107 protein-coding genes, 4 tRNA genes, 3 rRNA genes and 11 pseudogenes (2 of these 125 only partly in view) are annotated in these 115,343 nt (G+C 45.3%); 106 read left to right on the top strand and 19 right to left on the bottom strand.

Features of this window, described 5'->3' with window-relative positions:
- The 30 genes and pseudogenes from LA360_RS09850 to LA360_RS31150 all read left to right on the top strand — a co-directional run.
- A protein-coding gene (locus tag LA360_RS09850; RefSeq protein WP_002585100.1) for an ABC transporter permease crosses the window boundary here: on the top strand, positions 1-753 show its 3' portion. It extends 375 nt beyond the left edge of the window; 753 of the gene's 1,128 nt are visible here — the last part of the coding sequence; its start codon lies off the left edge, out of view; the stop codon is at positions 751-753.
- The gene (locus LA360_RS09845) at positions 750-1,238 is read left to right on the top strand and encodes a DUF6672 family protein (RefSeq protein WP_002594467.1); all 489 of its coding nucleotides are present in this window, start codon (positions 750-752) and stop codon (positions 1,236-1,238) included. The genes LA360_RS09850 and LA360_RS09845 overlap by 4 nt, the downstream gene beginning before the upstream one ends.
- Positions 1,239-1,387: 149 nt before the next feature.
- Positions 1,388-2,581 (top strand): transposase, encoded by a 1,194-nt coding sequence (locus LA360_RS09840; protein WP_330411388.1) that lies wholly within the window; start codon positions 1,388-1,390, stop codon positions 2,579-2,581.
- A gap of 31 nt (positions 2,582-2,612) precedes the next feature.
- Positions 2,613-2,873 (top strand): transposase, encoded by a 261-nt coding sequence (locus tag LA360_RS29970; protein WP_318653986.1) that lies wholly within the window; start codon positions 2,613-2,615, stop codon positions 2,871-2,873.
- A 489-nt stretch (positions 2,874-3,362) separates the two neighbouring features.
- Positions 3,363-4,894 (top strand): 16S ribosomal RNA (locus LA360_RS09835).
- A 65-nt stretch (positions 4,895-4,959) separates the two neighbouring features.
- Positions 4,960-5,077: ribosomal RNA gene (gene rrf, locus LA360_RS09830) — 5S ribosomal RNA — on the top strand.
- A gap of 6 nt (positions 5,078-5,083) precedes the next feature.
- Positions 5,084-5,156, top strand: a tRNA-Ala gene (locus tag LA360_RS09825).
- Positions 5,157-5,425: 269 nt separating this feature from the next.
- A 23S ribosomal RNA gene (locus LA360_RS09820) occupies positions 5,426-8,315 on the top strand.
- The 16S, 23S and 5S rRNA genes sit together here with 2 tRNA genes alongside, the layout of an rRNA operon.
- Before the next feature lie 95 nt (positions 8,316-8,410).
- Positions 8,411-8,482, top strand: a tRNA-Gly gene (locus LA360_RS09815).
- Between the two features lie 114 nt (positions 8,483-8,596).
- On the top strand, positions 8,597-9,787 hold the full coding sequence (locus LA360_RS09810; protein WP_057571989.1) for a molybdopterin molybdotransferase MoeA: 1,191 nt from the start codon (positions 8,597-8,599) through the stop codon (positions 9,785-9,787).
- Between the two features lie 418 nt (positions 9,788-10,205).
- Positions 10,206-11,387, top strand: coding sequence for an aminotransferase class I/II-fold pyridoxal phosphate-dependent enzyme (locus tag LA360_RS09805; RefSeq protein ID WP_057571990.1), 1,182 nt, complete (start codon positions 10,206-10,208; stop codon positions 11,385-11,387).
- Complete coding sequence (locus LA360_RS09800) at positions 11,388-11,867, top strand: VanZ family protein (protein WP_022200955.1); 480 nt, start codon at positions 11,388-11,390, stop codon at positions 11,865-11,867.
- On the top strand, positions 11,864-12,610 hold the full coding sequence (gene truA / locus LA360_RS09795; RefSeq protein ID WP_022200954.1) for a tRNA pseudouridine(38-40) synthase TruA: 747 nt from the start codon (positions 11,864-11,866) through the stop codon (positions 12,608-12,610). The genes LA360_RS09800 and truA overlap by 4 nt, the downstream gene beginning before the upstream one ends.
- A complete protein-coding gene (locus LA360_RS09790) occupies positions 12,607-13,791 on the top strand; it encodes a cation diffusion facilitator family transporter (protein ID WP_022200953.1) in 1,185 nt (394 codons plus the stop codon). Before truA ends, LA360_RS09790 begins: the two co-directional genes overlap by 4 nt.
- A gap of 7 nt (positions 13,792-13,798) precedes the next feature.
- Positions 13,799-14,365 carry an RNA polymerase sigma factor gene (locus LA360_RS09785; protein WP_002588585.1) on the top strand — a complete coding sequence of 189 codons (567 nt, stop codon included), beginning with the start codon at positions 13,799-13,801 and terminating at the stop codon, positions 14,363-14,365.
- 153 nt (positions 14,366-14,518) lie between these two features.
- Positions 14,519-14,591: transfer RNA gene (locus LA360_RS09780), tRNA-Gln, on the top strand.
- A 208-nt stretch (positions 14,592-14,799) separates the two neighbouring features.
- Positions 14,800-15,831 carry a lysylphosphatidylglycerol synthase transmembrane domain-containing protein gene (locus tag LA360_RS09775; RefSeq protein ID WP_022200951.1) on the top strand — a complete coding sequence of 344 codons (1,032 nt, stop codon included), beginning with the start codon at positions 14,800-14,802 and terminating at the stop codon, positions 15,829-15,831.
- Positions 15,832-15,854: 23 nt separating this feature from the next.
- Positions 15,855-16,037: pseudogene (locus LA360_RS09770) on the top strand (DUF6198 family protein); the annotation flags it as partial.
- Between the two features lie 210 nt (positions 16,038-16,247).
- Positions 16,248-16,319, top strand: a tRNA-Gln gene (locus tag LA360_RS09765).
- Between the two features lie 146 nt (positions 16,320-16,465).
- On the top strand, positions 16,466-17,203 hold the full coding sequence (locus LA360_RS09760) for an acyl-[acyl-carrier-protein] thioesterase (protein WP_270270742.1): 738 nt from the start codon (positions 16,466-16,468) through the stop codon (positions 17,201-17,203).
- Between the two features lies 1 nt (position 17,204).
- Complete coding sequence (locus tag LA360_RS09755; RefSeq protein ID WP_022200949.1) at positions 17,205-18,038, top strand: CvfB family protein; 834 nt, start codon at positions 17,205-17,207, stop codon at positions 18,036-18,038.
- A 137-nt stretch (positions 18,039-18,175) separates the two neighbouring features.
- The gene (locus LA360_RS09750) at positions 18,176-19,015 is read left to right on the top strand and encodes a YitT family protein (RefSeq protein ID WP_022200948.1); all 840 of its coding nucleotides are present in this window, start codon (positions 18,176-18,178) and stop codon (positions 19,013-19,015) included.
- 266 nt (positions 19,016-19,281) lie between these two features.
- Positions 19,282-20,394 carry an ABC transporter ATP-binding protein gene (locus LA360_RS09745; RefSeq protein WP_022200947.1) on the top strand — a complete coding sequence of 371 codons (1,113 nt, stop codon included), beginning with the start codon at positions 19,282-19,284 and terminating at the stop codon, positions 20,392-20,394.
- A gap of 141 nt (positions 20,395-20,535) precedes the next feature.
- Positions 20,536-21,624 (top strand): PucR family transcriptional regulator, encoded by a 1,089-nt coding sequence (locus tag LA360_RS09740; RefSeq protein WP_022200946.1) that lies wholly within the window; start codon positions 20,536-20,538, stop codon positions 21,622-21,624.
- 14 nt (positions 21,625-21,638) lie between these two features.
- Entirely contained in the window at positions 21,639-22,310 is a 672-nt protein-coding gene (gene ftsE, locus LA360_RS09735; protein ID WP_002588568.1) for a cell division ATP-binding protein FtsE, read from the top strand.
- Positions 22,311-22,379: 69 nt separating this feature from the next.
- Positions 22,380-23,288 (top strand): cell division protein FtsX, encoded by a 909-nt coding sequence (locus tag LA360_RS09730; protein ID WP_022200945.1) that lies wholly within the window; start codon positions 22,380-22,382, stop codon positions 23,286-23,288.
- 15 nt (positions 23,289-23,303) lie between these two features.
- Positions 23,304-24,512 (top strand): murein hydrolase activator EnvC family protein, encoded by a 1,209-nt coding sequence (locus LA360_RS09725; RefSeq protein ID WP_022200944.1) that lies wholly within the window; start codon positions 23,304-23,306, stop codon positions 24,510-24,512.
- Between the two features lie 42 nt (positions 24,513-24,554).
- Positions 24,555-25,964: a S41 family peptidase gene (locus LA360_RS09720; protein ID WP_057571953.1), complete on the top strand. Its 1,410-nt coding sequence runs from the start codon at positions 24,555-24,557 to the stop codon at positions 25,962-25,964.
- Positions 25,965-26,170: 206 nt separating this feature from the next.
- Positions 26,171-26,299, top strand: a pseudogene (locus LA360_RS31840) (hypothetical protein); the annotation flags it as partial.
- A 203-nt stretch (positions 26,300-26,502) separates the two neighbouring features.
- A pseudogene (locus LA360_RS31150) lies at positions 26,503-26,953 on the top strand (glycoside hydrolase family 3 N-terminal domain-containing protein); the annotation flags it as partial.
- Between the two features lie 164 nt (positions 26,954-27,117).
- Here the strand turns inward: LA360_RS31150 and LA360_RS09705 are convergent.
- Positions 27,118-27,846 (bottom strand): FadR/GntR family transcriptional regulator, encoded by a 729-nt coding sequence (locus tag LA360_RS09705; RefSeq protein ID WP_112482973.1) that lies wholly within the window; start codon positions 27,844-27,846, stop codon positions 27,118-27,120.
- A gap of 283 nt (positions 27,847-28,129) precedes the next feature.
- On the opposite strand from LA360_RS09705, the gene LA360_RS09700 reads away from it, so the two are divergent.
- The 9 genes from LA360_RS09700 to LA360_RS09660 all read left to right on the top strand — a co-directional run bounded on the left by LA360_RS09700 (position 28,130) and on the right by LA360_RS09660 (position 35,964).
- Entirely contained in the window at positions 28,130-29,221 is a 1,092-nt protein-coding gene (locus tag LA360_RS09700; RefSeq protein WP_225537489.1) for a C4-dicarboxylate TRAP transporter substrate-binding protein, read from the top strand.
- A gap of 18 nt (positions 29,222-29,239) precedes the next feature.
- Positions 29,240-29,722 carry a TRAP transporter small permease gene (locus LA360_RS09695; RefSeq protein WP_057571959.1) on the top strand — a complete coding sequence of 161 codons (483 nt, stop codon included), beginning with the start codon at positions 29,240-29,242 and terminating at the stop codon, positions 29,720-29,722.
- Positions 29,723-29,795: 73 nt separating this feature from the next.
- Positions 29,796-31,079: a TRAP transporter large permease gene (locus LA360_RS09690; protein ID WP_057571961.1), complete on the top strand. Its 1,284-nt coding sequence runs from the start codon at positions 29,796-29,798 to the stop codon at positions 31,077-31,079.
- Between the two features lie 106 nt (positions 31,080-31,185).
- The gene (locus LA360_RS09685) at positions 31,186-32,139 is read left to right on the top strand and encodes an aldo/keto reductase (protein WP_057571963.1); all 954 of its coding nucleotides are present in this window, start codon (positions 31,186-31,188) and stop codon (positions 32,137-32,139) included.
- A gap of 13 nt (positions 32,140-32,152) precedes the next feature.
- Positions 32,153-32,953 carry an HpcH/HpaI aldolase family protein gene (locus tag LA360_RS09680; RefSeq protein ID WP_057571965.1) on the top strand — a complete coding sequence of 267 codons (801 nt, stop codon included), beginning with the start codon at positions 32,153-32,155 and terminating at the stop codon, positions 32,951-32,953.
- On the top strand, positions 32,946-33,674 hold the full coding sequence (locus LA360_RS09675; RefSeq protein ID WP_057571967.1) for a ribulose-phosphate 3-epimerase: 729 nt from the start codon (positions 32,946-32,948) through the stop codon (positions 33,672-33,674). The genes LA360_RS09680 and LA360_RS09675 overlap by 8 nt, the downstream gene beginning before the upstream one ends.
- A gap of 41 nt (positions 33,675-33,715) precedes the next feature.
- A complete protein-coding gene (locus tag LA360_RS09670) occupies positions 33,716-34,618 on the top strand; it encodes a sugar phosphate isomerase/epimerase family protein (RefSeq protein WP_089774418.1) in 903 nt (300 codons plus the stop codon).
- Between the two features lie 73 nt (positions 34,619-34,691).
- Complete coding sequence (locus tag LA360_RS09665) at positions 34,692-35,654, top strand: D-2-hydroxyacid dehydrogenase (RefSeq protein ID WP_089774421.1); 963 nt, start codon at positions 34,692-34,694, stop codon at positions 35,652-35,654.
- On the top strand, positions 35,647-35,964 hold the full coding sequence (locus LA360_RS09660) for a hypothetical protein (RefSeq protein WP_057571974.1): 318 nt from the start codon (positions 35,647-35,649) through the stop codon (positions 35,962-35,964). The genes LA360_RS09665 and LA360_RS09660 overlap by 8 nt, the downstream gene beginning before the upstream one ends.
- A gap of 30 nt (positions 35,965-35,994) precedes the next feature.
- On the opposite strand, the gene LA360_RS09655 is transcribed toward LA360_RS09660, so the two are convergent.
- Entirely contained in the window at positions 35,995-36,237 is a 243-nt protein-coding gene (locus LA360_RS09655; RefSeq protein WP_057571975.1) for a hypothetical protein, read from the bottom strand.
- A 21-nt stretch (positions 36,238-36,258) separates the two neighbouring features.
- Between LA360_RS09655 and LA360_RS09650 the strand changes: the two genes are divergently transcribed.
- From LA360_RS09650 to LA360_RS09565, 19 genes are all read left to right on the top strand, one after another.
- Complete coding sequence (locus tag LA360_RS09650) at positions 36,259-36,489, top strand: cupin domain-containing protein (protein ID WP_225537488.1); 231 nt, start codon at positions 36,259-36,261, stop codon at positions 36,487-36,489.
- A 17-nt stretch (positions 36,490-36,506) separates the two neighbouring features.
- Complete coding sequence (locus tag LA360_RS09645; RefSeq protein WP_225537487.1) at positions 36,507-36,869, top strand: SDR family NAD(P)-dependent oxidoreductase; 363 nt, start codon at positions 36,507-36,509, stop codon at positions 36,867-36,869.
- 140 nt (positions 36,870-37,009) lie between these two features.
- Positions 37,010-37,357, top strand: coding sequence for a TIGR04076 family protein (locus tag LA360_RS09640; protein ID WP_022201929.1), 348 nt, complete (start codon positions 37,010-37,012; stop codon positions 37,355-37,357).
- A gap of 106 nt (positions 37,358-37,463) precedes the next feature.
- Complete coding sequence (locus LA360_RS29625) at positions 37,464-37,592, top strand: hypothetical protein (protein WP_022201928.1); 129 nt, start codon at positions 37,464-37,466, stop codon at positions 37,590-37,592.
- Positions 37,593-37,740: 148 nt separating this feature from the next.
- A complete protein-coding gene (locus LA360_RS09635; protein WP_112482975.1) occupies positions 37,741-38,388 on the top strand; it encodes a flavin reductase family protein in 648 nt (215 codons plus the stop codon).
- Positions 38,389-38,527: 139 nt separating this feature from the next.
- Positions 38,528-39,367: a prenyltransferase/squalene oxidase repeat-containing protein gene (locus LA360_RS09630; RefSeq protein WP_002588524.1), complete on the top strand. Its 840-nt coding sequence runs from the start codon at positions 38,528-38,530 to the stop codon at positions 39,365-39,367.
- A 558-nt stretch (positions 39,368-39,925) separates the two neighbouring features.
- Complete coding sequence (locus tag LA360_RS09625; protein WP_057571976.1) at positions 39,926-40,798, top strand: tyrosine-type recombinase/integrase; 873 nt, start codon at positions 39,926-39,928, stop codon at positions 40,796-40,798.
- A 277-nt stretch (positions 40,799-41,075) separates the two neighbouring features.
- Positions 41,076-41,582, top strand: a complete 507-nt coding sequence (locus LA360_RS09620; RefSeq protein WP_003526300.1) for a hypothetical protein — start codon at positions 41,076-41,078, stop codon at positions 41,580-41,582.
- A gap of 64 nt (positions 41,583-41,646) precedes the next feature.
- Positions 41,647-42,504, top strand: coding sequence for a bacterial transcriptional activator domain-containing protein (locus LA360_RS09615; RefSeq protein ID WP_225537486.1), 858 nt, complete (start codon positions 41,647-41,649; stop codon positions 42,502-42,504).
- 166 nt (positions 42,505-42,670) lie between these two features.
- A complete protein-coding gene (locus tag LA360_RS09610) occupies positions 42,671-42,898 on the top strand; it encodes a nucleotidyl cyclase domain-containing protein (RefSeq protein WP_002593123.1) in 228 nt (75 codons plus the stop codon).
- A gap of 74 nt (positions 42,899-42,972) precedes the next feature.
- On the top strand, positions 42,973-43,179 hold the full coding sequence (locus LA360_RS09605; protein WP_057571977.1) for a hypothetical protein: 207 nt from the start codon (positions 42,973-42,975) through the stop codon (positions 43,177-43,179).
- A 179-nt stretch (positions 43,180-43,358) separates the two neighbouring features.
- Positions 43,359-48,407, top strand: a complete 5,049-nt coding sequence (locus LA360_RS09600; RefSeq protein ID WP_112482979.1) for a Cna B-type domain-containing protein — start codon at positions 43,359-43,361, stop codon at positions 48,405-48,407.
- The gene (locus tag LA360_RS09595) at positions 48,400-49,059 is read left to right on the top strand and encodes a hypothetical protein (protein ID WP_089774427.1); all 660 of its coding nucleotides are present in this window, start codon (positions 48,400-48,402) and stop codon (positions 49,057-49,059) included. Before LA360_RS09600 ends, LA360_RS09595 begins: the two co-directional genes overlap by 8 nt.
- Positions 49,060-49,071: 12 nt before the next feature.
- Positions 49,072-49,815 (top strand): BsaA family SipW-dependent biofilm matrix protein, encoded by a 744-nt coding sequence (locus LA360_RS09590; protein WP_022203371.1) that lies wholly within the window; start codon positions 49,072-49,074, stop codon positions 49,813-49,815.
- 17 nt (positions 49,816-49,832) lie between these two features.
- Positions 49,833-50,798, top strand: coding sequence for a BsaA family SipW-dependent biofilm matrix protein (locus LA360_RS09585; protein ID WP_089774430.1), 966 nt, complete (start codon positions 49,833-49,835; stop codon positions 50,796-50,798).
- 116 nt (positions 50,799-50,914) lie between these two features.
- Positions 50,915-51,850 (top strand): BsaA family SipW-dependent biofilm matrix protein, encoded by a 936-nt coding sequence (locus LA360_RS09580; RefSeq protein WP_022203373.1) that lies wholly within the window; start codon positions 50,915-50,917, stop codon positions 51,848-51,850.
- Between the two features lie 15 nt (positions 51,851-51,865).
- Positions 51,866-52,363 (top strand): signal peptidase I, encoded by a 498-nt coding sequence (locus LA360_RS09575; RefSeq protein ID WP_022203374.1) that lies wholly within the window; start codon positions 51,866-51,868, stop codon positions 52,361-52,363.
- A gap of 50 nt (positions 52,364-52,413) precedes the next feature.
- Positions 52,414-54,066 (top strand): BsaA family SipW-dependent biofilm matrix protein, encoded by a 1,653-nt coding sequence (locus tag LA360_RS09570; protein WP_112482981.1) that lies wholly within the window; start codon positions 52,414-52,416, stop codon positions 54,064-54,066.
- Positions 54,063-54,860: a class B sortase gene (locus LA360_RS09565; RefSeq protein ID WP_022203376.1), complete on the top strand. Its 798-nt coding sequence runs from the start codon at positions 54,063-54,065 to the stop codon at positions 54,858-54,860. Before LA360_RS09570 ends, LA360_RS09565 begins: the two co-directional genes overlap by 4 nt.
- A gap of 18 nt (positions 54,861-54,878) precedes the next feature.
- Here LA360_RS09565 and LA360_RS09560 read toward each other — a convergent pair whose 3' ends face one another.
- Positions 54,879-56,321, bottom strand: coding sequence for a GntR family transcriptional regulator (locus LA360_RS09560; RefSeq protein ID WP_022203377.1), 1,443 nt, complete (start codon positions 56,319-56,321; stop codon positions 54,879-54,881).
- Between the two features lie 313 nt (positions 56,322-56,634).
- Between LA360_RS09560 and LA360_RS09555 the strand changes: the two genes are divergently transcribed.
- The 12 genes and pseudogenes from LA360_RS09555 to LA360_RS09500 form a co-directional block, all read left to right on the top strand.
- A complete protein-coding gene (locus LA360_RS09555; RefSeq protein WP_022203378.1) occupies positions 56,635-58,188 on the top strand; it encodes an HD domain-containing phosphohydrolase in 1,554 nt (517 codons plus the stop codon).
- Between the two features lie 92 nt (positions 58,189-58,280).
- Positions 58,281-58,793 (top strand): GGDEF domain-containing protein, encoded by a 513-nt coding sequence (locus LA360_RS09550; RefSeq protein ID WP_225537485.1) that lies wholly within the window; start codon positions 58,281-58,283, stop codon positions 58,791-58,793.
- Positions 58,780-60,045, top strand: a complete 1,266-nt coding sequence (locus tag LA360_RS09545) for an ABC transporter substrate-binding protein (RefSeq protein WP_089776164.1) — start codon at positions 58,780-58,782, stop codon at positions 60,043-60,045. Before LA360_RS09550 ends, LA360_RS09545 begins: the two co-directional genes overlap by 14 nt.
- Before the next feature lie 18 nt (positions 60,046-60,063).
- Positions 60,064-62,985 carry a response regulator gene (locus LA360_RS09540; RefSeq protein WP_112482983.1) on the top strand — a complete coding sequence of 974 codons (2,922 nt, stop codon included), beginning with the start codon at positions 60,064-60,066 and terminating at the stop codon, positions 62,983-62,985.
- A gap of 15 nt (positions 62,986-63,000) precedes the next feature.
- Positions 63,001-63,351, top strand: a complete 351-nt coding sequence (locus LA360_RS09535) for an Hpt domain-containing protein (RefSeq protein WP_022203382.1) — start codon at positions 63,001-63,003, stop codon at positions 63,349-63,351.
- A gap of 109 nt (positions 63,352-63,460) precedes the next feature.
- A complete protein-coding gene (gene vanR, locus LA360_RS09530; protein ID WP_022203383.1) occupies positions 63,461-64,168 on the top strand; it encodes a VanR-ABDEGLN family response regulator transcription factor in 708 nt (235 codons plus the stop codon).
- Between the two features lie 4 nt (positions 64,169-64,172).
- Positions 64,173-65,303: a sensor histidine kinase gene (locus tag LA360_RS09525; RefSeq protein ID WP_022203384.1), complete on the top strand. Its 1,131-nt coding sequence runs from the start codon at positions 64,173-64,175 to the stop codon at positions 65,301-65,303.
- A gap of 104 nt (positions 65,304-65,407) precedes the next feature.
- Positions 65,408-66,007 carry a VanZ family protein gene (locus LA360_RS09520; RefSeq protein WP_022203385.1) on the top strand — a complete coding sequence of 200 codons (600 nt, stop codon included), beginning with the start codon at positions 65,408-65,410 and terminating at the stop codon, positions 66,005-66,007.
- A 249-nt stretch (positions 66,008-66,256) separates the two neighbouring features.
- Positions 66,257-68,371, top strand: a complete 2,115-nt coding sequence (locus LA360_RS09515) for an ABC transporter substrate-binding protein (RefSeq protein ID WP_057571984.1) — start codon at positions 66,257-66,259, stop codon at positions 68,369-68,371.
- 31 nt (positions 68,372-68,402) lie between these two features.
- Positions 68,403-69,005, top strand: a complete 603-nt coding sequence (locus LA360_RS09510; protein ID WP_002588502.1) for a hypothetical protein — start codon at positions 68,403-68,405, stop codon at positions 69,003-69,005.
- Positions 69,006-69,026: 21 nt separating this feature from the next.
- Positions 69,027-71,018: a hypothetical protein gene (locus LA360_RS09505; RefSeq protein ID WP_022203388.1), complete on the top strand. Its 1,992-nt coding sequence runs from the start codon at positions 69,027-69,029 to the stop codon at positions 71,016-71,018.
- Positions 71,008-71,214, top strand: a pseudogene (locus LA360_RS09500) (hypothetical protein); the annotation flags it as partial. The gene LA360_RS09505 and the pseudogene LA360_RS09500, both read left to right, overlap by 11 nt.
- Positions 71,215-71,532: 318 nt before the next feature.
- Here LA360_RS09500 and LA360_RS31145 read toward each other — a convergent pair.
- Positions 71,533-72,984 (bottom strand): DDE-type integrase/transposase/recombinase, encoded by a 1,452-nt coding sequence (locus LA360_RS31145; protein ID WP_112482007.1) that lies wholly within the window; start codon positions 72,982-72,984, stop codon positions 71,533-71,535.
- 226 nt (positions 72,985-73,210) lie between these two features.
- Between LA360_RS31145 and LA360_RS09490 the strand changes: the two genes are divergently transcribed.
- The 6 genes and pseudogenes from LA360_RS09490 (at position 73,211) to LA360_RS09465 (ending at position 77,631) form a co-directional block, all read left to right on the top strand.
- Positions 73,211-74,197: a hypothetical protein gene (locus tag LA360_RS09490; RefSeq protein WP_225537481.1), complete on the top strand. Its 987-nt coding sequence runs from the start codon at positions 73,211-73,213 to the stop codon at positions 74,195-74,197.
- Positions 74,166-75,053, top strand: a complete 888-nt coding sequence (locus LA360_RS09485; RefSeq protein WP_022203390.1) for a carbohydrate ABC transporter permease — start codon at positions 74,166-74,168, stop codon at positions 75,051-75,053. The genes LA360_RS09490 and LA360_RS09485 overlap by 32 nt, the downstream gene beginning before the upstream one ends.
- Positions 75,050-75,889, top strand: coding sequence for a carbohydrate ABC transporter permease (locus LA360_RS09480; RefSeq protein ID WP_022203391.1), 840 nt, complete (start codon positions 75,050-75,052; stop codon positions 75,887-75,889). Before LA360_RS09485 ends, LA360_RS09480 begins: the two co-directional genes overlap by 4 nt.
- Before the next feature lie 19 nt (positions 75,890-75,908).
- Positions 75,909-77,012 carry an ABC transporter ATP-binding protein gene (locus LA360_RS09475; RefSeq protein WP_022203392.1) on the top strand — a complete coding sequence of 368 codons (1,104 nt, stop codon included), beginning with the start codon at positions 75,909-75,911 and terminating at the stop codon, positions 77,010-77,012.
- 166 nt (positions 77,013-77,178) lie between these two features.
- Positions 77,179-77,322 (top strand): annotated as a pseudogene (locus LA360_RS09470) (PC4/YdbC family ssDNA-binding protein); the annotation flags it as partial.
- Positions 77,323-77,421: 99 nt separating this feature from the next.
- Positions 77,422-77,631 carry a hypothetical protein gene (locus tag LA360_RS09465; protein WP_166433721.1) on the top strand — a complete coding sequence of 70 codons (210 nt, stop codon included), beginning with the start codon at positions 77,422-77,424 and terminating at the stop codon, positions 77,629-77,631.
- 83 nt (positions 77,632-77,714) lie between these two features.
- On the opposite strand, the gene LA360_RS09460 is transcribed toward LA360_RS09465, so the two are convergent.
- Positions 77,715-78,200 (bottom strand): cupin domain-containing protein, encoded by a 486-nt coding sequence (locus LA360_RS09460; protein WP_089776166.1) that lies wholly within the window; start codon positions 78,198-78,200, stop codon positions 77,715-77,717.
- A gap of 238 nt (positions 78,201-78,438) precedes the next feature.
- Here LA360_RS09460 and LA360_RS09455 point away from each other — a divergent pair, with 238 nt between their 5' ends.
- The 4 genes from LA360_RS09455 (at position 78,439) to LA360_RS09440 (ending at position 81,618) form a co-directional block, all read left to right on the top strand.
- Positions 78,439-78,978 (top strand): DUF1697 domain-containing protein, encoded by a 540-nt coding sequence (locus LA360_RS09455; RefSeq protein WP_022203394.1) that lies wholly within the window; start codon positions 78,439-78,441, stop codon positions 78,976-78,978.
- A 21-nt stretch (positions 78,979-78,999) separates the two neighbouring features.
- A complete protein-coding gene (locus tag LA360_RS09450; protein ID WP_146774977.1) occupies positions 79,000-79,332 on the top strand; it encodes a hypothetical protein in 333 nt (110 codons plus the stop codon).
- A gap of 141 nt (positions 79,333-79,473) precedes the next feature.
- Positions 79,474-80,010 (top strand): CD3072 family TudS-related putative desulfidase, encoded by a 537-nt coding sequence (locus tag LA360_RS09445; RefSeq protein WP_057571986.1) that lies wholly within the window; start codon positions 79,474-79,476, stop codon positions 80,008-80,010.
- A 414-nt stretch (positions 80,011-80,424) separates the two neighbouring features.
- Positions 80,425-81,618 (top strand): ATP-binding protein, encoded by a 1,194-nt coding sequence (locus tag LA360_RS09440; protein WP_022200808.1) that lies wholly within the window; start codon positions 80,425-80,427, stop codon positions 81,616-81,618.
- Between the two features lie 264 nt (positions 81,619-81,882).
- Here the strand turns inward: LA360_RS09440 and LA360_RS09435 are convergent, their stop codons facing one another.
- Positions 81,883-83,346, bottom strand: coding sequence for a GntR family transcriptional regulator (locus tag LA360_RS09435; RefSeq protein ID WP_089776168.1), 1,464 nt, complete (start codon positions 83,344-83,346; stop codon positions 81,883-81,885).
- 162 nt (positions 83,347-83,508) lie between these two features.
- Between LA360_RS09435 and LA360_RS09430 the strand changes: the two genes are divergently transcribed.
- Positions 83,509-84,453: a response regulator gene (locus LA360_RS09430; protein WP_089776169.1), complete on the top strand. Its 945-nt coding sequence runs from the start codon at positions 83,509-83,511 to the stop codon at positions 84,451-84,453.
- A gap of 935 nt (positions 84,454-85,388) precedes the next feature.
- On the opposite strand, the gene LA360_RS09425 is transcribed toward LA360_RS09430, so the two are convergent.
- Both LA360_RS09425 and LA360_RS09420 read right to left on the bottom strand, forming a co-directional pair.
- A complete protein-coding gene (locus tag LA360_RS09425) occupies positions 85,389-86,144 on the bottom strand; it encodes a hypothetical protein (protein ID WP_057573069.1) in 756 nt (251 codons plus the stop codon).
- A gap of 15 nt (positions 86,145-86,159) precedes the next feature.
- Positions 86,160-87,140 (bottom strand): MarR family transcriptional regulator, encoded by a 981-nt coding sequence (locus LA360_RS09420; protein WP_057573070.1) that lies wholly within the window; start codon positions 87,138-87,140, stop codon positions 86,160-86,162.
- Between the two features lie 367 nt (positions 87,141-87,507).
- Here LA360_RS09420 and LA360_RS09415 point away from each other — a divergent pair, with 367 nt between their 5' ends.
- The 7 genes and pseudogenes from LA360_RS09415 (at position 87,508) to LA360_RS09385 (ending at position 91,922) form a co-directional block, all read left to right on the top strand.
- Complete coding sequence (locus tag LA360_RS09415; RefSeq protein WP_057573071.1) at positions 87,508-88,293, top strand: tyrosine-type recombinase/integrase; 786 nt, start codon at positions 87,508-87,510, stop codon at positions 88,291-88,293.
- Positions 88,294-88,475: 182 nt separating this feature from the next.
- Positions 88,476-89,729: an ATP-binding protein gene (locus LA360_RS09410; protein ID WP_057573072.1), complete on the top strand. Its 1,254-nt coding sequence runs from the start codon at positions 88,476-88,478 to the stop codon at positions 89,727-89,729.
- A 22-nt stretch (positions 89,730-89,751) separates the two neighbouring features.
- A pseudogene (locus LA360_RS31140) lies at positions 89,752-90,232 on the top strand (flavodoxin).
- Between the two features lie 71 nt (positions 90,233-90,303).
- Entirely contained in the window at positions 90,304-90,840 is a 537-nt protein-coding gene (locus tag LA360_RS09400) for a flavodoxin family protein (RefSeq protein ID WP_146774978.1), read from the top strand.
- Positions 90,828-90,983, top strand: a complete 156-nt coding sequence (locus LA360_RS09395) for a hypothetical protein (protein ID WP_155521230.1) — start codon at positions 90,828-90,830, stop codon at positions 90,981-90,983. Before LA360_RS09400 ends, LA360_RS09395 begins: the two co-directional genes overlap by 13 nt.
- Positions 90,984-91,000: 17 nt before the next feature.
- Positions 91,001-91,366, top strand: a complete 366-nt coding sequence (locus LA360_RS09390) for a hypothetical protein (protein WP_057573159.1) — start codon at positions 91,001-91,003, stop codon at positions 91,364-91,366.
- Between the two features lie 100 nt (positions 91,367-91,466).
- A complete protein-coding gene (locus tag LA360_RS09385; protein ID WP_057573158.1) occupies positions 91,467-91,922 on the top strand; it encodes a GNAT family N-acetyltransferase in 456 nt (151 codons plus the stop codon).
- Between the two features lie 291 nt (positions 91,923-92,213).
- On the opposite strand, the pseudogene LA360_RS09380 reads toward LA360_RS09385, so the two are convergent.
- The 3 genes and pseudogenes from LA360_RS09380 to LA360_RS31135 all read right to left on the bottom strand — a co-directional run.
- Positions 92,214-93,110 (bottom strand): annotated as a pseudogene (locus tag LA360_RS09380) (IS91 family transposase); the annotation flags it as partial.
- Between the two features lie 28 nt (positions 93,111-93,138).
- Positions 93,139-93,354 (bottom strand): tyrosine-type recombinase/integrase, encoded by a 216-nt coding sequence (locus LA360_RS30360; protein ID WP_225537480.1) that lies wholly within the window; start codon positions 93,352-93,354, stop codon positions 93,139-93,141.
- A gap of 75 nt (positions 93,355-93,429) precedes the next feature.
- Positions 93,430-93,531: pseudogene (locus LA360_RS31135) on the bottom strand (tyrosine-type recombinase/integrase); the annotation flags it as partial.
- Between the two features lie 473 nt (positions 93,532-94,004).
- Between LA360_RS31135 and LA360_RS09365 the strand changes: the two are divergent.
- The 6 genes from LA360_RS09365 to LA360_RS09340 all read left to right on the top strand — a co-directional run bounded on the left by LA360_RS09365 (position 94,005) and on the right by LA360_RS09340 (position 97,357).
- Complete coding sequence (locus tag LA360_RS09365) at positions 94,005-94,610, top strand: hypothetical protein (protein ID WP_057573155.1); 606 nt, start codon at positions 94,005-94,007, stop codon at positions 94,608-94,610.
- Between the two features lie 589 nt (positions 94,611-95,199).
- Positions 95,200-95,748 carry a CD3072 family TudS-related putative desulfidase gene (locus LA360_RS09360; RefSeq protein WP_089776170.1) on the top strand — a complete coding sequence of 183 codons (549 nt, stop codon included), beginning with the start codon at positions 95,200-95,202 and terminating at the stop codon, positions 95,746-95,748.
- Between the two features lie 14 nt (positions 95,749-95,762).
- Entirely contained in the window at positions 95,763-96,176 is a 414-nt protein-coding gene (locus LA360_RS09355; RefSeq protein ID WP_081031189.1) for a TNT domain-containing protein, read from the top strand.
- Between the two features lie 3 nt (positions 96,177-96,179).
- Positions 96,180-96,404, top strand: a complete 225-nt coding sequence (locus LA360_RS09350; RefSeq protein WP_057571988.1) for a hypothetical protein — start codon at positions 96,180-96,182, stop codon at positions 96,402-96,404.
- A gap of 535 nt (positions 96,405-96,939) precedes the next feature.
- Positions 96,940-97,110 (top strand): hypothetical protein, encoded by a 171-nt coding sequence (locus LA360_RS09345; protein ID WP_160116369.1) that lies wholly within the window; start codon positions 96,940-96,942, stop codon positions 97,108-97,110.
- 4 nt (positions 97,111-97,114) lie between these two features.
- On the top strand, positions 97,115-97,357 hold the full coding sequence (locus tag LA360_RS09340) for a hypothetical protein (RefSeq protein ID WP_022200806.1): 243 nt from the start codon (positions 97,115-97,117) through the stop codon (positions 97,355-97,357).
- Here LA360_RS09340 and LA360_RS30350 read toward each other — a convergent pair.
- From LA360_RS30350 to LA360_RS31125, 3 genes and pseudogenes are all read right to left on the bottom strand, one after another.
- Positions 97,336-97,659 (bottom strand): annotated as a pseudogene (locus LA360_RS30350) (IS110 family transposase). The gene LA360_RS09340 and the pseudogene LA360_RS30350 overlap by 22 nt on opposite strands.
- 123 nt (positions 97,660-97,782) lie before the next feature.
- Entirely contained in the window at positions 97,783-97,956 is a 174-nt protein-coding gene (locus tag LA360_RS31130; RefSeq protein ID WP_225537745.1) for an IS110 family transposase, read from the bottom strand.
- Between the two features lie 397 nt (positions 97,957-98,353).
- Positions 98,354-98,802: pseudogene (locus tag LA360_RS31125) on the bottom strand (winged helix-turn-helix domain-containing protein); the annotation flags it as partial.
- A gap of 162 nt (positions 98,803-98,964) precedes the next feature.
- Between LA360_RS31125 and LA360_RS09320 the strand changes: the two are divergent.
- The 8 genes and pseudogenes from LA360_RS09320 (at position 98,965) to LA360_RS09285 (ending at position 108,387) form a co-directional block, all read left to right on the top strand.
- A complete protein-coding gene (locus tag LA360_RS09320) occupies positions 98,965-100,617 on the top strand; it encodes a diguanylate cyclase (RefSeq protein ID WP_022200810.1) in 1,653 nt (550 codons plus the stop codon).
- Positions 100,618-100,640: 23 nt separating this feature from the next.
- A complete protein-coding gene (locus LA360_RS09315; RefSeq protein WP_022200811.1) occupies positions 100,641-101,003 on the top strand; it encodes an Hpt domain-containing protein in 363 nt (120 codons plus the stop codon).
- Positions 101,004-101,008: 5 nt separating this feature from the next.
- Complete coding sequence (locus LA360_RS09310) at positions 101,009-103,567, top strand: hybrid sensor histidine kinase/response regulator (protein WP_057573153.1); 2,559 nt, start codon at positions 101,009-101,011, stop codon at positions 103,565-103,567.
- A gap of 198 nt (positions 103,568-103,765) precedes the next feature.
- A complete protein-coding gene (gene tnpA, locus LA360_RS09305; protein ID WP_022200813.1) occupies positions 103,766-104,176 on the top strand; it encodes an IS66 family insertion sequence element accessory protein TnpA in 411 nt (136 codons plus the stop codon).
- A 173-nt stretch (positions 104,177-104,349) separates the two neighbouring features.
- Entirely contained in the window at positions 104,350-105,177 is an 828-nt protein-coding gene (locus LA360_RS09300) for a hypothetical protein (RefSeq protein WP_112482985.1), read from the top strand.
- A gap of 6 nt (positions 105,178-105,183) precedes the next feature.
- Positions 105,184-106,254, top strand: coding sequence for a tyrosine-type recombinase/integrase (locus LA360_RS09295; RefSeq protein ID WP_112482987.1), 1,071 nt, complete (start codon positions 105,184-105,186; stop codon positions 106,252-106,254).
- Positions 106,255-106,666: 412 nt separating this feature from the next.
- Positions 106,667-107,372, top strand: a pseudogene (locus LA360_RS29610) (tyrosine-type recombinase/integrase).
- Positions 107,365-108,387, top strand: a complete 1,023-nt coding sequence (locus tag LA360_RS09285; protein WP_022201328.1) for a tyrosine-type recombinase/integrase — start codon at positions 107,365-107,367, stop codon at positions 108,385-108,387. The pseudogene LA360_RS29610 and the gene LA360_RS09285 overlap by 8 nt, the downstream one beginning before the upstream one ends.
- A 129-nt stretch (positions 108,388-108,516) precedes the next feature.
- Here LA360_RS09285 and tnpA (LA360_RS09280) read toward each other — a convergent pair whose 3' ends face one another.
- The 4 genes from tnpA (LA360_RS09280) to LA360_RS09265 all read right to left on the bottom strand — a co-directional run bounded on the left by tnpA (LA360_RS09280) (position 108,517) and on the right by LA360_RS09265 (position 110,711).
- The gene (gene tnpA / locus LA360_RS09280; RefSeq protein WP_112482989.1) at positions 108,517-108,885 is read right to left on the bottom strand and encodes an IS66 family insertion sequence element accessory protein TnpA; all 369 of its coding nucleotides are present in this window, start codon (positions 108,883-108,885) and stop codon (positions 108,517-108,519) included.
- Positions 108,886-109,157: 272 nt separating this feature from the next.
- Positions 109,158-109,820 carry a hypothetical protein gene (locus LA360_RS09275; RefSeq protein WP_002593906.1) on the bottom strand — a complete coding sequence of 221 codons (663 nt, stop codon included), beginning with the start codon at positions 109,818-109,820 and terminating at the stop codon, positions 109,158-109,160.
- Between the two features lie 25 nt (positions 109,821-109,845).
- Complete coding sequence (locus tag LA360_RS09270; RefSeq protein ID WP_138262797.1) at positions 109,846-110,235, bottom strand: hypothetical protein; 390 nt, start codon at positions 110,233-110,235, stop codon at positions 109,846-109,848.
- Between the two features lie 212 nt (positions 110,236-110,447).
- On the bottom strand, positions 110,448-110,711 hold the full coding sequence (locus LA360_RS09265) for a hypothetical protein (RefSeq protein WP_146774979.1): 264 nt from the start codon (positions 110,709-110,711) through the stop codon (positions 110,448-110,450).
- A 221-nt stretch (positions 110,712-110,932) separates the two neighbouring features.
- Here LA360_RS09265 and ltrA point away from each other — a divergent pair, with 221 nt between their 5' ends.
- The gene (gene ltrA / locus LA360_RS09260) at positions 110,933-112,348 is read left to right on the top strand and encodes a group II intron reverse transcriptase/maturase (protein ID WP_166433710.1); all 1,416 of its coding nucleotides are present in this window, start codon (positions 110,933-110,935) and stop codon (positions 112,346-112,348) included.
- A 236-nt stretch (positions 112,349-112,584) separates the two neighbouring features.
- On the opposite strand, the gene LA360_RS09255 is transcribed toward ltrA, so the two are convergent.
- Positions 112,585-112,752: a hypothetical protein gene (locus tag LA360_RS09255; protein ID WP_225537808.1), complete on the bottom strand. Its 168-nt coding sequence runs from the start codon at positions 112,750-112,752 to the stop codon at positions 112,585-112,587.
- On the opposite strand from LA360_RS09255, the gene LA360_RS09250 reads away from it, so the two are divergent.
- The 3 genes from LA360_RS09250 to LA360_RS09240 form a co-directional block, all read left to right on the top strand.
- Complete coding sequence (locus LA360_RS09250) at positions 112,681-113,205, top strand: transposase (protein WP_225537744.1); 525 nt, start codon at positions 112,681-112,683, stop codon at positions 113,203-113,205. The two genes, LA360_RS09255 and LA360_RS09250, sit on opposite strands and share 72 nt — an antisense overlap.
- Before the next feature lie 102 nt (positions 113,206-113,307).
- Positions 113,308-113,784, top strand: coding sequence for a transposase (locus LA360_RS09245; protein ID WP_057572078.1), 477 nt, complete (start codon positions 113,308-113,310; stop codon positions 113,782-113,784).
- A gap of 1,174 nt (positions 113,785-114,958) precedes the next feature.
- Positions 114,959-115,343, top strand: partial view of an NAD(P)/FAD-dependent oxidoreductase gene (locus LA360_RS09240; RefSeq protein ID WP_057572077.1) — the 5' end (the start) only. The gene runs 509 nt beyond the window's last position; 385 of the gene's 894 nt are visible here — the first part of the coding sequence; its start codon is at positions 114,959-114,961; its stop codon lies off the right edge, out of view.

Below are 115,343 nucleotides of genomic sequence, written 5' to 3'. Positions count from 1 at the left end.
GCCAAAGGCAGGGAGATGGTTACCAGCTATATCATCAGCTTCTTCATGAACGGTCTGTATCAGCTGGTGGTTCTGTATATGATGGGTTCCATTATTCCCATTATTCATTCCTCCATTAAGCTGCCAAGAGGTTATGGTGTCCGCAACACGGTCAGCCTTCTTCACATGAGGCAGTATCTGGACAATTTTCTGGCCATCCATATCGGAGGTGTCAAGATTCCGGTGCTGACCCTTATCATCATTGCCCTGCTGTGCCTGTTCATCATATGGTTCCGCAAGACAAAGCTGGGCCAGGACATGCGTGCCGTTGGCCAGGACATGGATGTGGCCGGTGACGCCGGAATCAAGGTAGAGAGGACCCGTATTATCGCTATCATCATGTCAACGGTTTTCGCCGGACTTGGCATGGTTATCTATCTGCAGAATATGGGCAATATTTCCACTTACAGCTCCCATACGCAGATTGGCATGTTTTGTATCGCGGCTCTGCTAGTGGGCGGGGCCTCTGTTGACAGGGCGTCCATTGGCAACGTATTCCTTGGAGTCATCCTGTTTCATCTGATGTTCATCGTGGCTCCCAAAGCAGGCGCGACGATTACCGGTGATTCCATGATTGGTGAGTACTTCCGTGTATTCATCTCCTATGGCGTCATCACCGTTGCTCTTATCATGTATGAGACGAAAAAACGAAGATCCAAGAGCAAGGCTGGTCAGATGCTTCAGCTTGCGCAAAGTGAGGAGGGGGAGAATTGAGAGCGAAACGTACCATTCTATTCAGAATAGGAGCAATCCTACTCCTGCTCGTTATCGCAGGTATTATGATGGTTATTGGCCGCGGACATACGGTGTATATAGATAATAAGTCCATTGATTATAATGGTCAGACCTATACCACTCCTTATAAGGTAGTTGTGTATGTGGACGGTGAGCAGGTAGCGAAACTACGCGATAAAGAGAGAGGCATGGCCACCTGTATTGGCCAGACCTTTAAAATGACTCTGGAAATCACTCAGGAAAAGGGCGGAAGCGAAGAAATGGTCGATGTGACAGTGTCCCTTCCGCATCACATGGACGGTATTGCCATTAATCTGCCTGCGTATTTGGCCGGACTTCCTGAGGAAGCATATCTGTCTGAGTTCCAGGTTGCGCCGGAGGTGGTTGAAGAGGAGAGTGAATCTTCATCCGATGAAATTCCGGTTGACGGAATTCCGGCTGACGGGATGCCTTCAGACATATAGTTGAAGCCGCCCTGGTATATAAGTGCCGAACCACTGCTTGTGAAACCATGCAGTTTATTGGGGCTGTGAAAAAAGCCCCTTAACAAAAAAGAACATTTTCAGGTTTTACCCTGGAAACGTTCTTTTTTTGTTGATATAATTTATCTGTCATGAAAAACAATACCATGTCTTATTATAGTCCAAAGCAGGGAAGATTTCCAGTATTTCTTGCAGATAGTCTGGATATCTGCGATCCGGTATTGGTATTTGACCGGATCATGGAGGAGATCGGAATAGAACAGTATCTCAGGCCGGAACCATTATACCGCTATGGCAGGCCGGGATATAATCGGGTCAACATGCTTAAAACAATCTTATTCGGCTTTATGGACACGGGATACGCAAGTTTAAGGGAATTGGAGGACCGGTGCAGAACCAATATCCGTTACATGTACCTGATGGATTACGAAACACCCGGTTACCGCTCCTTCGGACACTTTATAAATGATGAAATCAACGGAAAGGCTGAAGATATTTTCCGTGCCGTTATGGAGTATATCCGAAAAAAAGACGCCGTGGATCTGGAACATCTCTATATAGACGGCTCAAAATTTGAGGCAAATGCGAATAAATACAGCTGGGTATGGAAAAAAGCAACGGAAAAATCCAGATACCGGCTGTTTGCAAAGATCACACAGCTGTTGGGTCAGATCAATGAGGATCTGGCCTATACCGGGCTGAAGGTTGAGACGAACACGGAATATACTCCGCAAGGTCTGGAGATGATTCTTGGACGATACGCTTTTCAGTGCCGGATCGACGAAAAAGCGTTTGTCCACGGCAGGGGACACCGAAAGACCAGGGAGCAGAGATATTACGAGAAGCTGAAAGAATACACACAAAAGCTGAAAGAATATGTGAAAAAGATCCGGCTCTGCGGTCCGGAACGCAACAGCTATTCCAAAACGGACCATGATGCCACGTTTATGAGGATGAAAAAGGACTACATGGGAAACGACCAGCTGCTCCCGGCATATAACATTCAGATCGGGGCAGCGGATGAATATATAGCGGTCATCGACGTGAAGCAGTACCGCTCGGATATGGACTGCTTTGTGCCGTTGATGGAGAAATTTAGGGAACTGTATGGGTTTTACCCGAAATATCCGGTAGCAGATGCGGGATACGGCTCGTACAACAATTATATTTATTGTCAGGAACACGGGATGGAAAAGTACATGAAATTTCCGATGTACAAAAAAGAGACAAAAGATAAAGAATATCATGAGAACCCGTTTCGTGCGGTGAACTTTAAGCCGGGCCCGGATGGGACCCTGATGTGCCCATGGGGAATGTCCTTATAAGGAACAATGTAAAAAGACAGATAAGAACCGTATGGTGTGTATGAACCGGGAGCTGAGCTGTATGCACCAGGAAGTAGTGGAAAACCTGGAAAGTATCCAGGGAGCGCTGCTGCGGATGAACCGTTCGATACAAGCGGAAGGGACGTTTGGAATCATAGAGTATGACCGATGGTACAAACGTGTGGTAAGAAGAAAGCTAAACCGAGTGAGTCTGGAAATATATTTGGTATCAATAGGCCATAATCTCTATAAATTCAGGAATAAAAAGAAAAGGGCTGCTGTTGCGGCATAAAAAAGAAGGGCCCGCTTTCTGTGGGGGTAAGGGGGAGGTATATGCTTTTTTAGGAAAGTAACAGACCTCCGGATCAAAAAGTGAGGGGGCTGTGGGAAATAGAGTCCGTCTACTCTATTTTTTCACAGCCCCATATAATATGGATTAAAAAGTTGTAAAAACCTGTTGACATTTGTCGAAGCATCTGGTAAGATATCTCTTGCGCTGCGGTGAGTACCAAAAGCGCAAGAGAGTAAGAAAGAAAAAAATGAAAAAAGTTGTTGACAAACACAAGCGACTGTGATAGGATATAAAAGTTGCTGCTGAACAAGACGACAACAAAGAACCTTGATAATTGAAGATTAGACAGTATGTAAAACCCTGAAAATTCTAAAAACAAAAGGTCTGGTTTAGACCTTAGGATTTGAGAAAATTCAGAACAAAACCAAGTAATGAAGGTTAAAGATAACTAGCCAAGCTAAGTAGTCTGAAAACCTGGAATCAACTTTTGAACATGAGAGTTTGATCCTGGCTCAGGATGAACGCTGGCGGCGTGCCTAACACATGCAAGTCGAACGAAGCAATTAAGATGAAGTTTTCGGATGGAATCTTGATTGACTGAGTGGCGGACGGGTGAGTAACGCGTGGATAACCTGCCTCACACTGGGGGATAACAGTTAGAAATGACTGCTAATACCGCATAAGCGCACAGTGCCGCATGGCAGTGTGTGAAAAACTCCGGTGGTGTGAGATGGATCCGCGTCTGATTAGCCAGTTGGCGGGGTAACGGCCCACCAAAGCGACGATCAGTAGCCGACCTGAGAGGGTGACCGGCCACATTGGGACTGAGACACGGCCCAAACTCCTACGGGAGGCAGCAGTGGGGAATATTGCACAATGGGCGAAAGCCTGATGCAGCGACGCCGCGTGAGTGAAGAAGTATTTCGGTATGTAAAGCTCTATCAGCAGGGAAGAAAATGACGGTACCTGACTAAGAAGCCCCGGCTAACTACGTGCCAGCAGCCGCGGTAATACGTAGGGGGCAAGCGTTATCCGGATTTACTGGGTGTAAAGGGAGCGTAGACGGCGAAGCAAGTCTGAAGTGAAAACCCAGGGCTCAACCCTGGGACTGCTTTGGAAACTGTTTTGCTAGAGTGTCGGAGAGGTAAGTGGAATTCCTAGTGTAGCGGTGAAATGCGTAGATATTAGGAGGAACACCAGTGGCGAAGGCGGCTTACTGGACGATAACTGACGTTGAGGCTCGAAAGCGTGGGGAGCAAACAGGATTAGATACCCTGGTAGTCCACGCCGTAAACGATGAATGCTAGGTGTTGGGGGGCAAAGCCCTTCGGTGCCGCCGCAAACGCAGTAAGCATTCCACCTGGGGAGTACGTTCGCAAGAATGAAACTCAAAGGAATTGACGGGGACCCGCACAAGCGGTGGAGCATGTGGTTTAATTCGAAGCAACGCGAAGAACCTTACCAAGTCTTGACATCCCCCTGACGGGCCGGTAACGCGGCCTTTCCTTCGGGACAGGGGAGACAGGTGGTGCATGGTTGTCGTCAGCTCGTGTCGTGAGATGTTGGGTTAAGTCCCGCAACGAGCGCAACCCTTATCCTTAGTAGCCAGCACGTGAAGGTGGGCACTCTAGGGAGACTGCCAGGGATAACCTGGAGGAAGGTGGGGATGACGTCAAATCATCATGCCCCTTATGATTTGGGCTACACACGTGCTACAATGGCGTAAACAAAGGGAAGCGAGACAGTGATGTGGAGCAAATCCCAAAAATAACGTCCCAGTTCGGACTGTAGTCTGCAACCCGACTACACGAAGCTGGAATCGCTAGTAATCGCGAATCAGAATGTCGCGGTGAATACGTTCCCGGGTCTTGTACACACCGCCCGTCACACCATGGGAGTCAGCAACGCCCGAAGTCAGTGACCCAACCGAAAGGAGGGAGCTGCCGAAGGCGGGGCAGGTAACTGGGGTGAAGTCGTAACAAGGTAGCCGTATCGGAAGGTGCGGCTGGATCACCTCCTTTCTAAGGAAGAAGAAGTAAGGGTTTTAGATACTGTCTAGTGTTCAATGAAAAGGACACAAAGAAATTCTGGTGCCGATGCGCTTAGGGGAAACACCCGTACCCATCCCGAACACGATGGTTAAGACTTAAGCGGCCGATGGTACTATGCTGGAGACGGCATGGGAGAGCAGGTGGGTGCCAGATTTCCATGGGGGTGTAGCTCAGTTGGGAGAGCACCTGCCTTGCAAGCAGGGGGTCAAGAGTTCGAATCTCTCCATCTCCATTTGCTGAAGTGACTGTGAGGAAGAAGGCTAAACCGGAAACCTCGGAAGTGACGGAAGCATACCATACGTACCTTGAAAACCGCATATTGAATAAAAATGAATTGAATATTCAAAATCAGAATATCAAGACATCCGAGGCCATACAAGAGATTGTATGGAAGAAACAAACTTGTAAATGCGAAAGCGTTTATAAACAAACCTAGAACCAAAGCGTCCAACGCTATGGACGTGAGAGGAACCGCGGCAACCCGCCGCGGGGAATCATTTTGGTTAAGCTATAAAGAGCGCAGGGTGGATGCCTTGGCACTAAGAGCCGATGAAAGACGTGATAAGCTGCGAAAAGCTTCGGGGAGGAGCAAATATCCTTTGATCCGGAGATATCTGAATGGGGAAACCCGGCTGAGCAAACCTCAGTCACTGCATGGTGAATCCATAGCCGTGCAGGGGGAACCCGGTGAACTGAAACATCTAAGTAGCCGGAGGAAGAGAAAGAAACATCGATTCCCAAAGTAGCGGCGAGCGAAATGGGAAGAGCCCAAACCAGCGTGCGTGCATGCTGGGGTTAAGGACTGCGTACGTGAACCGAATTGTTAGTGGAACTGTCTGGGAAGTCAGGCCGGAGAGGGTGAAAGCCCCGTACACGAAAGCAATAGGAAGCAGCAGGATCCAGAGTACCACGAGACACGAGAAACCTTGTGGGAAGTAGGAGGGACCACCCTCCAAGGCTAAATACTCCTTAGTGACCGATAGCGCATAGTACTGTGAAGGAAAGGTGAAAAGGACCCCGGGAGGGGAGTGAAAAAGAACCTGAAACCCTGTGTTTACAAGCTGTGGAAGCACGTTAAGGTGCGACCGCGTACTTTTTGTAGAACGGTCCGGCGAGTTGCCGGTACTGGCAAGGTTAAGAGCTTAAGGCTCGGAGCCGAAGGGAAACCAAGTCTCAAATGGGCGTCAAGTCAGTACAGGCAGACCCGAAACCGGGTGACCTATCCATGTCCAGGTTGAAGCGGAAGTAAAATTCCGTGGAGGACCGGATCCACATCCGTTGAAAAGGGTGGGAATGAGGTGTGGATAGGGGAGAAATTCCAATCGAACCCGGAGATAGCTGGTTCTCCTCGAAATAGCTTTAGGGCTAGCCTCATATTAGTTTAGCGGAGGTAGAGCACTGAATTCCTAAGGGGGCGTCAAAGCTTACCAAGGGATATCAAACTCCGAATGCCGCGTAAATGATGTATGGGAGTCAGACTGCACGAGATAAGTTGGGCAGTCAAAAGGGAAAGAGCCCAGACCTACAGCTAAGGTCCCAAAGTGTGTGTTAAGTGGAAAAGGATGTGGGATTTCAAAGACAACTAGGATGTTGGCTCAGAAGCAGCCACACATTCAAAGAGTGCGTAATAGCTCACTAGTCGAGAGGTCCTGCGCCGAAAATGTCCGGGGCTGAAACACAACACCGAAGCTTAGGAATGTCGTAAGACATTGGTAGAGGAGCATTCTCAGGACGGAGAAGCGGTACCGGTAAGGAGCCGTGGAGTGCTGAGAAGAGAGAATGCCGGAATGAGTAGCGAGATGGAGGTGGGAATCCTCCAGGCCGAATATCCAAGGTTTCCAGAGTAAAGCTGATCTGCTCTGGGTAAGTCGGGGCCTAAGGCGAGGCTGAGAGGCGTAGTCGATGGACAACAGGTTGAAATTCCTGTACCGTGTATCATCAGAACTGTGGGGACACAGAAGGACAGCACATCCCGGGAATGGGAATACCGGGGCAAGCGTGGTAGGAGTACGGCTGGAAAAACCGCCGTGCAATCCGAATACGTGACGCGGAGCGAACAAAAGTAGCGAAGTGTGTGATTCCGGCTGTCAAGAAAAGCCGCTATCGTGTGATACATGCCCGTACCGTAAACCGACACAGGTAGATGAGGAGAGAATCCTAAGGCCGGCGGGAGAAGCATTGTTAAGGAACTCGGCAAAATGACCCCGTAACTTCGGGAGAAGGGGTGCCGCAGAGATGTGGCCGCAGAGAATAGGCTCAAGCAACTGTTTAGCAAAAACACAGGTCTATGCAAAACCGTAAGGTGAGGTATATGGGCTGACGCCTGCCCGGTGCTGGAAGGTTAAGAGGAGAGGTTAGCGCAAGCGAAGCTTTGAATTTAAGCCCCAGTAAACGGCGGCCGTAACTATAACGGTCCTAAGGTAGCGAAATTCCTTGTCGGGTAAGTTCCGACCCGCACGAAAGGCGTAATGATTTGAGCGCTGTCTCAACAATGCACCCGGTGAAATTGAAATACCAGTGAAGATGCTGGTTACCTGCGCCAGGACGGAAAGACCCCATGGAGCTTTACTCCAGTTTGATACTGGGATTCGGTATTGCATGTACAGGATAGGTGGGAGGCTGAGAAGCATGGACGCCAGTCTGTGTGGAGCCAATGTTGGGATACCACCCTTGCGATATTGGGTTTCTAACCTGCGCCCGTGAGCCGGGCGGGGGACAATGTCAGGCGGGGAGTTTGACTGGGGCGGTCGCCTCCGAAAGGGTATCGGAGGCGCTCAAAGGTTCCCTCAGGATGGTTGGAAACCATCCAGAGAGTGCAAAGGCATAAGGGAGCTTGACTGCGAGACCGACGGGTCGGGCAGGTACGAAAGTAGGACTTAGTGATCCGGTGGTATGAAAGTGGGATTGCCATCGCTCAACGGATAAAAGCTACCCTGGGGATAACAGGCTTATCACTCCCAAGAGTTCACATCGACGGAGTGGTTTGGCACCTCGATGTCGGCTCATCGCATCCTGGGGCTGTAGCAGGTCCCAAGGGTTGGGCTGTTCGCCCATTAAAGCGGTACGCGAGCTGGGTTCAGAACGTCGTGAGACAGTTCGGTCCCTATCCGGCGCGGGCGCAGGATATCTGAGAGGAGCTGTCCTTAGTACGAGAGGACCGGGATGGACAGACCGCTGGTGTATCTGTTGGCCTACCAAGGCCATGGCAGGGTAGCCAAGTCTGGACGGGATAAACGCTGAAGGCATCTAAGCGTGAAGCCCCCCTCAAGATGAGATATCCCATCGCGAAAGCGAGTAAGACCCCTTGAAGACGACGAGGTAGATAGGTTAGAGGTGGAAGTGCAGTAATGTACGTAGCTGACTAATACTAATCGGTCGAGGGCTTATCCAAAAAGGTTAAGGGAAAAAGTGGTTTGTGAAGCAATCGGAATTCAATATGCGGTTTTGAGGGTACGTATCATGATTATAAATGTATATGTACTAAATGCGCGAGTGGCTCAGGGGTGGAGCACCACCTTGCCAAGGTGGGGGCCGCGGGTTCGAATCCCGTCTCGCGCTTTTTTGTTTTATTGTTTCGTTTTATTGGCTGGGCCTTGATTTATCAGGGTTCCCGGCTTTTTTGCTTATAATTTGACATGGGAGAGATAGCAGATGAGAAAGAGGAATCCAATCATGTTGGAGGAGGCCCAGGAGCGCCTTAGTAAGATTAAGATGAAAGAAAAGACGGAAACGGTATGGGTAACAGAGGCGTTGGGGAGAGTGTGTGCCGAACATATATATGCAGTCATGGACCAGCCCCCTTTTCCGCGGTCCCCATTGGATGGTTACGCGGTCAGAAGCCAGGATACGGCAGGAGCATCAGAGGCGAATCCTGTAAGGCTGAATGTAATCGAGCATATCTGCGCCGGTATGTATCCTAAATTAAAGATAGGGCCGGGGGAGGCTGCCAGAATTATGACAGGCGCCCCAATACCGGAGGGAGCGGACGGCGTTATCATGCAGGAGAGGACTGACGAGGGAAGTGAATCTGTTGAGATATACCAATCCGTCACAGCTTATGGAAATTATTGTAAAAAGGGTGAGGATACATGCAGAGGAGCCCTGCTTATGGAAAAGGGAAGGTCGATACGTTCTTCCCACATAGGAATTCTCTCAAGCCAGGGAATTGAGTCCATACCGGTATATTCCGTGCCTGTGGCAGGTATCATGGCCACGGGAGATGAGCTGTTGCCTGTGGGAACTCCTCTGGAGCCGGGAAAGATTTATGACAGCAACGGACCTTTTCTTGCAGCCAGGATAAAGGAGCTGGGAATGAAGCCCCTGCTTCTCGGCCGGGGAGGAGATAATACCGCGCAGCTGGCGCGGGAAATCAGAAAGCGATTGACGGAATGTGATGCCCTGATTACCAGCGGCGGTGTATCGGTGGGGGTACGGGACTGTATGCCTTATGTGGCAGAAGTCCTTGGAGCGGATGTGTTGTTTCACGGAATTAACGTAAAGCCGGGGTCGCCCATGCTGGCAATGATAGTGGAGGACAAGCCCGTTTTCTGCCTGTCCGGAAATCCCTTTGCGGCGGCAGCCACCTTTGAGGTACTGGTGAGGCCGGTCCTGGAACGGATGCGCGGAAGATCGCGGTGGAAACCGGAGATTCTGCTTGGAATCCTGGAAAGCCCGTTTCCCAAGTCTTCTCCTACCAGGCGTCTGGTGAGGGGGAAGATAGAGGACGGAAAGGTATGGCTGCCTGAGGGACGCCATTCTTCGGGTATGTTATCCGGCATGGCCGGTTGTAACTGTCTGGTAGATATCCCGGCAGGAAGCGGCGGGTTAAGGGCAGGGGAGCAGGTGAAAGCCATGCTTATGTAGATTGGCATGAAATATTTGATTACGGCGGAAATCCTCTGGCGGGGACTTCCGCCGTTTTGTGGTTAATCAATCATTCATGGTACCGGACCCTTGTCATATCTGGAAAATTATACTATAATAGGCGAAATGAGCAAGGAACAGGCAGGATAAGTGATATGGCGGGATTCGGTACGATTGTGAACGTGGCGGGCGTACTGGCCGGATGCAGAGTAGGGCTTTTGTTGAAAGGCGGGCTTCCCAAACGGCTGTTGAGTTCTCGGAAGCAAGATTAAGATAGGAAATCTGCTGCCGGCTGTTTTTTTGACAGTCATCGTCTGTCTGATGGGTTTTTAGGAATCCGGCGGCCGGCAGTTGGGAGCTGGATATGGACTGTAAGGAATATACAGTTGCAGATATACGGAGAGGAAGGATGAATAATATGGAATTTGCAAAAAGGATGGACCGGTTTGGAGAGGGAATCTTTTCAAAGCTGGCTGAAATTAAAAAGGAAAAGACTGCAAAGGGAGAGGAGGTCATTGATCTCAGCATAGGAGCTCCCAACATACCGCCTGCGCCCCACATTATGGAGGCATTGTGCAGGGCAGCGGCAGAGCCCTCTAATTATGTGTATGCCATCAGCGACAGAAAGGAACTTCTGGAGGCAGTCAGAGGATGGTACAATATCCGGTATGGGGTGGAACTGGACTCTGAAACAGAGATATGTTCCCTGCTGGGCTCCCAGGAGGGGCTGGCCCATATCGCGCTGTCCATTGTGGACGAAGGGGACGTGGTGCTTGTGCCAGACCCCTGTTATCCTGTATTTGGCGACGGACCTCAGATTGCAGGCGCCAGACTTCACTACATGCCCCAGAGAAAGGAAAATGGGTATATCATCCGCCTGGACGAGATACCTGAGGACGTGGCCAGGAAGGCCAAGCTTATGGTGGTGTCCTATCCCAATAATCCAACCACAGCCATGGCGCCGGATTCATTTTATGAGGAACTCATAGACTTTGCCAGGAAATATGATATTATTGTGCTTCACGACAATGCCTACAGCGACCTGGTGTTCGACGGAAGGGAATGCGGAAGCTTCCTGCGGTTTCCGGGGGCAAAGGAAATAGGCGTGGAATTTAATTCCCTGTCTAAGACATACGGACTTGCCGGAGCCAGAATCGGATTCTGCCTGGGCAATTCCCAGGTGGTGTCGCGTCTGAAGCTGCTTAAATCCAACATGGATTACGGTATGTTCCTTCCTGTGCAGGCTGCCGCCATTGCGGCGGTTACAGGTGACCAGTCCTGTGTGCAGGCCACAAGACAGGCATATGAGACTCGCAGGAATATTATGTGCGACGGGTTTACATCCATTGGGTGGAAGATGGAGCGGCCGGTGGCCACCATGTTTGTGTGGGCCGCCATTCCGGAGCATTATACCACCTCTGAGGCGTTTGTCATGGAACTGGTAGAGCGGGCCGGTGTCATGGTCACGCCCGGCAGCGCTTTTGGTCCCTCCGGCGAGGGATATGTGCGCCTGGCTTTGGTTCAGGATGAGAAAATGCTCAATAAGACCATAAGGGCTGTCAGGGAAAGCGGCGTTCTTTTGGAAGAAGGGAAACGGTAAATGCCAGAGAACAGGAACAGGCCAGCATTGAACCGGTGGCATGTGGTGATACTGGTCTATATATGCTTCATATACGGCAATTCACTGACACCGGCCTCCATCTCTTCCCAGGAAAGCGGTTTCCTTCTGGAGAAGGTCCGGGGAGCCATGGAATCCCTGGGCTGGGAGCATCTGTGGCTGACGGAGCACATCATCAGGAAAACAGCCCATTTTGCGGAGTATGCTGTGCTGGGTGGATTGACGGCCAGGGCGTACGGGTTATACGGAAGACATAGAATATGTAACAGAGACGCTCTGATGCTGATTTTTATGGTTCCTTTTGTAGATGAGACCATCCAGATCTTTGTAGCGGGGCGGTCAGGCCAGATAAGCGATGTGTGGCTGGATATGAGCGGGGCAGCCGTGGGGATGGCGATCGCCGCGGGAGTGATGTGCTGCCTGCGGAAGAAGAGAACGGTAAGACAGGGAGGCAGAGAATGAATATAGGAGTGTGGCTGTCCTATGACGGCACCAGATACGACGGCTGGCAGAAGCAGGGAAATACAGACAGAACCATCCAGGGCAAGCTGGAGGCGGTTCTGGAAAAGCTGGAAGGCAGTCCGGTGGAGGTCCACGGTTCAGGCCGGACAGATGCAGGTGTCCACGCAGAAGGCCAGGTAGCTAACTTCCATCTGGTGAAGAGGATGGGACCGGATGAGATTCTGGATTATATGAACCGGTACCTGCCGGAGGATATTGCCGTTACAAGGGCATGCGTGATGCCGGAGCGGTTTCACAGCCGGTTGAACGCGGTGAAAAAAACATACCGCTACCAGATAGAGACAGCTTCAAAAAAGAATGTGTTTGAGCGCCATTATTATTATGGCTTAGGGCAGAAACTGGATGTGGAGAAGATGGAACAGGCAGCGGCAATCCTCACGGGAACTCATGATTATAAAAGCTTCTGCGGCAATAAGAAAATGAAGAAACCAACAGTCCGAACCATTGAATCCATCTGCTTTGAACAGATGGGAAGCAGAATCCATATATCCTTTACGGGCAATGGTTTCTTGCAGCAGATGGTACGGATTTTATCAGGCACCCTTATAGAGGTGGGAGTGGGCAAGCGAAAGCCGGAGGAAATGGCCCGCATCCTGGAGGCCAGGGAACGCTCTGTGGCTGGTTTTACCGCCCCGCCTGAAGGGTTATTCCTGGAAAATGTGGAGTATGGTGATTTGATATGACTGAATTTTTAGTGAGAAGATTTGTAAGAAATTATGACAATGTGGAGGATGTACGGATAAGGACGGCTTATGGAACCCTGGCCAGCATGGTGGGAATCGGCTGCAATTTGCTTCTTTTTGTATCCAAGCTTTGTATCGGCATCCTGGTGCACAGTATATCTGTTATGGCAGATGCGTTCAATAATCTGTCGGATGCAGCCTCATCCATTATTGGATTTGTGGGTGTCAAGATGGCGGAAAAACCAGCGGATGACGACCATCCCTTTGGTCACGGAAGGATAGAATATATTGCGGCCTTTATCGTGGCATTTCTGGTCATACAGGTGGGATTTTCCCTGTTCAAGACCTCCTTTGGCAAGGTGCTGCATCCTGAGGATATGAGCTTCCGATGGATATCCATACTCATACTTTTAATGTCTGTGGGCATTAAGCTGTGGCTTTCCTGTTTTAATAAAAAGCTGGGAAAACGTATTAATTCCAAAGTGATGCTGGCCACCTCGGCAGATGCTCTGGGCGATGTGGCCACCACCTCGGCTACCATATGCTCCATCGGAATCTATGGGGCACTGGGACTGAATGTGGACGGTATCGTGGGACTCATCGTTTCTGTGGTGGTCATGATTGCAGGCGTGAACATAGCCAAGGATACCCTGGCACCTCTGATCGGGGAAGCCATTGACCCTGAGATTTATGACAAAATAACAAGCTTTGTGGAGAGCTTTGACGGAATTGTGGGCAGTCATGATTTGATTGTACATAATTATGGTCCTTCGCGAAGCATGGCATCCATTCATGCAGAGGTGCCAAATGACTGCGACGTGGAACGTACACATGAAATCATTGACCACATTGAGAGGGAGGCCATGAGGCGGATGGGAATTCTGCTGGTCATCCACATGGACCCGGTGGAGACCCACGACGAGAGGGTGGTGGAGTTTAAGGAGTTAGTGACATCTGTCCTGGACAGCATAGACAGCAGGCTTACGTTTCACGACTTCAGGATGGTGGATGGCGCGGAGCGCATCAACCTGATTTTTGATTTGGTGGTTCCCAGGGAATATAAGCCATCGGTTCTGGGTAAACTGAAAGCAAGGATCACTGAGGACGTGGCGAAAAAAGACAGGCGCTGCTGCTGCGTCATAACCATGGAAAACAGCTTTATCTCTGAAAGCCGGGAGTAAGCTTGATATGGGCGCCGGGCTGGTCCTGGAAGGGGGACGCTGGATGTCGCAGGAAGAGATGATAGAGGCCATGGGAGATGGGGATATGGAGGCGTTCCACCTCTTTTACCAGGACACGGCCAGGCCTGTGTACAGCTTTATCCTGTCCTTAACCAGGAATCCGGAGGAGGCCGAGGATGTAATGCAGGACACTTACCTTACCGTATGGACCAAGGCAGGTTCCTATGTTCCCCAGGGCAAGCCTCTGGCATGGGTGTTCACCATAGCCAGGAACCTTTGCTACATGCGGTTCAGGGAGCAGAAGATGAAGGCGGATGTGGCACTGGAGGACCTGGCTGAGAATGAGGAGGGGGAGTATTGCGCTCCCCTGGAACAGGCTGCGGACCGCAAGGTGCTGCTTGACGCCCTGGGCCGAATCAGCCGCGAGGAGCGTCAGATTGTGCTCCTTCACGCAGCCGCAGGCATGAAGCACCGGGAAGTGGCGGAGGCTCTCCAGATGCCGTTGGCCACGGTACTGTCCAAGTATAACCGATCCATGAAAAAGCTTCAGGAGCTGCTCAGATGTTCCCGGTGAGACAACGGGGTAGGGATGAAAAAAGGGTAAAAACGGCCATGAATTGTGGTATCGGTAAAAAACAAAAAAGTCTAATCGGAAAATTGGATAAAAAATGAAAAAAGTACTTGACGAAATGCTGACTATATTATATAATACATCTCGTTGTGTTGATGGGCTATCGCCAAACGGTAAGGCAACGGACTCTGACTCCGTCATTTTCAAGGTTCGAATCCTTGTAGCCCAGTTTGTTAAATCTTGGTCCCGTAGGCGTTTTGCCTGACGGGATTTTTTGTTATATTTCTGCTTTCGGACCGGGAACCCTGCGGGGAGGGAACCTGGAGGTCCGGATATCCATGGAGGCAGGAAGCCGCGGAGCCGCGAGAACGTAAAGCTGCAAAGACATGGAGCCGCGGATACGAAAAAACAGCAGACGATGGAGAGAGGGGGAAGACATGTCTGATAAAAAGAAGAATCTGCTCAATGGGATATTCCTTCTTACAGTATTTGTTCTGACCATTTACAGTGTATTTTCAGGCAGGGATTTAAGCGATATAGCGGACACTATATCCGAGGCATCTCCCGTATATCTGTTTATGGGAGTTGGCTGCGTTATCTTTTTCATATGGACGGAGTCTGCCATCCTGCACTATCTGTTCGGCACCCTGGGCATAAAGACAAAGAGAAGGACCTGCTTTCTGTATTCCTCCGTGGGTTTCTTCTTCAGCTGCATCACGCCTTCGGCAGGGGGAGGACAGCCGGCCCAGGTCTACTATATGAGGAAGAACATGATACCGGTGCCTGTGGCCACGGTGGTGCTTATGGTGGTAACCATTACATACAAATCCGTGCTGGTGGTGATTGGCTGTCTGCTGGCCATATTCGGCCAGGGCTTTTTAAACCGTTACCTGTACGAGGTCATGCCTGTCTACTATCTGGGGCTGGGACTTAATGTGGTGTTCTGCGCCGCCCTGCTGATTCTGGCTTTCCACACCTCCCTTGCCAGGGACATGGTAATGCGGCTTCTGGGACTTCTGGAACATTTCCATTTCCTTAAAAAGAAAACCTCCAGGACAGAGCGCCTGCTCCTTACCATGGAGCACTATAATGACACGGCTGCCTTCCTGCGCCAGCACAAGCATGTGCTGCTGGGGGTGCTGTTCCTCACCTTCTGCCAGCGGCTGGCATTGTTTTCAGTGACATATTTTGTATACAGGGCCTTTGAGCTAAAGGGGACTGCCATGCTTACCCTGGTGCTTCTCCAGTCAACGATTTCCGTGTCCGCTGATATGCTGCCTCTCCCGGGGGGCATGGGAATCAGCGAGCATCTGTTCCTGACTATTTTCGACCCTATTTTTTACGGGGATCTGCTATTGCCGGCCATGGTATTGTCCAGAGGTATTGCGTATTATGTACAGTTGGGATTTAGTGCGGCGGTAACCATGTACGCCCATCTTACCTTGGTGAGAAAGCACAGAAAAACCTAAAAAATTTATTGAGGTGTAAGCACGTGAAAAACTCAGATAAATTGAAGCGTTACAGCATGTTTATTGCAGGCGTCATATTCAGCGCGCTGGGCATCAGCCTGATTACAAAAGCCGGACTGGGCACATCGCCCATCACCAGCCTTGCCTTTGTCCTGACGTTTCTTCCGGCCTCCCTGCTGTTTTCCGCCTGTATAGACGGATGGATGTAATTTTCCATTTCTTTATCGAGAAGGTATCCAATCCGCTGGAAGGGTGGATTCCTGACTAATCGGACGCAGAGGATGCCTGCCCGTAAGGTAAAATTAAAAAAATCAAAAAAAGTCCTTGACTAAATGCCACAATATGGGTATAATAAATTCCGCAGCCGCTAATCAGGACAAACAGTCAGGGCAGGGCGCTGCGGATAAACTGAATAATGGGCTATCGCCAAACGGTAAGGCAACGGACTCTGACTCCGTCATTTCAAGGTTCGAATCCTTGTAGCCCAGTTATTAATCCCACAGATGAAAGTCTGTGGGATTTTGCTTGTATACCCAAGGGAATTTATGATACAATGAATGGCATAATACCGGGGCGGGACATGGAAGCGCCGGCAGCAAAAGCCGCGTCCCGGTCCCGGGAGAATGAGGTTGATATGTATACATTTAACAGCAGGGTCCGTTACAGCGAAACGGACGAAGGAGGGTGCCTGTCGGTTTCAGGCATCATCAATTACATGCAGGACTGCAGTACATTCCAGTCAGAGGACTGCGGTGTGGGAGTGGGTTATCTGGAGGCCAGCCATAAGGCGTGGCTTTTGTCATCCTGGCAGATTATGATAGACCGGTATCCCAGGCTGGGGGAGAGGCTGGCGGTGGGAACATGGCATTGTGCCTCAAAGGGCATATACGGCTACCGGAACTTCGTTCTGCGGGATGAGGAGGGGACGGATGTGGTCAGGGCTGAATCCCTGTGGTTCCTCTACGATACGGATAAGAACGTCCCGATCCGGGTGCAGCCCGGGGACACGGCGCCTTACGGCGAGCCGGAGCCGAGACTGGTATTAAGCCCCTGTCCCAGGAAGATACCTGTGCCGGGAGACTGCGAGGCAGGTGAACCTATCGTGGTTGCCAGACACCACATTGACACAAACCACCATGTGAATAATGCCCAGTATGTGGAGATGGCCAGGGAGGCCATACCGGAGGGGCTTGTGATAAAGGAGTTACGGGCGGATTACAAAAAGGCGGCTGTATTGGGAGATGTCCTGACTCCGCGGGTAAGCATGGCCCGGGGAAAGGACTGCCGGGAGTGGACAGTGGTCCTTGAGGGCAGCACAGGAGAAACCTGCGCTGTGGTATGGCTGATGACAAAAGGACAGGAGGAAGATTGAGATGATTGAATTAGGAAAAGTGCAGGAGCTTGAAATAATAAGGAAAAAAGAATTCGGAGTGTATCTGGCTGAGAAGGAGGGGGATGAGGCGGCTGTTCTTCTCCCAAAGAGGCAGGTTCCGGAGGGAGCCGGGATTGGGGACAAGGTGGAGGTGTTCATCTATAAAGACTCATCGGACCGCCTGATTGCCACCACGGGAAAGCCAAAACTGCAGGTGGGCGAGACAGCGAAGCTGGAGGTCAAGGATGTGTCCAAAATCGGGGCTTTTCTGGATATGGGACTGGAGAAGGACCTGCTCCTTCCGTTTAAGGAGCAGACCCACCCGGTGAGAAAAGGGGAGCAGTGCCTTGTCACTCTGTATGTGGACAAGAGCAGACGCCTGGCAGCTACCATGCGCGTCTATTCCCATATGAGCAACCAGTCTCCTTATAAGGCAGAGGACTGGGTCACGGGCACCGTCTATGAAATCAATGAAACCATCGGGGCCTTTGTGGCGGTTGACCACAAATATTACGGACTCATTCCCAAAAAGGAGCTTTACGGCAGGTTCAGGGAGGGCGATACAGTCCAGGCCAGGGTTACAAGGGTGCGGGAGGACGGAAAACTGGATTTGTGCGTCAGGGAGAAATCCTATGTGCAGATGGGTACTGACGCAGAGAAGGTATTAAAGGTCATGGACCAATTCGACGGTGTGCTTCCCTTTAATGACAAGGCAAAGCCGGAGGTTATCATGCGTGAGTTCAGCATGAGCAAAAATGCCTTTAAGCGGGCCGTGGGCAGGCTTTTAAAGGAAGGTAAGATTCGTATTACGGATAAGACCATTGAGCGCGTATAAGCGTATGGAATGGATAGGGAAGGCACATACTTTAGTATAGCGTAAAATGTGCCGGAGGGATGAAGTGTGTGTGGCTGCAGACAGCGCGGGCCGGCTCCGGTACATGGGGACATGGATTGGGGAAAGGACGGGGAGACATGAAGAAGAGGAATCCGGCGGTGGATTATGCCATGATTGTGGCAGGGACATTCCTGATTGGCTTAGCAATCAAGAATATTTACGACCCTGTGAGCATGGTTACAGGCGGTGTGTCGGGCGTGGCCATCATTGCCAAGGAGCTGTGGTCTGTTCCTCTGTGGCTGACCAATACCGTGCTGAACATTCCGTTATTTGCGGCCGGATTCTTTTTCTGCGGCTGGCGGTTTATCAAGCGCACCCTCTTTGCCACGGTCATGCTCTCGGTTTCCCTGTATGTTCTGCCGGAAGCGTCCTATCTGGGAAGCGACCTCTTTCTGTCAGCCTTATTCGGGGGAATCATAAGCGGCGTGGGAACCGGCCTGGTGTTTCTGACCAGCTGCACCACAGGAGGTACGGATCTGCTGGCGGCTCTGATCCAGAAGCGTCTCAAGCACTATACCCTGGCCCAGATCATGCAGGTGCTGGACGGCCTGATTGTGGTGGCGGGCGCCTCCGTGTTCGGCATCAGGACCGCTCTTTACGCCCTCATTGCTATCTTCTGTGTGGCTAAGGTTACAGACGGCCTGATAGAGGGACTTAAGTTCTCCAAACAGGCTTATATTATCTCCGAGCATTACAGGGAGATTGCTGAGGCCATTATGGAACAGATGGGAAGGGGAGTGACCAGCATTAAGGCCAGGGGCATGTACTCGGATCAGGAGAAGAGGATGCTGTTCTGTGTGGTTTCAAAAAAGGAAATTGTGCGGTTAAAGGAGATTGTGGCGGAGTTTGACAGCAGCGCTTTTGTTATCGTAAGCGATGCCAGAGAGGTATTTGGTGAAGGATTTATCGAATATTAAGCCCTGAATTTTGTGGCTTTTGCCGATATTTTTTGGAAAAACGCAGTTGATTAACATAATTAACAAAAAGTTAGCGGCAAATATTGGAATACTTTGTGATTTAGGACATTTTTTTTTCCTCGTATACAAATTAGCTAAAACCCCAATTTTGATTTTGTGGAATTGCGATATGGATTCCCCAGGGGGTTTAATGTATTATAAGAGCAGTTACAAAAGAGGATAAAACACATATGTGTTAAGCGTATTATTTAGGAGGAAAAGACAGAATGGCTAGTTTATCACTGAAGAACGTAACAAAGAAATATCCAAATGGATTTGTAGCAGTTAAGGATTTCAATCTTGAAATCGCCGATAAGGAATTTATCATTTTCGTAGGTCCTTCAGGATGCGGTAAGTCCACAACCCTTCGTATGATTGCCGGTCTGGAAGACATCTCATCCGGTGAGCTCTACATCGACGATAAGCTGGTAAATGACGTTGAACCAAAGGACAGAGATATCGCCATGGTATTCCAGAACTATGCTCTATATCCACATATGTCCGTATATGACAACATGGCGTTCGGACTGAAGCTGAGAAAAACACCAAAGGATGAGATTGACAAGAAAGTGCATGACGCAGCCAAGATTCTCGACCTGGAGCATCTGCTGGACCGTAAGCCGAAGGCTCTTTCCGGCGGCCAGAGACAGCGTGTTGCCATGGGACGTGCCATTGTCCGCAGCCCCAAGGTATTCTTGATGGACGAGCCGCTGTCCAACCTGGATGCAAAGCTGAGAGGTCAGATGCGTGTTGAGATTTCCAAGCTTCACCAGAGACTGGAGACCACCATTATCTACGTTACCCATGACCAGACCGAGGCCATGACACTGGGTACCAGGATCGTTGTTATGAAGGACGGCATCATCCAGCAGGTGGATAACCCACAGAATCTGTATGACAAGCCATGCAACAAGTTTGTGGCGGGATTCATCGGAGCTCCCCAGATGAACATGATAGACGCAACCGTTGGCAAGGACGGCGCTCTGACAACCTTAAGCTTCGGCGGACGCACCGTAGCACTTTCAGAGGCTAAGTCCAAGAAGTTAGAGGACGCAGGATACATAGGAAAGGTAGTTACCCTGGGCATCCGTCCAGAGGACCTTCACGACGAGGAATCCTACCTGGCTATGTCTCCAAAGAGCGTATTTGAGGCTACTGTCCGCGTATACGAGATGTTAGGCTCCGAGGTCCTGTTATACTTTGATATTGAGGACGCAAGCTTTGTCGCTAAGGTTAATCCGCGTACCACCGCAAGGCCCGGCGATACCATCAAGCTGGCTATGGATTTAGAGAAGATTCACATTTTCGACAAGGATACGGAACTGGTTGTTCTTAACTAATACAAAAGAACCGTAAGCGAAAATTAAGGTAAAAAGAAGCAGGAGAGTATACAACTCTCTTGCTTTTTTTGTGATTTTGCATTAAAATATGAAAATAGGGTTATTAGTTACTCCGAATACGTTTGAAAAGGAGAGTATAGAATGATTTCAAATCAGATACTTCAAACCACACTGGATGGATTAAAAGCAATTACGAGAATTGATTTGGGTATATGTGATACAGAGGGAAAAGTGCTGGCTTCTACATTTACCGATGCGGAAGACTCCGAGAGCTCGGTTCTGGTTTTCGTGGATTCACCGGCGGACAGCCAGGTTATCCAGGGATACCAGTTCTTCAAGGTGTTTGATGAGCACCAGCTGGAATACATCCTCTTAGCAAAGGGGGCCAGCGATGATGTATATATGGTTGGCAAACTGGCCGCATTCCAGATTCAGAACCTGCTGGTAGCATATAAGGAGCGTTTTGATAAGGACAACTTTATCAAGAACCTGCTTCTCGACAACCTGCTGCTGGTAGACATTTACAACAGGGCAAAGAAGCTCCACATTGACACGGATGTAAAGCGCGTGGTCTACATCATCGAGACTCACAACGAAAAGGATATCAATGCGCTGGAGACAGTGAGAAGCCTGTTCGCGTCCAAGACAAAGGATTTCATTACGGCTGTGGATGAGAAGAACATTATTCTGGTAAAGGAAGTGCGTCAGGGAGAGACCTACGGGGAGCTGGACAAAACAGCCAACACCGTATTGGACATGCTTAACACCGAGGCCATGACAAAGGTGCGGGTGGCATACGGCACCATTATCAATGACATCAAGGAAGTCTCACGTTCCTACAAGGAAGCCAAGATGGCGCTGGATGTAGGCAAGATTTTCTACGCCAATAAGAACGTCATCGCTTACAACAACCTGGGTATCGGACGTCTGATTTATCAGCTGCCTATTCCGCTGTGCAAGATGTTTATCCGCGAGGTATTTGACGGCAAGTCTCCGGACGAGTTCGACGAGGAGACACTGGCTACCATCAACAAGTTCTTTGAGAACAGCCTGAATGTGTCCGAGACCTCCAGACAGCTTTATATTCACAGGAATACCCTTGTATACCGTCTGGATAAGCTTCAGAAGAGCACTGGACTGGACCTGCGCATCTTTGAGGACGCCATCACCTTTAAGATTGCCCTGATGGTTGCCAAGTATATGAAGTATATGGAAAGCCTGGATTATTAGGCCGGAGTCGGTGGATGATAGAGATTAGCAATGTGAGCAAGACCTACGAGACAGGGAACAGGGCCATTAAGGATGTATCCCTTACCATTAATGACGGTGAGTTCGTGTTCATCGTAGGAAGAAGCGGTTCCGGCAAGAGTACGCTGATGAAGCTGCTCCTCAAGGAGCTGGAACCCACAAAGGGACGTATTGTGGTGAACGATATGGACCTGGGAAGGATGCCGGGAAGGTATATTCCCAAATACCGCAGAAGATTAGGCGTGGTCTTTCAGGATTTCAGACTCCTGAAGGACCGCACTGTGTTTGAGAACGTTGCATTTGCCCAGAGGGTAATCGGGGTGCCGGCCAGGGTAATCCGGGAGACAGTGCCGGAGATGCTCAGGCTGGTGGGGCTGTCGTCCAAGTACAAAGCCTACCCCAGACAGCTGTCCGGAGGCGAGCAGCAGAGAGTGGCCATTGCCAGGGCCTTGATCAATGACCCTGAGGTGCTCCTTGCAGACGAGCCCACCGGTAACCTGGACAGCTTTAATACCCATGAAATCATGAGACTTCTGGAGGAAATCAACCAGAGGGGGACTACTGTGATTGTGGTTACGCACAGTCAGGAAATGGTGGATGAGATGAACAAGCGGATCATTACCATGGAACGGGGGTCGGTTATCAGTGATGTGGGCGGATATTATTAGGGCGTTGCCCCAGGGGCTTTGGAGAGCTTACGGGCATGCTTTTTCCGCCGGAAAGGCAAATGAACAGCAATGAGAATCAGTACATTTTGGTATTGCCTGAAACAGGGCATCATTAATATATGCAGAAATATTTTGTTTTCGCTGGCATCGATAGCGACTATTTCTGCATGTATTTTTTTATTCTGTCTTTTTTTCGCCCTGATAGCCAATGTGCAGAATGTGGCAAAGACAGCAGAGACAACCGTGGGAATCACTGTATTTTTTGATGAGGATATGCCGGAGGACCAGATTCTGGCTGCCGGCGATGTTATCCGGGGCTGGGAAGAGGTGCGGGAGGCGCGGTATATATCCGCTGCTCAGGCGTGGGAGAACTTTAAGACAGAGTATTTTGAGGGGATGGAGGAGCTGGCAGAGGGATTTGCAGATGACAACCCGCTGTCCGGTTCCGCCTCCTATGAGATATTTCTTAATGATATTGAGGAACAGGATAAAATCGTGGAGCGTCTGGAGGGCATGGAAGGCGTGAGAAAGGTGCGCTATTCCAGTACGGCCGTGGCCGGGCTGACCAGCGCGGGAAAGATGGTGGGGGCCATGTCGGCCGTGATTATCTGCGTACTGCTGGCTGTGGCGGTTTTCCTGATTAGCAATACCATTTCCGTGGCCGCGGCCTTCCGCAGGAGGGAAAATGAGATCATGCGCTTAATCGGCGCCACCAACTATATGATTCGTGCGCCCTTTGTGGTGGAGGGTGTGCTCCTTGGCGCTTTGGGGGCGGCAGTGCCTCTGGCCGGCATGTATGTGCTTTATCAGAAGGCAGTCATCTATATCGGTGAGCACTATCAGATGCTGGCAGGCATGTTTGAACCCATACCCCTGGGAGATATATTCCCCTATATGGCGGCCGCAGCCGGGTGCCTGGGTGCGGGCATTGGTTTTTTCGTCAGTTATTTTACCATCCACCGTCACTTGAAGGTATAGGGAAGGAGGATGTGAATGAGGATGAGACATTGGATTTGCGCGGCAGCGCTGTCAGGCGGTCTTTTGATAGGCGGTACGGCGGCATTTGCAGCCTACGCCACCAGTGTGGAGATAGAGGATGCCAAGAAGCAGGTATCTGCCCTGGAAGAGGAAAAGAAGAAAGTGGAGAGCACCCTGAGCCAGCTGGAGGGATTAAAGGCAGATACGGCAGCTTATGTAAAGAAGCTGGACGGCAGTCTGTCCTCCCTGGCAGAGGAGCTGGAACAGCTGGGAAACCGGATCACCCTGAAGGAAGAGGAAATAGATCAGGCGCAGATACAGTTAGAGTCGGCCAAACGCGAGGAGGAGCATCAGTATGACAGCATGAAGCTGCGCATCAAGTATATGTATGAGAACGGTCAGAACAATCTGCTCGATATGGTCATGGAGTCCGGCAGCATATCGGAACTGCTGAACCGCGCGGAATACGTGAGCCAGATTGCGGAATACGACAGGAAAATGCTGACAGCCTATGCTTCTGCAAAGGAACAGGTGGCTTCCAGGGAACAGAACCTTGAAAAGGAGCATGGCGAGCTTCTGGTGCTTCAGGAATCCACCCAGGCAAAACAGGCTTCCATGCAGAAGCTGATGGATTCCAAGCAGAAGGAGCTGGACTCATATAATTCCAAGATTGCCATGGCCCAGGATGAACTGGACCAGTACAATGCAGATATCAAAGCCCAGGAAGAACAGATGAAACGAATCGAGGCCGAGATGAAGCGGAGGGAAGAAGAGGCCAGGAAAAAGGCGGAAGCAGCCGGCAAGACGTATACCGTATCGAATTTGGGGAATATTAGTTTTAAGTGGCCCTGTCCGTCCAGCAGCAGGATTACCTCTAATTTTGGAGACAGGGAGTCTCCAACAGAAGGGGCATCAAGCAACCATAAGGGAATTGATATCAGCGCCAGCACAGGAGCGGATATCATAGCTGCGGCTGATGGTGAGGTTGTGATATCTACATACAGCTATTCGGCGGGCAATTATATTATGCTTGACCACGGGGGCGGAGTGAGCACAGTCTACATGCACTGCTCCAAGCTGCTGGTGGGCGTGGGGGAAAAGGTGGCAAAAGGCCAGGTGATTGCAAAGGTAGGTTCCACCGGTTATTCCACCGGTTCCCACCTGCATTTTGGAATCCGCTCAGGGGGGACCTATGTGAATCCCCGAAGTTATGTAAGCCCGTGACCCATCATAGGATAGAAGGAACGGACAGATAGGAGACGTAAATTGGAAAATCGTGAATTTGACAGACAGGAACATAATATGGGCGGGCAGCCGGATGGTCCCTACAGGGACAACGGGCCGGGGCCTCAGGACGGGAATCGCAATGGGGCGGGAAAGAACCGGTTCTGGTCCGGGGCTTTGGTGGGAGCCCTTGTAACCGCCTTCATAGGATTGATTGTGGTGGGGATGTCGGCCGGTATCTATATCTTCGGCAAGAGGGTCATGAGCCGTCAGCCCAGCGTGGCCATAGAGGGTAAGAGACCGGGAATCACAGACGGAAGCAGCCATAAAGAGGGTGTGGATTTTGACCGGGTTACGGCCAAAATGTCCATGATTCAGCAAATCATAGATCTTCACTTCCTGTACGACGAGGACGCCGGCAATGTGGAGGATTTTATTTACAGAGGGATGCTGGCCGGTCTGGATGACCCTTATTCCACGTATTACACGGAGGAGGATTTCCGTTCCATCAATGACAGCACAAAGGGAACCTACTCCGGTATCGGAGCCATGTTAAGCCAGAACAGAACCACGGGGCTATGCACCATCGTGAAGGTGTTCGAGGGTTCCCCGGCCCTGGAGGCAGGGATGCAGCCAGGGGACATTATATATAAGGTGGGCGATACCCTGGTGGCTTCCGAAAGCCTTGATGTGCTGGTGAACAATTACATCAAGGGCGAAGAAGGCACGGACGTGGCTATCACGGTATACAGGGCGGACAAGGACGAGTATGTGGATATGTCCGTTACCCGGCGCAAAATTGAGGTGCCCACCGTGGAGTACAGCATGCTGGACGATAAAATCGGCCGGATTACAGTGTCGGAATTTGACGTGATTACAGTGGAGCAGTTTGAACAGGCAGTGGATGAGCTTCAAAAGGATGGCATGGAAGGCTTAATCATCGACCTGAGGAGTAATCCCGGCGGAGTCCTGGACAGCGCTGTTAAGATGGTGGATTATATTCTCCCCGACGATTTGGACCGGTATAAAAAGGGGAAGGGCAAGACCCTGATTGTTTACACGGCAGACAAAAACGAAAAGGGTGATGTATACACCGCCTCAGACGGCCATGAGCTGAAAATACCCATCGCCATCCTGGTCAATGGAGACTCAGCCAGCGCTTCCGAGGTGTTTACGGGAGCCCTGAAGGATTATGACTGGGCTACCGTGGTGGGAACCACCAGCTACGGAAAGGGAATTGTACAGAACCTGATTCCTCTGGGAGACGGTTCCGCCATCAAGATTACCACAGCCCACTATTATACACCCAGCGGTTTTGACCTGCACGGAAAGGGAATTGAGCCGGATGTGGAAGTGGAGCTGAACGAGGAACTTAAAACCCAGGCCGTGGTGAAGCCGGAGGAAGACAACCAGCTTCAGAAGGCAGTCCAGGTATTGAAGGAAAACAAATAAGCAGTATGGAAGGAGCTCCGGTCATGTCAGGTTATGACCGGGGCTTTCGTACTGTCTGCGTACCCTGGCAGAATAAAAACAGAGCATAAAAACGTAGCAAATGGCATGAAAATGATATATATATCGAATAGTGGCAGGTAATATTATTACGTTAGTTCGGGCTACATACAATTACTGTCGAATTAAGCTAGAAGGAGATTGGAGCAATGAAGTTTGGTCATTTTGATGAAGAGAAAAAAGAATATGTAATAACGAGACCGGATACCCCTGCTCCCTGGGCGAATTATCTGGGTTCTCCGGAGTACGGCGCAGTTATATCCAAGAATGCTGGCGGATTATAAAGGGATTCATTCAGAAGCAAGATATTTTGTTCCTCTGAACCGGTCTTATGAGGTTTGGAGCTTATGAGCAGATTGTAGACTGGATCAAAGATTCCAAAGAATGGCTGGATGCACAGTACTTCAATAAGACTGTAAAAGGTCAGTGGAACGATGACTGGAACAAAACAATGGGTTCAGAGTCAAAGGTATTTGCATTCTCTGGAGTGACGACTAAACATTTTGCATGTAATAACCAGGAAGATAATCGAATGGGTGTAGATGCTTGTGTTTCAGAGCGGGCCCTACGAGAGATTTATTTCCGAGGGTTTGAAATTGCTGTGAAGAAAAGTGCACCGGTGTCAATCATGACATCTTATAATTTGATAAATGGTGTACACGCAGCAAACAGTCGGGACTTGTGTACCGTTGTTGTCCGTGAAGAATGGGGGGAGGGGAGGCACAATCATGTCTGATTGGAATACAACAGTTCCGGAGGATGGAAGTGAGCCGTGGAAATGCGCAGCTGCCGGAAACGACATTATTATGCCGGGAAATACAAATGATGATGCAGATATTCGGGATGCATATGAAAAAGGATTGCATTCGGAAAGAGAAATCCGAAGCTGCGCGGGCAGAATTATTGCAATGATCGATAAATTGGCAAAATAAATATTATAGAGTCTTGAAAAAAGCTCAAGCCAACTGTGGCAGTGTATTGCATTTTGCGGGTTCAATAATATTTAGGCGTTTGCAAAACGCCAGAACCCGCCTCACATGCCGCATACCATTTCACGGGCAGATATTTCTATCTGCTTTGTTTTCATGTCTAAACTTTAGGAGTCTGCGGATGGGGATTCTCCTTTCATATTTTCATCTTTTTTACGTTCAAGCGCATCACGATATAACTCCATACCAAGGCGAATATGGTAACGACAGTATATACCAGCCATTTCCTTATCGTTTGATTTAATCGCCTGGAGCATCTTGTAATGGTAGGTGACGCCGTTTTGATAGTTTTGTCGGCGGGAGCCCTTTGAGAGAAGCTTTTGGTGGTCAAGCATATTTTCGTTTAAATAATTCATTATTTTGATAATGAACTTGTTTTTACTGCCCAGAGCAATGAGGTGGTGGAATTGATTGGAATAGTAATCCTTCTTCTCATCATCATGGTACTTTAACATGTTATAATAACTGTCTTCGAGCGCTTGAATTTCCTCTGGGGTGGCCCGCTCAGTGAAAAGCTCTGTACAGTAAGGCTCTATAATAATGCGAAATTCCATTAATTCTAGAACATCTTCAATATTCAGCGCAAAGTATTTGGTCCCTTCCAGTGAAGCGTTGTCCAAAATTTCTACATAGGTGCCGGAACCTCGTACTTTTCTTAGAACAGAAATAGCGGTTAGATTGGCGATGGCATCTCTTACTGCAATACGACTAACTCCAAGATATGAACAAAATTCATTCTCGGACCAGATTTTATCCCCAGACTTCCATTCACCAGACAATATGTTCTGAGTGATGAAATCACTTACCTTTTGACTAGCGTTGTGGTTGTATGACATTCATTACCTCCTGGAAAAATGATAGCTGCACGGCTGTTGGTGCATATATTACTTTTATTATAAAACAAAATGGAAAATGAAGCAATGTAATCCTAAAGGCAAAATTAATATTATAAGTTTTTTATTGTATTGTGCATAATGAATTATAAATAAAAATAAATTTATATATTTTGTACAAAATAACGGAATAATGTTGCTGAGTTATTGACTTGGGTATAAATATGTAGTATTATTTTGTTGTATTTAATGAGGTGGAAAACGGTACTATATAATAAGGAGGATTATGATGAAAAAAAGTCAGATGATGTCAGTATTATGTGCAGCTTCTATGGTAGTTAGTTTGTTGACAGGCTGCGGAGGGGGAAATAAACCGGTAAATTCCGAGAAAACTGAGATTGCCATTGAAGAGACAAAAAGGGATAGTGCAGAGGATGCAAAGGACGATGGTCAGTTTTATAAGTTAAATTTCGGTCACACATTAACCGAAAATGACCCATTCCACCAAGCATATCTGAAGTGGGCTGAGGCAGTAAGCAAGAAAACAGGAGGAAAACTTCAGATAGAGGTTTATCCAAGTTCCCAACTGGGGGTTGAGGAGGATATTCTGGAGCAGATGAAACAGGGGACCAATGTGGGCTGGCAGACAGATGCAGCGAGACTTGGAAACTATGTAAATGAGTTCAGCGTGTTGCTTGCCCCCTATTTCTTAGAGAATATGGATGAGGTTAAGGAGCTGATGGATTCTCCGACAATTGCAGAATGGGAGAAGAAGCTGGAGGATGAGCATAATATAAAGGTTATCTCTTTTGGGTTTGTTCAAGGTTACAGAAATATATATGCAAATAAAAAAGCCACTAATCCTGACGAGATGAAGGGGCTGCAGATTCGTACCGCAGGCGCTCCTGTCTGGGTTGCGGGTATTGATTCCCTGGGTTGCAAAGCAGTTTCGTTAGCGTATGGCGAGATGTACAATGGTATACAGACAAAGGTTGTGGACGGCTGTGAACTTCCTTATATTGCAGCCAATAATTTAAAAATTCAGGAGGTGGCAAAGTATATTCTTGAGACCCAGCATATCTATCAGATGAACTTTATGGTATGTTCTGCTGAGTGGTTTAACAGTCTTCCCGAAAATTATCAGAGGATTCTAACCGATGAATGTAACAATGCAGGTTTAGAGGTATCCGAACAGATGCAAAAGGATTCCGACGCGGCTAAGCAGGCTATGATTAACAGTGGTATGGAGTATGTTCCGGCCGACCAAATGGACATTGCAGCTTTCAGAAAGGCTAGTCAGGAAGCGTATGATAAGCTGAATCTGAATGAAGCAAGGGAGGCTGTTTATAAAGAACTTGGGAAGGAAATCATAAAATAAAGAGTGGGAAGTGATTACATGAAGGAGTTTTACAAGAAATTTTGTGATGTTGAGATGGCGCTTGCAATTATTTGTCTGGTAACCAGCGTGGTTGTGATTTTTATTGCGGCTGTTATGCGTGCAGTGGGGCATCCGATCAACTGGGGAACAGACATTGCGCTCCTGCTTTTCTCATGGAGTACCTTCTTGGGGGCGGATTTGGCGTTTCGGCAGGGAAAGCTGATTAATGTTGATGTTATAATTAAGATTCTTCCACAGGATATTCAGAAATTAATGAAGCTGATAATTTATGTAATCTGTCTTGTCTTCTTATGCAGTATGGTTTACCTGGGATTCCTGCAGTCTGTAAAAACTTGGTACCGATCATTTCAGGGAATACCGTTTCTTAGCTATACTTGGGTAACATTAAGTGTACCAGTATCATGCCTTTCCATGGTAGCGACAACCATTATCAAGATTGTCCGAACCATCAGAAACCAGGATGAACTGACATTTTTGTAGGCAATCAGGTATTAAGGATAATGTGCCGGATATTCTTGTCTGGCACATTGTTATAATATTAGGAGGTTAACTTATGATTATAGTAATGATTACATTCCTGATTTTGCTGGTAGTGGGTGTACCGGTTGGATTTTCCATTGCAATCTCCGGTTTTACTTATTTTTTTCAGCATCCGGAACTGCCAATAACCACGGCAGTACAGCTGCCTATTTCCCAGACTCAGAATATTACACTTCTTGCAGTGCCTCTGTTCGTGTTTGCAGGGAGTCTGATGAATGCTTCAGGAATTACAGACAGGCTGATAGAACTGTCCATGCTGCTTTGCGGACATATGAAAGGAGGCATGGCCCAAGTAAGCGTGGTTCTGTCTGCGCTCATGGGCGGCATCTCTGGTTCATCTAATGCTGATGCGGCAATGGAGAGCCGTATCCTGGGGCCTGAGATGGAGAGGCAGGGTTATCCCAAGGGGTATACAGGAGCAGTTATTGGCTATACATCTCTTATTACCTGTACCATTCCTCCGGGGGTTGGAATGATTCTCTATGGAACCACGGGGGAGGTGTCTATTGGACGTCTGTTTGCAGCAGGTATGGTGGCAGGACTGCTTATGACTGTGATTTTGATGGCGACAGTGGGCGTTACTTCTCGCCTACGCGGATTTAAGCCGGCCAGAGAATCAAAGGCAGGCTTTCATGATATCATTCATTCTCTTAAAGACACTATATGGGCATTGATTTTTCCTATTCTGCTTTTGGTCGGAATTCGATTCGGTCTGTTTACCCCATCTGAGGTTGGCTCTTTTGCCTGTGTTTATGCGCTTATTGTGGGCTTTTTTATCTATAAAAAGCTGAATTTCAAGAGATTGATTGAAACCTTGAAGGAAGCGGTTGTGGATGTTGGGGCAATCATGTTCATGATTTCTATGTCAGGTATTTTTGGATATGGCATACCCTTTGACAAAGTTCCACAGAAAATGACGGCTTTTATCACAGGAATTACAACACAGCCATTAGTGGTTATGGCAATTATCATTATTGCTCTTCTGCTATTTGGGATGTTCATGGAAGGCTCTGTTGTCATACTTCTTCTGACGCCAATTCTTCTTCCGATGGTAAAGAGCTTTGGATTTGATCCTGTATTTTTTGGTATTATCGTTTCTACGGTTGTCACCACGGGCATTTTGACACCGCCAGTTGGAGTGGCTATGTATACCGTCTGCAGTGTTCTGGGATGCACGATGCCTGAATTTTTAAAGGAAAGCATACCTTTCCTCATTGCCATCATAGCTGAAGTGGTTTTGTTATGTCTTTGCCCCGAGATTATACTTTGGGCGCCTAGGTTGATGTACGGAGGATGACAATGAATGAAGTGGCGGAGGGTGAAAAACGTATAATTGAACAGAGGTATTCAGACTTTTTCAAAAATGCAGGATATCCTCATCATATAAGGAAGGGAGAAAAGCAATGAAATATGTTGAATTAGGAAGGACTGGTGTAAGAGCTTCTATTCTGGGAATGGGCGGCCATGAGTACCTTCAAAATGGAAAATCTAGGGGATTTAACGAGGACTTTAAGCGTAGCACGACTCCAGGAGAGATTTTAGAAGGTTTTGGTCAGGAAAACCGTCTGGCGATTTTAAAGTCCTCCTACGAACTGGGAATTAATTTTTTTGATGTAACTCAGGACTCCGAGAAAGAGGCATTAGGGCGTAATTTGAAGCAGTTGCCTCCTCCCTATGATGTCGTAATCCAGACACGTCCTGAGGGTATGGTTTATACCTATGATAAGAATAATACCAAAATGGCAGATTTGATTCTTCTCAGGAATGAGGCACAGAGAATCTTAAAGCTTCTTCAGAGAGAGACTATTGATTTTTTTAATATTGCTCCCATGAAATGTGCATTTGAGCATGATCCGGAATACCTTGAAAAACTGGGTTATAATATATCTGTTCTTAAGCAGGAGGGATTGATTCGATTCGCTTGTGCCGACACCTTTTCCGGTGAGGAAACTTATCTCAGAATGATTCAATCGGGTTATTTTGATGTAATCTATATCAACTTTAATTTTGCTGATTATCAGGCTCAAAATAGGGTGATGAAGGCTGCCAAGGCTCAAAAGATGGGGGTTATTACAAGAGAGGCATATATGAAAGGGCAGTTGTTCCACATGGCGAAGGAAGCGGGCATTGAACAAATTTCGGATTTAGCTGATGCGGCTCTTAGATGGTCTTTGTCACGGGAGGGAGTCGATATGGTGATTTACGGAACAGGAAAACCTGAACACTTAAGAGATGCGTCTGAGGCATTTGAAAAAAAGTTTTCCGAATTGGATGAGAGGCTGATTAGTAGAATCATGCAAACGCAGCTTTACAAAGCGTATGAGGCTGAAAAAAATAAAGAATTTCTGGAACTGTAAAGGAGAAAGTAACATGGAAGAATTATATTACAACAGGGTCAAGGAAATTTTAAAGAAGAAGGGAAGGGTATCTGCCGCGTGGCTTCACATGGCCAGCAATGTATCTGCGGAAATATTGGCAAATGCAGGCTTTGACGTGTTGGTGATTGACGTTGAGCATTCACCAGTAGATTACCAGACAGTGTTTAGTATGTGCCAGGCCATGAAGGGAACGAATACAGTACCTTTTGCAAGAGCACCGTGGAATGATCTGATTGCAATCAAGAGAATCTGTGATTGTGGAGTCATGGGTATTCACATTCCTTATGTAAGGACAGTAGATGAGGCTAGAGAAGCAGTTCTGCGCTGCAAATATCCTCCTTTAGGCATCAGGGGCATTGCTGGAAGCCCAAGAGCATGTGGGTTTGGTATGAACAGAGGACAGTATATGCAAAAGGCAAACGACGAGAATATTGTGATGATTGCCATTGAAACCATGGATGGAATTGATAACCTTCCGGAAATGATGGAGATTGAGGCGCTGGATGGTATTTTTATAGGCCCTATGGATTTGTCTGCCTCTATGGGAATCAGGGGACAGTTTGATAATAAGGAATTTAAGGCTGCCATCAAACGGATTGAGAATATAGTGATACCGTCTGGTAAATTCCTCGGCACAGTAGCCAATGATATAGAAGATGCTCAGATCTTGTATGATAAGGGCTACAACATAGTATATATGATGTCTGATGCCGTTGACCTCTCTAGAATGGCAGAAAGGACAGTCGTCAAATTTAAGGAGTATAATTCGAAGGAGGGAAAAGTGGATGATTAATGCCCCCTCGCTTGCCAACTGCGGTCTGTTTACAATGGCCGAGGAGATGGATGGAATGATTAGAGGGGGAGTGAATTTTGTACATATAGATATTATGGATGGACATTATGTGCCAAATATATTTTTTCCTCTATCAATTGTACAGGCAGTTAGGAAACGTTACCCAAACCTGACGATAGATGTTCATCTAATGGTAACAAACCCTGAGGATTATGTGGATAGAATGAGGGAGGACGGAGCTGATTACCTGAGCTTTCATATTGACAGCACTCGCTTTTCCAGAAGACTGATTGACAGCATCCAACAGTCGGGAATGAAAGCGGGGGTTGTTATCAATCCTTCGCAGCCTATTTCTCTATTGGAGCCTCTTGTCCGATTCGTGGACTATGTGGTGCTCATGACAGTAGAGCCGGGTTTTGCCGGACAACCTTTTATGCATGACGCCCTCGAAAGGCTGGATGAACTGCAGAAACTAAAGAAAGAGACGGATACCCATTTTATGATATCCATAGATGGAGGAATCGACCGTGAGCATTCTGCAGAATGTATGAAGCGCGGGGCAGAAATTCTCGTTTCTGGTATTTATACTGTTTTCGGTCAGCCGGAGGGATTGGAAAAGGCTTGTGCCAGTTACCAGAAAGAGATGGAGACGATTCAGAAGGAGGCTGGATTTATAGGCCTGGGCGCCATATGCTTATGCGAGAAAGAAAACATATCGTAAAGTTATTGTGTTAACAAAAGGATGGAAAAGGAGAGAACAGGATGAAAGACCCGATTCAGAAATATTTTTATATAGGTACCATTCAATGGATGACCCACCCGCCGATGAAATACAAGCTGCTGGATTCCATCAAGACACTTGTCGCAGATGAGTTTTTTACAGCGGTCGAGATCACGAAAATTGAGGACGAAGCAGCTAGAAAAAAGGTCAGAAAGATGTTGGAGCAGTCCCACATGAAGGTTTGTTATGGCGCACAACCCAGGATATTAGGCCCAAAGTTAAACCCTAATGACATGGATGAAGAGGAAAGGTTAAAAGCAGAGCTAACCTTGATTGAAGCCATTGATGAGGCTGAGCAGATGGGAGCTAAGGGAATTGCCTTTTTGGCAGGAAAGTGGAATGAGAAAACCAAGGATGAAGCATATAGACAGTTGTTGAAGACCACTCGTAATCTTTGCAGTTATGCAGGAAAAAAAGGGATGATGGTAGAGCTTGAGGTGTTTGACTATGATATGGACAAAGCTGTGCTTATCGGGCCTGCTCCTTACGCCGCAAAATTTGCAGCTGATATGCGTTCAACCCATAGTAACTTTGGACTACTTGTGGATTTGTCCCATTTCCCGACCACCTATGAGGACTCCAGATTTGTAATACAGACGTTGAGACCATATATTACGCATTTTCACATTGGAAATGCAGTTGTAATAAAGGGAAGCGATGCCTATGGCGATATGCATCCGCGCTTTGGTTATCCAAAAAGTGCAAATGATGTGGCGCAGTTGGTTGACTTTTTTACTGTATTGAAACAGGAGGGATTCTTTAATGTACAGAATCCCTATGTGCTCTCTATGGAGGTAACACCTCGTCCAGATGAAGACGGTGATATTATTCTGGCAAATACCAAGCGTACAATCAACCGCGCATGGGCATTGGTTGAAGATTAAGGGAATAATAGAGAATGCTGTTTATGGCACAGAATTAGCGTGATAATATTTTATAGAAATGAGGAGGACATGAATGAAAATCGTTATTTTGGATGGTTATACAGAGAATCCGGGAGATTTAAGCTGGGATGGCTTTGAGAAGCTGGGTAAACTGACAGTTTATGACCGCACCGCAGACTCGATGGAGATAGTGGAGCGCATTGGGGATGCGCAGGTGGTTTACACCAATAAGACACCCATTACAAAAAAAACTATTGAGTCCTGCCGGAATTTGAAATATATTGGTGTTTTGGCAACTGGTTATAATGTAGTAGACGTGAAGGCTGCCAAGGAGGCTGGGGTGATTGTTACTAATATTCCAACTTATGGGTCGGATGCTGTATCACAGTTTGCAATTGCGCTTTTGTTGGAATTATGCCACCATATTGGTGAACATGCAGAGTGCGTGAAGAATGGGGATTGGACTAACAATCCTGATTGGTGTTTCTGGAACCATCCTTTGGTTGAGTTAGCAGGAAAAACAATGGGAATTATTGGGTTTGGTCGTATTGGACAAGGAACAGGAAGAATTGCCCAAGCACTTGGAATGAAGGTTCTTGTTTATGATACGCGTAAAAATAAATCTTTAGAGAGCGCAACCTGTCGGTATGTAGAAATGGATGAGTTGCTAGCTGCTTCCGATGTCATTTCCCTGCATTGTCCATTATTCCTGGAAACGCAGGGAATAATCAACAGGGAGAGTATTGCTAAGATGAAGGATGGGGTGATGATTATAAACAACTCTAGGGGGCAATTAATAGTGGAAGAAGATTTGAGAGATGCCCTTAACAGCGGTAAGGTGGCCGGGGCAGCAGTGGATGTAGTTTCCACAGAGCCAATCAGGATAGACAATCCATTACTTATGGCGAATAACTGTATCATTACTCCTCATATTTCTTGGGCTTCTAAGGAATCCAGACAAAGGCTGATGAATATTGCAGTCGATAATCTGAAAGCATACATAAATGGGAAACCTGTCAATGTAATTAATGAATAACCCAAGCTTCTTGCTTGTGGTCACGGTGCCCAGAGATGGGGCAGTGGTTTTCGCACTCAAATTTGATATGGGCGGGAAGCCGTTTCAGGGCTTTCCCGCCTTGATTACATTAGAACCGAATTTTTATTGGATTATATCTGTTACCCAAGGAACCGGCTATTATGCTCGCCAAACCGTTCATATCAGCTTATGCTTTATCAATAAAATTCATTTGTTATCCCCTTACAAATCAACTTCTGTTATCTTCTCTATTTTCCTCTCTGCGGTGCAGAGGATTTCAGCAGTTCGGATTACTGTGCAATCCGGGTAAGCCGCTGTTTTTCTTCCTCGGCCATCCATCTCATTCATTCTTTGTATTGCGTTTTCTCTGAGCTGCCTGAAATAAATTTTCCTCCTTGATATACTCCCTGAGCGAATCCACGTATTTCTCTGACAGATGCACTACAAAATTGTCAGCATCAATTGGAATCCCTTTATCCGTCATCTGGCGGATGGCAAGAGTCATTTTCCATTTCCCGCCCAGACATTGGAGTATGTAGTGATAGGGATTGACTTCGACACCGCGGTTTGATTTTTTTGGCATGGTGGGTACCTCCTTTTTGGTATGTTTTCTTTCCGGACATGCGGGGCAGAGTATGCCTATGAGGACAATCCTCTGGAAAAAGTTTACTACGTATTAGAGGGGGAAATGACGGTAAAGGACAATGAGGGGAGCACCTATGTGATTCACAAGGATGAATCCATTTCATTCAAGCCCTTTGAGGGCAGATACCTGAAGAATGAAAGTAACCTTCCGGCCCGTATGCTGGTCATTATCAACTACCCGGAAGCATGATAAGGAGGAAATTCAGTATGGTGGATTTTTACAAAGACTATGTTGCAAAGATGTTTTCCATTGAGGGCAGGACAGCCATTGTCACCGGCGCCACCGGCGCCCTGGGAGGAGCTATCGCGGTAGCCTATGCAATGTGCGGGGCAAAGGTGGTGCTCACCGGACGGAACAAGGAAAAGCTGGAGGTTCTTGCAGGGGAGATACGTGATGCAGGTGGAGAGGCGCTGCCTTATGCAGCCGACCCGTCCGTGGAAGAACAGGTAAAGGGATTGGTTGCGTTTGCCGCAAAACAGTACGGCGGCCTGGATATCCTTGCTGTTTCCCACGGATATAACAAGCCTCAGAACATACTGGACCAGTCGGTGGAGGATTGGCGATGCTGACGAATACGTAGTTTTCATAATAGTCTCATAAGAGGGAAGAATGGTATGTAAAAAGGACATTCCTGCTCGCGACTTGACAAAGTTATGGGTAAGCTTATATATTTGTAACTGTACACATGAAATAGAACTGGAGGTATTATATGAAAAAATGGTATGATGAGGAATATGAATGGGAAATTGAAGTTATTGGATTTTTGCGCGGCGATCACACGGAGCGGTATTGCCGTAATGGAGAAGAGATTGGCGATAAGTACACTTGCACGTATGGCTGCCCGGTCAATCAAGATGGACATGGCATTTGTTCTAAGTGCATGATGGTTATGTTCCCTATTATGGAAGCTGTCAGAAGCGGTGGAGATTTAGAGAATATCGGTGGGGACGGAAAGTACAGTAAAACTGTCGTATGTCCTGATGGGTGTGTCATGTTTAGACTTACGGCAAAGCCAACAGGCAAAAAGAATTTCTTTAAAGGGAAATTTTTTGACTAAAGTGACGCGCTTTGCGCTGTAAGTGCACAGAGGCATAAAGATAAATTAACTGCGCAAGGCCCGAAAAGAGAAAATAGTGCATTGCCAGTTTAAGGAGAAATATGCTATGGATAAGAAGTTCCCGCAAGAAGCCAAAAAAATAATGGACGAAAGATTTGGATATGATACATTAATTGCCCTTGCTGCGCTTGGTGATAATATTCCAAATGTAGGGATGGTTTTGCAAAGAAGATAACACTTCAATTGCGCAAAAATTGAGAAAAGCATTTAGCGAATGGATTGACAACGGACACAAAGATATGATATCGGTTTTTAGATAATTGATGAGAGGAGTATCAGTTCTCAGAATTAAAAAATATAGCAGTTAATAGGGGGAGATGACAATGAAAATAGAGATTGGTAAGGATTTTCCGCAATACTTTAAGCCTTCATATCCAGAGGAGTTTGCATTATTTTCGCATTTTGAAACGACTGCAGGTATACCTACAGTTTTATTTGCGATAACTACATGGAAAGAAAATGGAAAGCCGAATGTTTGTTTTCACTCATGGAGCTGCTTTCACGGAGATAAGACTGCATTCTTTGCTGTTATGGGGAATTTGTACCAGCATACACATACCTATGCAAATATCAAAAGAGAAAAATGCTTCTGCATTAATTTTCTCCCGATAAGTTATTATGATAAATTAATAGCTACGATTAACCATAACGATTTAGAAGCAGATGAATTCGCAATAGGAAGTTTTACACTTACCAATGCGAAAACGATTCAAGCGCCAGCCATCCAAGAGGCATTTATGAATATGGAATGTACCCTGAAAGATATACAGGATTTAAGCGGCGCAGGAATTACGGCTATGATTGCCGGTCAGGTACAGCATATTTCGATTGAGGAAGAATACGCACAGGCTTATGAACCGCGATATGGAAAAGCAGGGTTTATGATGCTAATACCAGCTCCTCAAAATCTTATTACGGGGGAACCCGGTCAATCAGCAATTGCGACGGTCAACATAGAAAGGCTTGATTAAACATGGGGGACCTTAGCAGTGTTTGCAGCAATAGGGCAGATACAGATAACGCCGCAGACCAAGTGGCGGGATATGAAAATGTGATTGCACCGCATAAATGCTATACGAAAGCTATGAAAATGAGGAGTGAGGTTATATTATGAGCGTTGAGAAAAAATACATCTCTGATGTGGAAACAATCTTATCACACAGACATGATAATGGTGCGGATTTTTGGACTACTATCGATCACAAATTATTAAAAGGCGCACCTTATACCACCTTAGAAAGTATATTGTATCTACTGGAATTAGGCGTATCGCCTGATGATGAAGTGATGAAGAATGCTGCCGGACTTATCTTCAGTAACTGGAAAGAGGACGGGCGGGTGAAAACTTCTCCGACAGGCGGGATTTATCCATGCCAAACTGCGTTAGCTGTCAATACCCTATGTCATATGGGATATTCAAATGATGACAGGATAAAAAAGTCGTTTGCATACTTCCTTGATACCCAACAGGAAGACGGTGGCTGGAAATGTAATAAATATAGCTTTGGCCGGGGCGAAGAGACCGAATATTCAACACCCTATACCACTTTGGTTGTGTTGGATTTGCTGCGCTATTCCCCATATTTTAACAAGGATGCCCGATTAGATAAGGCTGTTGATTTTCTGTTGGAACACTGGAATATCCGTAAGCCCATCAGTCCCTGCCACTATGGAATAGGCACATTGTTCATGCAGATTGAATATCCGTTTCGGGGGTATAATCTGTTTTACTATGTGTATATTCTGTCATTCTATGACAGCGCGAAGGAGGACGGACGTTTTCTTGAAGCGTTAAAGGCACTGGAAGATAAAACTGTGAATGGGGAAATCCCTGTGGAAAGAGTTGTGCCAAAACTTGCAAAGCTTAATTTTTGTAAAAAAGGCAAGACTAGTGAGCTCGCGACAATCCATTATCAAGAAATATTAAAAAATATTGGAAGAAAAGGTTAGTGCTTACTATATTTAGCAGAAAAATGTCCGGTATTAGCCCGTTGCGATTCTGAAATTCTACATGGCTGTTTGTATGCCCATACTCCTACAGCAGTGGACCGCCCGTGTTAATCAAAATATTCCCACCTATCGGGGAAGACCCAAGCATGACGGGAAAGCCCTAAAGGACTTTCCCGTCTATTTTATTTTGAGAAAGGAACCTTCTCACTTACAGGGACTGCCTGTTCTGCAAGCAGTGCAAGAGGCTGGAGGCGCTGGTGAACGCGTACGGATATACCAATCTGAAAGATAAAGCATTATGATATGGAACCTTACCAATTTGTATATGCCGGGCATCTGTCCGGCATTCTCCTTCTACCGTGTTTCCTTTGCAAAGGGAGTTCGCTGCTTGGTTTTTTTTGACATTAAAATGCTATATATTTTTTTGCACGGTAAAGAACAGGAATGCAAGTATAATTTACGAAATAAAAAACCAAGCTAAAAGGAAGCCTTATACGGGCTTCCTTTTCTATATTTCCCGGCAAAGGAAGAAACAAAAACAATCAAGGAGGAATGAACATGTTGAAACGAGCAATTGCAGGCAAAACGATTGAAGAATACTGTCTCTGGCTGCAGCATAATGAGATGAGCCAGGGAACCATCTATAAATACAGATATTATCTGAACCAGCTTGAACAGTTTATGGATGGGGCGGCAGTTACCAAAGAGAGGGTCATGGTCTGGAAGGAAACACTTAGGAGAAATCTGTCGCCGGTGACGGTCAACGGCGCCCTGGCTGCTGTCAATGGATTTTTTCGGTATCTGGGATGGAATGACTGTCTGGTCAAGTTTATAAAAGTAAAACAGCAGGTATTTTGTTCCGGACAAAAGGAACTGAAACGGGAGGAATACCTGCAGCTGGTTGAGGCCGCGCAAAAAGATGGGAATGAACGGTTATGTCTTTTAATCCAGACCCTGTGCTCCACAGGAATCCGCATATCGGAGCTTTCCTATATTACGGTTACCGCAGTGGAAAAACAGATTGTCCAGGTGGACTGCAAAGGAAAGGTCAGGACTATCTTCCTCACCCGGCAGCTGTGCAGGCTTCTTAAGGAGTATGCGGAGAAAAGAAAAGTACAGTCCGGCCCCATCTTTGTGACACGCAGCGGAAAGCCCATGGACCGCAGCAATATATGGCGTGAGATGAAAAAAATCGGAAAAAAGGCAGGAATTAATCCGCAAAAGATATTTCCCCACAATCTACGGCACCTCTTTGCAAGGGTATACTACAGCCAGGAAAAGGATCTGCTGCGGCTGTCAGACATACTGGGCCACAGCAGTGTCAATACCACACGTATCTATACAATGGAAAGCGGAGAGAATCATGTCAGACAGTTGGAACGAATGGGGCTGCTTATAGAACATTACAACAGAATTCCTCTTTTGTTGTAAACAGAAGGATATTGTTTGGAGCTATTATACTACATATTTTTTGTGTTTGCCATAGTAATGTGATTGTCTCATACGTTTTTTGAAATTAAGGCACAATAAATAAGCTGGTTTAAATCAATTTTTTTCCAGCTTATTTATTGTGCCTATTTTATTTTTCCCTCAGAGGATTCAAAGGATTAAATGGATGGGGAGACAGTAACAATGGGAAAGTTTACAACAAAAGAGGAATTCTGTTGTAAATAGAAGCCAAGGTACTTTAAGTGAGGGAGAAGAAGAGATGGGCAGTGAGATTATACAGGACGAAGAGGCCATGAAACGAATTGAAGAACTGGTGGTATCGGACCGGTCCAGCACCATGCTGGTCTGTGTACAGGGAACCGAAGAGGGGGAGCTGTGCGGGGAAATTTACAGCTGTTACCTTAAGGACCCCATATGGTTTAGGGGAGTGGGGGATTTGGTGCTGAAGCTGGATGAAATGTGCAACTGGGTTGGTATGCCCCATGCAACCACGGATCCGCGTTTCCTGAATCTGGAGACGGAGAGGCGTTACAGGGAGGCCAGTTCCCATCATCCGCAGGCTGACAGGAGCAACCTGACGTACACCATGGACCAGATTCCCTTTAAGCAGGCGTTAAAAGCCAGGGAAGTGCTGATTGTCTATGTGAAATACAGACAGTTCTCCAGTTTACAGGGAAGCATCAGAGGAAAGATTACCAAGGGTAAGGTGGTAAATTTCAGAAGTGCCCTGGAACTGATGCGCATGATTAGCATGATACAGCTGTAAACCAGGGGCGGGGAGCTTTCAGTACAATAAGCTCCGGCATATGATGATAAAGGAGGCGGACCGCATGGGCGGTAAGATTCTGCGTGTACAGATGCTGGGTAAATTTACAATGCGGTATGGGGAAGACCACATACTGTTTCATAAAACAGGCAATGCAAAATCCGTACGTCTTCTCCAGATGCTGCTGCTATCAGGAGAGCAGGGAATTGCAAAAAGCGAGATTATGGATTTTCTCTATGGGTGGAGCGAGGGGACTGACGCAGGCAACCGCAATAAAAACCTGAACAATCTGTGTTACCGGCTCAAGGGACAGCTGGCGGCTTCCGGCCTTCCGGAGGAGGAATATGTGGTAATACAGGATGGGGTATGCAGGTGGAAGAGCAGTTTTAAGATTGAACTGGATGCGGCTTATTTTGAAACACTGGTACATAAGGCGGAAGGAAGCCGGGGACGGGAACGGGCCGCGCTGTTCCTTCAGGCTAATCAAAGCTATTACGGAGAGCTGCTGCCCATGAACCAGTCCGACATGTGGTTCTATGAGAAAAGCGAATCATTTAAGCGCCTTTATATAGAGACAATCCGGGAGCTGGAGCAGGCGTTTAAATCCAATCATGACTACCAGAACCTGCTTAAACTTTACACCAGGGCATCTGCGATTTATCCCTTTGAGAATTGGCAGACAGAGCAGATACGGTGCTGCCTGGAAATGTACAGGTATGAGGAAGCCATTAATATTTATAACAGGACCATGGAACTCTACGCAAGGGAGATGGGGAATCCCCCAATGGAAGAGATGCAGAAGTGTTTTGAAGACCTGGAATTGTTTGAACGGAAACACAAACGGAGCGTTCAGGCATGGCACATAACGAGTCAGTATTATATGGAAGTCGGGGGGGGGGGGTATAATCGGGACCATATTTGAGAAAGGCAATATCACGGGAGCGTATTACTGCACCTATCCAAGCTTTGTTGACTACTGCCGTCTGCTGCTTCGGGCCAGGGAGCGCCATGACCTGAAGCCGGTGCTGATGTTCCTCACCTTGGGACAGCAGGGAAAAAGAAGAGGGCAGGATAACCGTATATATCAGATGGAGCTGCTGAAAGACGCAATCGGCAGTTCCCTGAGAAAAGGGGATGCTTATACACGGTACGGAAGCCGCCACTATATCCTCCTTCTCACCAAGATTAATAAGGAATCCTGCAGTATCATATTTCAGCGGATTGAATCCGCCTACAATAAGGTGCCAGGCAGCCGGGGAGAGCTGTGGTATCACGTGACCATGACCCAGGAACTGGAGAAAACTATGTTGGAATAGAACCTGTATCGCCATTGCATTGCCGGATGGCGATATTTTTGCGTCATCCATAGAAAAATGGGAAGAGGCACCAGATGTGGCAGGATGCGGGATACCCCTTTGATAAAGTGAGGTACGGAAACCGTCACTATATCCTCCTTCTCATCAGGATTAAAAAGGAATTCTGCAGTATCATATTTCAGCGGATTGAATCCGCCTGCAATAAGGGGCCCGGACCGCCGGGGAGAGCTGTGGTGCCATGTGGCCATGTGCCGGAAACTGAAAAGATTATGTTGGAATAGAACCTGTATCGCCATTGCATTGCCGGATGGCGATATTTTTGTGTCATTCATAGAAAAATGGGAAAATGCACCGGATGTGGCAGGATGCAGGATACCCCTTTTGATAAAATTAACATTAAGGAACGATGCCCTGGATTAAGAAAAATATAAGAGTTTGCAGAACATACAGGAGGTAAATGATGAATCGGAGATTGGAAGCGGGCTGGAAGAGAATAACGTCTGGTTTTTTGGCGTTTACCATTGTGAGCATACTGATACTGGGCAATTCCGGTATTGCATTTGCCGAAGAATATGATGACAGGTTCTACCGGGAGGAGACGGATTTGTCGGAGCTTGGCGAATTTTCCAAGGCCACGGTCAGCAATGCCAGCTTTAAAAATTCAAAAAAGGATGATGTTGTAATCAGCATTCTTTCAGAGGAGGGGGATTACCGTCCAGGAGGTCTGGTTACCCTGGATGTACACCTTAAGAATGAGACAGGAACCGTGGTCACAGACGGCTCACTGACATATAGCGCAAAGGGGATTCAGGAAGGCTCGGCGGAGTTTTCTCTTTTGGAGGAATCAGGAGAGGATGCGTTTGATACCGGTATAGTGGATGACGGTGCACCGGACAATGGTATGGCAGATGACAGTGCATTGGACAGTGGCATAGCGGATGATGGAACAGAGGGACTGGAACGGATTGAGGGGATTGAACTGGTTCCCGGACAGATATATTCAGTACGTTTTACATTTGTCATTGATGAAGATATTGAAGGGGTACGAAGCCAGCAGGTAAAATTCCAGTTTGACGGAAAAGGCGAAGAAAAACGAATACGCGTCCGTGAGAATTTTTTATATACAGTCAATTATCTGAACATAGATCCTGTTGAATTTCAGGATGGAAACCGCATAGGAACAGGTGAAATGGTCACTATGGGAATCCATGCATCCATGTTTGATTTTGATGCAATCCTGGAAGATTCCTTTAAGGATGAGACAGATATTGCACCTGCTACACCGTCAGAGGCTACCCCGGCCGTTCCACTGGCTACGCCATCGGAAGCACGGCCTGCCACACCGTCACAGGCACGGCCGGATATACCTTCAAAGCCGGCACCAGAGACGCCGGAAGAAGGCGCGGGCATACCACAGGAAACGGAACCCCAGGAACCCGCTGATACGGGGGAAAGTCAGATCCAGACTTCCATAGAAACATTGCCGACAGCGGCAGAGGAAGCGCCTGCCAATCCGGAGGAAACTGAGACCCAGGTATCTGCTGAATCGTCACCCGCTGATACGGGGGAAAACCAGACCCAGGCAGCCACGGAGACAGAGCCGGCCGATTCAGAGGAAACCACAATCCAGGCATCAGCCGAGGCAGAACCAACAGAAGCAGCAGACACAGAAGCAGCGCCAACCATGTCATCAGAACCCGTTCAAGAGGATTCAACAGAGGCAGAGGTGACAGATCAGGACCAAAGTGAAGAAATGGAATCTGAATCTGTGGTTGTAATTGAATCAAAAGCAGAAGATTCTTCAAATGAACATAAAGGCACGACTGCGGAAGATACCAGGGAAACCCAGAAAGATGCAGATGAGGAGGAAAGCGAAGATTATACGGTAGACCTTGGGAAAGTAAATTACAGGATTGAAATGTATAACGCCAAGTTAAACAGCTTTAAGGTGAGAAAGGCAATGGTGGATGATGTTAGGGAGAATATGCTGATTTGTTCGTTCCGCGTGTCCGGGGATGTGAATCCTGGAATCTACTTTGGAAAAATCACCCAGGAGAGCAGGATAAAAGGAAAGACCTGCAAATCCACCCAGGGTTTTTCACTGATTGTAACAGGTGATGGGGAAATCTCCCTGGAAGGCCGGATTGGGGATGCTGCCGTCACGGTCAGCGGGCCGGTGGATTCCTTCCCTGAGGCAGACCAGCTGGCAGTGAGCGTCTCTGAGGTAGAGCAGGATCAGATGGCCCAGGTGGATGAGGCATTGGTGAAGAAGTCTCAGGAAGAGGGGCTTTCCATCCAATCCTACAAAGCCCTGGATATTAAGCTCTACGCGGACGGAGCTGAGGTTGAACCGGTAGGGCCCATCAATGTAGCTTTTAAAAACCTGGAGCTGGAAAAACGTAATCCTGCTGCCGCGTCCAACGCCCAGGCAGATGTACCGGCGGCTGCCCAGGTGCTGCCCCGGCAGGAGGAACCGGCGGATTCCAGTGAACGGCTCCAATCCGGAGGAGAGGAAATCAAAGTCTACCATCTGGATGAAACGCAGGCTGTGGCAAATGAGATGAACAGCACGGTGGCATCAGACGGAACTGTAGTGATGGAAACAGACCACTTTTCCATATACATTGTGGTCAATGTGCCGGAGGTAAAAGAAGTGCCTGTGACAGTGGAGCACTGGGCCCAGCTGGATAAGATGACCTTTGACAGTAACGGTAAAATAAAGGAATCTGTCTCCGGGAACAGACTGTATCCGGGAGCCCAAAGCGGAAGCACGTATGCAAAGCAGGAGGTAAAGATATACAGCGATGATAACCTGACCCTGCCCAATGGCTCTGGCACAGGGTTGGATTACTCCATTGCGGTCTCCAACTGGAGTAAGGTCGCCCTGGGAGGTAATTATACGGTAAAAAGCGTGACCATAACCAATGCAAATTACCCCAATGGACAGACATTTACGGAAACTGCAGCAGACCAGAAGATTTATCTCGCTGCCACAAACAATAAGATAAAGATTAACTATGTGCCCACATCAGGCACCATTAAGGGATATACAGGTTTTCACGACTATAATGTTACGGTGGAGGGAACCACCACGGATGGAAACCATGGAACCCTTAACACCAGCAAGGTGGGAATGAACAATACCTCCCTGAGAAGCAGCTCCACCCGCATCGGTGTGGGAATCGGAGGGAACGGCCAGGCACAGATACGCCATGGTTATACAGGGGTGCCAAACAAGGCAGGTTCCGTGGTGACAGGGATTCCCGAAGGAACCCTGGCCGCGGACAATACGATTAAGTTTAATTATCAGGACCCGGGCCTTTTTGCAACCTGGGATATCATCACCAGTGAAACATATAAGGACGGTAAAAAGGTGGCCTATTATGCCAAGAAATACCTGCCAAACTATCAGCTGGGGTTTGAACGCCAGGGGGATACTTATACGCTGAAGTCCGTATATGACAGTTCGGGAAAAACACTTTTGAAAGACCTGGATCAGATTGTATATACATGTGACAACTGGAACAAAACCAAGAAACTTTATTCCAATCTTTTCTGGCCTTTGGACAATGTCGGTTACGACAATGCGGTTGAGGGAAAAAACAGGGACCCTCTGTTTGGCTATGACCATTACGGGTTTCCTCAAAATGATGAGGACGTGAACAAAGAGGGGATTCCCCACAACTGGTTTTTCGGAATGCGCTATGACTTTGAGTTTGTCCTGGGAGATTACACAGGGCCTATGGACTATTATTTCAGGGGAGATGATGATTTCTGGCTGTATGTGGACGGTAATCTGGTAAGTGACGTTGATCTGGGAGGAATCCATTCCGCGGAAGGCGCCTATGTGGATTTGAAGTCATGGATGCAGAACAAGGGCCTTCTAAGGGATAAAAACCAGAAACATACCATGTCGGTCTTCTTTATAGAGAGAGGGGGAACCGGTTCCTGCTGTTACATGAAATTCACACTCCCAAGCGTCACATCCATCCCAACCCCGGAATCCGAGACGGTTTCCCGCACGGTCCGGAAGCTGTGGCTGGATGGAAACAATGAGGATAAGAAACGGCCTGAATATATCTATGTCCAGCTGAAACAAAATGGCGCTTCTTTTGGTAGTGCGGTCAGGCTGGAGGCATCCAACGGCTGGAGGTATACGTGGGATAACCTGCCCAAATATAAAGAAGTAAATTCAAATGAGGAGCATGTTTATACCGTAGAGGAAATCGGCAACATTGTTGGTTATGCATCAAGCATCAATGGGATGACTATTACGAATACACGGATCACGGATATCAATGTGAGGAAACAGTGGGTTGGCAGTGCCGGAGAGGAGTCTGTCCAGGTGGGATTGTTTAAGGATGGGAGCACAAGAACAGGTGATATCATCACACTGGACAGCTCCAATAACTGGTCCGGCGTATGGCAGAACCTGCCGGGGTATGACTCCGGAGGGACAAAGATTAACTATGTTCCCTATGAGGTCGATTCCTCCGGTCATAAGGTGGAAGCCGGAAGCACGGTGCGGATTGGGGAGGGGCAATATATTGTCACTTACAGCAGCGACCATTCTGTGATAACCAATACTTATAATCAGAAAGACCTGACAGTGAAAAAAGTATGGGTGGATTATGAAAATGCCTACCATACGCGGCCTGAGATATTGGAGGTCCGGCTGTATCAGAATGGGGCGGCCTTTGATGAACCTGTAAAACTCAGTGAAGCCAACCAATGGACGGCAGGCTGGAAAGACCTGCCTGTAAAAGCCGATGGAAGCTCCCCGCCATATGTTTACACGGTGAGAGAACTGGACCAGGCGGGCCAGCCCATAGAGGATGGCAGTATGGCAGTACTGTCCACCGGATACACCTACACAGCATCCTACGATTCCAGCGGTACGGGTACATCCGCCAATCCGTTTAAAATAACCAATACCCTTTTGGCGGCAAAGCTGAGGATCAAAAAGACAGTGGAACAGAACGGCCTTGAAAATGAACCCATTGATTCTGCCTACAAGTTTGTGATACAGGTCCTGGACAGCAAGGGAGCTGTCTATACACAGACTGCTCTTGGAAATGGAGAGGAAAGCGGGGCAATCCTTGTGATTCCTCCCAAGGAAGGCCAGATCTTTTCCATTGCGGAGATCGTACCCATGGAATACACCATGTCACGTATGGAAAGCCAACCGGCAGACGCGCTCTCAGGAGCTGAGAACGGGGATAAGGTTACAGTGAAACCAGGTGACGATATCCTGGTCATTCTTACAAACACCCCTGATCATGAGAGCTATTTCCATCACACCGCATCAGTCACCAATGTAAAGGGATTTACAAATGGGGAGGGAACGGATTTCAGGCCGGAGAACCCATTTACAGAATATCATGGAAGTGACAATCCTCAGTATATGGCATCGGCCTTTACCTCGGACTGCATCATGGCGTTTATTGAAGACAGAGGTGTAGCGCGCGGCCAGAGAAAACTGGAGAAAGGAGATGATCTTTATGGATAAAAGAAAGGTCTTATCCAAGCTGCTGCCAATAATCGTGCTGATATCCGTATCCATTGCAGCCGGAGTAACAGGCGCCACGGTCATCCACTCCATGCAGCTGGAAAATCCCATAAAGACGCCTGTGGTAGAAGGGGGAGTAACAGAAAACCTGGACCAGGGGGCGAAGGAGGTTTCTTTTACAAATAATGGGGAGGCAGATGTATTTTTAAGAGTTGCATTTGCACAGTCATGGGTTGCACAGGATGGCACGGTGCTCCCTAATCATATAGTGGATGCATCCGGCCGGTCTCTGCCTGCGGCTGTACCCAGCCTTTCATTGGACGGCAATTGGGAAAGCGGGGAGGATGGATGGTATTACTACAAAAAAGTGCTTCCCGGTTCCGTATCAGGCATCCAGGACCGCAGTACGGAAAAGCTGGTCCGCGGCGTGGATTTTATAGATATGTCAGGGATAGAGGATCAGCGGTATCAAAATGCGGAGTATCAATTCCATTTCACAATGGAAATCGTGCAGTCCAGCGATGACTGGAATGTCAGCAGGAAGGCTGTGCAGCGGCTTTTTGACAGGGACATTTCAGTGACGCCGGATAACTGGGACGGCGATAAATATGGATGCAGTATTAACTGGAATTCTGATTCCGGAAAAAATTAGGAGGTGGTTGTTTTGAAACGATTAGAGATTCATACATGGCTGAAAAACAAAAAGACAGCCGGTCTCCTGATACTGGTTATATTGCTCCTGTCATTTGCAGTCACATTGGCATATTACAATGATGTGCTGACCCTGGCCAATCCCCTGGGAACTTCCCACAGCGGGGCGGCCATGGTGGAAAGCTTTGACCCGGAAAGCTCGTTCCTGCCCGGAGAGACAGTGATTAAAAAAGTTTCGTTCCAAAACACAGGTAAAATGGACCTGTTCCTGCGTGTTGAAGTACCTCCACAGGAGAACTGGTACCAAAAGGGACAGGGGAGCAGCCCGCCTGTTATCCTTGAAAAGGAGGCCGGCTACGATACGGATCATGTGATCAAACATTGGAATCCGGGAGTCTGGACCGATTCCGGCCAGGAAGAGGGAAATGTAGATTATATGAACATGGAGACTGCGTTCTGGTCAAAGTCATACACGGATGAGAACGGAAAGAGCTACCGGTATTATAAACAGGTCCTCCCGGCAGGGGAAACCACGGACTGTATCCTTGAGAGCATCAGCCTGAGCGATGAAGTGTCAAATGACCGGCATGACGTGGATTACAGCGATAAGATTTATAAACTGACCTTCCATGCAGAGGCGGTTCCTGTTGAGGAACATGATTCGGCACCGGGGGTACAGTCACAGTGGAATATGGTGGTTCAGGAAGACAGCAGCGGCGTACTGACATGGAGTCAGGGCAGCCGGGCCGGTGAATGATACAGGAGGACAGGAGAATGAGAATAAATGGAAAAGTGATAGCGGTGGCCGCAATGCTGGCAGTGGCCGGGATCGGCGGGACATTTGCTTACTTTAACCAGACTCTGACAGCCGCCAACATATTTGATACAGGGAAATATGATACGGAACTGGTTGAAGAGTTTAAGCCTTCGGAGGGCGAGAACTGGGGGCCTGGAACCAGTGTGAATAAGGATGTGACAATCCGCAACACAGGCACCCTTCCCGTGGTGGTGCGGGTGAAATTTCAGGAAAAGTGGGTCAGAGGACAAGAGGAATTTTATTTTACAGACACCTCTCAGGAAAAGGAGCGGCCGGCTGCCATTGGAAGCCCATCCAATGCCAACAATGCATTTGAGAATGTTTACCAGGGTGACCCGGAAGACGGAATTGCCAATCCTGACGCGGATGACTCAGTGGTATTTAAAAGCATGATGCCGGACGGCGGCTGGGTATATAATCCGGCGGATGGATATTATTACTATATGTATGTCCTTCCCGGCGCGGTAGAGAAAGAGGATGGCAGCCAAGAAATTGCGGAGACAACCAAGCTCCTTGACGAAGTGGCCCTGGCGGAAAATGTGGATATGGGTTCCTACAAGGAGACCCGGTATTATGCCACCACGGGTCAAAGACCGGAAAGTGAGAGCAGCGACTGGGTGGAATTCGCCACGGCCAGCAATGCGTCCAGCCCTCTTGGATATGATTACATTTCCACCAGGGAAATGAATGAGCGCCTGAAAGCGGATGGAAGCCAGATAACCTTTATGAAATCAGTCACTAAGCTCAGAGATGCCAGGCTGGCCGGGTACAGTGATGCTGATTATACCCTGGTGGTGGCAGCCCAGACCGTACAGGCAACGGACCAGGCCGTTAACACGGTATTTGGAGGCGGGGGTGTATTTGATTTTAGGCAGCTTGGATGTGATTGGAAGCTGATCAGCGAATCAGAGGTCCAGAAGTAAGTTCAGCAGCCTAAAGGAGAATAATCAAACAGGTTATTACCGTCTGTGTTTTTAGATGGACGGACCAATATAACAAAATGAAAGCATTATAATATGAAAAAGCAGGAGGAAAAGACATGAAAAAGTTAAATAAGAAAGCAGCAGCAGGAATCGGGCTGGGAGCATTAGCGCTGGTGGGAGGAACATTTGCGTACTATTCACAGACAGCGTCCCTGGATAACCCGCTGAGCACGGGCAAATATACCACCCAGCTGGTGGAGGATTACACACCGCCAACGGAGGATTTAAAGCCGGGCGCCAAGTGGGATAAGAATGTAGGGGCGGAGAATACCGGAGATTATCCCGTCCTTGTCAGGATAAGCATGAAAGAAAACTGGTCCTACAAGAAAGCAGCGGATTCCTATAAAACCATTTTGAGTGATTCAGACCTGTTTAACAACGGAACCTATGCCGGCGGAATCTTTGATGCAGCCCAGGATAATGATACCGATGGCCTGACACCGGAATCGGACGGCACCGTGGTGCATAAGAACATCCTGACTGGTGATGGCTGGATTGATGGAGGGGACGGATACTGGTACTGGAACGGCGTTCTGGAGAAAAAGGGCTCAGATAAGTCCGGCACCACCCACCTGCTGGAAGGACTGACCATGGCTACAGATATTGACCTTGGCTGCTATGAGACAAAAGAGTACTATGCCGTTGCGGCAACACAGCCGGATCTGCATAATACCGATGCCTGGACACTGATTGACTGGACCAAGGTTAATGATGAGAATGATGACGGCCTTACAGATATACGCGACCTGGCAGCTGTCATAAATATTCCGGAGGGAGAGAGCCTGTTCCGCAAATCCGAATCCAATTTAGACAGCGATAGGAAGGGCTACGGAGACTCCAACTACACACTGACCGTTACCTCTGAGTTTGTCCAGGCCACAAAGGATGCAGTGACCGATTCCTGGCAAGATTTCGATATCACTAAGTTGACCAATGTCCAGGTTAATGCAGAGGATAACGTAAATCTTGAGAATAAAACGGTTGCACCATAATACAGAGGCCGATGAATGAACGTTCTGAAACAATTGTTTAATATCCTATCATGGCCCGTGTATCTGTGCATTGCGGGATACCTTCTGATTGCAGCGCCCATGCTGGCCGGTTACCGGCCGGTGGTGGTGCTCAGCGGAAGTATGGAGCCCACCTTTCCTGTCGGAAGCGTAATTTACTATAAAGCGGCCTCCTTTGAGCAGATTCAGGAGGGAGACCCCATCACCTTCCATGCAGGTGAGGATGGCTCGCTGGTCACCCACAGGGTAGTGGAAAAGCAGGAGCTGAGCAGTGATTTTATCACTAAAGGAGATGCCAATGAGACTGCGGATCCCAACCCGGTTTCATATGACCGCGTGGCAGGCAGGGCGTCTGATGTGAAGATTCCCTATGCCGGATACTTTGTCACCTATGGCAGGACACCCCAGGCAATTGGGAGCATGGGAGGAATCCTGGTGATTGGGATATTACTTGATTTTATCTGCCCGGGAAAGAAACGGGAGGAAAAGGCATAAACGCCTGTTGGAAGCAGAGCTGTAATCCGTTTGGACAGGAGATTGATGTTATGAAAAAAGGCAAAATCATGTTATTGGGCCTGGCAGTTCTGGCGGCTGCATCGGTGGGAACTACCTGGGCGGCGTGGTCCCAGGTAATACGGACCGGCAATGAATACAGGGTTCCCAGGTACAAAACCAGCCTTGAGGAGCATTTCCGCCAGCCGGATGACTGGCAGCCAGGTATAACCACACAAAAGCAGGTATGGGTATCCAACAGCCTGAAGGCAGAGGACGGCAGCCTGGAGAGCGGCGTGCCTGCCATTGCCAGGGTGGAAATCCACCAGAGCTGGATACGGCGGGAAAATGTTTACGTCCTGGATCAGGATGGCAATGAGACAGCGGTCCCTCCCCTTGAGGGGGAAGCGCTGCCCCCTGACTTTGTGACAGACCAGGGAGAGCGTCAGTATGCGGCAATCCCCGCATTTAATAAAGAATCCGTCATGGTGCTCCGGTCCGGAATGGCGCAGGATGCCGGCATGCGCCTGAATCTGCCCTATGCAGACAAGGTGGAGGAGGCCAGGGAAAAATGGCTCCTGGTGGATGAGGAGCCATCGGAGACAGGAAATTATATATTGTATTACATAGGGGTGATACAGCCGGGGGAAGACTCGCCGGTGTTTTTGGAAAGCGTGACCATGAACCCCCTTCTGGAGAACACTATAACGGGAAAAGACACCTATTATGAGAAGACAGAGGATGGTTACAAGCAGATTACCGTGACCCGCACCAATGCCAAATACGGGTATGACAGCAGCAGATATACCATGGATATAAAGGCCACCACGGTGCAGGCCACCAAGGCAGCGGTGGAGCATACGTTCACCGGCGGGTTTAACCAGGAAGTGATCCGATACCTGGCCGATCAGGTGGCGGATCCCGGCGTCTATGACGCCTCCGGCCTGGAAAAGAAGCTGACCCTGGTCTACAACTGGGGAAGCCAGAGGCTTGAGTATGTACCCTACCGCTCAGGGACCGGGGAGGAGGAAGGGAACTGGTTCATGAGTTTTACGGACATGGTGCCGGGAGGCATCTACAAAGACCGCCTGAAGGTGGAGAATACCACATCCAACCAGACCGCCAGAGTCTATATGCGGATCGATCCAAGAGTACAGGAGCAGATAAAAGACGAGCTCCTGGAAAAGATTACCATGAAGGTCACATTCCAGGGCAGTGTCCTATATGAAGGAAAGGTGACAGGCGCCAGATACGGGGAAGGTGAGAACCTCCAGGAGCTGATTCCCCTGTGTTATCTGAAAAGCGGGACATCTGAGGAAATCCAGGTAGAGCTGCAGCTGGATTCCTCCATTACCTGTGACCCGGTAACGGGAGCGTGCATCTATGCCGACCAGCTGGCCAAGATTGACTGGGAATTTATGATTCAGACATTCTCAGAAAATGGCGGCGGCGGCGGTGGCGGTGGAGGCGGTGGTGGCAGAGGCAGAGGCCGAAGAAGTGTAACCACCTTAACCACCATTGATGATGAAGCGGTTCCACAGGCTGTTATGATTCCTGATCCGGAGATACCGCTGGCTTCTCTTCCAAAAACAGGGGACACCACCCCGCTGCTTATGCTGGGAGCCATGACCGCGGTCAGTTTTCTCCTCCTGTCCGCACTGGGAATCTTATGGATTAGGATGCGCAGAAAAGAGGATAAGGCGTGAAGGACAAAAAGCAGGGGACGGGACACACGGTCCTGACCCTGTCCATACTGGTGGTACTGGGAATCTTTCTGGTGTCCGCCGGCCTGCTGTGCCGCTCCCTGTATGAATACAGAAAAGGGGAGAAGGAGTACGGGCTGCTCCAGCGGTATGCAGCCAAAGCACCTGGCCGGGAACCTGAATCCCGGTCCCCGTACAGCCTGTCTGCGGGGGAGCAGGAACCCATGCTGGCTGTTGATTTTGAGGCCCTTAAAAAGCTGAATCCCCATATCATTGCATGGATTCATATTCCGGGGACGCCGGTAAGCTACCCTGTGACCCAGGGGGAGGACAATTCCTATTACCTGAACAGGACATTTTCCAAGGCATATAACGGGGCCGGATGTATTTTCATGGATTACAGAAGCAGTCTGCCCTCAGAGGGCGGGAACACGGTCCTCTATGGGCATAACATGAAAAACGGCTCCATGTTCGGTTCCCTGAAGCGTTACTGGGACAATGAATATTATAGGGAACATTCCTCTTTTTACCTGTACACGGCAGAAGGGGAGATTTTCCTGTGCCATATTACAGACCGCCGCAGGATTTCTGCGCAGACCGACTTTTTCTCTGAAATGCAGGATAAAGAGGAGGAACCGGGGGAAGATGGCAAAACGGACCGAGATGCCAGGGTCACACTGGTGACCTGCGTGGCCGGGAAAAATGAGGAACGGCTGGCAATAGAGGCAGATGCTAAGAAGATTTTCGTATATTGGCAGCATAAACAGATTGCATCTGCCTTGAAAAACCTAATTTAACCTGATTTTGTTGTTTTTTCAAGGAACCTTAACCGATAAAGCCTCAGTAAATTTATATTTTTCCACCATATATGCTTGAACGGAGCTTAAGATTAGACGATAGGAGTCCGCCAGGTTCTTGGCAAACGCTTCGTGGTTTCCTTCACACAAACATTGATATGCATTCCTTGTGATTTCATTGAGCTGCTCAATCACACCGATTCCTTGCGGATAAAACGCGAGATAAAATCCCCATTCTGTAATTCGGCTGGTTTCAATCCAAATGACGTTCAATGGTTTTAATGACAGCCGTTCTAAAATCATCTGAAGCAAATCAGTAAGAAAGATTCCCGGTTTCCTGATATGGGCAGCCAATTGGTTTAAATCATCTGCACTAAATTGAGGTGCGGTATAGGCTGCGACCGGATACGACAAAAGCGCCATGAGCTGCAACGAATGAAGGTATGTAAGAGCCTCCTGCTTCGTTGTAAAATCCAACAGGGCCTGTTCCGTATTAAGCTGATCAGGAGTCAGAACCACCGTACCCTTGCCATTTAATGTCTTTGTATAGCCTCTGCGTTCCAACAGCCCCAATGCCTTTCTGACCGTATATGCCGACACACCATACTGCTTTGCCAGCTGCGCTTCATAGGGCAAATAGGAACCTGCTGCATAAATACCCGTTCCTATCTTCCGGGTCAGGTCACGGACAATACGGGTGTAATAATAATTTCTCCCCCTTAAGGGATTCCATTCAAATGTACTTGATACCTGTGCAGGAACCGTTGAGACATTGTCTGACATTTGATTGAAGATTTCTGAAATGATGTCATACATGTCCTTATAGAGTGCCTTTAAATGATGAAACTGCTCAACCGGATTCCGATTTTGTAATATTGCAATGATATATTTTGGTTCAAAGGTTGGCCTTAAGCGGATGGAGCCCCGGGAATAGATGCTTTTTTCCAAAAAGTAGGCAAAATTCCCCTGAAGCTCAAACGCCGTGTGCAGGTCACATAACAGAGGATTTTGGCTGGCGCCAAGAATATCTCGTGTCAATGCAATTAAAGCTTTCCAGCTCTCAGCGTTATCCCCGGACCGCGCCGCTTTTTGAGCCTGCCGATAATGGGGCATAATCTCAATGGAGCAATCCCGTGCAGCGAATACAAGCAGGTAAGGCAATAATAATTCATATGTCTCATATACCTGCAGAATATAGTCCCGCTGCTCTAAAATCGTGGATATTCCCGGGATTTGCAAGTCCTGCGATAGAACTACAGGTGCACGCCTTATCTGGATATCAATCAATCCTTCCGCCTTTAAGGCATCAAGGGCCCGCGTGATGGTAGCAATTCCAACATTATATTCTTCGCATAGATTTCTGGAAGATGGCAGCTTACTGCCGGGCCGGAATTGTCCTGAGACAATTCGTCTTTTTAAATCTTCATATACATAAGAAAATCGGGTTTCCTGACGTTTCATAAAATAGCTGCCTTTCTAAAAAATACAAATATGCCCTCAATAGACAAGGAGCGTTCTATCCATTATACTATAAAATTATGAACATAGGCAATGTCTATCATTCATCAGATGCCACTTAAAGAAATTACAGGATTTTCATCTTGAGTATTATAGACTGAAATGATAAAATAATAAGGCAAAAATAAATGTTAGTTAAGACCACATTGGAAGCGCGGTCCAAAGGGCCGTAAAAATCTATAACAACCTATTTGTATAGGTGAGCAGATTGGTTGAAGCTAACTGGTTTTATAAAAGAATTCATTGGAGTGATTATATGTCAAACGTCAGGCCCCAATTGAAGGTTTTAATCGTGGACGATTCTGAGTTAAATCGAGAGATGCTGGGCTCTATGCTGGGAGATGAATATGAAATAGTGGAAGCAGAAAACGGGGCGCAAGCGGTTGATATATTGCGTGAAAATGCATCCAACCTGTCCCTCGTCCTGCTGGATATTCAAATGCCGCAGATGGACGGCTTTGAGGTATTGATACATATGAACCGTTTTCATTGTATTGATATGATTCCTGTTATTATGATTTCCAGCGAAATTTCGCCCCAATTTATAGAGCGTGCATATGAGCTTGGAGCAACAGACTATATTGCTCGTCCTTATAACACGGCGATTGTACGCCGCCGTGTAGCCAATGTTATTTTATCCTTTGCGAAACAACGCCAGATGATGGAAATTATTACCCATCAAATCAGTAAAAAGGAAAAGGATAACCGGCTCATGCTTTCCATCCTGTCCCATATTGTAGAATTCCGGAATGGTGAAAGCGGACTTCATGTCCTGCATATCAATCTTATTACGGACCTTCTGCTGAGGCAGCTCATGTTAAAAACAGACCGCAATAAAATGACAAATGAAGATATATCCCTGATAAGTATGGCCTCGGCACTGCACGATATCGGTAAGATATCGGTCCCGGAAGAGATTTTGAATAAGCCCGGCCGCCTTACGGCAGAGGAATTTCGCATCATGCAGGGCCATTCTATGGCAGGCGCGAATCTACTCATGGACTTGCCGATTGACCGGAATGAGCCTTTGCTGAAAACGGCATATGAAATCTGCCGATGGCATCATGAACGGTATGACGGCAGAGGCTATCCGGACGGCTTAAAGGGGGATGCCATTCCGCTCTCAGCACAGGTGGTTGCCCTGGCAGATGTTTATGATGCATTAACCAGTGAACGGTGCTATAAGCCGGCATATTCCCACGATGCAGCAATGAAAATGATTCTTGACGGACAGTGCGGAGCCTTTCAGCCATTGCTTTTGGAATGCCTGCGTGACATTGGAGATACGCTTGAACAGGAACTGACGGTCCAAAATATGCTGGAAGCAGAAAACACGCCCAAAGAAACCAGTCATATTACAGAACAGCTGCAGCACTATGGTCTGGGGGATTCGGAACGGCTGCTGCGACAGCGTTCATATGAACAGCAGCATTTTCGTTTCCTGCTGGATAAAACCGAGGAGATTTTTTTCAATTATGCGGTTGAACCATCTATTTTATGTTTCAATCAATATGGAGCAGAACATCTAAGCATAGGGAATGATTTATTCCAACCGCTGGAGAACGGGAATCTGTTAAGATGCATTGATAAAGATGTCCTGAATCGTATCGTGGAGAAGGTTCAGGAAGCAACTCCGGCGCAGCCGGATTTTCAAATGGATGTGCCGCTTACAATTAAACAGGAGAATCAATGGTTTCACGGCATCTTTCATGTTATCTGGACAAATGAAAATGTGAAACACTATGCGGGTGTCATGGGAAAACTTCGGAAGATTGATCAGAACCATATGCCAGATACAGAGCGAACATAGATGAGGCAGGTAACCAACAAATCTTGGAATTTAACAGTCATGGAATATGGGGCCAAGGAAACCAGCTTGAAAATGGGATTGCAGCTAACGGTATGTCTGGCAAAGAGAACCTGACCAAAATTGAGTTTATAAACCAGAATGTCTATCATGTACGGTCAACCTATGTGGAGGTTGACGGTTATCCGTATTTACTGGAACTGGTTGTCCAGATTACAGAGGAAACCCATATGGACCATTTTAACGCCATTAATGACACATATGGTCATCCGGTTGGCGACCTGGCACTAAAGCAGGCAGCCAAAGCGATAAAAAATTGTGTAAAAAGAACAGATTCCGTGGTGCGGTTTGGTGGGGATGAAATTTTCGTTGTGTTTGGGGATATACCGTTTCATATGCTTCAAGAAAAACTGGAAGAAATCAGATCCTGCGTTGATAAAGCTGTTATTCCGGATTATCCGCAGCTTAAGTTATCCATCAGTATCGGCGGTGTTTACGGACCAGGCCAGGTTTCGGATTTAATGGAGGCAGCAGACAGGCTGTTATTTCAGGTAAAAAGAGAAAAAGCCGGATTGAAGATAAAGGAGAAGATGAATGAACGGTTGTAAACGGGTTCTGTCTATTATTTTAATCAGCGTTATTCTGACAGGCTGCAGCCAACGGTCCAGTGAAATCATGCTGATTGAAAGTGAACCGTCTATGAAACAAGAGCATATGTTTCTGTCTGTTTACGGATATAAGGCAGACGTACGCAATCTGATAGCGATTGAAAAAATATTGAACCAATTTATGGAGCAAAACCCTGATATCATTGTAACATACGAAGGTGTAAAGGGGATTGATTACTGGAAAGCCTTAGAAAGACGGGCAGAGGCCAATGTGCTGGATGATGTATTTATGGTTGATCATGACCGGGTTATGGATATGGCGGATAAGGGCAGGTTAGCAGACCTGTCCAGCCTTTCTACCATTGAGAATTATCAGGATAGGATGAAAGAGCAGTTCATCAGAGAGGACGGTTCCGTTTACTTCCTGCCTATATGTATATCACTCTACGGACTGTACATCAACTACAGCCTGCTGGAAGCACATGGACAGAAGGTTCCGGAAAACTGGTCGGATTTTATGGAAGTCTGCAACTATTTTGCGGCAAAAGGCATTACGCCTGTCATAGCAAATAACTATGCCTCGCTCAGAAAGCTTATCGCTGCGAAATCACTGTATTCGGTGTATCAGCAGGATACCGCTGCGGCAATCAAAGAATTTAACCGCGAACCGGCCAAGCTGGCAAATACATTGTGGCCGGGAATAGAAATGGTTGAAGAAATGATTGACCGTAAATGGATTGACTGCGCAGAAGTCTTGGAAACGGAACAAACATCCGATGACCTTCAGCTATTTGTGGATGGCAACCGGCCGTTTATGGTAACCGGAGGCTGGGCTGCGGCCAGGGTACAAGATATGGAGCCTGACTTTTCATATGGCGTACACCCGTTTCCTATTCTCGATAAGGGCAGTGTGCTGGTGGTAGAAGGGAACACCTGCATCAGTGTTAACGCCGGCAGCGAACACCTGGAAGAAGTCATGCGGCTCATCGAGTGTATCACGCAGCCGGATTCCATATGGGAATACTGCGACAGCCAAAGTTCCTATACACCATTGCAGGATGATAGAATGCCTGCTGATAGGACAATCCTTCCGGCCGCTGAATGTTTTGAATGCGGGCGGATTGTGATAGGCTCAGATTTTAGGCTGGACCTGCCACTGGATGCCTCTCTCTCTGAAATAACGCGGCAGATGCTGAAGGGGATGCCCGCGGATAAGGCCGTTGCCCGGCTGAATCAGCTTCTGACACAGTAGCGTCCGGAGGAAATGATAATGAACATAAAACGATTTTGGATAAATGGTCTGGTTGTAATGATTCTCGGCAGTATTCTCGTAGGCTGTTATTACTATATAAAAAGCGTTCAGACTTCCCTGTGGACGCAGAATGCGGAACAAGCCCTGGAGATTACAAGTCAGGGCGGCCGCGCATTTGAGACTTATATTGAAATTGAACAGGAACGGGTACACGGTCTGGCTAATAAGATATCAGAATTAGAATCTCATGAGGAAAGCAAAATATTAAATAATTTGAACCTGCTCGGCGGTGAGACGTCCAATTATACGGTTGTTGATTTGGACCACGGGTTTATGTACTCAAACCGTTTAGAAGACCGGCGCATTCTTAGTGCGGAGGAACTGGCATTTTATCATACCTTTTCCGGTAAGGGTATCAGGGAAAACTATTTAAATCTCTACGATGGGCAGAATACCCTGGGAGTCTATGAATGTTTTCTGTTTGCCGACGGCGCGCATGGAGTCATGCAAAAAGGGGAGAAGGTTTCGGAGCTGTCCAAAAAGTTTTCTATTTCCTTTTATGATGACAATGGTTTTTCTTATATTACCAATCAGAAGGGGGAAGTCCTGATTCGTCCTTACCAAAAAAACAGCAACCGGACGTTTTTAAATATTTTTGACATGATTGCAGAAGAAAATAATGAGGAGGACATTCAAGCCTTCAAGGAAAGTTTATCCAAGGGACATTCCGGGGTCATCCAATTCTCCTTTAACGGAGCAAAGAACATCGTTACCTTTTCACCAATAGAAGTCGTGGATGGCTGGTATATCATCTCCGTAATCCCAAGCAGCGTTATTATGGAATATACCAATCATATTCTGCAGTCGTCCCAGATATTTATTTTTGTTGTCTTTATTGTGTTTATCATTGGTCTCATATTCCAGCTTTTTGAACGGCACAGCCGCAAGCGTATTGAACGGAAGGAGCAGGATATACAATACCGGGAACTGATGTTCAGCATTCTTTCAGAACATATAGATGATGTGTTTTTAATGTTGAACAGCGGGTCCTACGCGGTAGAATATGTGACGCCCAATGTAAAGCGTGTGCTTGGCATCTCCCCGGATGATGTAGAAGCAGACATTAAATCCTTAGGAAAAGCCACATACATAGATGGAAAGACCGTCTCTTATGCGGAGTTGGGTTTGATGGAATCAGGCCAGTCGATTCTGCTGGAAAGTGAGCGTATGCATCGAAAGACCGGGGAAAAAAGGTGGTTTTATGAAACCGTATACCGGGTAGGTTATGGCCAATCGGACAAGTTTATTGTGGTGTTGTCTGACAGGACAAAAGACCGGCAGAGTAAGTTTGCTTTGGAAACGGCATTGAATGCGGCAAATGCCGCCAATAAGGCAAAGAGTACCTTTTTGAATAATATCAGCCATGATATCCGGACCCCTATGAATGCAATCGTAGGTCTTACCGTGCTGTTAAACCATGATGCCGGCGATTCGGAACGGGTAAAGGAATATGCCCGAAAGATTACAGCTTCCAGTCAGTATCTCCTGGGTTTAATCAATGATGTATTGGATATGAGCAAGATTGAGAGCGGAAAAACAACACTTAACATCACGGAAATCAACCTGGCAGAGCTTATAGAGGAGCTGGGGACCATGATCCGGCCGCAGGCCAAAGCAAAGCAGCAGGAATTTGAACTCTTTCTGGCGGATGTGACATCGGAACATCTAATCGGTGACAGGATGAGAATCAACCAGGTGTTGATAAACATCTTATCAAATGCAGTAAAATATACACCGGCCGGCGGCCGAATCCGAATGACTGTAACCCAGCTTCCGCAAAAAACAAAAGATTTTGCCCGGCTGCGGTTTGAGGTCCAGGATAACGGTATTGGGATGTCGGAAGAGTTTTTAACAATTATTTTTGAACCCTTTGCCCGTGAAATCAATAGTGTGACAAATCAAATCCAGGGAACCGGCCTTGGAATGCCCATTGTAAAAAATTTGGTAGAGCTGATGGGCGGAAGGATTGATGTGAAAAGTAAGCAGGGCGAGGGAAGTATCTTTACCGTTGAACTGGAACTTCGCATCCAGGACCAGAACGTGGATGAGGGATTTTGGGAAAAACACGGAATCACCCGCATACTGGTTGTAGATGATGATGAGACCATCTGTATCAATGTAATCCGTGTCATGGAAGGCACCGGGGTGTCCGTCCAATACGCCCTGGGCGGCGACCGGGCTATCCGTCAAATCAAACAGTCGCATCAGGAGGGGACCCCATTTGACCTTGTACTTCTGGATTGGAAAATGCCTGATATGGACGGCATCCAAACGGCCAGGAATATTCGGGCGATGCTGCCGGAACATATACCGATTATCCTTCTTACCGCATACGAATGGGAGGAGATTGAGGAAGAGGCTCTTGCGGCCGGCTTTGATGGTTTCCTTGCAAAACCGTTTTTCCTGACAAGCTTTAAACAGGCGATTGTAACGGTTCAGGCAAAGGAGCAAAAAATGCCTGGTGCAGAAGGTTCGGATTGCAGGCTGTCAGGTGTAAAAATTCTTGCAGCGGAAGACAATGAGTTAAATGCCGAGATATTACGAGAGCTGCTTCATATGAACGGCGTGATATGTGATATCGTTAGTAACGGTCAGGAACTCTTAGACGCATTTGAGAAATCCGGCTCCGGCCAGTATGACTTGATTTTAACGGATATACAGATGCCTGTCATGAATGGATATGATGCGGTCAGGGCAATTCGGGCCGGCCGTCATCCCCATGGGAAGATAATTCCAATCATTGCCATGACGGCAAATACGTTTGCAGAAGATGTGAAGGAATCGGCCGATGCCGGGATGGACGCCCATGTACCTAAGCCGATTGACATGAAACATCTGGAAGCAGTGATAGCGGAACTGATAAAAAAGAAACAAGGATAAAATGTGGAGGTATTTATGAATCTGAAGGAATGTTACAGAAAGCTGGGCGGAGATTATGACGAAGTACTGACACGGCTTTACAGTGAGGATATGATAAGAAGATTTCTCATTAAGTTTTTAAACGATGGAACTTACAAGCTTTTATTAGAGAAGCTTGAAGCACAGGATTATCAGGAAGCATTTCGCGCGGCCCATACGTTAAAAGGGGTTTGCGATAATCTTGGATTGTCAAATCTGCGCAAGTCCAGCAGCATGCTGACAGAGGCACTGCGGACAGGGAATCCTTCTGAAGATTTGGTTGTCTTGAAGAATCAAGTCTGCATTGATTATGAACAGGCCGTTTCTGCAATTCAGGCATTAGGATAATGTACCTGTATCTTAGGAAAGGATTAATAAAATCTCTATTATTTAATAATACATTCGTTCTGCATACCTAATATAATATGTATAAAGGAATGAAAAGGAGCGCGGTGCTTTGAATGAAAAAATACTGGTTGTAGATGATGAGAAAGAAATAGCGGATCTGATCGAAGTATATTTACAAAATGAAAACATGGATGTATATAAATTCTACTCTGGTGAGGAAGCTCTTTCCTGTATCAAGAGTACGGATTTTGATTTGGCCATATTGGATATTATGCTTCCGGATATCAGCGGCCTTTCCATCTGCCAGATGATACGGAGTAAGGAATATACATATCCGGTAATCATGCTGACGGCAAAGGATGGAGAGACAGATAAAATCACCGGACTTACACTGGGGGCAGATGATTATATCACAAAACCGTTCCTTCCGCTGGAACTGATAGCGAGAATAAAAGCCCAGCTTAGGCGGTATAAGAAATATAATGTAAATTCCGCTGCTCCGGCAGCAGAGAAGGTTCTTAGACATGCCGGACTGGTTATGAAGCTTAAAACGTATGAGTGCTGGCTTGATGAAAAAAGTCTGGCGCTTACTCCTACGGAATTTACGATACTAAAGGTTCTTTTAGAGCATAAGGGCAGTGTAGTCCGCTCTGAGGAATTATTTCATGAAATATGGCAGGAAGAGTATTACAGCAAGAGCAATAATACAATTACAGTACACATTCGTCATCTTCGTGAGAAAATGAGGGATACTGGTGAAAGCCCCAGATATATAAAAACAGTGTGGGGGATTGGATATAAAATTGGAGAGATATAAGAAAATGAAATCGGATTATACAAAGCTTAGCCGTATCACGTTTATTAGAGGGCTTGGAATTACACTGGGTGCGGTCGTATCCGTCTTTTTACTGCGGGCGCTGACCAGGGGACATTTGGCAGATACGATTGTCAGATGGATTGCGCAGGGGTTTTCCATGAGTGAAACCCAGGCTGATATAGTATATTTCAAAGTCGTAACGGCTAATATGCAGTTTATACTTGGTATTGTAATCATTCTATTTGTGTTTTTACTGTTCCACATGCTGCTGCATTCCTATAAAAGGTACTTTGATGAAGTTTTGTTAGGAATCGATAAGCTCATGGAAGATGGGGGCCGCATATCCCTGTCACCGGAATTGGAAACGGTTGAATGTAAATTGAATTATGCCAAACAGACACTGAAAGCACGGGCCGATGAGGCAAAAAAAATGGAGCAGCAAAAGAATGACCTTGTGGTATATCTGGCCCATGATATTAAGACACCGCTGACTTCCGTAATTGGATATCTCAGTCTTTTGGATGAAAATCCTGATATGTCAGATGATAAGAAAGCAAAATGTGTTCACACTGCATGGGAAAAAGCGAACCGCCTTAGGATACTGGTGAACGAATTTTTTGAAATTACCCGCAGCTATTCAGAATCCACAACGCTCCATAAGACAAAAATTGATCTTTATTATATGCTCATACAAATTTCGGAAGAATTGTATCCGCAGCTGAGTACCTGCAAAAAACACATAGAAAACAATGTGGATGAGAACATATCTGTGTATGGAGATTCTGAAAAGCTGGCCAGAGTATTTAATAATATTCTGAAAAATGCCATATCCTACAGTGAGGACAACAGCGCGATATCGGTATCTGCAAAAGAATTCCCTGAAAAGACGGTAATCCGATTTGAAAACAAGGGAAATATTCCAAATGATAAGCTTAACCTGGTGTTTGACAAATTTTATCGTCTGAACAGCGCAAGACAGAGTGACACCGGAGGCTCTGGCCTTGGACTTGCCATTGCAAAGGACATTATTACCTTGCATGGCGGCCGGATACAGGCTGAAAGCAACAACGGATATACTGCCTTTATCATTGAAATCCCGTCAGCCGTATGTAAAGACCTCAGCATGGCGAGTTAAAGATGAAAAAAATCGTATACTATAACTAAAAAAGTGCCTGTTCATCCATGGTATTGCAAATGTACCTGCGGGAGCAGGCAGCTTTTATAAGGAGAGTTATTATTATGCACAGACTAGTTTCAATGAGTATCGAAGTGGCAGCCGCATCCGTTGTACTGATCCCAATTCTGCTTCTGTACCAAAAATTGATATTCCACAACGTAATAAAGACATTTGTGTATATCATCGTCACACTCTATTTGACCGCCATGTGTTCGTTGGTCGGCTTTCCATATATAACGGGGCTGCATGTTGTGTTTTCTTATAATTTTATTCCCCTGGCTGGCATGATGTCTGGCCTTTCGGCCAGTTTCCTGAACATTTTGCTTTTTATCCCATTGGGAATACTGGTTCCATGCATATGGAGTAAATATAGAATGATGAAGAAGATGGTACTTTTAGGTTTTCTTACTTCGCTGAGTATTGAAGTCTTACAGATATTCACCTTTCGGGCAACCGATGTAGATGATTTAATAACGAACGTAACAGGTACCATCATCGGCTATTTCATCAGCAGAGTGATTATTAAGAAATCTCCTCAATTAGATAAGCTTGGAAGCCGGGAAGGTGAGCTATATCTTCTATATGGAACGGTTGCTGCAGTGATGTTTTTTGTTCAGCCACTGATTTACCCGTTCCTGTGGCGTTTGATACAAGGGGCCTGACGTTAGGCCCTGCAATCACATTTGTAATGTCGATGCCTTAGGGTTTCCTTAGGAATTCATTTACCAATTCTTAGAAAAACGCTTATATGAAATTAAAACACTGCCTGTTCTTTCATGGTATTCTGAATATGCCTAAAAGAACAGGCAATTTTTATGAAGGGAGAATTCAAAGATGGATCCATATGACTAATCATTGTGCTGTGTACAAAAATACAGATTGCACGTTAAAACAGGAGGTGAAAATTGAAAATGAAGATGATACGGCAGGTCCTCACAGTCCTGGGTCTGACAGGAATGCTTTTTAGTATGACGGCCTGTGGAAAACAAACCAAAACCGAAGCGCCCGAAGCATCCTACATCGCGAGCTTTTTTGATATACCGGATACGGTGGCGTATATCTCAAGGCTCCTGATAAAGGATAATACAGCTTATATGTGCTGCTTTGAAGAAAGTGGTATCTCCTATCTGGCGTCCATGACCGTTGGTGATGGTGAATTTCAAAAACTGCCATTAGAAGTGGAGGCATCCACTTCCCTGTTAGATTTTGCATTTGATTCCAAGGGCAGCACATGGGCGGTTTGCATGGATGATACCGACCGTTATAGTCTTAAGAAATTTGACCGGGACGGGCAGGTAATCCAAAACATTGATTTGAACGAGGTATTGGAAACCACAAACGCTGCCGGGGCCGGCAGGGATTTGTTCCTGAGCATCGATGCGGAGGGATATATCTGTGTTGCGGAAAAAAGAGGAAATACATCCGCATATATATTTGATGATAAAGGGCAGTTTTTATTCCCCCTTACGTATGAGGGAAATCTTCTGAACACAATAACAACGGCTGAAGGGCAGATTGGAGTCTGCGCATCATCAGCGAACCGGATGGATTATGATCTGCTCACGGTGGATATGAAAAGTCGGGACTGGAATAAGGATAGGATTTACCTGAAAGCAACCGCAGGTCTGTATGGAGGGAGCAGCAATAGCTTCTACCGGTTTGATTCCTCCAGCCTGTATAGCTACGCTGCAGGCTCACAGGAAGGCAGGCATGTTTTCAACTGGTCGGACGTGGGACTTAGCGCATCGGATGTTCACTTGGGTGAACTTTCAGATGGAAGATTGATTGTGGCAGCTGCTTCGCCCAATCAGACTACGGCATTTACGTATGAGATGGCAGTACTTTCTCAGGGAGTGGATGAGCGAACCGTCCTGAGTATGGTGAGTTTGACCGCAGGACCAGGGGTCGTTCAGGCAGTTTCTGACTTTAACAAAACAAACAGCCAATACAGGATTGAACGGACGGAGTATTTTCCATTTGAGCAAAACGTGTCCGATGAGGAATGGGACAGTGCGGTTGTCAATCTGAATACACGGATTATTTCTGGTGATATTCCGGATATTCTGGATATGAGTAATCTTTCGGTCCAGATTTACCATAGTAAAGGGCTGTTGGAAGACCTTTATCCGTATATAGAGAAGGACCCAATGCTCCATATGGAGGACTATTTTGAAAATGTTTTTAAGGCCATAAGCCTTGATGGGAAATTACCTTATATTACAGACGGGGTAGCAGTATCAACCATGCTGGCTGATGCAGACATCATGAAGGGAAGAACCGGGTGGACACTGCAGGATTTGGAGAATGTCCTGAACGCTTCCGGATCTAATTCCATAAGCAATATGTCGGGGGCATCTTTTCTTAAAGTCATGCTTCAGACGGATAACAGCTTTGTTGACTGGGCCTCGGGCAAGTGTTCCTTTGATTCACCTGAATTCATAAAATTACTGGAATTTGCCGGACGGATACAGGATAACAGTAAAAACGGCTTTGGAGGAGAAAATCTAAGCGGTACTTATGTAGCAGCATATGAAACCATCCTCAGTATTTACCAGATTACCCAGTATAGGGACTATTATCACGGGAACCTGGAACTGCTGGGCCTTCCAAGCAGCAGCGGTGAGTATCATGCCCTCAAACCCGAAGTAAAAATCGGAATATCTTCGGCCAGCGGGCAGAAAGACGGCGCCTGGGAGTTTGTCAGGACATTATTGACAGAAGAGCATCAGAAGTCCTGCAGCATGCTGCCGGTCCATCAAGGCGCCTTTGATACAGTCATGCAGGCAGCGATTGACGGAAAATCAATCTGGACATGGCTTTATGAAAATGGAAAGGCAACAACGGAGGATGCTCAAGTGACAAGGCAGCTTCTAAGCAATGCCGCCTATGTGGTAAATGACAATCAGACGCTGGAACAAATCATACTGGAAGAAGCCCGTGAGTACTTTTCTGGGGCAAGGAATGCAAAGGAAGCGGCTGAACGAATCCAGAGCCGTGCCAGCCTTTATATCAATGAGCAAATGTAACATGAAATAGGGATAGAGAGGAGTTAGAACGATGAAGAAATATGTTGTAAAAAGAAAAACGGCCGGGCTGTGTGCAGTAATCTGTGCCGGTATGCTTTTATCTGCCGGGTGTGCTGGCTCAGATGCCAATACGCAGGCAAAAACCGGGACAACAGAAGTGTCCAGCAACCTGGAGAATGAATCTGTCACGTATCTCAGTATAGAGGCCGATCAGGAGGAAGTTACGAAGGAAACGGAGATGGTGAGTCCAGATGCTGCCGCCGAAGGAACTGATGCGGACCAAGGAGAAAAAGAGGCGGAAACGCTGGACACATTCACAGACGCGAGTGACATGATAGAATCTGCCGATGTAAGCGGGACAGCCGGTGGGTGCTCGGATGCAGGCTTTATGATGAATACCTCCCCCTTCGCAGACGGCAGTTCATCTTCCGGGGATGGAGGCAGTATAAAGATTGTTTATGCAGACGGGGCCGTATTTCAAAAGGGGCTTGTGAAATCAGACGGAAGCAGTTATTCTCTGAAAGACAGTGAAAAGAGTGGGCTGAAGGATAAAGACTTTGTATTATGTTTCGGAAACCAGCAGGAAGACGGTACTTTTTTGGCAGACAGAATCATTGTGATTGAATTCAACTAACCTGTAGGAGACGATACAGCTATGCGCTTACATATTGTAGAAAAAATGAATATGGTTTTAAAACAGCAAAAAAGCATGCTTGCTTCTGGAGAGAAATACAGGCCTCTCATAGAAAATCGTGTGCAGCGCATAGCTGTACATTCTATTGTTGCGTTTTTTACACTGATATTTGTATGCACAATCATATCCCGTGTTTCCCATTCCTTTACAACTGCCAGCATCCATGTAGCGACCCTGACAAGCGGGGCCTTAACGGACCGGGCTGAAGCAGAAGGAACGATTCAAGCAGCATCTGACAGGGGCATTACGCTGCCGGAGGGGCTTAAGGTCGTGGCGGTTAAGACAGGAAAAGGCAGTCAGGTAAACGCGGGTGATGCACTGCTTGAATTTGACGTTTCTTCCATTGAAGAACAGGCTAAGAAACTGGAAGATGAAATCCGTATCCTGCAATTGAAAATAGAGCTTTCCGGAAGTGAGGGCGGCAATGATGTAATCACGGCACAACGTAATCTTGAGGATGCCAGGCAGGCGTATCATCGCTTATCTGAAAAATATGCCCGGCAAAACACAAGATTACAGGAAGATTATTCAAAGCTGGAAGAGAAGCTCGCGGCTGCCGAGACCAGAGATGAAAAGGCTGTCGCTGCAACCAGGCAGGACCTTATTGATAAAGCAGAGGCGGTGGTTAAGGAAGCAAAAGAAAATCTGGAGGATATCAAAGATGCGGCAGAGGAGGCTATCTATGATGCCAGAAGAGAGCGTGATGATGCCTCAGACCATCTGGATGCCTCAAGGGAGGCGTATCAGGAGTTGTTGGAGGCTTATAATCAGGCGGAACGTAATCTTAACGATGCGAATCAGGCGGTGAACGATATCAAGGAGGCGATTGCAAAGCAGGAGCCTGGAGACACCTCTGATTATACCGAGGAGCTAAATGCAGCAAAAGAGGAACTTTCCAATGCAAAGGAGGAATTGAAACAGGCCAAAAAGGAATTGTCAGGAGCAGACTATAAAACTTCGTCCTATGACAGTGCTGCAGATAATCTGGATGCCATTGAGGAGCGCTGGGATAACAGGATAGAAAGGGCCAGAGATACCCTCAGGGATGCAAGAGCAGCGCTGACAAAGGCAAAGAAGCGTACCGACTTTTCTGACGAAGCCGCGGTCATAGAAGCCCAGGCAGCGGTTGAGGCTGTAAAGGATACCTTGACAGAGGTCAGGCGTGAATCAGAAGACAATTGGTATCAGAGAGAAGAGGAACTTTATGAGGCACAAAGGGCGATTGAAGCAGCGCAGATAGCATTGGAAAATGCACAGAAGCAGACGGATGCGTCACAGAAAGAAGATGAAATCACAAGGATTACCTGCGGGTCTGAATTGGCTGAGAAAGAAAAAGCATGGCAATTGCTGCGGGAAATGTTGGCCCATGATGGGCAATTGCTGGCTCCGGCGTCCGGAACCGTATTAAGTACTGTGAAAAGAGGCGCTAAAACAGAAGCAGATGAGGAGGTAGTCACGCTTTCCTGTGATGACAGAGGATTTGTTTTTGAAGGAGTCCTGGATAAGGAATCTGCACAGCACTTTATAGCCGGAGACAAGGGAGAACTTACGTTTCAAGCGGATGGAAGTACGCAGAAGATAGAGGTGGCGATTAATTCTGTCAGTACATCGGATGAGGAGGATAAGGTTTTTGTATCTGCAGTTTTACCCGAAGGAAGTTATTCAGTTGGTCTGCCCGCACAGCTGTCATTGAGCAGGAAAAGCGAGACGTATCAAAGCTGTCTGCCTATTACAGCACTTAGAACAGATTCCAGAGGTGATCACGTGTTGGTGATTCGCAGACAGAATTCTGTGATGGGAACAGAGTGGGTCACTGCAAGGATTGATATCAATGTAAAGGACAGAGACAGTAAAATGATGAGCGTTGAGAGCGCGCTTACTTACTCCGACCAGGTGATAACAAGTTCAAATAAGGCGATAGCGGAAGGAGACAGGGTTCGTATTGAAAACTGACAATTATGTTCATTATATGGTGCCGGTGATATGGGCATTGCTGGCAGTTTTCTTTTGGTGCATGGCCTGCTCGTTCTACAGTTCGGCTATAAGCCTATGCTCAAGCGTGGGAATCAAGTGGGAAAACGGCGGCATCAGCCCCATCGCCCTCGTCAGGCAGCAGTCCTATGCAAAACAGGATGGCGCACCGGAACAGGTAGTGTCAAGTAATCTATGAAAACTAAGCCGGAAAAAATCGGCTCAAATGAACCTTGAAAACTGCAGATATACCAAGAGCCAGGCCCTCCGGGAGCTTAGGGCGCCGCCCTAAGAACTTGCAAGGGACCTGTCCCTTGACCCAATATCGGGCTCTGCCCGAACCCGTCCTCGCCGGAAGGCAGGAAAAGGGCGCACCTGCCCCCTTTTCTGTTTTACAGGATTATCCGTGAACCTTATGTCAAGAGGCTTTCGCGGCATATCCTCGCACTTTGTGCTCCGGTATTCCACGGTCCTCCTGACAACAGTTCCGCTCCTTTTAGACTGCGGCTGTTTTCCGGAGATTTAGGATGGTCTGCTGGCCCAGAAAGATGAGAAGCTGCCATTTGCCCGGCATGTTGTCTGCTCCCCGCAGGATTTCCACATCATTGAGCACATGGTAGTTGTTGTGTTTATGAGGGCGTAGAAAGTTGTAATAAGCGACCCACAGGGCAAGGTCATAGTTGGCTCCATCGATGGTGTCAAAGCCGTTGGTCTTTCGATAGGAAGCCTTGTAGGTGCGGTTAAGCCGTTCGATCATCTGCTTAAAAGGCCGGAATTCTTTGGAGACGGCGTCATCATTGGTAAGCCCGATGACCTGGGTGATGTGGAACTTAAAAGCATCGCCGAATTCATGAAAGAACTGCTGGGCGGCAAGAGGATACGCACTATAGCCATCGGCAATAAAGCGGAAGTTTTTGGGAAGCTCCTTAAAGTGGCGGAATGCCATGCGCATGGCCATGATACAGGGGCCGACGCCCCGGTTATCTGAGACCCTGTAGCCGATGATGGAGCGTTTGGCGGCATCCATGATAAACCAGATATAAGATTTGATGCCGCGAACTTTGATGTAGGTCTCGTCGGCGGTAAAGGTAGTGCCAGCGCCGTAATCATAGTTATCAACAAAGGGCTTGATACAGATGGCGGCGCTCTTGCAGTAGTTAGCGATCTGCTGATGAGAGATTTGGATGTTGTAGAGGTCTTTCAGGGCCTGGGAAGTCTTACGCAGAGAAAGGGAAAGGTTTACATGAAGGGTGAGGCACAGGGACATGACATGGGAATCGAACTTATTGAATTTGAGGGAGGAGGCATTCTTTGGCAGGGAGTTTAAGTCCATGCGAAAGAAATCTATCGTGAATTCGCGGTAGAGGTAGTGAAGCTTGTATTCATTTTTGCCATAGTCTTTCTCCAGGTGTTCTTTATCGACGTTTTTGAGGTTATGGAGATAGTAGGGACATTTCTGGTTGACGCATTTGTGGAGGATGAAGTGTTTCCGGTCCTTTTTGTGGACAAGGGCATGTCCGCAGTGGGGACAGCGCAGGGTATAGTGCTTGGAGAAGCGGTTATCATCAGTAGAGAAGTTGGTATCACATACTTTGCATTTTAACTGTCCTTTGGAACCATTATTACGATAAAGAAAAGGCTGAGGAGCATGGCAGGAGGGACAGGTACAGTCAGGAGAGATATCGCATTCCTTGCGCCGTGCAACAGGCCGAATCTTCTTATGGTATTTATATTCGAAGTAAGGGATGAGGAGCTGCCAGTCCCAATCGTTTTGATGAAACTGAAGCATAGGGAGTTCATCGGTTCTGAATTTTTGGTATTTAGGGGAATGGGAATCATCAAAAGCCCATTGTTTGAGAGGGATATATTTGCAGATAAAAGTAATGAGCCAGCAGTTCTGCTGGTAAAGAAATTGAATGAGTGACAATAAATAGGTAATACTATTCATAAGCAATGAAATTCCTTTCTGTGTTTGTGGGATTGGTTTACCTAAAGTATTGACACAAAAAGGGAGGTCATTGCTTTTTTCTTTGAAAAAGTGGTGTAATCCCTAAAAATACAAGGTTTGTAACAAAAAATGAGGTAGTAAACTTGACACTACCCCGGAACAGCCGGAGGCCACATTATGGAAAATCCATCCGGACCAGGAAGCGAGGGCCGCGGATAAGAAAAGCATGATTGCAGATGCAGTTCTTGTTTTTGGGGACTGCAGGGATATTACAACAGCAATCATGATTTATGGCTCCTTTCCGGCCCAATCTGACCAGTCCGGATGTGCGGTCAGTTCGGGTTTGGCATTCTCGCTATGGGGAAGCACCGAAGTTTTGGGGCTGCCGATAAAAATAGAAGGAAACGTGTTTTACGTCCGCGGCGTATTTAAGGAGGAGGAACCGCGGTTATTCCGCCAGGTGCAAGCTGAATCGAAAGAACCATTATCCAATATGCAGCTTAATTTTTCCGGGACAGGAACCAGCGAAAGGGCCAGGCAATATCTTTCAGCTGCAGGGTTCCCGGAGGGAATGCTTCTTGAATTGCCGCTGATAGAATGGGGACTTGACATTTTTTTCAGGCTGCCCGCCATGATTCTGTCATTGGGGATTCTTATTCGTGCCATAAGGCGTGGATGCAGGCTTTGGCACTACCCCCTGCTGTTGGCGTTCTATCTGCCGCCTGCCCTTGCTGTGTCAGCCGCATCCATCATTTGTATGGACCTGCCGGAAATGCCAGCCGGATTCATTCCCACAATGTGGTCTGACTTTGAATTTTGGAAAAATCTGTTTGTGGGACATTGGAAGAATCTGGTTGCCTGGATTCTGGCAGTATCCACCTTCCGGGATGTAGAGCTTATGGCCGCCTCGTTTATGACCATATTATTTTCCCTGGGCGCCTCTGTCTGTGCAGCAAAAGCAGCAATTCTAATATCGATACGTACTTATAGAGGTATGGTCCTGGGCTGTGCGGCATATACACTGACGCTTAGTTTGCTGTCTCTTCATATGGCATGGACCCGCAGTATGATGTTCTGCAAAGCAATGTATGTGATGCCCTGTTTGTGGCTCTGTGCAGATTTTATGTTTAACCGGCAGAGAGAGAAGCTTATCTGTGTTCCTCACGAAAGGAGATTTTCGGATGACAAAAGTAAACAGAAGAAAACAATATGAGGATGCGGTTCCTTTAAAAGAACGCATGGTGCCATGGCTTTTTTTGTCACCGAGCCTGTTTTTTGTAAGTATTATTGTACTAATCCCCCTTTTGGATGCATTCCGCCGTTCCTTTTTTATGGCTGCCAGTGACCGGTTTGTGGGATTTCAAAATTACGCGGCGGTTCTTGGCAATAGTGCGTTTAAGCTGGCCGCAGGAAATACCTTGAAATTTGCCGCTGTCTGCATTCCATTGTTGTTATTCATATCCCTGGCAGTTTCCCTGCTTTTGTCGGCCTACAAGGAAACAAGAGGTATTTTCAAAACCTCCTACCTTGTACCTATGGCAATACCAGTAGCTTCCATCGTCCTTTTGTGGCGCGTGATCTTTCATAAAAACGGACTGTTCAATGCCTTTCTTGCACTTTGGGATAAAACACCGGTTGATTGGATTGGAAGCGGGGCTGCCTTTGGGGTACTGGTCTTTGCTTATCTATGGAAAAACTTTGGATATGATATGGTGCTGTGGTTATCTGGACTCAGTGCCATCAACCCGGCATTATATGAGGCGGCCCAGATTGATGGGGCAGGCAGCATCCGCAGGTTTGTACGGATTACGTTCCCCAATCTTATGCCGACGTTATTTACGATTACAGTGCTTTCACTGCTCAATTCCTTTAAGGTGTTCAGGGAGGCGTATTTGATAGCAGGAAGCTATCCAAATGACAGTATCTATATGCTCCAGCATCTGTTCAACAACTGGTACGGGAATCTGGACGTGGATAAAATGTGCGCAGGAGCCGTAATGATGGCACTTTTTGTATTTGTATTGATAATGCTGCTGCAGAAAATCTTAAACCGAGGTGACAATGCATGAAAAAATGGCTGATAGGGTCAATTCTTGTTTGTATCGCAGCCTTTATATGGCTTCCCCTTTGGATGTTATTATCCGGTACCATTATGGGTAGCGCAGAATTGTATGAAAATCTTGTTCCGGTCCTGGAAGGAGGCGAAGGGACTGCTGTGTGGCCGGTCATTGCGCAGTATCCGACTTTACAGGCCTATGTGGAGCTGCTCTTAGACACGCCTCAGTTTTTTACGGTATTTTGGAATTCCTGCAGGCAGGTTTTACCCATCATACTCGGGCATGTTTTGTTAGGCGCTCCCGCGGCATGGGCATTTGCGAAATTTCACTTTCGTGGAAAAAAGATACTCTATACCTTATACATTGTCCTTATGCTAATGCCGTTTCAGGTGACGATGGTTTCCAGTTATCTTGTACTAAACAAACTGAGGCTGATTGATACTGTATGGGCGGTCATCCTACCGGGGGCAGCGTCAACCTTTCCCATATTCATTATGACGCGTTTCTTTATGACGATACCAGAGGCGATTATGGAGGCGGCAGCCGTAGATGGTGCTTCCCCCTTCCAGACATTTGTATGGTTTGGAATCCCCCTGGGTGCGGCGGGAATCCTCTCAGCGGTAGTGCTGGGGTTTCTGGAGTACTGGAATGCCATGGAAGCGCCGCAGGCATTTTTAAAGAACCAGGCCCTTTGGCCGCTGTCATTATATATGGCCAATATCACCGTTGACAATGCAGGGGTATCGCTGATTGCATCACTCATCACACTGATGCCTCCTCTCCTGATATTTCTGTTCGGGCAGAGATATCTGGAACAGGGCATCATATCTTCCGGAATGAAGGATTAAAATAAGGAAGGAACAGGTTATGGAAAAAGAGAGTCTGGCAGGAGAACTGCAGATACATAACGTAAATAAATGGTATCCGGGCAAGGTGCATGCTGTCATAGATATGAATATGGAAATAAATCAGGGTGAATTTATTGTTTTTGTCGGCCCATCCGGATGTGGGAAGACAACGCTGCTGCGTATGATTGCAGGGCTTGAAACGATCAGCGGCGGTGAGGTCATTATGGATGGGAGGGTCGTAAACAAGGTGCCGCCAAAGAATAGAGATATCGCGATGGTGTTTCAAAACTATGCCCTCTATCCCAATATGAAAGTAAAAGACAATATTGCATTCCCTCTTAAAATGCGTCATACTGGAAAACAGGAAACCAAAAGCAGGGTGGCAGAGGTAGCGCGAAAGCTGGAGTTAGACACATTACTTGAAAGAAAACCGGGAGCTCTTTCCGGCGGCCAGCGCCAGAGAGTGGCCCTGGCCCGTTCCATGGTGAGAAAGCCGAAGCTTTTTCTGATGGATGAGCCATTAGCAAATCTGGACGCCAGACTCCGAACAGAAATGCGGAGAGAAATCATAACCCTGCAGAGGGAACTGGGGGTTACAACCATCTATGTTACCCATGACCAGACCGAGGCAATGACGATGGGAACACGTATTGCTGTTATCAATGAAGGGGTTCTGCAGCAGTTTGGAACGCCGCAGGAGGTATACAGGCATCCTGCAAACCTGTTCGTTGCGGGCTTTATAGGCTCTCCCAATATGAACTTGTGGGATACAGAGCCTGTTGCGGAACAAGGGCATTGTTATCTGACTCTGGGTCATGCCAGGATTCCCATGGATAAAAGAAACCTGCCGCCGGATTACCTAAAGGGCGGAATAAAGGCCGGCATTCGCCCGGAACACATAATGCCTGCCGCTTCAGGGGAACCCGGCGCCATACAGATGAAAATCAATATTCTGGAAAATACCGGCCGGGAGATGGCAGTTTTTCTTACGGCTCCCGGGATGCCGGATCTGACAATGATAACAGGAGCTGACTTCTCCGGCCAGCCCGGACAGTCGGTATCGGTCCGTTTGCTATCTGAAAAAATCCACCTATTCCATAAAGAAACCGGGCAGGCATTATGAAGATGGAAGATGCTATGCAGTAAATCCGGTTCGGCTAGCTTAATATAGTGAAGGTGGCGGCTGGCGATACCTGGAGAGAGGGCGTTGGGGAAGAGTACATGGGTTTAAGGGAATTGCTCATGGAAGTTTTAAAAGAGGGAATGAAACGGCTTTTTTAATGAAGTAAATTAGCCGGAATGGCGGGGGAGCCAAATATGATATCCGCGATTGGGCGCCGGACCATGAGAAGATGGGGAAGGGAACCACGCTGACAATGGAGGAAGTGGAGCGCTTGGAGGTCAACCTTTGCAAAGGAAGCTTCTGGAAGTGAGTATTTTTTGCTTGATGATGGCTCTGTATTGGAAAAATTGCTTATACAAGGAATTCTATCAAAATATCGAAAAGCTACAGAACTTTGCAAAAGAAATTTATGAATTTCATTCAAGAGAAAAGTATGCCTATCGATGAATTGTATTTTGACGCCGATGTCATGATTATCAGTCTGGTTTCTGATGATGGCATATTAGGAGATGAGACAATGCTAAAGGAAGCACCATTTAAGGATGAAATATTCACTTTAGACGAGGTGATGGAAATAAAAAAATATTACAGAATCAAAAAGATGGTTGTTACACTATGAAAGATGGCGGGGAAATTAATGTTTTAGAGTTGTGGTAAATCAAAGACTCGCCAGTCCCTATTGGAGAACTGACGAGGTTGTAATCAATAATGATTTGTATTTGCTTCAGCGATAGCTTTAGTTTGGTGAACAGTACCCCAGGGATGATGAGGCGGTGCATAAATCGAATATAATTTTAATGGAATATCGCCAGTATTTACTATATTGTGCCAGATTCCGGCAGGAACGAATATGGCGCTGTCTACAAAGACTGGTTGTTGAAAATTTAAATTGTCCATTTGCTTACCCATTTGGACAACCCCGCGACCAGATTCAATATGCAAAAATTGATCATCGTCTGGATGCACCTCTACGCCTATTTCCTCACCAGCTGGTATGCTCATCAGAGTAAGCTGCAGGTTGTCACCTGTCCATAAGGCAGTGCGAAATGTGTCATTATTCATAGCAGCATTGCTAATATTAATAGTGAACGGATTTGGGCCGTAATCAGTTGCCACATTTGATTGGAATCTTGGGTAGGAAGCTCCTGAGAAATAGGAAGGCGAGTTAGTATATTGATTGTTAAGCACTTTAGTCTCCAAGGCATTCTTTATAATATTATATGAAAAAAGTTGATTAATGACAACATTGTTTAATGATAAGTATCGTTCTACAACAAAACGTAGCAAGCCTTGTGAAAAATAGCTGTTTTGTGTAAACGCATGGTTTAGAGTATTTCATGGAACAGCAGAGAGAAAAATATGAAAAAATGAAATAGTATCCCCCAGTTTGTAAGTCTGAAAAGTTTGTGCGGAGGAATCAACAGATATGAAAAGATACATCGCTTTTTTGCGTGGTGTTAATATAAGCGGAAAAAATAAAGTACCGATGGCTGAATTAAAGAGATGCTTTGAAGAACTTGATTTTAGTGAAGTTAAGACATATCTGAACAGTGGGAATGTGGCTTTTTCAAGCGATGAGGATAACATAGAGGTGCTTACAAGCCAGGCTGAAATGATAATAAACAGGCAATTTGGTTTGGATATTCCTGTTTTCGTCATTTCAAAAGAAAAACTTGAGGATATTTTACAGAATGCTCCTGAGTGGTGGGGCGATGAGAATAAAGAGATTTATGATAATCTGATTTTTATTATGCCTCCAGCCACATTTTCTGAAGTATGGGGAGAAATTGGGGAACCGAAGGAAGAATTAGAGAAGATCAAAGAATATAGAGAAACGGTATTCTGGTCTTTCAGCCGAAAAGATTATCAAAAGACAAACTGGTGGTCAAAGACTGCAAGCGCGAACATCAGCAGTAAGCTGACGATTAGAACCGCAAACACTGTTAGGAAAATAGTTGGGATGTAATCGTAGCCCAAATTTCAGTTTGTGGGACAAATAAGCAATGGAACGAAAGCGAGTGAAGATATGCGCGTTAATCAAAAATGGAGTATCCAGCCTAAAAATAATATTGCAGGGATGGGCGATGTAATACTGCCCACCATAGATGCGATTGGTAAGTCTGTTTTTTATGTTTCGGATGGTCACGGTTCTTACTATTCCAGTATGCGTTTAAGAAAATTACCTATTGAGACAGGAGAAGAACTGGCGAGTGTTCTGACAAGAGATGCTGCCAGATGTATTTATTTTGAAAAGGAATACATATATGCTTTTTTGAACAAGCGTGTATTAAAATTGGATAGAAACAATGTATGTGATTGAAATTGAGCAAACCGAGGGAGTTATGAGTGATAAATTCACAAAAAGATACTATGAACTTGAGCATATAACAGAAATACTATTGGGATTCAACTGTTCCACAGCCATAGGTGTATATCCTGAAAGTGCTGCATGCAGATTAGTATGCTTCAAACCCTCAAGCCTATTTATCCCCATTGCCTTTTAAATCAAAATGCCATTTCTGATGGAACGGCAGTTTATCCTGCAGCATTTAAAGATATTATTGATTTCTTCTTAAATGCTGATATTAGTATTGTCCAAATGCCCTGTCCAGAGTTTTGCTGTTTGGGATTGGATAGGGGAAATATTCATGGTGCTGATAGTCCAGTCGTGGCAGAGAATACAAGAATACGTTCAGCAATGAAAAATGATAGCACGAATATGAAGCTATCGAGGCTGGCTGATTATGTAGTACAACAAATCATAGAATATAAAAAATATGGATTTGAAATCATCGGGATTATCGGGGCAAACCGTTCTCCCAATTGTGGCGTAGAAACAACCTCAGACAATAATGCAGAAATCAATGGAATGGGACTCTTTGTAGAAAAAATAGTTAATCAACTTTTGCAGGAAAATATGTCGGTTCCAATGATAGGTATAAAAGGAACTGATAATATACAGGAAAAACTTCATCAGTTGGTGAATCGGGAATTGTAGATAAAGAGCGGGCGATGCTGTTCATCGGGCGCTTTGCTGTACTTCCTTACCTGGGAGATTGCTTTTCCGGTGAGGGAGGAAATTAGTCTGGAAAAAAACTCTTGGAATTGTGGCAGAATCAAGGAAATGAGGCGGCAACGCTAAAGCAAAATATTTTAGCGCCAAGGAGGGAAGGTTTTTAATGAGTAGTTCATGGGAATCATGAGGCTCTATATATGGCAGGTTACGATAGTTTTCGGATTTAAATCATCGGCAAGGTGCTTCTTGCGTACAATAGTGAGAAAAGGGCATAATGATAATGCATCTTACAAATGTTCAATTATAAATGAATTCGTAAAATAGGAATTACAAACTTTACAAGAACAGGGAGATGTGATATTGTTGGTTTATAAAAACTATGCGGAGGTGTAACAGATGATTGAACGAAATGAATATCTCGAAAATTTAATTAGTTTTAAAGATAAAAACCTAATAAAAGTAATAACCGGAATTCGCCGCTGTGGTAAGTCAACGATGTTTGAATTGTATCAGTCCTATTTAAAAGAGAATGGAGTAGAAGAGGAACAAATCATAACCGTTAATTTGGAGGACGGGGATTATCGCGGTATTCGCACATCAGAGAAGCTATATCAATATGTGGAAAGTAAACTGGTAAAGAGTAATAAAAACTATGTATTTTTAGATGAAGTGCAGCAAGTTGAAAATTTCCAGGAAGCAGTAGACTGGCTTTATGTAAAGAAAAATGTGGATTTATATATTACGGGGTCTAATGCGTTTCTGCTTTCCGGAGAACTTGCCACATTGCTCTCAGGCAGGTATGTTGAGATAAAAATGCTTCCCCTTTCTTTTAAGGAATATATATCAGCATACCCTGGAAACACAAATACGGGTGCACTGTATATGAATTATTTACAAAACAGTTCTTTTCCAGGAACTCTTGAACTTGCAAGAAAACAGGATATCAGAGTTTATCTTGAGGGAATTTACAATACAATCTTACTCAAAGATATCGTTACCAGAAAGAAAATATCTGATCCATTTATGCTTCAAAGCGTGGTGGAGTTTATGTTTGATAACATTGGAAATATGTGTTCCTCTACTAAGATTGCAAATGCAATGACATCATCAGGGAGGAAAATCAGTGTACCTACTGTGGAAAACTATCTTTCTGCTCTTTGTGACAGTTTTATTCTATATAAGGTAGGAAGATATGATATAAAAGGGAAGCAGTATCTCGCTACAGGAGCGAAATACTATGCGGCGGATATAGGGCTTCGTTATTTTATATTAGGCACAAAGCAGGCAGACATGGGGCACATCTTAGAGAACATTGTTTACTTGGAACTTATAAGACGAGGTTATGAAGTCCATATAGGAAAAGTTGGAGATGCTGAGGTTGATTTTATTGCCATAGGCGCCGAAGGGGAAGAATATTATCAAGTATCTCAGACCGTATTGGAAGAGCAGACACTAAAGCGGGAACTTTCATCACTGGATGCAATAAAAGACCATAATCCGAAGTATCTTCTTACTATGGATTATACGCCACTGACATCCTATAATGGTATCAAGCAGGTTAATGTTTTGGAATGGCTTCTAAAGAAATAGTCAGAAATATCTGTTACTAATGAGACACAGGAGTTTGCGCCGAAAGGAAGTTTCATATACCCCCTGTCTGCTGATTGCTAATGGGAGCTGCTTTGGAAACACCGGACAACAAAACAGGCGGCATGCGCCCCTTTTCGGGAGCATACCGCCGTCTGTTATCAGCAGCCCGTTTCCCGGTCTGCGTGTAGTTCCTTGTAAACTGGGGATTGAGAAAATTCTCAACAGGCGGAGCGCATATTCCTTTCTAGTGCTTGCAGCTAACAACTAATATTTTTCTGGAACTCGAATATTAGCTACGTTATGAAACTTATATTTTTCTACCATGTTTTTTTTCATACAAATCAAAATATAACGGTAGCAATCAGCCATACCATCCGCAAAGGAACTTGCATTTCCCTCATATAATTGCCGAAGTGCGGTAATGGCTTTTTTGTTCAGATGAGAGAGAGTATGCCTCTTGGACGGATAGTAAGCAAAATGATGTCCCCATTCAAGAAGGTGATTGGTTTCGGACAGTATAACATATAAAGGTTCTAACGTGGTATGTTTCAATATGGCTTCTAGAATATCTGCTAAATGAACAGAACCTGGTGAAGTAAATCTGTCTGCTAACTCGTCCAATTCTTCTCTGGTAAACCGCGCTGCCGCAGCTAACGCCGCCGGACGAATAATGAATATCATTAGCTGCAAGGCATGAAGATAACGTAATGCTTTTTCTACATATCCGGAATTAAGAGCCAGCTGATGAAGTTTCGTATCATCCGGTTCTATGACTATAGTGCCTTTACCATTTAATTTTTTTACGAATCCCCGCTGTTCGAGTTCTGACAATGCCTTTCTGACTGTCGATAAAGAGACATCGTACTGGTTAGCCAGTTGCTTTTCATATGGAAGATATATTCCAACAGAATATTCTCCAAGGCCGATTTTCAGATTCATGTCATCAACAATTTTTGAGTAATAATAATCCTGGCCGCGCATGGGATTCCACGAAAACTTCAAACCAGTTTGTGCAGGACATTTGGGCGTTGTCTCTGATAGATAATTTAACGTATGTTCAATGGAATCCGTAAGTTTCTGATACATATCAGATAACTGGTTGTACTTTGTGAGTGGATCATCGCCCTTTAATGTATCTATAATAACACTGGTTACAGACACAGCCCCACGCAAAAAGTGCTTAGAGAAATAGGGACAGTCTTCTGCAAAGAATGCAAGCTTATTATAAAGGCCAAATGTAGAATAGAGTTCGCTGAATAAGGAATTCCCACCTATCCTTAGTATATCATATCCTAATTTAGAAGGAGGAGACCATTCACCTGAGGCATCTCCTAAACGCAATGCTTTCATAGCCTGTTTATAGTGGGGCATTATCTCCACATCACACTCCTGCAAGGCAAAAACCATAAGTGAAGGCAGTATGAGGGCAAAGGTCTGATATAGCTGTAAAATGCCTTCTCTTTGTTTTAAAATCTCGAAAACAGTATTTGATGAATTACAAGTATCTTTTTTTGAAGCAACAATTGGTGCAAGACGAGGCTGAATATCAACCAGCCCTTCTGTCCTCAATGCGTCAAAGACACGGTTAATCGTATATCTGCTTACATGAAATTGCTCGCAATACATCCTTGAAGATGGCAGGGTATTTCCAGGAGGTATTTGGCCTTCCAAAATACACTGCTTAATTTCATTATATACAAATGTAAATTTTGTTTCTTGTGGTTTCACAACCCGCCTCCTCTCTGTCTGAATTATATCATGTCAAACCAATGCTGTCAGTATAAAAAGTTATCAATCTATTTGTACACCTTACCAATATGGATGTTGCCAGAATGTTAATATAACATTTATAATAAAACAGTAAAATTATTTGGAAAGAGTTTAAGAACCATGGAAAAACAAAAAATCTTAATTGCAGACGATTCAGAAATGAATCGCGCGCTTTTGATAGATATCCTGGAAGAGCAATATGATGTGGCAGAGGCTGAAAATGGTGTAGAAGCAATTTCTCTTCTTTCAAGGCATAGAATTACCAAAATCCTGGTGGTAGACGATGAAGAAGTGATCTGCCAGAATATTCAGATAGCGATGGAAGAAACCGAAGTTTCGGTGGAGTACGTGCTGAGCGGGCAGGCTGCGTTGGATGTGTTGAAGTCTGGCGAACCAGAAAGTCAGCCCTATCATGTGGTGCTCCTGGATTGGAAGATGCCCGGACTTGACGGAATAGAAACTGCGAGGCGCATCCGTCAGGAAATTTCAGAGGATATCCCGATTCTGATTCTGACCAGCTATGACTGGGAGGAAATTGAAGAGGAGGCCACAAATGTGGGGATTGATGCGTTTTTGCAAAAGCCTTTCTTCCGTAGCAGTTTCCGTCAGAAGGTGGATTTCGTACTAAACAATACGCTAAGGCATGGGGAGGCTGCTGAAGAAGAGGAGAGCGTTCTGCAGGGGATGCATATCCTTGTGGCAGAGGACAATGAGATCAATGCGGAGATACTCGGCGAGCTGTTGGATATGGTGGGCGCTACCTGCGACATCTGTGAGAATGGAGAGCTTGCGATGGATGCGTTTGAAAAGTCCACACCTGGGCAGTATCAGATGATACTGATGGATGTGCAGATGCCGGTGATGAACGGTTATGAGGCGACGAGGGCTATACGAAAACTGAACCATCTAATGGCGCAGAGCATCCCTATCATCGCTATGACGGCCAACGCCTTTGCGGAGGATATCAGGGCTGCGCTGGATGCCGGCATGAATGCTCATGCTGCCAAACCTGTTGATATGGCGGTTTTAGAGCAGACTGTTAGAACCGTGTTGGGGAAAGTTTAAGGTAGTTAAGAGTCCCACTGAAACGTAGATTTGCTGATTGTAAAACATACTCATTACTTTTCTTGTATTTGGTATGTTTTGTGCTGATCTGACTTGCAGAGTGAAATTTTACAACGAAGAAATTCACAAAAAATAGGATGATAGCAGGACAAATCAGGAAAGAAAACGGAATTCTCCCTGGTACAATTTACACAGCAAAAGCGGATGAGATCTGCCGCATAGTCGGGTAAATTGTAAGGGAGGAGGGGCTGTGTATATATAGAAGATAGAAAATCTCCTTACAGCGTTGTCCGTGGTTCGGTATAAGTCTTACAATTGAATATTGTTTGGCGGCCTGTTCAAAAGCGTAAACAACAAATACACCGATGCCTGGTTTTATATTGGGTATCGGTGCTTTTACTTTATTGCTGTTCAGGATGGAAGGCGAGCCATTTAGCTTCATAAGTATCTAAATAAAACCGGTTTCCATACTCATTTTGAACGTAATGTTTTTTACCTGATACCAACCGCGTAGTTCAGTCCGCAAATCTGAGTCTGGAGAAATGGGTTCCAGCCATATCTGAGTAAATTGCTGGATCTCAGATAAGATAAGATAAGATAAGATAAGATAAGATAAGAGGCTTTCCGGATGGCAGACTCGGTTCGGAAAACAACTGCGGCAGCGTAAACAGCTTTTGGGCATCAGAGAACGGAATGGTTTGCCCGTTTGAGAGCATCAGAGTATGATTGATGGTGTTGACCAGCATCCAACCATGATTCGCGGACCAAACCGTCAATTACTTTCAAATTATTAATTTGCCTTGCTTTCTTAAAATATCTCGGCATTTGCCCACCACCTTTATCTTAACAATCATCTGTTATTCAAGAGTCCAGAATCTTCTTGCTGCGAACGGTTCCTCCTCCAGCTTCTTGATACCTGAAAATACTGTTGAATATCAGTCCACTATGTACATATTATTGTAGATATCGAGAATCGAATCTTTGGAACGGGAAATACCGATATCTGTTAGTCTAATATCAGTTTCACGTATCTGTGCAATAAAGTTTTGGATGTCCTCCCCAACGGAGGATGGTACTGAAATCCTCAGGTCTTCCCGAATTAACGGAAAAAGGCGAAATACATCCAGACGATGTTTCCGAATGTCACGGGAATTCACATGGAATCCCTGCGCCTTTTTGCTCTTGAGATCGAGCCAAGCTTTCATTTTCAAGGGAATGATGTGCTCGGCATCTAAGATGGATATCCCATCCGTGACGGTTCGGCCATCTAAAAGAAAATGATAGTAGTCGTCATTAAGAAGAATTGCGGACAGACTGGATACCTCATCATCAATATGCAGGGGTATGAGATGGGTATCAGCCTGAAGCTCCACATGATTCTGCGGTCTGGAAAAAAGCTCTATCATCTTAGGGTAAGAGGGATTGGCCGGGTCAATGAAGCGATAGAATTCAGGTTGTCCTGTGCTTCTCTGTCTGGTATGATAGCCTCCGGCTTCGATGAAATCCCAAAATGCTTTTGCAAATTCTGTTGTCAGTGCCTCCACGATAATTACCATGTCGATATCAACGGTCTGACGAAAGTCAAGTCCGGCATCTGACATAAGCAGATCGCAGGCAAATCCCCCAATAACCGTATACTGGTCTTTATAATTGTCGAAATGTTCTCTGAAAATATCTATTCCGTTTACCATGTGTATTTCTCCTTATTATTCCTCATGCTTGATTGGAAGTTCGTGTTTTTCTCTTATATCGTCCAGACCCATTTGAATCCGTTCATTTGGATTATCTTCCAAACTTAACAGCAATGAGATATCATCAACCCGACCGTTATGTGCCAACAAAATCGGATCATAGCGCCATACTTCAAGAATGTGCCCTCCAAAATCCCGGAAATCCTGCTCAGAGATAATTTCTGCAGGCGGGATTTGTGTGCCGGCTTTTTTTGAGATGGCAGTTGCCCCATCCTGTTCGTTTGCCCCAACCATTGAAATATCCGCCAAAGCAAGGATACCGCTTTTGGGCAATGCTGAATCATGGAAGGGGGTTCTGACATATATAAGTCGTTCTACCGGTGATTTTAAGCGGGGATAACCTTTCTTTAAAAATTCGGGTTTTTTAAAGGATGGAGAAATCCATTTGTTTGTTCCCTCGGTCCTGTGAGTAATAAGGCCGGATACGGTAAGATCATTAATTGCTCTGGTGCAGGTAGCTTTGGAGAGCAGAAGATCTCTGGATATTTGCGTCAAATTGACGGTATCAGTAGTCTGCAAATAATACAGATACAGGAACACGAGCTGGGTTCCGGGCGCCATTTTGTCAGGAACAGTTGTTTCCGCTTTAAATTTTTCCCAAAAGGAACAGCCCCAGAATGGGAGATAAACCTGTTGGGATGGTGAAATAAATGGTATATTGCTTTCAATCAGGTTACGCCGCTGCTTGGATGTTATGTTTTCAAGACACAGCGCACAGGGAAATTCGCATATCTCCTGAAATTTAATTAACTGCTTTTTTAATGTTGGAAGTCTCCAGGAAGAATCAATAGGAGACAGCAGTACACACTGGCTTTTATTCCAGGACAGGCTTTGAATCTTATATCCGTCACGAATATAAAAAGGCGTTTTGGCCGGACAATCAAATTCTGAAACTTTAATATTGTCCCCAAATATCGTTTTTAAAAAATCAAACATATTTTTCCCCCTTTCAAGACTCTGCGAACTTGTTTCATCGAAAAGACATTATACCATATACAATGAAACTTGTCAAAAATGAATGAAACAATATGGAGCTTTTAAGAGTCTTTGGCTTGAAAAACTCGACTTATATATTATGTGTTAGGCGAGCAGGGATTATCAGCCAAACAGTTTTTTGTTTTTAAATACAGAATGACCTCAATATAATACAAATTATATTGAACTCGCAGGACGAATTAATGGCAAAGCCTGCTCTCAGTTAAACACAATTATAAAGATATCCTGCCTAAATGAGTTAAATATAATCAAATCGGTTGTAGATTGCCTTGATGGATTGTGTAATAACAATGAGGAGGCGAATCAAATGATCGAAGAATTTACTGCTCATCTGCAAAGCTTGGGAAAGTCTGAAAACACAATCCGGACGTACAGTCATGATGTAACGATGTATCTGCATTGGTGCCGGGACAGTTTTGGAGAAGAGCCACAGCTTTTATACCGTGCCAATATTTTGGATTACATTTCCTATATGCGAAATATTCGGGGTTATCATCCGCGTACCGTAAATAACCACCTTTCTTCCCTGAAGAGCCTAAATGAGTATCTGATTATGAGTGGGCGGCAGACGGAAGCTGCTGTGCTGGACAGCGATTTTATGAAAATCCAGATACAGTATGCCAGTCCCTGCACTGTGGAGAAAAAAGATGTAGAGGCATTCCGCCAACGTCTTCTGGAGAGTGGCAGTAAACGGGACTTTTGCCTGGTCACACTTTATGCCTATTCCGGTATGCGACGGAGTGAATGCGTCAATCTGAAGCTGGATAAGGTTGATCTGACAGCAAAGGAGATCCGGATTGTCGGTAAGGGAGACAAGCACCGCCTGGTCTATATCAATGACAAAATTGTTTACGCGATTCGGGAGTACCTAAAGGTGCGTGATTCGGAAAGCCCATATCTGTTCGTCAGCCGCCAGAGTGAGAAGCTGAATCCTTCCCGTATCAATCAGATATTTAACCGATACTCGGATGTTATTACACCGAAGACGCTGCGGCATTATTTTTGTTCCAATGCTCTGGAGAACGGATATTCCATTCACGAAGTCGCCAATCAGGCAGGGCACAGCAAGTGCATATTAAGGCCGGAAGAGTAACCGATTTAGAGGAAAACAGAATAATTGATTGAATCAGGGAAATGCTATTACGAAAAAAGGTGCATTTCCCTGTTTATTCGTAATGGAGATTATCCGCTCCTATTGACACACTTACTAAAACTGGATATAATATATTACGAAAAAAGGTGCAAACGCACTTGCTCTCGTAATGGAGGATTGCTATGGAAATTAAACGTGATTCATATTTGAACAAATTGATTCGCAAGAAGAATAACGGCTTAATTAAGATTGTTACCGGTGTCCGAAGGTGCGGAAAATCGTATCTGCTGTTTAACCTATTCCACAATCACTTGCTGGAAGAAGGTGTAGATGAGGAGCACATCATAGAGGTGGCTCTGGATGACCGCAGCAACAAGGAACTGCGTAATCCGGACAATATGCTTAAATTCGTAAAGGAACGAATTGTCGATAAGGAGACTTACTACATTATTCTTGATGAGGTTCAGCTTTTGGATGAATTTGAAGACGTCCTCAACAGTTTCCTTCATATCAGGAATGCAGATATTTATGTTACCGGCAGCAATTCCAAATTCCTTTCCTCCGATTTAATTACCGAATTCAGGGGGAGGGGCGATGAGATCCGGATTTACACCCTCAGCTTTCGGGAGTTCGTTTCAGTTTATGATGGTTCCCTGGATGAAGCATGGGATGAGTATTTTAACTACGGCGGCCTGCCGCTGATTCTTTCCATGGAGACGGTGGAAGATAAAATTGAATATCTCACTTCGCTATTCCAGAAAGTGTATCTTTCCGACATTGTTGAGAGGAATAAAGTTAGAAATAAGGATGAATTGGACGAGCTGGTGGATATTCTGGCATCGGCAATCGGCAGTCTGACGAACCCCAGTAAATTGGCAAAGACCTTCAAAAGTGTAAAAGGCAAGGCAATCAGCGATAAAACCCTGAAAAATTACATTGATTATTTGATAGATGCCTTTATGATCAGTAAAGCGGAGAGGTTTGATATCAAAGGGAAACGCTATATAGGATCTCCTGCCAAATATTATTTTGAGGATATCGGACTTCGTAATGCACGTTTAAACTTCAGGCAGGTTGAAATCACGCATATTATGGAGAATATCATCTATAATGAGCTGCGGATCCGGGGATATAAGGTAGATGTCGGTCTTGTGGAGCATTATAGCACCGGCAAGGATGGAAAGAGACAAAAAAAGCAGTTGGAAGTTGATTTTGTAGCAACTAAGGGCAGTGAAAAGTATTACATCCAGTCTGCTTTTGATATGAATAATGAGGAAAAGATTGCCCAGGAACAGCGCTCCTTAGTCAATATTTCGGATTCGTTCAAAAAAATCATTATCGTGGCAGATAACATCAAAGTCAGAAGGAATGAAGAAGGTATTACTACCATTGGCCTTCGCAATTTTCTGCTTGACGAAAACAGTTTAAATATATGATATAGACAGTGAGGTAACACATATGAGAAGAACATTAGTAGCATATTTCTCCGCAAGCGGAATTACAGCAAAGGTTGCAGGGAATTTGGCGGAATCAATTGGGGCAGACATTTTCGGTATTGAGCCAGAGATTCCTTATACCAAAGAAGATCTTAACTGGAAAAAATGATTACTCCCGCAGCAGTGTTGAGATGAAAGACCCGTATTCTCGTCCGGCGATTAAATATAAAAGGGATAATATGGATGCCTACAAAACAGTCTTTGTGGGCTTTCCTATATGGTGGTATTTTGCACCGACGATTGTTAATACATTCCTTGAGAGTTATGATTTTTCTGGAAAAATAGTTATTCTCTTTGCGACTTCCGGTGGCAGCGGTATGGGTGAAATTTATGAGAGAATTTTACCGAGCTGCAAGGGTGCAAAACTGATTGAGGGAAAGGTTTTCAGTAGTAATACAAGCAAATCTGAGCTTTCTGCCTGGGTGGCTGGGCTGAATATTTAAAGTATTGCCCTGTCTGTGGAAATAAGATAAGGTTACATATACGGTCAGATACAGAATCGCAATCGGGCTTTATGGAGGAGATGGAGGAATATAAAATGGTTTTGATGATAGATACGACGAAAGAGCAAGTAGGAAAGCAAATTGCAGAAGGATTGCTTCGTAGTGGTGGGAATTCAGCCGAAATGGAGTTGATTGACACCACTGGGATGAATATTTATCACTGCGTCGGTTGTAATTACTGTTGGCTGAAAACGCCAGGGATATGCGCCATCAAGGACGATTATGCACCGATTAAAAAAAAGATGAGTAAAGCCAGTCAGGTCTGGTTGATCTCAGATACGCACTTTGGGTTTATCTCCTATCGGACCAAAAACATTGCAGACAGGGTGATGTCCCTTGTCACCATGTATCTGAAAATCAAGGACGGGCAGATGCGTCATGTAATGCGCTATGACCATCAGCCGGATATTGGAATTATCTATACCGGAGATGGCGATCAGGCTTATCTGGAACAGTGGTGCAAGCGCACAGCACTTAATCTCGAAAGTAATTCTCTGGGAGCTTTTCCTGCAGAACACAGAAAGGAGGCGGTTTTATGTATGTTGTAATCATCAATGGAAGTCCTCGAGTGCAAAAGTATAGCAACACGGAGAAAATTATTGCTTCCTTTACAAAAGGGTTTAAAGAAAATCCAATCGCCAATCATGGGAAACAATTCAGGAGGCATACAGAAAGAATAGGGAAATTCTGATTGCGCTTCCGTTATATGTGGAATGTGTACCTGGTCTTCTTTTGGAATTTCTGGAAACCCTGCCGAAAAAGGATGAACATACAAGACTTTCTTTTCTTTTGCTGAGTGGTTTTGCTGAAGGATGCCAGCTTCGTTGCGGCGAGGAATTTCTGGCGAAGCTGCCGGAATATCTGGGGGTTCGTTATGGCGGCTGTTTGGTCAAAGGAGACAATTTCGGAATCCGGATGCTGGATGATGAAAAGCAGAAGCATGTCACAAAACCGTATCAGGCGATGGGCGAATTGTTTGCGAAGGGAGACGGGTTTTTCCGTGAGGAAGCAAAGAAATTTACTGACCCGGAATATTTTTCCCTGCCCGTGCGCTGGATGATGCAGTTCGTATAGATACGAGTTCCAGTCACAGAGGATGAGAAATTTCCCATTTGTCGGGAGATTGCAAATAAGGAAAAATTGGGATTTCATAAGGTGAGGAGAACATATAAAAATGGTGCATATAAGGAAAGCAAAAGAAACAGACCGTAATAACGTAGCCTTATGTATTGCAGAAGTGTTGGCAATTTCTGATTGTACCGGCAGAGCGGCGAGAGTAGAAAAAGCATCTCTAAAAAGACATTTTGGGTTTTTGAAAGGAATGTTCGGTGCTTTTGTTTTGAAAGAAGAATTTGAAGGGCAGCTTGAGTATCCTATCACAACAGGATACATAGAATTTGTAACAGTGCGAAAAAAATACCGTAAACAAGGCATTGCTACAACTATGCTTCAAGAAAGTATGCTGCTTACAAATTATCAAGATTTTGTGCTTGATGTTACTGATATAAATAATAATGCCATCAAGTGTTATACGAATATTGGGTTTGATGAATTTAAGCGTATTCCAGAAAAACACGGTAAGCAAAAAGGCTTTAATGAGAAGATTTTTATGCGGTATCGCCGCAAATGAAAGCAATTAACAAATTCTTTAGGTTAGAATCGATGATGGGGGAAACGAAAAAGCAGCTTTTGCATTCCAGTGAACTGCCCCTTCGTTTACACCATTTTCGATTTGACCTAATTGAACAAAGTGAGCGTCCGGGTAGATACTACCTATGGACTTTCAATCTTTTGCTCTTACCCATGGTTATACAGGATTTCCTGCGCAGAAGCTACAGAAATCAAGTGTTTCCAGATAAATAGGTACGACAACAAAACCTTAAACTTTGAGGCTTCAAAAAAAGTATGAAAGAATAAACGTTTAACATCTTTGTGGTATTCGAAGCTGTGGTTTTCCAAGATGACCTCCAAAGGCTTTACATACACAGACATTTATCCCATAAAGCTGTTTTAGTATTTCAGGCATCTCCTTATCCTGAAGTTTTGAGAGATACTTTTGGCAGCCAAGAAGATTCCTACATAAAATAAGCTTTTTGCGTTTGATGCGGGAACAAAGAAGTCCGTAATGCCGAATCCTGACAAAGCGTTTTGGTGGCACATGCATCAGAAACCGTCGTATGAATTCGACACCGGAAAGAATCAGCTCTTTCCATTGTCCTTTGTTCCGGTAATCTTTTATAGAAAAAGTGACGGTTTCATCATCCATGCAGATAATGCGGTGATTGCTGATGGCAATCCGATGGGTATATTTTCCAAGGTAATCAATCACAGACTGTGCACCGTTAAAAGTTTTCTTACAATAAGGAATCCATTCTGCACAATAACAGGAATCAAGCAGTTCTTTGAACGCATAATGGTTACGGTATTTTTCAGCAGTTCCATGAAACTTAAGCTGATTCGCATTCCAGAGATTTTTCAGTTCTTCCATATATTTTCCACGGAATACCTTGGAAACAGCTCGTATGGGAAGAAAAAACTCAGTACCGTTGTCTTTCCATTTATTTTTGGATGTCAGACCACCACCGAGGAGTATTGTATGGATATGAGGATGAAAGTTCATTTCAGAACCCCATGTATGTAAGATACAGATATATCCAACAGTGGCTCCAAGATGCTTTGGATCAACCGCCAATTCACTGATTGTGGCAGAAGCAGCACGATACAGAGTGTCATATAATCGTTTCTGATTACTGTAAATGATTGGGTTTAAAATGTCCGGCACTGTAAATACCATGTGGAAGTAAGGGGCATCAAGTAAACGCTGGAAGATATCCTGTACGGTCGGTTTATTCATAATCAGCACCTGCTTTCCAGTCAAACGGACTTTGGATTCCCATCAGGGACTTATTACTGATATGAAGATGAATGACTTCAGAAACACGCATTCCGGAAGAATACATCGCTGCAAACATCGCTTTATATTTGATATCATCGACAGCTTCTAACAGACGGTCGATTTCAGGGGCAGTCAGTACCGTTGGAAGCTTGTGTTCCAGAATCATACGTGGAACCGTGATATCATCCCAAGGGATATTCAGGACATTCCGATAGAAAAAGCGGATGGCAGAATTATAAAGATTCAGAGTTGTGGCTTTCAGCCCTTCCTCTTTTTTCGCAAACAGAAAATTCCTGACATCCTGGCAGGTAAGTTCTTCCGGATTTTTACCTTGATATTTCAGAAAGTAAGAAACTGTTCTAAATATTTTTCGTACATAATAAAATCCTCCATGTAAAATCAGTAATAATCAAAACACTGCTTTACACGGAGGTGCATTTGGGTCATAAAACCGCTTGCCAACCAAGCGGAAGGGTGGTATTCTTTTCATAGGCAGTGGAAAGGTCGATCCTGTTTGATTGTTTTGTTGTGGTGACTTAACAAAACTACTTTTAGGACTTGCTTTCCACCGCTTTTTGTTATAGGAAACAGAAAATCGCTATGCCACAGCCTTGGCAGGCCATCGCACAGCGATTTTGTTCAATTCCAGTATGTAAGTGCCGGCAGCATTTTCCCGGTCCATTATAAAACAGCATAATCACGTTATACAATGAATCGATATAGTATTCTATTTTAGATGGCACCTTTAATATAGTCAAATAATGCAAAATTAAAAGGATAAGTATTATTTTAATTGGTAGAATGAGGAGATGCAGGATGAAAGATATAATTAACTTTCTTGAGGCGAACGTAAATGGAAAAACGCTGTATACAAAGGAACTAATTTACAAACTGGAGGATGGTGCGTTGCAGGGCGTATATTCTGACCAGATATCCTTTTCTAATCTTAAATATTCCCAAAGCGGATTCCAGCTGGATATGTTCATTGTATCTAACGAAAAAATATGGCTTATGGGACCGAGTGGACAACGGGAAAAATTGCGAAAGGATTTTAGCGCTGTTTCATTATTTCGCTTTGAACTGGCACAACGTAAAAGCACCAATGCTGTTACAGGCTGTTTTCGGTTCATATCTGCTTCTGGGAAACAGGTAGCGGCAGAAGCTATTATAAGTGGTATCTATGATATACGCATTGAAGATGATGTGTTAAAATTCTATGAAAATCAAGCATTGTATCGCGATCAGCCCATACAAGGTGAGAGCTTCAAACCTGTAGCATTTCAGGCAGAACATCGTTTTTATAGTAAAGATGGAAAACTACACTATGAATATGATGGAAAATGTTTTGACGTGGATACAAAAACAATGCAGCGCTTCAATAGTCCCGATATCTTTCCGCCATTTATTTCAGTAGAAAAGTAAACGCGGGTATGCAGGCCGGTTATGTGTCGGAGGCATTTTCGGCCACGGTATTGGGAGGCTCCCAGAGGATTATTTGCCACGATTCTGACAGTTTTTTGTTCTGTGCAAATTCCGATAAACTGACTATTTATAAGCCGCTTCTGAATGGCGAACCGCGATTTGGATTTCCGCCGCTCAGTACGCTTTTCAATCATGCCCGAGAGAACATCAGACGATATGCCCAAGACGGCTATTCGAGCAATGCGGAGCTGTTTGCGGTTTCCCAAAAGCACTTGTTCCAAATTCTGGATTTATTTAAAAAATACAATGCGGATTTTGACACATTTCTTGACCGCAAATGGGGCGATGGAACGGTGCGATCGGAGTTTGTGGAGGATTTTGTTCCCAAAGAGGATAAGGTTTCCATGCATGCCGTGGGAAAACACAGGAAATCATTTCTCGTGGTAACGAGGATAACAATAAGGAAATTCGCAAGGTGTTTCAAGAATATTTTAAAAGCTGGTGAATAGCCGGCTGAGTGGGTTGCATCGAACGTGAAAGAACAGCCCAGTTTGTAAGGTTGATTAATTAGAAGGTGCGGAGGAATATTATGTTCAACGATGGAAGAAGCAAAAAGGTTATTTTTATTGCACATTGCCTTTTAAATCAAAATGCCATTTCTGATGGAACGGCAGTTTATCCTGCAGCATTTAAAGATGTTATTGATTTCTTCTTAAATGCTGATATTAGTATTGTCCAAATGCCCTGTCCAGAGTTTTGCTGTTTGGGACTGGATAGGGGCAATATTCATGGTGCTGATAGCCCAGTCGTGGCAGAGAATACAAGAATACGTTCAGCAATGAAAAATGATAGCACGAATATGAAGCTATCGAGGCTGGCTGATTATGTAGTACAACAAATCATAGAATATAAAAAATATGGATTTGAAATCATCGGGATTATCGGGGCAAACCGTTCTCCCAATTGTGGCGTAGAAACAACCTCAGACAATAATGCAGAAATCAATGGAATGGGACTCTTTGTAGAAAAAATAGTTAATCAACTTTTGCAGGAAAATATGTCGGTTCCAATGATAGGTATAAAAGGAACTGATAATATACAGGAAAAACTTCATCAGTTGGTGAATCGGGAATTGTAGATAAAGAGCGGGCGATGCTGTCCATCGGGCGCTGTGCTGTACTTCCTTACCTGGGATATTGCTTTTCCGGTGAGGGGGGTAGTGGGGCTCAATGGTTCGATGAACAAGGTAATCCTATTTGGCCGCCTAATAGAGGATTTGATGGAGAACCTGTAACAACAACTTTACAACCGGGGACTAGAATTGATCGATATGGTTATGACGGAGGAACATTTGTTTCCCCAGAAGGAACTCCATATTCACAGCGAGCATTGGCACCCGGGACAGAAAGCAAGCCTTATACAGTGTTTGAGGTGGCTAAACCAGTTGAAGTACAAGGGGGAAAGATTGCTCCATGGTATGGAGAAGAAGGAGGTGGAATTCAATATGAATTTAGTGAGTCCATTTCTGAATTACTAGAACAAGGAATATTAAAGAAAGTAGGATAATAAATGAACAGAGAAGAATTATCTAAAGAACTTATAAAAAAGAGAATTCCTCATGATGCATATTCATTGTTTGGTGGTTTGCCAAATGAGAGTTTTTGTATAGCAGAGGAAAAACAATGGGAAGTATACTATAGTGAGAAGGGGCAAAAGACGCAGTTACGGCAATTTGATTCTGAGGAAGAAGCATGTGAATATATGTATGCAAAATTAGTCAATACCTTTCATTAGCTTGGTGTATTGATTTTCGCCCGGCTTTGCTGGGCGATGTCCTCTGGGCTGGGTGGCATCAAGCTACCCATGAATAACGATTTTTATCTTTTTTCGCCCCATTGAAAGCGATGGCCGTGGCCGTATGGCGTAAATTGGCATGTTCTTTTTCTGCTTGTAAAAATAGGACTGAAAAAGCAATACTTTGTCGTAAAATGGTTTACTTAGGAACACTGAATATGTTAAAATAGTCTTGTGTAACAGCAAGGAAGAGAGAAAAAGGGATGCAAAGTTGTGAACCCTCTAGTAAATGAAGGAGGGTGATGCCTATGAGCGTCATAGAAGTATTGACATTATTGCTTGTGATATTTGCGGCATTGTCATACATAGACAATAAACACAACAAAAAATAGCATCCTCCAAACCGCCTGAAGTTTTAGGATGCTATTTTGCACTTAATACTGAGGGCATCAGATTTTGTATCTGATACTCTTTCTAACTTGATTATACACAAGGCACTTGAAATTTTCAAGTGCCTTTTAAAATTTTACAGAGAATGATTGATTTGTCGAATATAAAAATACTTTCTCGTCTTATTGACGGAAGAAAAACTGGAATAACTTTAGAACAAACCGATACTGTTATTAATCGAGCATCGGAAAAGTATGGTGGAACTTTGCCGGGAAAAGTTGAGATTTGGACAAATGAAGGAATAATAAGGAGATGATATAATGGCAAGAATGACTTGTACTTGTGGGGCAAAATTAGATAATCATGAAGCTCCAAATGATGTAGAACTGAGGGTTTATACCGATAAGGAATGGGAAGATATTTTTGATGGTGAAAGTATACAACCTTGGATGATTCCTTTACCTAAGTATAATGTTTGGAGATGTCCAGTATGCAAGAGAATTTATGTATACGAAAAAGGTAATGATTCGCCTATTATGGTCTATTGTTTAGAAAAAGAGTGATATACATCGCCCGGCTTTGCCGGGCGATGTCCCTGCCTGGGTGGCGTAACATCATAATACGCCTTGAAAGTCGCATTGTTCTTTACAACGTTATGAGTTGCATTCATGAGGGCATACCGAAGTACACGTGACCCTCGCTTGAACATACGGGTTCTTTTGGCCTAAAAGTTTCCAGACTGATATACGGTTGGATCCAGTCCGGCAAATGCAAGCAGTTTTCCTGGCGTTGAGAACCGGTGGATATCACCGATTTCGCCCAGAATCATCCCGCCATTTACGGTTCCAATGCCGGGAATGGTCATGAGTACAGAGTGCAGGCAGGTGACAAGATCTTTCGTGAAGCGTCCATGGGAGGATTTCACAAGGAGATTGGAGAGATGAGTCAGGTGCAGGGAAGCAATGCTTTTTGGCATAGGAGCCTCTTTTTAGAGTGCATAGACAGCTTTCTGATGCAGACCGGATTTGAAAAAATATTGAAGTTCCGGAAAGACCTGATCCATATAGGAAGTCAGTTGTATTTTTAAACGGGTACGCTGTTTGACGGTCTTCTGGCGGAACCTGCCAAGTTCCTTCAGCTCAATATAATCCAGATCCTCCAGGGTAGAAAAACTGGGGGAGTCCTGCAGTGGTGGGGAGATTTACGCAGGAAGACCCTTACCGGGGAGACGGGCTAAACCTGTTGAGGGAGGAAATGAGCCTGGAAAAACTCTCTTGGAATTGTGGCAGAATCAAGGAAATGAGGCGGCAACGCTAAAGCAAAATATTTTAGCGCCGAGGAGGGAAGGTTTTTAATGAGTAGTTCATGGGAATTTTTTTCATACAAATCAAAATATAACGGTAGCAATCAGCCATACCATCCGCAAAGGAACTTGCATTTCCCTCACATAATTGCCGAAGTGCGGTAATGGCTTTTTTGTTCAGATGAGAGAGAGTATGCCTTTTGGATGGATAGTAAGCAAAATGATGTCCCCATTCAAGAAGGTGATTGGTTTCGGACAGTATAACATATCCTAATTTAGAAGGAGAAGACCATTCACCTGAGGCATCTCCCAAACGCAATGCTTTCATAGCCTGTTTATAGTGGGGCATTATCTCCACATCACACTCCTGCAAGGCAAAAACCATAAGTGAAGGCAGTATGAGGGCAAAGGTCTGATATAGCTGTAAAATGCCCTCTCTTTGTTTTAAAATCTCGAAAACAGTATTTGATGAATTACAAGTATCTTTTTTGAAGCAACAATTGGTGCAAGACGAGGCTGAATATCAACCAGCCCTTCTGCCCTCAATGCGTCAAAGACACGGTTAATCGTATATCTGCTTACATGAAATTGCTCGCAATACATCCTTGAAGATGGCAGGGGATTTCCAGGAGGTATTTGGCCTTCCAAAATACACCGCTTAATTTCATTATATAAAAATGTAAATTTTGTTTCTTGTAGTTTCACAACCCGCCTCCTCTCTGTCTGAATTATATCATGTCAAACCAATGCTGTCAGTATAAAAAGTTATCAACCTATTTGTATACCTTACCAATATGGATGTTGCCAGAATGTTAATATAACATTTATAATAAAACAGTAAAATTATTTGGAAAGAGTTTAAGAACCATGGAAAAACAAAAAATCTTAATTGCAGACGATTCAGAAATGAATCGCGCGCTTTTGGTAGATATCCTGGAAGAGCAATATGATGTGGCAGAGGCTGAAAATGGTGTAGAAGCAATTTCTCTTCTTTCAAGGCATAGAACAGATTATTCCCTTCTGCTTCTTGACATTATGATGCCTGAGATGGATGGATTTGAAGTATTAGCTTACATAAATAAATATCACTGGAATGACACCTTCGCTGTTATTATGATTTCTGCTGATGATTCCCCCGCGAATATAAAGCGAGCCTATGACTTGGGAGCTTTTGACTATATCAGCCGTCCTTTTGATTCGACCATTGTCCAGCGCCGAATTTCTAATACGATGTTTTTATATGCAAGACAGCAGCGTCTTGAGAAGATTATTGCAGAACAATTTCATGAGCAGGAAAAAAATAATAAGCTGATGATTTCAATCCTGTCTCATATTGTGGAATTCCGTAATGGAGAGAGCGGCTTGCATGTATTGCATGTGAATACTATTACAAAATATTTGCTAAAGCAGTTGGTTCAGTGTACAGATCAATATCCTTTGTCCAAAGCAGAGATTTCTTTAATCAGTACTGCTTCTGCGCTGCATGATATTGGGAAAATCTCAATTTCAGATGAAATATTGAACAAACCTGGACGTCTTACGGCAGAGGAGTTTGAAGTGATGAAAACTCACTCGATGGTCGGCGCCAATATGCTGTTAGACCTGCCCATTGAACAGCAGGAAGCTCCGCTTGTCAAAGTGGCTTCTGAGATTTGCCGATGGCACCACGAAAGGTATGATGGCAGTGGTTATCCGGATGGATTAAAGGGAGATGAAATCCCCATAGCCGCCCAGGTGGTTGCGCTGGCCGATGTATACGATGCCTTGACCAGTGAGCGGTGCTATAAGAAAGCCTATTCACATAAAGAAGCTTTGAAAATGATTTTAGAAGGACAATGTGGTGCATTTAATCCTACTCTTTTACTGTGTCTGCAGAAAATTGCTGATACACTTGAAAGTGAGCTTATGGATACTTCTCCTGAACGGGAGTCAAAAAATATTCAGGATATAAGAAATAAAATAGACTACGACAGATTGTTTTCCTATGAAAAATACGCCTTCCTGTCCTGCAAACAGCGGCACCTGCAATTATTATATATTGATTCCTTAACTAGTGTCTACAATCGCCGTTATTATGACGAGCATTTTCAAGGTTCAGATGATATTCAAGCGATGGCCGTAATAGATGTAGATAATTTTAAGAATATCAATGATAATTATGGCCACGATGTAGGGGATATCGTGTTGCAAAGCATTGCACAAACTGTTTTATCCTGTGTACGAAAAACAGATGCCGTAATCCGTTATGGCGGCGATGAATTTGTAATTATCTTTTTTAATATACCTCAGGATATATTCGAGAAAAAACTGGAGAGGATTAGACATTCCGTTGATAGTCTGATAATTGATGACCGTCCTGTATTACATATGTCTATAAGCATAGGCGGAGCTTATGGTATTGGAACTATAAAGAAACTCTTCAAAGCTGCAGACAATATGATGTATCAATCAAAAAAGGCGAAAAACCAAGTGACCATATGTTATTTTGACAGGAATGAGGACAACACAGACAACATTTAAAAAGACCAGGAGGAAATGTGATTGTGAATCTAAAAGATTGTTATATAAAATTTGGCGGCGATTTTGATGAGGTACTGGGCAGACTGCGGCGTGAACAGACCGTTCAGAAATTTGTATATAAATTCCTGGACGATAAAAGCTTTAGCTTGTTTGAAGCATCTATGGGTAATAAAGACTATGCCGAGGCTCTTAGAGCCGTTCATACGCTAAAAGGAATTTGTCAGAATCTTTCTTTTACCAGATTGTTTGAAAGCAGCAGTCTGGCAACAATAGCGTTAAAAGAAGATGATTGGAATAAGGCTCTCGATATGATGCCGCAATTATCAAAGGACTACCATGAAATTATTAATGCTATTGAAGAACTTAAGATTTCCAAGGAGGAATAGCGTCAATGGGAAACAGTAAAAAGAAGAATTCTACAACGCGTTTTCTAATATGCAGTTTCATTGGACTTTTGCTCTTCAGTATTATTATGTTCAGTCTGCTGGGGATATACATGAGTCGAAAGAGTAAAAAGGCCGTTTACGAAATTGGAGAAATTTATATGTCCGGAATGAATGAGCAGATGTCCAGACACTTTGAATCTGTCATTAAATTACGTTTTAATCAGGCCGGCGGCATTGTTTCTGTTGTCCCGACAGATACGAACGATAAAGACAGGCTGTATGAAGAACTGACTTACAGGGCACAGGTCAGGGAATTTGACTATTTAGCACTGTGTTCTGCCGATGGGGAGTTTCAAACTCTTTATGGACAACCCATACAGCCCCTTAACCCCAAACCATTTGTAGAAGCATTATTACAAGGGGAACAGAGAGTCGCTGTAGGCATTGATACTGCTGGAAATGAAGTCGTATTGTTTGGCGTTGATGCTGCTTATCCTATGCACAATGGCGATCGGAGTACCGGTCTGATAGCAGCCGTTCCTCTGGAATATATCACTGATTTCCTTTTCTTAAAGGAGGAAGGGCAGCTGATGTATTATCATATTATCCGGCCGGACGGTAGTTTTGTAATACAAAATTCCAACACGGAGCTGCGGTATTTCTTTGAACAGCTGCAAAAGCAGTCTGATTCTGCAGTGAATGAATCATCAGCTGAAAATCCGGTTGAAAAATTTAGTGCTGCTCTGAAAAAACATGAGGAATATACGGCAATATTGGAAGTAAATGGTGAAGAACGGCAAATTTATGGTATTTCATTACCTTATTCTGAGTGGTACTTAGTATCGGTGATGCCGTATACTATATTGGACGATGCCATAAATAATCTGGGCAGCCAGCGTATATTCATGACATTGTTGTCTTGTGCTTCTGTTTTAATCATTCTAACAGTGATTTTCCTCCGGTATTTCTCCATAACCCGGTCACAGATGAATGAATTGGAGAAGGCCCGGCAGGTAGCTCTTGAAGCGAACAAAGCCAAAAGTGAATTTTTAGCAAATATGAGCCATGATATCCGTACCCCTATGAACGCGATTGTAGGCATGACTGCGATTGCCGCAGCCCACATAGATGACCGGAAACAAGTTGAGAACTGTCTTAGAAAGATTACATTATCGAGCAAACATCTATTAGGGCTGATTAATGATGTTTTGGATATGTCTAAAATTGAAAGTGGTAAATTAACTTTGGCAACAGAGCAAATTTCATTAAAAGAAGTTGTTGAAGGAATTGTTAACATTATGCAGCCACAGGTAAAGACAAAAAAGCAAACTTTTGACATACATGTGAAAAATATCTTGACAGAAAATGTGTGGTGTGATGGTGTACGCTTAAATCAGGTTTTGCTGAATCTCTTATCAAATGCAACGAAGTATACACCGGAGGGAGGTTCAATCCATTTATCTCTCTTTGAAGAAAATTCTCCAAAAGGAGAAAGGTATGTCCGGATTTATATCAAGGTCAAGGATAATGGAATTGGTATGTCGCCGGATTTTCTAAAAAGAATATATGAATCCTATAGCCGTGCGGATGGAGCCAGGATACATAAAACCGAGGGAGCCGGTTTGGGAATGGCGATTACAAAGTACATTGTGGACGCAATGGAAGGAACCATTGATATTCAAAGTGAGCCTGATAAAGGTACCGAATTTCTTCTTACGTTTGATTTTGAAAAAGCGGCCGCAATGAATATGGATATGGTTCTTCCCTCTTGGAATATGCTGGTGGTTGATGATGATGAATTATTATGCAGAACAGCCATGGACGCACTAAAATCCATCGGAATAAAAGCGGAATGGACATTAAGCGGAGAAAAGGCAATAGAACTGGTAAATGAACACCACAAAAGGAGAGAGGATTATCAAATTATTCTGTTAGATTGGAAACTACCTGGCATGGATGGGATTCAGGTCGCAAAAGAAATCCGGCATAATCTAGGAGATGAAGTACCGATTCTGCTGATTTCCGCATATGATTGGAGTGAATTTGAAGCGGAAGCCCGTGAAGCGGGTATTAGTGGTTTTATTTCCAAGCCACTTTTTAAATCTACTTTGTATTATGCTCTGCGTCAGTATATGGGCACTGAAACAGAAAACGGCCAGACATTGAACCCCAATATTGATTTATCCGGACGCCGTATCCTGATTGCCGAGGATAATGAGCTTAACTGGGAGGTTGCAAATGAATTATTGTCTGACTTGGGCGTAGAACTGGATTGGGCAGAAGATGGACAGATATGTCTGGACAAATTCCAAAAATCACCAGAGGGATATTACGATGCTGTCCTTATGGACATACGAATGCCCCATATGACGGGTTATGAAGCCACAAAAATGATTCGGGGACTAAATCATCCCGATGCACTATCTATTCCAATTATAGCTATGAGTGCAGATGCTTTTTCTGATGACATACAGCATTGCCTGGAGTGCGGTATGAACGCTCATATAGCAAAGCCTATCGACATCATGGAAGTATCCAGATTGCTGAAAAGGTTTCTGACTTAAGGTGCCGTAGAGGATTTTTAGAGAACAATTTGGTAAAACTTGACTATAATCAGCAGAAATATTTATAAACTGCTGATTATATTTTTGTAAAAGAGTAAGCGCCAAATATTCCTGCGGATTTCCTGTTCCTCAAGTTTCGCTTATAATTGTAGTCGATAGATATTTAGACTATTTCACTACAATTATGGAGGATAGGTTTTGGCAGGTACCCGCAAAGCCCGGGTTCCGATGGCGGAACAGATCAGGCTTATCAATGAATGCCGCCAGAGCGGCATGACAGATGCTGACTGGTGCCGTGAAAACGACATTGCGGTAAGCACCTTTTACAACTGGGTTAGCCGGTGCCGGAAAGTGGCAGCGGATCAGATCCCAGTAGCGAATTATGGTCATCTTGAGGCCCCACGCCCGAAACAGGACGTGGTTCCCATTGACATTGTTCCGGAGCACATTCCGGAACAGCATACAGCATCACAGATGCAAAACTCGTACCTTGACAATTCACATACGATTGAAGTTGCTATAAAGGACATCACAGTACGCATCAGCAATCATGCAGATCCTGTCCTGCTCACCAGGACATTCCGCCTGCTTCAGGAGCTCTCATGTTAGGCGATATCTCCGGACTTGAAAAAATCTACATTGTCTGCAGCTTATCCTCTCGATATTTTTATCCTCATCTTTTTGAGAAGGCATTGATTTTAAGGCATTTTTTCAGAAAAATATGAGGATAAAAAGTCATATGCGATAATGAAATCACAATAAAATCGGAAGGATGTGATTTCATGAATTACGACGAAACCGTAAACAAAGTAATGATACTGCTGAAAGAAAAGGAGATATGTTCAAGTAGCCGAAAGTCACACAGAGATTGCTATGAGTCCCTCAGGCTTTTTATAAAGCAGAGAAATGAGGAGTATTCAGATTGTATTCGTGAAGGTTGGATATCTGAGATCAAAACTGAATTACCACGGCAGAGATGTGCCATATGGATACAGTATGTTTACCAGTTGGAGGAGATGGACTCCACAGGGACTGTTTCCGACCGCAGACTTTATCTTAATCAGTCAAACTATGACAAGCTGCCTTTATTATGGAGAAAAGATCTTGACATATATCTGGATGATTGTAGTAAACGCTATACAACTCGTACATTAGAATTAACCCGTATTTACTGTTCTTCAGGCTTATTCTTTCTGGATGATATCGGGGTTCATGCTATTACGGAGGTCACCTATGACTCGATTATAAAACTGACAAAGACAAAAATGTATTGTTCTGATGATACAAGAGCCGTGATACTGAATAATACTGCGCGAATGATCAGGTTTTATGGTGAAAAGGGACTTTGCCCTATGAGCTATGTTCTTGTTTTTGACTGCCAGATATTTCCTCATATCGGATTACTGTCGGATTTCTCTGATGAAAGTCTTACAGTGCTCCGGAATATAACGAGTGTAGCCATGTCGGTGGACAGTTTCTATAATTCAATCGTACCTTTTATTGAACTTTTAGAAACTCATGGATATGTTGGGACAACTTTGAAACTTGCTAAACATGCATTGACTGCATTGTATCTTTTTCTTGATATGAATCAATTAGGATTTCATTAAGATATCATGTGGATCTGGTTCGCAGAAATCAGAAAAACAATGGGGACTTCATGGCTCCACTGGAGGCGTGTTCTGAAATTTTATGAAGATTATACCCTTACTGGTGATATCCATCCGAATGGTAAGTACAGATACCAGCCTATCAGTTTCGATAAACTGCCATTATGGTGCAGAGAGCCAATAGAAGGTCTTTTGGAACAGAAAAGACGTGAGTTTCGAGAGCCAGGTACAATCGATAGTTACATGTATTCCTGTACCCGTTTTTGTATGTTTTTGCTTGATCATGGCTATGAAAGTTTCAAGAATCTTTCATTCGCTGTTGTAAAAGATTTTTCATTACATGATGAGCATGCCACTTTTGCGGGAAGAGCAGGACGCTTTGTCATTGTAAGGGCATTTCTTCGTTTTCTTGATGAAAACGGATATACAGATGTACACAAGCTGGATCTATGTTTGATGACCGGTACCGCTCCGTGCGATAAGATCATTGATGTATTATCTGATGAGCAGATTCAAAGAATTCATACATTCCGTACAGAACATAATACCCCTGTAGAACTTCGTGATATTGCGATAGTATTACTTGGTCTGCGGATGGGAATGAGGGCGTATGATGTTCTTTCTCTCCGTTTTCAGGACATAGACTGGAAAAAACGACAGATTTCAATAATCATGAAAAAAACCAGGACTCAGATCACCCTTCCCATGCCTGTTGAAGTGGGCAATGCGTTATATCTGTATATAACCAAAGGAAGACCCCGGAATAATAGCGGATACATTTTCATAAGGTCAAAAGCTCCTTATGGAAAACTTACAGGTAAGATATGTACCAAAGCGCTTTGGCGTATCCTTCCTGAACGAAAAGATGTAAAAGGCGGCGGTTTTCATGTGACCCGTAGGACATCTGCCACGAATCTCTTGCGGAACCATGCAGGGATTGATGATGTAATGGATGCACTTGGACACCGTGATTCCACAAGTGTCATGAAGTATCTGCTTCTGGATGATGAAAGAAGCAGGAAATGTGGATTATCACTGGAGAGTACAGGGCTCCTTTTGAGAGGAGGGCTGGCATGAAGATGGGTGAATACTAGTATAACTCAATTTTAATAAGTTTACATTATTATCCTGAAAACCAAGGGAAACGTGCGCCCAAAGCACGGACACGTAAGCCAAGAAATCAGATTACTACCAATGCTTAAATTGTAAGCTTATTTAAATCGAGTTATACTAGTTCAAAAGCTGTTTCGCACCATATCTTGAAAAGTTTATAAGCGAAAAACGGGCTGTAGGTTTTATATATGAAAGCGAAGAATGGAAACTGAAACGCTTTGATGCCTTTTGCATAGAAAGCGCAGTTACAGAACCTTGCTTAAGCAGGGATCTTGTAAAGGAATGGGGGACATTGCGTGATGGCGAAGCTCTTGCCACATGCTCTTCCAGGACATCTGTACTACGGCAGTTTGCGCTGTTTCTGACTTCACTGGGTATGGAAGCATATATTCCATCAAATTTCTACAAGGCAGAGAAAAACGTAGTTCACATCCTGTCAGAAGCTGAAATAAAAGCGTTCTTTGAAGCAGTTGACGATTGTGTTCCTGCTATAAAAGCGACAGGATTTCATAGATTAGTTACCGAGTATAAAGTGATCTTTCGGCTTATCTATTGCTGTGGTCTGCGTATTTCAGAAGCCAGGAAGCTGTATTGGAAGGATGTGGATCTTCAATACGGAACAATCCATATATCAGTCGAAAGGTCACAAAGACCGATTGATCTACATGGCCACAGATCTGACTGAACTGTTACAGGCATACGCTAAAGTGCTGCGCGATAAATACCATTGTCTGTCAGACTGGGTTTTCCCAGCGCGGGAGACAGATAAGTGCCTCAGTGTTGGTACAATCGATAAAAAGTTTCGTGATTTCTGGGCATTAACACCTTTTGCAGAATCATGTGACAAGGCTCCGACAGTCCATTGTCTTCGCCATGCTTTTGTAGTTAAAAGAATGAATCTGTGGATGGAAGAAGGGGTTCCTTTAAAAGAAATGCTCCCCTTCCTCAGCCGGTACCTGGGTCATCAGAGCCCGGATGAAACATTCTATTATTATCATCAGGTTGCTGAAGCATTCCGTATCATCAGGGATAAAGATGAAACTGGAAGATATGTGATCCCAGAGGTAAATGCTTATGAATAGAAAAAAATCTCAGAAAAAACTGTTTTTTTCGAAGACCCTCGAATTTCTTGAGCATTATCTCCCGGATCAAGTATTAAAAAGTAGAAACACGGTTGAAACATATCGGGATGCATTGACAGTTTTCAGGCGATATGTAACAGATATCAGGCACCTGTCGATACGGTCATTCGGGTTTGAAGACTGTACACATGATTTTTTATTGTCATACATAGAGTTCCTAAAACAAAGTGGTAATGCTGAAACAACATGCAACAACAGGTTAGCTGCAATCAGAGCATACCTATGGTATGCTGCAGACAGTGATATTTCCCTGCAGACAGTAGCTTTGACAGCATCGAGAGTTCCTTTTCTCAAAGTACCTAAGCTGACACGGGAGGTGATATCGGAAGAAGCTCTTAAAGCATTACTTACAGCACCACCCCACACAAAGATTGGTCAACGGGATCAGCTGATTCTGATACTGCTTTATGATTCTGCCATTAGAGTCTCCGAATTATTATCCCTGGATGTATCTTCTGTAAATCTCAATGCGGAAATACCATATCTGAGGATATATGGAAAGGGTGATAAAGAAAGAATCGTTGCTATCACAGAAAAAACAGTCCGTCATTTAAAGAATTATCTGAACCTCTATCATCCAACAATCATTCCTGACCTGCCCTTGATCTATACAATGATCAAAGGCCGAAAAGACAGGATGTCTGTAGGAAATGTAGAACGCATCATAAAAAAGTATGCGTCTCAGATACGGTCACAGTACCCAGATTTTCCAGAACACTGCTATCCACACATGCTGCGTAGAACGCGTGCAACAAATCTATATCAGGATGGAACAGAACTAGAGCTTGTTTCCAGGATACTGGGACATTCTTCGACAGAAACAACACGAATCTATGCTGTCCCTTCTATAGAAATGATGCGAAAAGCAATGGAGACAGGAAGTTTATCAACGGATGAGAAACCATTGTGGCCAGATGATGAAGAAGAAATGGCACGTATCTGTGGGTTAAGATGAAAAATGTTATCCTCATCATTTATGATGTAAAAACGCTCAAATACAGCTATTCTCAGAAATGATGAGGATAAAAATATCATAAGAATAACCCCGTGACCAGGTAAAATTTCGCCACACCGGACAGATCGTCTAACACAGCTGACGCAGGGCAAGCAAAGTATTGCGGATCACTTCAGCTCCAGCCTGTTCGTGGATCTCGATACGGACACCCTGCATCTGAAGGCGGATCGACGGCATAGATAAAGGAGCTGTTTCAGCAGGATCCTGTTCCGTCTTCCAAAGTGGGAGCTGGACTACTTCCTGTTTTTGCACAGCCGTATCTGCTGCTGCCGGGATCTCACAGGCTTTTTTGCGCAGAGCCCGGATATGATAGTAAAACGTGCTGGCGGGAATCCCGTTTTGTATGCACCATTGGCGGTCAGTAAGGCCACTGGCCCTGCACTGTGTGATCAGTTCCAGCCATTGCTCATTGTTTGAAGTTGTACTCATTTGATTCATATCCTCCAATGTGAGACTTTAGAGTAATCAGGTACACCAAAAGCGACAGAAGCTGAGAGATTGAAGCATAGCTTTTGTGAATCTGAGAACCAGATATGAAGTGAATTACTCCAAGTATCTGAAGTATCTCACAAAAGTTGGAGTTTTGCTATCCGGTCGATTATAAAGCGCTTACTATAGGTCAACAACTGAATAAAGAAATTTAAAGCCCTCCACAATTTCTGCGGAGGGCTTTAGACTGTCAAGCTGGTTATTGAATCTCTCGTTATTTACTATGGTACGACCTGTGTAGTGGGCTTCTGAAGCCTTTGATAGAGTGCTTGAGATTTATAGATATTTACATCCATCAAGGCATGCCGTTTTTGCGTTGGATTACTGGTTTCGTTAGAGGTACGATACGTCACCGTACAGTATCCCCCCGGAAGCTGAGCGTCCCATCGTCGAAATGCATTTTCACCATATGGAAGTTCTTTGCCTGCAAAAGCCTGATAAACCTGCTCTTCATCCTCGAAACCACCATAAAGCAACGTAGCGAATACGATTTGTTGTTTCCAGTCCTCCCACGACATTTGCTCTGAGACATCTATCTGATCAAATACTGTAATTAACACCCGTTCGCCCTCGATAGTTACAGAGGAAATACCCGCAATTAACAATTTTGTGCTGGGATTGGCATTGGCTTCCTCTGTACTAATTGTATCTGAATAAGTTATAGTTGGGCTGCGCACAATATGCATTCTTTGCCCTTCAGCCAAAGAAGTGGTTTCCGATTCGGAAAGTATTCCTGGCAACCCAGATTTTTCCAACGCAACGATAATCACTTCTTCATCTAACGGGAAAGTTGGTTGAGGTAATACGTCTTTTTTGTAGATAGAAACAAAGCAAAGCATACCGAGCACGCCAACAGCAAGAAATACGAATATCAACCGTTTCATATAATCATCATCTGCAATCTCCTAATCAATAGCCCCATGTTGACATGACTTCGTGCGGGTTATCCCCAGCTGCCAAACTTTTTCCTGGCTTGGCCCAAAAAATAACTGAATCCCAAGCTTCAACATGACATTCAATTCTCAGCAATCGAATCCCCTGGAAAGTTTTAGGGGATGTGTATCCGCATGTCGTGCATGCCGACCAAGCATAGTGATGATAATACGTACAGATATCTGATATTAAATTAGGATCATCAGGACAGGGCTTCGGGTCAGCACCCCATTCCAAATCGTTAGTATACCCTTTATAAGTGTTGTTCCCACATTTAGGACAAAGAATTCTTGGTTGTACTGGATTTGGATAAATGAATGAATAGCGGTAATCAGGATTATATTTTGAAGAATTATAAAATTCCATTATCTGATCCTGATTCTCTACATGAATTTCGATTAACTCACGTTCATCTTTAGGTGCTGCAAAAACTACCGCTGGAAAACATTTTGGTTAATATTAAATATATTTTTGTTTATTTTTCACATACGACAGCTAACACTACAACAAACCAATGTCATTTAGTTAAGCTCGTTGCTTAGATTCCGGTTTTAGGGTCTAACCAAATTTTTTGCGATTTAAAAAAAGGTCGTTGACAATTCAGTCAAAATGTGCAGCCGCTTTCGCTGAAAATCCTTGCAGCGAAAGCGGCCCTTGTAGGTGCGCCCGGCGGGCGCACGTTCTAACGGGTGAAAGTCCCTGACCCGCCCGGCAGTGGGAAGGGTGCAGCCAATGGCAAGGGCGTCATCGTGAGGTGGGGTCTGAAGGAAGCCGGAGGCAAACCACTGGCCTGTAAAAGTTGTCCGGATAGGCTGTGAAGCGTGGATGAGGTTGCCTAACAAACTAAAGTCCAATAACTGCACGGAACGCCAGCAGTAAACGGGGCAGGTATAAGTGGGAAAGAACGTGTGAGTACCCGGGGAGGTCTCACGGACGTGAAAGTGGCGATAAAACATTCGCTGTCACGGAGTAAAGCTTGCCGTGAGAAGTCAGCAGAGGTCATAGTACCGGGCGGTCGCAAACGCACCGGGAAGGACTGAACAGTAGGAGGTGTCGTTACCAAATGGAAACCGGACATGGAATTAAGTACAGACAACTTCATATTGAGGACTACCTGCGAGAGATACCTGCGGAACAGGGAAGGGAAACAGGAGAGTACGCCCATGAAAGGATTACCGGGAACCCCGACACCAACACGGACTTTCGGACGGACAACCTGCTAGATACGATTCTTAGAAGCGACAATCTAAATGCCGCCTATAAGAAGGTCAAAACGAACAAAGGCGTTGGTGGGATTGACGGAATGCAGGTGGATGAACTTCTACCCTACCTGAGAGAACACCAGTCCGAATTGGTCGAGCAGGTGAGGGAAGGCAAATACAAGCCAAACCCAGTCCGAAGGGTAGAAATACCCAAAGAGGAGAAAGGAAAAACAAGGAAACTGGGGATACCCACAGTGGTAGACAGGGTAATCCAACAGGCAATCGCACAGGAACTGACGCCCTTATATGAAGAACAGTTCTCTGACAACAGCATCGGATTCCGTCCCGGCAGAGGGGCGCATGACGCACTGGAAAGATGTAGGAAATATATCAACGAAGGATATGTCTACGTGGTCAGCATGGATTTACAATCCTACTTTGACACGGTGAACCACAGCAAGCTGATAGAGGTGCTGTCGAGGACGGTGAAGGACGGGAGGGTAATCTCGCTGATACACAAGTACCTGAAAGCCGGAGTAATGGAGGACGGAGGATTTCACGCAACGACCGAGGGCGTGCCGCAGGGAGGCCCGCTAAGTCCCTTATGTGGAAATGTCATGCTGAATGAGTTGGACAAGGAACTGGAGCGCAGGGGACACAAGTATGTGAGGTATGCGGATGACTGCCTGATTCTGTGCAAAAGCAGGAAAAGCGCAGAGAGGACAATGGAAAACATTGTGCCATTCATCACAGGAAAAGTGTTTCTGAAAGTCAATCTTCAGAAAACGACAGTGAGCCACGTCAGCAAGATAAAATACCTGGGCTACGGCTTTTACCGGCATAAAGGGAAATGCCGCATGAGGATACACCCGAAGTCGGTGGCAAAAATGAAGAACCGGATACGGGAGCTGACAACCAGAGGGAACAAATGGAGCAATCAGGAGAGGGAAGAAAAACTCCGAAGCTATGCAAGGGGATGGATTAACTATTATCGATATGCAGACATGAAAAGCCTGATGGAACAGACGGATGAGTGGCTGCGCCACAGAATCCGAGCGGTGTACTGGAAACAATGGAAGAAGGTACGCACAAGATATAAAATGTTGCGGGCGTTACATTTACCAGAGTGGAAGGTGCATGAGATGGCGAACTGCCGAAAGGGAGTGTGGAGAGCGGCGGGAATGCTCAACTCGGCACTCACCAAAAGAATCATAGTGGACAGACTTGGTTATCCCGATATGACTGCCCACTATCTGAAAGTCCGAGTAAACTATTGAACCGCGTAGTACCGAACGGTACGCTACGTGGTGTGGAAGGGGAGGTTAAAATCTCCCCTATCCGATTTAAGACGTGTTTTCCCATTCACGATTATCAAAACTACAAGGAGGCGCATTTTATGCTAAGATCCCCTGAAACTGTTAAATCTTCCCTCTTGGGCATAGTTTCTGACATGGCTAAGGATATTTCCTCATTTGTCAGGAATCCAGCAACCGATTTTACCCGTGACCGTAAACTAAATTTTAAAAATACGGTCAGTCTCATCCTCTCTATGGGCGGGCAGTCCCTTAATTCCGAACTCATAGATTATTTCCAGTATGTTGAACCGGAAATTCCGACTGCCTCCGCCCTGATCCAGCAGAGTGATAAACTCCTCCCCGATGCGCTTTCTTACATTTTCCATCACTTCAATGACCCCCCTAAAGCTTCCCGCAATGGTTTCCGGCTCCTTGCAGCAGATGGCACTGACATCAATTTTACCAGCAACCCGCTGTTGGAAGATTACTACCAGAAACCCGGACGCTCAAACGGCGGTATCTGCTCCGTCCATCTGAACGCCCTGTATGAACTCGGCAGCAGGGTCTATACGGATGCCGTCATCCATCCATGTCATGCAAAGGATGAGTTCCGCGCCTTTTGCGATATGGTGGATCGTTACCCGGATTCGGAGGCCCCGCACACCATCTGGATCGCTGACAGGGGCTTCTCTTACTTTAACACCTTTGCCCATGTCATAGAAAAGGGCGGCTTCTTCCTTATCCGCACCAAGGATGTCGCCTCCAAGGGGCTGGCTGGGCGGCTCCCGCTTCCCAGCTCCGGTGTGTTTGACCTTACCGTGACGCTGAATCTGATCTGAAGGCAGACCAAGCACCTCAAATCCCTCCCCGGGGAAACGAAATTCATTGGGAAAAACGTTTCCTTTGATTTCCTTGACTACGGGGCGGACGGCATATACACCATGGCACTCCGGTTCGTCCGTTTCAGACTGCCTGGGGGTGGGGATGAGTGTATCGTCACCAACCTTCCACCGGATCCGTTCCCTCTGGAAAAAATCCGGGAGCTTTACGATAAACGGTGGAGTCTGGAAACGGCTTTCCGCGAATTAAAATACTCCATTGGAATGGTCAATTTCCACAGCAAAAAGCCGGATTTTATCCTTCAGGAGATATGGGCAAGGCTGACACTGTACAATCTCTGTGAGGTCATCACAGGGCATGGCGTTGTGCAACAGAAGGATACAAAGCATGAGTACCAGCTAAACTACACGATGGCAATTCGGATCTGCCACAAATTCCTCAAGATGCTTTCTTGGGCATACCAGCCGGATGTGGAAGCGCTGATCGGGAGATACCTCCTGCCGGTCAGGAGAAGCCGGCATTACAAGCGGAATATCAAATATGGACATACCGTCAGTTTCCTCTATCGGGTGGACTGAGAGACAGATCCCTTCCCTATGCAGTTTTTTAACGGCAGACATTGGTCTGTCTGTTTGTCGTGCCATCCATAACAAGTCAGCCGTATATTCAGTTTTTTTTCCTTGCCCATCTGTACGACAGACGGATCTATCGTGTTTTTCATCAGTTATTACCCCTTTTCCCTCAAAATGACTTCACAGTCTATAGCAAAGCTCACTTAACTAAATGACATTGGCATCTGAATGGTAAATAAATGGATTGTCATTACTAATCCTGAATTATTCATGGCGATAGATTTCTAAATAAAGCCATCACCATAAGGATTGAAAATGTACATCCCTGAAGGAAAAATACAAAAGTTATCTACAAAAGGGTTAAAGGATTTCTAGACTAATTTGGTAAAATCATTGTGTTTGTCTCTTTTGCATGATAGAATCTTTATGTATAATTGAACAGAAGTCAGAGGATAGTCTGATGATTTCCTTCGGAAATAGTTGAAGGAGGAAATGTAACATGAATACACTTGAAGTGTTGACATTAGTGCTGGCGATTTTTGCGGCATTAACTTACATAGATAATCATCATGACAAAAAATAGCTATCCTCTACTGGCATAGAGGATAGCCCATAACTAAAAATTATGTAGTTATCCGAAGCACAATCATCAGACGCACCAAAGTCTTTTGATTACTTCTAAGTAAATTATACACGGGGTACTTGATTTTTTCAAGTACCCTTTTTGATTTTTTAGATTTTGGTTTTGTCACCTTTGGCTTTGTCAGCAGTCCATTTCATGGTCTGTGTGTGGTTCCCTGTAAACCGGTCGAATGTATAATATTAGCCACAACTTAATGTTTAGTAAAAGCATACTCCCTTATACGGAACTGTCTAAATATGGATAATATCAGGGGAATGGAAATAAAGGGTATTAAAATAATATATTTTGTAATCCGACCTGCCGCTTCATCACATAGTATATTCGGATCTGTTTCCGCTGGTGATTGCAGAAATGTTTGCTGCGTGCGCTGCAAATATTATGAATTTAATGTTGGTAAAGGGTAAAATCTGAGAATATTGCATATGCTATCAATCAAGGATTCCTGAAATGAAGAAAACTTAAATCAGATTGTAGAATCAGTGGGATAATTATATAAATAAGGCAATATTTTTATGTAAGCAGCAGGAGGATATTCAAATGTATGATATAATTATTATTGGAGCCGGACCAGCTGGTATCAGTGCAGCTATTTATGGAAAAAGCAGAGGAAAAAGGATTCTGATGTTGGAAAGGGGTCAGGTTGGCGGTTTGATTGGAACTGTCTCGACAGTTACGCACTATACGGCAATCATGAAAGAAGAATCTGGTAAGACATTTGCTGAACGTATGAAAGAGCAAGCACTTAGTGCCGGTGTAGAGATTCGCTATGAAAAAGTGACAGAAACAAAGTTCATGGGTAAAATTAAGAAAGTCGTTACAGATAAAGAAAGTTATGAATGTAAAACCGTAATTCTCGCCAATGGTGGTTCTGGCCGTATGTTAGGAATTCCAGGTGAAAATCTGAAAGGTGTCCGATTAAACG

It is taken from the genome of Enterocloster clostridioformis, assembly GCF_020297485.1.
Taxonomy (GTDB): Bacteria; Bacillota; Clostridia; order Lachnospirales; family Lachnospiraceae; genus Enterocloster; species Enterocloster clostridioformis.
This window is presented reverse-complemented; position numbering and strand designations above follow the sequence as displayed.

Excerpts from the sequence above, each read along its gene's own strand:
- LA360_RS09840 (WP_330411388.1), top strand. The coding sequence starts at position 1,388 with ATGAAAAACAATACCATGTCTTATTATAGTCCAAAGCAGGGAAGATTT.
- LA360_RS29970 (WP_318653986.1), top strand. The coding sequence starts at position 2,613 with ATGGTGTGTATGAACCGGGAGCTGAGCTGTATGCACCAGGAAGTAGTG.
- LA360_RS09810 (WP_057571989.1), top strand. The coding sequence starts at position 8,597 with ATGTTGGAGGAGGCCCAGGAGCGCCTTAGTAAGATTAAGATGAAAGAA.
- LA360_RS09805 (WP_057571990.1), top strand. The coding sequence starts at position 10,206 with ATGGAATTTGCAAAAAGGATGGACCGGTTTGGAGAGGGAATCTTTTCA.
- LA360_RS09800 (WP_022200955.1), top strand. The coding sequence starts at position 11,388 with ATGCCAGAGAACAGGAACAGGCCAGCATTGAACCGGTGGCATGTGGTG.
- truA (WP_022200954.1), top strand. The coding sequence starts at position 11,864 with ATGAATATAGGAGTGTGGCTGTCCTATGACGGCACCAGATACGACGGC.
- LA360_RS09790 (WP_022200953.1), top strand. The coding sequence starts at position 12,607 with ATGACTGAATTTTTAGTGAGAAGATTTGTAAGAAATTATGACAATGTG.
- LA360_RS09785 (WP_002588585.1), top strand. The coding sequence starts at position 13,799 with ATGGGCGCCGGGCTGGTCCTGGAAGGGGGACGCTGGATGTCGCAGGAA.
- LA360_RS09775 (WP_022200951.1), top strand. The coding sequence starts at position 14,800 with ATGTCTGATAAAAAGAAGAATCTGCTCAATGGGATATTCCTTCTTACA.
- LA360_RS09760 (WP_270270742.1), top strand. The coding sequence starts at position 16,466 with ATGTATACATTTAACAGCAGGGTCCGTTACAGCGAAACGGACGAAGGA.
- LA360_RS09755 (WP_022200949.1), top strand. The coding sequence starts at position 17,205 with ATGATTGAATTAGGAAAAGTGCAGGAGCTTGAAATAATAAGGAAAAAA.
- LA360_RS09750 (WP_022200948.1), top strand. The coding sequence starts at position 18,176 with ATGAAGAAGAGGAATCCGGCGGTGGATTATGCCATGATTGTGGCAGGG.
- LA360_RS09745 (WP_022200947.1), top strand. The coding sequence starts at position 19,282 with ATGGCTAGTTTATCACTGAAGAACGTAACAAAGAAATATCCAAATGGA.
- LA360_RS09740 (WP_022200946.1), top strand. The coding sequence starts at position 20,536 with ATGATTTCAAATCAGATACTTCAAACCACACTGGATGGATTAAAAGCA.
- ftsE (WP_002588568.1), top strand. The coding sequence starts at position 21,639 with ATGATAGAGATTAGCAATGTGAGCAAGACCTACGAGACAGGGAACAGG.
- LA360_RS09730 (WP_022200945.1), top strand. The coding sequence starts at position 22,380 with ATGAGAATCAGTACATTTTGGTATTGCCTGAAACAGGGCATCATTAAT.
- LA360_RS09725 (WP_022200944.1), top strand. The coding sequence starts at position 23,304 with ATGAGGATGAGACATTGGATTTGCGCGGCAGCGCTGTCAGGCGGTCTT.
- LA360_RS09705 (WP_112482973.1), bottom strand. The coding sequence starts at position 27,846 with ATGTCATACAACCACAACGCTAGTCAAAAGGTAAGTGATTTCATCACT.
- LA360_RS09700 (WP_225537489.1), top strand. The coding sequence starts at position 28,130 with ATGATGAAAAAAAGTCAGATGATGTCAGTATTATGTGCAGCTTCTATG.
- LA360_RS09695 (WP_057571959.1), top strand. The coding sequence starts at position 29,240 with ATGAAGGAGTTTTACAAGAAATTTTGTGATGTTGAGATGGCGCTTGCA.
- LA360_RS09690 (WP_057571961.1), top strand. The coding sequence starts at position 29,796 with ATGATTATAGTAATGATTACATTCCTGATTTTGCTGGTAGTGGGTGTA.
- LA360_RS09685 (WP_057571963.1), top strand. The coding sequence starts at position 31,186 with ATGAAATATGTTGAATTAGGAAGGACTGGTGTAAGAGCTTCTATTCTG.
- LA360_RS09680 (WP_057571965.1), top strand. The coding sequence starts at position 32,153 with ATGGAAGAATTATATTACAACAGGGTCAAGGAAATTTTAAAGAAGAAG.
- LA360_RS09675 (WP_057571967.1), top strand. The coding sequence starts at position 32,946 with ATGATTAATGCCCCCTCGCTTGCCAACTGCGGTCTGTTTACAATGGCC.
- LA360_RS09670 (WP_089774418.1), top strand. The coding sequence starts at position 33,716 with ATGAAAGACCCGATTCAGAAATATTTTTATATAGGTACCATTCAATGG.
- LA360_RS09665 (WP_089774421.1), top strand. The coding sequence starts at position 34,692 with ATGAAAATCGTTATTTTGGATGGTTATACAGAGAATCCGGGAGATTTA.
- LA360_RS09660 (WP_057571974.1), top strand. The coding sequence starts at position 35,647 with ATGAATAACCCAAGCTTCTTGCTTGTGGTCACGGTGCCCAGAGATGGG.
- LA360_RS09655 (WP_057571975.1), bottom strand. The coding sequence starts at position 36,237 with ATGCCAAAAAAATCAAACCGCGGTGTCGAAGTCAATCCCTATCACTAC.
- LA360_RS09650 (WP_225537488.1), top strand. The coding sequence starts at position 36,259 with ATGTTTTCTTTCCGGACATGCGGGGCAGAGTATGCCTATGAGGACAAT.
- LA360_RS09645 (WP_225537487.1), top strand. The coding sequence starts at position 36,507 with ATGGTGGATTTTTACAAAGACTATGTTGCAAAGATGTTTTCCATTGAG.
- LA360_RS09640 (WP_022201929.1), top strand. The coding sequence starts at position 37,010 with ATGAAAAAATGGTATGATGAGGAATATGAATGGGAAATTGAAGTTATT.
- LA360_RS29625 (WP_022201928.1), top strand. The coding sequence starts at position 37,464 with ATGGATAAGAAGTTCCCGCAAGAAGCCAAAAAAATAATGGACGAAAGA.
- LA360_RS09635 (WP_112482975.1), top strand. The coding sequence starts at position 37,741 with ATGAAAATAGAGATTGGTAAGGATTTTCCGCAATACTTTAAGCCTTCA.
- LA360_RS09630 (WP_002588524.1), top strand. The coding sequence starts at position 38,528 with ATGAGCGTTGAGAAAAAATACATCTCTGATGTGGAAACAATCTTATCA.
- LA360_RS09625 (WP_057571976.1), top strand. The coding sequence starts at position 39,926 with ATGTTGAAACGAGCAATTGCAGGCAAAACGATTGAAGAATACTGTCTC.
- LA360_RS09620 (WP_003526300.1), top strand. The coding sequence starts at position 41,076 with ATGGGCAGTGAGATTATACAGGACGAAGAGGCCATGAAACGAATTGAA.
- LA360_RS09615 (WP_225537486.1), top strand. The coding sequence starts at position 41,647 with ATGGGCGGTAAGATTCTGCGTGTACAGATGCTGGGTAAATTTACAATG.
- LA360_RS09610 (WP_002593123.1), top strand. The coding sequence starts at position 42,671 with ATGGAGCTGCTGAAAGACGCAATCGGCAGTTCCCTGAGAAAAGGGGAT.
- LA360_RS09605 (WP_057571977.1), top strand. The coding sequence starts at position 42,973 with ATGTGGCAGGATGCGGGATACCCCTTTGATAAAGTGAGGTACGGAAAC.
- LA360_RS09600 (WP_112482979.1), top strand. The coding sequence starts at position 43,359 with ATGAATCGGAGATTGGAAGCGGGCTGGAAGAGAATAACGTCTGGTTTT.
- LA360_RS09595 (WP_089774427.1), top strand. The coding sequence starts at position 48,400 with ATGGATAAAAGAAAGGTCTTATCCAAGCTGCTGCCAATAATCGTGCTG.
- LA360_RS09585 (WP_089774430.1), top strand. The coding sequence starts at position 49,833 with ATGAGAATAAATGGAAAAGTGATAGCGGTGGCCGCAATGCTGGCAGTG.
- LA360_RS09580 (WP_022203373.1), top strand. The coding sequence starts at position 50,915 with ATGAAAAAGTTAAATAAGAAAGCAGCAGCAGGAATCGGGCTGGGAGCA.
- LA360_RS09575 (WP_022203374.1), top strand. The coding sequence starts at position 51,866 with ATGAACGTTCTGAAACAATTGTTTAATATCCTATCATGGCCCGTGTAT.
- LA360_RS09570 (WP_112482981.1), top strand. The coding sequence starts at position 52,414 with ATGAAAAAAGGCAAAATCATGTTATTGGGCCTGGCAGTTCTGGCGGCT.
- LA360_RS09560 (WP_022203377.1), bottom strand. The coding sequence starts at position 56,321 with ATGAAACGTCAGGAAACCCGATTTTCTTATGTATATGAAGATTTAAAA.
- LA360_RS09555 (WP_022203378.1), top strand. The coding sequence starts at position 56,635 with ATGTCAAACGTCAGGCCCCAATTGAAGGTTTTAATCGTGGACGATTCT.
- LA360_RS09550 (WP_225537485.1), top strand. The coding sequence starts at position 58,281 with ATGTCTGGCAAAGAGAACCTGACCAAAATTGAGTTTATAAACCAGAAT.
- LA360_RS09545 (WP_089776164.1), top strand. The coding sequence starts at position 58,780 with ATGAACGGTTGTAAACGGGTTCTGTCTATTATTTTAATCAGCGTTATT.
- LA360_RS09540 (WP_112482983.1), top strand. The coding sequence starts at position 60,064 with ATGAACATAAAACGATTTTGGATAAATGGTCTGGTTGTAATGATTCTC.
- LA360_RS09535 (WP_022203382.1), top strand. The coding sequence starts at position 63,001 with ATGAATCTGAAGGAATGTTACAGAAAGCTGGGCGGAGATTATGACGAA.
- LA360_RS09525 (WP_022203384.1), top strand. The coding sequence starts at position 64,173 with ATGAAATCGGATTATACAAAGCTTAGCCGTATCACGTTTATTAGAGGG.
- LA360_RS09520 (WP_022203385.1), top strand. The coding sequence starts at position 65,408 with ATGCACAGACTAGTTTCAATGAGTATCGAAGTGGCAGCCGCATCCGTT.
- LA360_RS09515 (WP_057571984.1), top strand. The coding sequence starts at position 66,257 with ATGAAGATGATACGGCAGGTCCTCACAGTCCTGGGTCTGACAGGAATG.
- LA360_RS09510 (WP_002588502.1), top strand. The coding sequence starts at position 68,403 with ATGAAGAAATATGTTGTAAAAAGAAAAACGGCCGGGCTGTGTGCAGTA.
- LA360_RS09505 (WP_022203388.1), top strand. The coding sequence starts at position 69,027 with ATGCGCTTACATATTGTAGAAAAAATGAATATGGTTTTAAAACAGCAA.
- LA360_RS31145 (WP_112482007.1), bottom strand. The coding sequence starts at position 72,984 with ATGAATAGTATTACCTATTTATTGTCACTCATTCAATTTCTTTACCAG.
- LA360_RS09490 (WP_225537481.1), top strand. The coding sequence starts at position 73,211 with ATGATTGCAGATGCAGTTCTTGTTTTTGGGGACTGCAGGGATATTACA.
- LA360_RS09485 (WP_022203390.1), top strand. The coding sequence starts at position 74,166 with ATGACAAAAGTAAACAGAAGAAAACAATATGAGGATGCGGTTCCTTTA.
- LA360_RS09480 (WP_022203391.1), top strand. The coding sequence starts at position 75,050 with ATGAAAAAATGGCTGATAGGGTCAATTCTTGTTTGTATCGCAGCCTTT.
- LA360_RS09475 (WP_022203392.1), top strand. The coding sequence starts at position 75,909 with ATGGAAAAAGAGAGTCTGGCAGGAGAACTGCAGATACATAACGTAAAT.
- LA360_RS09465 (WP_166433721.1), top strand. The coding sequence starts at position 77,422 with ATGAATTTCATTCAAGAGAAAAGTATGCCTATCGATGAATTGTATTTT.
- LA360_RS09455 (WP_022203394.1), top strand. The coding sequence starts at position 78,439 with ATGAAAAGATACATCGCTTTTTTGCGTGGTGTTAATATAAGCGGAAAA.
- LA360_RS09445 (WP_057571986.1), top strand. The coding sequence starts at position 79,474 with ATGCTTCAAACCCTCAAGCCTATTTATCCCCATTGCCTTTTAAATCAA.
- LA360_RS09440 (WP_022200808.1), top strand. The coding sequence starts at position 80,425 with ATGATTGAACGAAATGAATATCTCGAAAATTTAATTAGTTTTAAAGAT.
- LA360_RS09430 (WP_089776169.1), top strand. The coding sequence starts at position 83,509 with ATGGAAAAACAAAAAATCTTAATTGCAGACGATTCAGAAATGAATCGC.
- LA360_RS09425 (WP_057573069.1), bottom strand. The coding sequence starts at position 86,144 with ATGGTAAACGGAATAGATATTTTCAGAGAACATTTCGACAATTATAAA.
- LA360_RS09420 (WP_057573070.1), bottom strand. The coding sequence starts at position 87,140 with ATGTTTGATTTTTTAAAAACGATATTTGGGGACAATATTAAAGTTTCA.
- LA360_RS09415 (WP_057573071.1), top strand. The coding sequence starts at position 87,508 with ATGATCGAAGAATTTACTGCTCATCTGCAAAGCTTGGGAAAGTCTGAA.
- LA360_RS09410 (WP_057573072.1), top strand. The coding sequence starts at position 88,476 with ATGGAAATTAAACGTGATTCATATTTGAACAAATTGATTCGCAAGAAG.
- LA360_RS09400 (WP_146774978.1), top strand. The coding sequence starts at position 90,304 with ATGGAGGAGATGGAGGAATATAAAATGGTTTTGATGATAGATACGACG.
- LA360_RS09395 (WP_155521230.1), top strand. The coding sequence starts at position 90,828 with ATGTATGTTGTAATCATCAATGGAAGTCCTCGAGTGCAAAAGTATAGC.
- LA360_RS09385 (WP_057573158.1), top strand. The coding sequence starts at position 91,467 with ATGGTGCATATAAGGAAAGCAAAAGAAACAGACCGTAATAACGTAGCC.
- LA360_RS30360 (WP_225537480.1), bottom strand. The coding sequence starts at position 93,354 with ATGATTCTGGAACACAAGCTTCCAACGGTACTGACTGCCCCTGAAATC.
- LA360_RS09365 (WP_057573155.1), top strand. The coding sequence starts at position 94,005 with ATGAAAGATATAATTAACTTTCTTGAGGCGAACGTAAATGGAAAAACG.
- LA360_RS09360 (WP_089776170.1), top strand. The coding sequence starts at position 95,200 with ATGTTCAACGATGGAAGAAGCAAAAAGGTTATTTTTATTGCACATTGC.
- LA360_RS09355 (WP_081031189.1), top strand. The coding sequence starts at position 95,763 with ATGCTGTCCATCGGGCGCTGTGCTGTACTTCCTTACCTGGGATATTGC.
- LA360_RS09350 (WP_057571988.1), top strand. The coding sequence starts at position 96,180 with ATGAACAGAGAAGAATTATCTAAAGAACTTATAAAAAAGAGAATTCCT.
- LA360_RS09345 (WP_160116369.1), top strand. The coding sequence starts at position 96,940 with ATGATTGATTTGTCGAATATAAAAATACTTTCTCGTCTTATTGACGGA.
- LA360_RS09340 (WP_022200806.1), top strand. The coding sequence starts at position 97,115 with ATGGCAAGAATGACTTGTACTTGTGGGGCAAAATTAGATAATCATGAA.
- LA360_RS09320 (WP_022200810.1), top strand. The coding sequence starts at position 98,965 with ATGGAAAAACAAAAAATCTTAATTGCAGACGATTCAGAAATGAATCGC.
- LA360_RS09310 (WP_057573153.1), top strand. The coding sequence starts at position 101,009 with ATGGGAAACAGTAAAAAGAAGAATTCTACAACGCGTTTTCTAATATGC.
- LA360_RS09300 (WP_112482985.1), top strand. The coding sequence starts at position 104,350 with ATGAATTACGACGAAACCGTAAACAAAGTAATGATACTGCTGAAAGAA.
- LA360_RS09295 (WP_112482987.1), top strand. The coding sequence starts at position 105,184 with ATGTGGATCTGGTTCGCAGAAATCAGAAAAACAATGGGGACTTCATGG.
- LA360_RS09285 (WP_022201328.1), top strand. The coding sequence starts at position 107,365 with ATGAATAGAAAAAAATCTCAGAAAAAACTGTTTTTTTCGAAGACCCTC.
- tnpA (WP_112482989.1), bottom strand. The coding sequence starts at position 108,885 with ATGAATCAAATGAGTACAACTTCAAACAATGAGCAATGGCTGGAACTG.
- LA360_RS09275 (WP_002593906.1), bottom strand. The coding sequence starts at position 109,820 with ATGAAACGGTTGATATTCGTATTTCTTGCTGTTGGCGTGCTCGGTATG.
- LA360_RS09270 (WP_138262797.1), bottom strand. The coding sequence starts at position 110,235 with ATGGAATTTTATAATTCTTCAAAATATAATCCTGATTACCGCTATTCA.
- ltrA (WP_166433710.1), top strand. The coding sequence starts at position 110,933 with ATGGAAACCGGACATGGAATTAAGTACAGACAACTTCATATTGAGGAC.
- LA360_RS09255 (WP_225537808.1), bottom strand. The coding sequence starts at position 112,752 with ATGGAAAATGTAAGAAAGCGCATCGGGGAGGAGTTTATCACTCTGCTG.
- LA360_RS09245 (WP_057572078.1), top strand. The coding sequence starts at position 113,308 with ATGGCACTCCGGTTCGTCCGTTTCAGACTGCCTGGGGGTGGGGATGAG.